Genomic DNA, 99,162 nt, shown 5'->3' on the forward strand with positions numbered 1-99,162 from the left:
TGGGGCGCAGCCCTGGTCGGCGAGGAGATCTTCGACGCGCTGCAGCGCCAGATCATGGAGGATCCGGAGCTGCAGCCGATCGTTCAGCGGCTCATGCGTATTCACGTCACGGAGGAAGCCCGACACATCCAGTTCGCCCGCGACGGGCTGCGCAAGTCGGTGCCGACGATGGCGTGGCACCGCCGGGTGCTGCTGGCCAATTTGCACGGGGTCGGTGGTCCGTTCTACCGGATGCTGTTCACCCTGCCGATCCAGTACCGCCGTGCCGGTCTCGACGGCCGCCGAATGCGGCGTGTGGCGCGGTCGAACCCGCACTTCCGCGCCATGTGCGTCTCGTCATTCGCGTCGCTGGCAGCGTTCTTCGAGGAAGTCGACTTGATGGGCCGAGTCGGTCGACGGTTGTGGCGTCGGGCCGGATTCCTGTGAGCAGCATTGTGATCGGCACGGGCGGCGCGTTTCCGGGCACGGCCGTCGCCGACGCCGAGGATCTGCGCTTCGACAACGCGACCGACATGTGGACAGCCGTTGCGCCGGACGGCCGTGCGCTGGCCGCTGGCACGGTGATCGACACTCGAAGGTCGAGGGACGGCGCTGTGGCGGTGCACGGTATGCCGAACCACTTCCGCATCCCGGGTCCCGACGTAGCCCGTCAGACCCGGTTCGTCTCGCAGTGCCTGGAGGTGATGACGCAGTCGGGTTCCACCCGCATGGAGGCGAAGTCCCGCATCGTGCTGAGCAGATGGCGGCCGCGGTCGGTGCGGTCCAGTTTCTACCTGGACCGTTCCACGCCGGTCGACGAGGACATCTACGACGGGCCGGTGTTGATCGCTGTCGCCGATGCCGACATCAGCGCCCGGGGCAGGCTGGCCGGGCACCTCGCAGCGATCGACGGCCGTTATCACTGGCGCGGAAATGTCACCGGCGATCTGCCCGCGGACCTGCTCAAAGGCCCGCGAGAGGTGAGCGTGACCATCGGGACGCAGACAGCGCAGGCGCGCGTGGTGGAACAGACCCCGTGGGGCAGCTACACCGTGGCCGGGGTGGGAGCACCGCCTTTCCCGCTCGACTGACATCAGGTAGGCAATTCGGGGATTCATCGGGGAAAGAACTAGAACACGTTCTAATATCACCGTCATGCGATTCACCTACGCCGAAGCGATGACCGATCCGACGTTCTACATCCCGTTGGCGCAGGCCGCCGAAGCCGCGGGCTACCACGCGATGACGATTCCCGACAGCGTGGCCTACCCGTTCGAATCGGACTCGAAGTACCCCTACACTCCGGACGGCAATCGCGAATTCCTCGACGGCAAGGCCTTCATCGAGTCGTTCGTGCTGACCGCGGCACTGTGCGCGGTGACCACGAAGTTGCACTTCAACCACTTCGTCCTCAAGTTGCCGATCCGGCCGCCGGCCCTGGTGGCCAAGCAGGCCGGCTCGCTGGCGGCGCTGTTCGACAACCGCCTCGGTCTCGGCGTCGGCACCAGCCCGTGGCCCGAGGACTACGAGCTGATGAACGTCCCGTTCGCCAAGCGCGGCAAGCGGATGGACGAGTGCATCGACATCATCAAAGGCCTCACCTCGGGCGACTACTTCGAATACCACGGCGAGTTCTACGACATCCCGAAGACCAAGATGACGCCGGCGCCGTCCAAGCCGGTTCCGATCCTCATCGGCGGGCACGCCGACGCGGCACTGCGCCGCGCCGCCCGCAACGACGGCTGGATGCACGGCGGCGGCGACCCGGAGGAACTCGACGCCCTGCTGGGCAAGCTCAACAAGTTCCGCGACGAGGCCGGAACGGCGGGCAACGAGGACTACCAGATCCACGTGATCTCGATCGACGCCTACACCGCCGACGGCATCAAGCGGCTCGAGGACAAGGGTGTCACCGACGTCATCGTCGGCTTCCGCATCCCCTACATCATGGGTCAGGACACCGAGCCACTGGACACGAAGATCCGCCACCTGGAGATGTTCGCCGAGAACGTCATCGCCAAGCTCTGATCAGGCGTTGCACAGTCGCTTGAGCGCGTTGGCGATCGCATCGACCGGGGTGCAGGCCTGGATCGCGGTCCGCAGGCTCTGCGCGGCGGTCCGGTAGCGGTCGTCTAGGCGGACGATGTCGACTGCGGCGCCGACGGCCTGCGGCGACGGCAGGGCGGTCTTGAGGTCGATGCCCGCTCCGCTGTAGTCGACGCGCGCGGCCACCTCGGCTTTGTCAGAAGTCTCCCCGGCGACGACGAGCGGAACGCCGTGGCCCAGCGCGTACTGCACCCCGCCGTAGCCCCCGTTGGTGATCATCACGTCCACGTGCGGCAGCAGGGCCGAGTACGGGATCCAGTCGGCGATGCGCGCGTTGCCCGGGATACGGCCGTGCATGTGCTGGCCCCGCCGGCCGCCGGTGGTCGCCACGATCAGGAGATCGTCCTGGTCACCGAGCGCTTCCAGAGTCGGGCCGATCAGCTGGTCCAGATCGGCATTGTCGAACGTGCCCTGCGTGACGTGCACGACGGTGCCTGCGGTCTCCACGTCGCCCCACCAGGGCGGACGGTCGAACTCCTCTGGGCCGGCCGGCAGGACCGGACCGACGAACTCGACCGTCGACGGCAGGTCGGACCGCGGATACTCGAACTCCTGCACCGACAGTTGCAGCAGACCGTCGGCCAGCCGCGGCCAATCACTGACGAACAACGGGCATTCCGGCGAATGAGCCTGCCGCAGCGCACGATTGAACTTCCGCTGACTCGGCCGCATGATCACCCGGTGCGCGACGGCGGTCATCTGCCGATAGTCGAGACCCGGCTCGGGTTGCCAGGCCATCCCGAACGGCGGGGTGTCCCGGCTCGAAATGGTCAGCGGACCCACACCGCAGACCACCACCGGCGGACGGGGGGCGTCCCGCAGGAACATCGGGACCACGCCGGTGAACGTGACGTCGGCGATGACCGCGTCCACCGCCTCGTCACGCAGCACCGCCCGCAACGATTCCGCCTCCGCGGCAAGGGGTTCGACGAATACGGACGCCAGTTCGGCGCGTCCCAGCCAGAATCGGCGTGCGGCCGCGGGCATTGTGCGGAGCAGCGCCGGGCCCGCGGCCGGCGCATCGATCCGCACGCTCTCCGGGAGCGGGACCATCCGGAGTCCGGCACTGCGCACAGGCGCGGCGAACTCGACACCGGTCAGCACGGAGATGTCGTGCCCGAGGGCTTGAAGGCCGACGCCGACGTTGACCATCGGCATGACGTGCCCGCGAAGCGGGCTGACCGCGAGCAGATAGTGCGCCACACCGGGTCCTTCGCCGTCACGGAGCACCCGCTCCTGGGTTGTCGGTGCGAGCGACATCACGGTTCGCTCACGTGTCCGCACGCTACCTGCCGCCCGTCGACCGCAGCGGTGCCGACCCACTGGGGATGTGTTACGAAACCCGGATTCGAGGTATGGCCCCGAGCGCGCCCGCAACCGCCGGGCCCGAGGTTGATCATCAGCGGTATCGCAACCGCCGTCGGCGGCTACAATTCGCGCTGATGACGTGTCTGGAGATCGTATGACCCCCGAACACTACGACGTCCCCGATGCCTTCGACGCCGGGGCGCAGGCCTACGACGGGCTGGTCGGCGCCAACCCCGGCTACCACGAACACCTCCGCCTGTCGGCACAGCGAATGCAGTTGCCCGACCAGGGCCGCGGTTTGCGCCTGCTCGACATCGGTTGCGGCACAGGGCTGTCCACCGCGGCGCTGCTCAGTGTCGCACCGTACGCCGAGATCGTCGCGGTCGACGGATCGGGCGGGATGCTGGCGCAGGCGCGGGCCAAGTCGTGGCCGCCCTCGGTGACGTTCGTGCGCAGCCGCGCCGAGGCCCTCCAGGACGCCGGGGTGAACGGCCCATTCGACGGCATCCTCGCCGCCTATCTGATCCGCAACGTCGACGACAAGGACGACGTGCTGGGATCGCTGCTGAAACTCCTGAAACCCGGGGCGGTGCTGGCCGTGCACGAGTACTCGGTGCGCGACTCCCGGCTGGCCTCCGCCGTCTGGAACCTGGTCTCCACCGCGATCATCATCCCGGCGGGCCGGGTGCGCTCCGGCGACGCCGGCCTCTACCGGTACCTGCGGCGCAGTGTCAACGAGTTCGACGGTGCCGAACAGTTCCGTGACCGGCTGCGGCGCAACGGTTTCATCGACGTGCAGAGCATGACCGTGTCCGGCTGGCAGCGCGGCATCGTGCACACCTTCCTCGGCCGCGCGCCGCACGCAGCGACGGACTAACGCGCGGACAACCGATCACGGGGAGTTCCCGGTCGGTCTTGGACTGGAAGGTCGCGAGCGCTTCGTGGATCTCGCGATCCCCTGCCATGCCTGTTCGCGCTCGCTTCCGTGAAGTTGCTCGGCGACGACCTTGTACCTGCGCCCCTCCAGCTTGATCCGCACCCGGTCGGGGTGCGCGGCGAGGTTGTATTACCAGGCCGGATTCTTCGCAGCCCCGGCTGCCGACGGGATCAGTCGGCTCCCGCCCTCCCCGGGTGCCGTTCCGGCTGGCACAAATCATGTCGCCCCCTTCAGGCACACGTCACGGCGATTAACGGCCCGCTCTTTCGGGCATTCGTCACCATGGCGTTCAAACTCACTTACTCCGATGGCCAAGAATCCCAGCACGATGACGACACTGTGTGGGAGATCGACGACGGCGTACTGAAACTCGGCCGCAAGAAGGGCCAGTGGTCGGTCCTGCTGTCTCCCAGTCATTGGGCGGTCCTCGAATTGGTTGGCCGGTCCGGCGATGACGAGGACGACGATAAATCCGAGAAGTCCGAGTCCGACGAGGATGACGACGACAAATCGGACAAATCTGAGGACAAGTCCGACGACGAGGACGACTAGCCGGCGACGCCGGCGGCCGCCAGGATCACCGCCGCCGCCTCTAGTGGCTGGGTGATCAGCGACACGTGGGACATGTCGAGTTCGGTTGTGTGCGCGCTCATCCGGTGAGCCAGGAAGCGCTCCAGGTCAGGGTTGATGGTGCGGTCCTGGGTGGACACCTGATACCAGGACGGTTTGTCCCGCCATGCGGCCGTCGTGGTCCGCTCGGCGGGTAACGAGACCCGGCTGCGTCCGGGACACGTGAAGTGTGAGCTCTTCGTTGGTGACGCGCGCGTCGTAGGCTGAGCCCCATCGATTCTTCCCGCGCCGCCGCCACCGTGACCGTCGACGAGTTCCGCGTCGCCGATCCACCCGACGCATGGGCGCAGGCCGGTTTCCGCGTCGATGCCGACGGGATCTGCCGAGTGGGCGCGGTCCGCCTCAGTCTGGTCGGCCGGGGCCACGGGAGCGGCATCGTCGGCTGGACGCTACGCGGCCTGCCTTCAGGGGGCGGGGACGTCGACGGCATTCCGACGACCAGTTCGGACGAGGTCCCGACCGTCAGCTCCGACACCGCTGCGTTCCCGCCCGCCCCCCACGCCAACGGCGTCATCGGCATCGATCACGTCGTGCTGATGTCGCCCGATCTGGACCGCACCGTCACCGCGCTGATCGCGTGCGGCACGCGCCCGCGCCGCACGCGCGACGCCGAACTGGGCGGTCGGCCGGTCCGCCAGGTCTTCTTCCGACTCGGGGAGGTGATCCTGGAAGTTGTCGGTTCACCCGACACGACCGGTAACGGGCCCTCCACGCTGTGGGGTATCACCTACGCCGTCACCGACATCGAGCAGACCGCCGCGTTCTTCGACGGCCGCACCGGCCCCGTGAAGGACGCGGTGCAGCCGGGCCGGCGGATCACCACGCTTCGGAATCTCGAGTTCGGGATGTCGGTCCGGACGGCGATGATCTCGGCCCCTTATCCTCGGACCCCATGAGCGCGTCCATCGAGGACCCCGTCATCATCCACACCGACGGGGGCTGCCGACCCAACCCGGGACCGGGCGGCTGGGGTGCGGTGCTGCGTCACCGCGATCGCGTCCGTGAGATGTTCGGCGGCGAGGCCACTACGACGAGCAACAACCGGATGGAATTGATGGCGCCGATCATGGCGCTGGAGGCACTCACCCGGCCTGTGACGGTGCACCTGCACACCGACAGCACGTATGTCCGCAACGGCATCACCAAGTGGGTGCACGGTTGGGAGCGCAACGGGTGGATGACCGCAGCCAAGCAGCCGGTGAAGAACGTCGATCTGTGGCAGCGGCTTCAGATCGCGTGCGCGCAGCACCGTGTCGAATGGTTCTGGGTCAAGGGACATTCCGGTGTCGTCGACAACGAGCTCGCCGACGTGCTGGCCACCCGCGGGCTGCAGCAGGCGCTCGCGGCGGCCGCCAGTCCTATCTGAGGTGTCGGAGTTCAGCGTCGCGGTGCAGCGCAGTCAGGCCGCCGAGTCCGGACGAGTCACGTCATCGATGTCGGGTAGCGGCCGGCGACAGACGTCGCGGGCCTCATCGGCGGTCATCCCGAACATGCGCAACAAGTCTTCGGTGACCCTGTCGGCGGCCTCCGCATCGTCACGTTCCGGCTCGTCCTGCAGCAGCTTCCCGAGACCGAACAACGCACCTGCAGCAACCGCCAACGCGAGCTGAGGATCGTCGACGCGGAAGCGTCCCGCCGCTGCGGCCGCTGTGATGTCGCGTCGTGCGCGCGGAGCGAGACCGCGATCCGAGGACATCAGGTGCAGTCCCCCGCCGAGGAGTATCCGGCTTTCCTGTGGCCGGCGGCGGAACAATCGGCCGGTCAGCCGGAAGCTGCACGCGAACGTCTCCGCAGGATCCTCTGTCGAGGCAGTCAGCCGGTCGAGAAGCGCACCGTGCTTGTCCAGTACGTCGGCGACCGCTGCTTCGAAAAGCTCTTCCTTGCTGGCGAAGTGGTTGTAGAACGAACCCATCCCGACGTCGGCGACCCGGGTGATCTCCAATATCGGCACATTGAGCGTCCCAGCGGCGATAAGCGCCTGCGCCGCGCGGATCAGCGCAGCCCGCGTCCGCTGTTTCCGCCGCTCCAGTCGATTGCCGGGGCCGTCATGCAGATCACTCACATCAGCCACTCTAACAGGAGGTGTCAGTTCTGAGGATTTCGTCAGAGACACTTGACTGGCCATGCCGTCACATATGGCGATCCGTCAGTTGATTGCGGCGGTGACATGAAAAGGCAGCCAAGCTTCATCGCTCGACCGGCCGGCGACGGACACCAACTCTGAGATCGCCGAACACTGTTCAACAGTCCCGCACGGTGGAACGCCACCTCTGCGAACCTCGCGACGGTCCGGTCGCGCGGTAACCGGGTGATACGGGTCGGCGAGCACGCGCGGCGGTCAGGCCGCTTGGTTGTCGGGTGGTGCGGGTCCGCCGGGTTCGCCGGGGTCATCGGCCGGCCGCGACGGACCCGAGTCGTCGTCATCGACCGTCGCATTGTCGGCGGGTTGGGTTGACCCACTGGTGTTCTGGCTCTGCGGTGGCGGATCGTCAGGGGGTCGCAGCAGCCGTTCGGGGCGGTGATAGTAGTTCAGCCGGGCCTGACCGGTGTCCAGGCCCGGGGGTGGAATCCATTCCACCTCGCAGCGGGCGTTCATCCGGGTCGACCACCCACCGCCGTCGGGGTCGACGCTGCGGTTATCCGGCCCGCACGCCAGGCCGAGTTCATCGACGTTGGTGTTCCCGCCATCGACCCAGTCGGCGACCACGTGATGGACCTGAGACCCGTAGGCGCCCACGGTGCAGCACGGCTTGGTGCACCCGCCGTCACGGGCGATCAGCATGATCCGCTGGGCCGGGGAGGCGATGCGCTTGGCGCGGAACAAATCCATTGCTGAGCCGCTGGCCCGGTCGAACACCGCCAAATAGTGGTTGGCGTGCCCGGCCATCCGGATCACCTCGGCGATCGGCACCACCGTGCCCCCACCGGTGACACCGACCCCGGCCCGAGACTCCAAATCCTGCACCGTGGTACGGATGATCACCGACACCGGCAACCCGTTGAGCTGCCCCAGCTGCCCGCTCATCAGGGCGATCCGCCCGGCCGCGACCAGCGCATCATGCTGACGCTGGGCCAGGCTGCGCTGATCGTTGTCGATCTGGGCCTGCGACGGCGTCCCCGACGTGCACGGCTCGGGATCGTCGGGATTACACATCCCCGGTGCGGCCAACCTCGCGAGAATCGGCTCCCACACCGCCCACGCCTCCGGAGTGAGCGTGGCGCGCAGATCCACCATGGCGTCCCCACGCTGGGGCGACCTCGACACCGCGCGTTTGCGGGCGCGTTCGCTGTCATCGGGTTCGGGGCCGTCCTGATCGAGCAGAAACAACGTCCGCTCCGCGCAGTCCTTGAGTTCCTTGGGGCCGTTACTCACCGCAGTACGCACCAGATCAACCTCGATACGCTCCCAAGTGGCGGTATCCACAAAACCGGGCAGCTTGGCCATGGACTTGCCGATCACCTCGACATGCTCGCCGGTGATCAAACCCTGGGCCTGGGCGGCCGCGGTGGCGGGCAGCACCGGCGGCAGCGACGGCCCGCTCACCCCTGGTCGCGGCGCCAGCACCGCCGCTTCGCTCAACCGCCGGTGCGCCTCGCCGGTCGAGAGCCGCCAACGCACCCGCAGCACCTCTTTCCAGGATTTCGCCCCCATCTGGCGCGGGGTGGCCTCGGCCTGCAACCGGGCCAGCAGCCGATGACGCACCGCCGGCAGCTGACACCACAGGGTTTCCAGCTCATCCAGGGCCGCCACCAAATCCGGTCGGGTCAACAAATCAACCTCACAGGCCGCCACCTCATCAAAGGCGCCACGCAACCCGCTCACCGCGGCCCGCACCTCGCTCCCCGACATACTTCGAACATACATTCGACCACCGACAAACCGAGGTCGGCCTTCAAATGCCATCCACCAAGACATCGGCGACAGTTCTGAGCACTCTGACGCACACACTCCAAACCCGATCCGCGCCATCCGACCTCTGCGCTGATGCCGTCACCACCGACAGAGTGCAAGACATTGGACAACGCATTCGAGCCTGTCCACGTCGCTTACGCGTTTCCTCCGCACTTGACTGCACTCATTCCCAACTCATTCCCATCTGACCTCGTCGGGCGTCTTGTCGTCACGCAGCCCGCGCCAGCTGGCCTGCCGGAGCCGGTTGTCGGACGTACGTTCGCTGTAGCGCACCTCCCCCACCAGTTCCGGCCGCACGAACGTCACCCCCTTGGCGTCCTGCTTGGGAAGCTCTGTGGCGAAAGGTGATTCGTCGGTACGTAGGGGCATCAGCGTCTCCTTCAGCGACGCCAGCTCCTTGTCGGTGAACCCGGTGCCCACACGGCCGACGAACTGCAGGCCGCCGTCGCCGGGGATGCCGAGCACGAGCGCACCGATGCCGCTGGTGCGGCCCCCGTTGCCTTCCCGCCAGCCCCCGATCACCACCTCCTGGGTGTTCCAGAGTTTGTCCTTGATCCACGACGATGAGCGACGACCCGGCTGGTAAGTGGCGTCGCGCTTCTTCGCGATGACCCCCTCCCACCGCTTCTTGCGTGCCGCCTCGAGCGCCTCGGGCCCGGTGTCGGCGTCGATCACCGGGGGCACGATGACGCCGCAAGCATCGGCAAGAGCCTCCAACAGGCGACGGCGGTCGGAGTATTTGGCCCGCAGCAGCGAACGGCCGTCGAGATAGAGGATGTCGAACGCCCAGAACTCCACTCGCGTCGACCGCGCCCTGTTCTGCATGTGGCCGAAGTTGGGAACACCGGACTCGTCGAGTGCCACCGCCTCGCCGTCGAGGACCACGTGGTGCTCGGCGAGGTCGGCGGCCAGCGCCCTCAGCTGCGGATACTCGCCGGTGACGTCGCGACCCCGCCGCGAGCGCAGCGCCAACTTCCCGTGATCGATTTCGACCAACAGCCGGTAGCCATCCCACTTTCCCTCGAACGCCCACTGCGCCTTGGTCAGTCGCTGTATCGAGCCCTCGGTGGCCAGCATGGGCGCAAGGTCTGCCACTGTGGGATTGTTCTGCTCCTTCATCCGGTGCGCCAGCCAGTTCTTGCCGTCGGTCTGGATCAACGCATACCGGCCCTCGATCTTGCTGCCGTGCAGGGTCACGATGACCTCGCCGCCCTTGGCAGGACCGTCGGGCGGATTGTCCCGAAACTTCTCGGTCTCGTAGGTGCCGGTATCCCAGAGGTAGACCTGGCCTCCGCCGTACTCGCCTTTGGGGATCTCACCCGCGAAGGTCAGGTACTCCATCGGGTGGTCCTCGGTGTGTACGGCGAGGTGGTTCACCGAAGGGGTGTCGGGCAGGTTCTTGGGCACCGCCCAGCTGACCAGCACACCGTCGCGTTCCAGCCGGAAGTCGTAATGCAGCCGGCGGGCGTGGTGTTCCTGGATGACGAACGTGTCGTTGTTGCCGGTCTTCGGAGCCTCACCGGGAATCGGTTCCGGAGTCTTGGCGGTGTCGCGCATGCTTCGATACCGGGTGAGCCGGTCGGGCACCGGCAGCGGCGGATCCAGATCGGCGAGCAGGTCGCCGTCGCGGTCGAGCCGATCGAGCACCTCGTCGAACATCAGGTGACGCAGGTCCGGATCCTCGATCTCGTCCCAGGTGCGCGGCGCCGCCACGGTCGGATGTTCGCGTCCGCGAAGGGAATACGGCGCGATGGTGGTCTTGTTGCCGTTGTTCTGACTCCAGTCCAGAAATACCTTGCCGGCCCGCATGCTTTTGGTCATCGTGGCTGTGACCTGCTTGGGCATCGCCTGTTCGAGCTGCTGGGCCACCCGCTTGGCCAGCACAGAGGCTCCGCGTGAGCTGATCGGGTCGTCGAGCGGCACGTAGAGGTGTAGCCCCTTGCTGCCGCTGGTCAGCGGGAACGTGCGCAACCCGATGTCGCCGATCAGACCCCGGACCTCGTGGGCGACCTCGCACAACTGCCGGAACGTCACCCCCTCACCCGGGTCGAGATCGAACACGATGCGCGTCGCAGGCCCGACCTCACCGGCTTCCCCGTCGCCGCCCGTGAACCGCCACTGCGGCACGTGCACTTCCAGCGCGGCCTGCTGGGCGATCCAGGCCAGCCCCTCCACGGTGTCGATCACCGGATAGGTCGTGGTGCCCGACTTGTGCACGACGGTGCCGCGTCTCAGCCAGTCCGGCGCGGACGAGGCGAGCTGCTTTTCGAAGAAGGACTCCTGGTCGACGCCGTTGGGCCAGCGCTTGCGGGTGACGGGACGCCCGGCGATGTGGGGCAGCATCGCCGCCGCTACGTTGACGTAGTAGTCGAACACCTCTGCTTTCGTGACGTCCCTGCGCCGTCCCCCGGTCGCCGGGTACAGCACCTTGTCCGGGTTGGTCAGCCTCACCCGGTCATAACGGTCCACCACATCACGGTATTACCCATTCCGGAAGCGGTAGCGTCGACACGATGAGGGCATTGGTGATCGGTGAGGCACTCGTCGACATCGTCGAACGCGATGGAGAGCCACTGGGCGAATATGTGGGCGGAAGCCCACTGAATGTGGCGGTCGGCCTCGCCCGGCTGGGCCGCGACGTCGATTTCCTCACCCACATCGGCACCGATGCCCGCGGGCACCGGATCGCGGACTACGTGAAAAGCTCAGGCGCACAACTTGTTTCCGGAAGCACCAGTGCCGCCAAGACCGCCACGGCACGCGCCCGGCTCGATCCGTCCGGGTCGGCGACCTATTCGTTCGACATCGAGTGGCAGCTGAGCGGCACTCCCGAAGTAGCGCCGCCGTTGGTGTTGCACACCGGCTCCATCGCCACGGTGCTGGAACCGGGATGCCTGGCCACCAAGGCCCTCGTCGACACGTATCACTTGTCGGCGACAGTCACCTTCGACCCGAACATCCGCTCCGCGCTGATCGCCGATGCCGACGCCGCTCGTGCGCGCATCGACCGGATGCTCGAACGCGCCGACGTCGTCAAGGCCAGCAGCGAGGACCTGCACTGGATGGATCCGACGCGCACCCCCGATCAGACCGCGGCGGCCTGGCTGGCCCTGGGACCGTCGATCGTCGTGGTGACCTACGGCGCGGACGGTGCGCTGGCGATGTGTGCGGACGGAACGGTGCGGGTACCTGCCGGGCATGTCGATGTGGTGGACACCGTGGGCGCGGGTGATGCGTTCATGACGGGCCTCATCGACGCGCTGTGGTCGATGGATCTGCTCGGCGCGCAGCGTCGCGACCGCCTCGCCGCCATCGGGACGGAGTCATTGACGGGCGCGGTGCGCATGGCGACGCTGACGGCGGCCCTGACCGTGGCGCGGCCCGGCGCCGAGCTACCCGATCGTGTCAGCCGCGACGCCGCCGCATCGGACATACTGGGCTGATGCGGTCCATCTGGAAGGGCTCCATCGCGTTCGGGCTGGTCAATGTCCCGGTCAAGGTGTACAGCGCCACCGAGGACCACGACATCAAGTTCCATCAGGTGCACGAGAAGGACAACGGACGCATCCGCTACAAGCGGGTGTGTGAGGTGTGCGGTGAGGTCGTCGAGTACCGCGACATCGCCAAGGCCTACGAATCCGACGACGGGCAGACCGTCATCATCACCGACGACGACATCTCAACGCTCCCCGAAGAACGCAGCCGCGAGATCGAGGTGCTGGAGTTCGTGCCCGCCGGCGATCTCGACCCGCTGATGTACGACCGGTCGTATTTCCTGGAGCCCGACGGAAAGTCGGCGAAGTCCTACGTGCTGCTCGCCAAGACGCTGAAGGAGACCGACCGGGTTGCGATCGTGAACTTCGCGCTGCGTAACAAGACCCGACTGGCCGCCCTGCGGGTCAAGGATTTCAGCAAGCGCGACGTGATGATGATCCATACGCTGCTGTGGCCTGACGAGATCCGCGATCCGGACTTCCCGGTGCTCGACAAGAAGGTCGACGTCAAGCCCGCCGAGCTGAAGATGGCCAGTCAGGTCGTGGATTCCATGACCGACGACTTCAATCCGGACCGCTACCACGACGACTATCAGGAGCATTTGCACGAGCTGATCCAGGCGAAACTCGAAGGCGGAGAAGCATTTACCACCGAAGAGCAGCCGCAGGAGCTCGACGAGACCGAGGATGTCTCCGATCTGCTGGCCAAGCTGGAAGCTAGCGTGAAGGCCCGCAAGGAGCAAGGCTCGTCGAGCAGGTCGGGTCGATCAGGGTCCGGCGCCGATGAAGAGGAGTCGGACGACACCGATGACTCCGACGGCGGGTCGGCCAGGAAGGCGCCGGCCAAGAAATCGGCCGCCAAGAAAGCACCCGCCAAGAAGACAGCGGCCAAGAAGGCGGCCAAGAAGGCACCGGCCAAGAAGTAGCACTGGACCGGCGCCGCCAACCGGCAGGCACCCATCGAAGCAGACGTCAGTTCCGGCCGCTGACACCACAGGCACGACGCGTCCCACCTATCGACGTTTAGCAGCGGCCCACTCGTACTTCTCCTGAAATAGACGGATTCCTGTTACTGGTGTCGCCCGTGGCGACGCCGACCCGCGACGCGCCCCGTACCGCGACACCGCCCCTACAGTCAAATAGAACGTGTTCCAGAAACCGGTCACTTCGCTGCGCACTCCTTGCTAGCGTGACGCCCCGTGACCATTGGACGACGCGCATGATCTTGGACCGGTTCCGACTCGACGATCAGGTGGCCGTGGTGACCGGCGCCGGCCGCGGGCTGGGCGCGGCGATGGCGCTGGCATTCGCTGAAGCTGGCGCTGACGTGCTGATTGCCGCCCGCACCCGGTCCCAGCTCGACGAGGTGGCCCAGCAGGTCGAGGCGACCGGCCGGCGGGCGCACGTCGTGGTCGCCGACCTCGCGCACTCCGAGGACACCGCGGCCCTCGCGGCACAGGCCGTCGACGCGTTCGGGCGACTAGACATCGTCGTCAACAACGTTGGCGGCACCATGCCGAACGCGCTTCTGAGCACCTCGGCCAAGGACATGCGCGACGCGTTCGCGTTCAACGTCGCGACCGCGCACGCGCTGACCGTCGCCGCGGTGCCGCTGATGCTCGAGCACGCCGGCGGCGGCAGCATCATCAACATCACCTCGACGATGGGGCGCCTGGCCGGCCGCGGGTTCGCCGCCTACGGCACCGCGAAAGCCGCGCTGGCACACTACACCCGGTTGTCGGCGCTTGATCTGGCCCCGCGGATCCGGGTCAACGCGATCGCCCCCGGTTCGATCCTGACCTCGGCGCTGGAGATCGTGGCCGAGAACGACGCGCTGCGCGACCCGATGGAGAAGGCCACCCCGCTCAAGCGTCTCGGCGATCCCGTCGACATCGCCGCCGCCGCGGTGTATCTGGCCTCGCCGGCCGGCAGCTACCTGACCGGTAAGACCCTCGAAGTCGACGGCGGCATCACCTTCCCGAATCTCGACCTGCCCATCCCCGATCTGTGAGGAGCCAGCCATGGCCATCAAAGTCGCCGCCATCGGCACCGGAAACGTCGGCAAGCACGCGCTGGCGCAGCTGATCACCGACGCCCGCTTCGAGTTGACCGCGGTGTGGGTGTCCTCGGAGGCCAAAACCGGTAAGGATGCCGCAGAGCTTGCCGGACTGCAGGATTCGACGGGCGTGCTGGCCACCACCGACCTCGACGCGGTGCTGGCCACGCAACCGGAGTGCGCGGTCTACACCGCACTGGCCGACAACCGGCTGCCCGAGGCGCTGGAAGATTACCGCCGGATCCTCGCCGCGGGCGTCAACGTCGTCGGCAGCAGCGCCGTCTTCCTCCAGCATCCGTGGCAGGTGCTCCCCGACGAGCTGATCTCCCCCATCGAGGACGCCGCCAAAGCGGGCAACGCCAGCATTTTCGTGAACGGCATCGACCCGGGCTTCGCCAACGACCTGCTGCCGATGGCACTGGCGGGAACCTGCCAGAGCGTCCAGCAGATCCGCTGTATGGAGATCATCAACTACGACACGTACGACAGCGCGCCGGTGATGTTCGACGTCATGGGCTTCGGCGGCAGCCTGGACGACACCCCGATGCTGCTGCAGCCGGGAGTGCTGAGCCTGGCGTGGGGCTCGGTGGTGCGGCAGCTGGCCGCCGGATTGGGCATCGACCTCGACGAGGTCACCGAGACCCATGTGCGTGTCCCCGCGCCGGAGGCCTTCGACATCGCCGCCGGCCGCATCGAGAAGGGCACCACCGCGGCGATCCGCTTCGAGGTGCGCGGGATGAAGGACGGAGACGTCGCCGTGGTCCTCGAGCACGTCACCCGGCTGCGTGATGACCTGTGCCCGGAGTGGCCGCAGCCCGCTCAGCACGGCGGCTCCTACCGGATCGAGATCACCGGCGAACCGTCCTACACGCTCGACCTGTGCCTGAGCAGTCCCCACGGCGACCACAACCATGCCGGGCTGGTGGCGACCGCGGCTCGAGTCGTCAATGCGATCCCCGCCGTCATCGACGCTGCCCCCGGAATCGTGACCGCGCGGGAGTTACCTCCCATAACCGGCGAAGGTCTGTACGCTAAGCGGCAACCCTCCCTGGAAGGATGCTGAAAATGAAGGCTCGCCTGAGCACTGTTGCTGCTCTCCTTGTCGCCGGCGGTGCTTCCGTGGCCATCGCCGCAGCTCCTGCGGCGTCTGCCCAGCCGAATTGCGCCACGACGTCGGCGGGCGCCGGGGGGCGGACCGAGGTTTGCCAGTCGCCGGGCAACGCCCAGATCAGCTCGACCCCCGGGCAATACGCCATGCCGTGGTACGGCGGTGGCATGTTCCCGTGGGAAGGCTACGGCCCGTTCATCTTCTGATTCCGTGACCGTCGTGTCTCGCTCTGCGACAGGGCTTTTCGTGGCTCTCGGGGTGGCGGCGATCCTTGCCCCCACCGCGTCGGCCGCCCCGGACTGTACGGACCTCGGCAAGACGGTGACGTTCTGCGAGACCAACGGAAGCACCCAGATCACCACCACCCCACCGCCGTGGAACTACGGCGGCTGGACCGGTATCGGGGTGTGGCCGTTGGTCGGCGCATACGGCCTCGGCCCCTGGTGACCGCTGTTCCGGCACCATCGCGGGACTGGCCCGGCCCCTAGGTTTCGGCTAACCTAACTTTTCTATTCGCATTGCCGGATGGAAAGGGGTGCCGTGACGCGCCAGGCCGAAGCACCGACGCGCTCACGCTGGGTGCTGCTCGGGCCCGCATTCGTCGCCGCGATCGCTTACGTCGACCCCGGCAACGTGGCCGCGAACGTCAGCGCCGGCGCGCAGTTCGGATTCCTGCTGCTGTGGGTCATCGTGGCCGCCAACCTGATGGCCTGTCTGGTGCAGTACCTGTCCGCCAAGCTCGGGCTGGTGAGCGGTATGTCGCTTCCCGAAGCGGTCGGTGGTCGGATGGGCCGGCCCACCCGGCTGGCCTACTGGCTCCAGGCCGAATTAGTGGCCATGGCAACGGATCTGGCCGAGGTAGTGGGCGGAGCGATCGCGCTCTACCTGTTGTTCGACCTGCCACTGCTCGTCGGCGGCGTGATCACCGGTGCGGTCTCGCTGGTGTTGCTGCTCGTCAAAGACCAGCGCGGACAACGGATGTTCGAGCGGGTGATCACCGGCCTGCTGCTGGTCATCGCAATCGGTTTCCTGACAAGTCTTTTCGCGTCACCGCCGCCGGTCGACGACACGGTCGCGGGCCTGCTGCCGCGGTTCGACGGCCCCGAGAGCGTCCTGCTCGCCGCGGCGATGCTCGGCGCGACGGTCATGCCGCACGCCGTCTACCTTCATTCGGGGCTGGCCCGCGACCGCCATGGCCATCCCGAACCCGGACCTACCCGCCGGATGCTGCTCCGGGTCACCCGCTGGGATGTCGGCATCGCGATGCTCGTCGCCGGCGCGGTCAATCTGTCCATGCTTCTCGTGGCGGCGACCAATCTGCAGGGCGTCGAGAACACCGACTCGATCGAGGGCGCGCACGCCGCGGTGCAGACCGCACTCGGCCCCACCGTCGCCTTGCTGTTCGCGATCGGCCTGCTGGCGTCCGGGCTGGCGTCGTCGTCGGTCGGGGCATACGCCGGCGCGATGATCATGCAGGGCCTGATCCGCCGGTCGGTGCCACTGATCACGCGCCGGCTGATCACGCTGCTGCCCGCGCTGGCGGTGTTGGCCGCCGGGGTGGATCCGAGCCGCGCCCTGGTGCTCTCGCAGGTGGTGCTGTCGTTCGGGATCCCATTCGCACTGATCCCGCTGGTCCGGCTCACCGCCGACGCCCGACTGATGGGTGATGACGTCAACCATCGGCTCACCACGACGCTCGGCTGGATCGTCGCCGGCCTGATTACCCTGTTGAACGTGGTGCTGATCTATCTCACGCTGACCGGCTGAATGGGCGGTCGGCATATCTACTTCGCGTACGGGTCGAATCTGTGCGTGCAGCAGATGGCGCGCCGATGCCCCGATGCCACCGACCCGCGCCCGGCGACGCTGGCCGATCACGACTGGCTGATCAACCAGCGCGGGGTCGCGACGGTGGAACCGCTGGCCGGCAGCGTGGTGCACGGCGTGGTGTGGCGGGTCTCCGATCGCGACCTGGCCACGCTGGACAGTGCCGAAGGAGTTCCGGTGCGGTACCGGCGCGACGAACTCACCGTCATGACCGAGCGGGGACCGTCGAGCGCGTGGGTGTACATCGACCATCGCGTCGAAGCCGGGCCGCCGCGTCCCGGCTATCTCGAGCGCATCCTCGCCGGTGCCCGCCATCACGGGCTGCCCCACAACTGGATCCAGTTCCTGGAGAGGTGGGATCCGAGTCGCTGGCCGCATCGCCGCGCGTCCGCCGATGATGCCGGGCCGCAATCGCTCTCCGAGCTGCTCACCGATCCGGCCGTCGTCGAGGACTCGGTGCTGAAGTCCCGGTTCGGGTTCCTGGCCATCCACGGCGGCGGCCTGGAGCAGATGACCGATGTGATCGCCGAACGCGCCGCGGACGCAGCGGGCGCTTCGCTGTATACGGTGCGTCATCCCGACCGCTACCCCCACCACCTGGCCTCGGCGCGTTATGACCCGGCGCAGTCGGATCGGCTCGCGGAGTTCCTCGACCACATCGAGGTGGCGGTGTCCCTGCACGGCTACGGCCGGCTGGGGCGCAGCACCCAGATCCTGGCCGGTGGGCGCAATCGCGGCCTGACCGACCACGTCGCCCGCCATGTCGGCATCCCCGGCTACCGGGTCGTCACCGACCTGGAGGCGATCCCGAGAGAGCTCCGGGGCCTGCACCCGGACAATCCGGTCAACCGGGTCCGCGGGGGCGGCACCCAGCTTGAACTCCCACCGCGGGTTCGCGGGCTGAGCCCCCGCAGCGGGCTGCCCAGCGACGACGGGCTGTTCGCTGCGACCTCCGCACTGGTGCGGGGACTGGCGGCCGCCGCACGCTCGTGGCAGATGTCGGGTCGGTGCGCCATGCGGACATCGTCGGATCCGCAAGGCTGACGCCAATCTGCTGACCCAACCCGACTCCCCCGTCGGCAACCGACCCATCCACGCCCGACCCCGCTCCGAATAGCTGATGTGAAATCCGACTGTCGAGGCGGCGACCGCGGGAATGCGGCCGTGTACCGCACGCGCATCACCCACCTGCGGCGCGCACCTGTGCACCATTACTTCGAACACCGCAGCTACAGCTGGTTCGTCGATCTGGACGCGCTGCCCCGCCTGCCGGGATGGCTGCGGCCGTTCGCCCGCTTCGAGGCCCGCGACCACCTGTGGGAAGCGCCGCAGGACACCCTGCGGGGCAGGGTCGACGCGTTCCTGGCGGAGAAGGGCATCGACCTGGGCGGCGGAACGGTCACCGCGCTGATGCAACCGCGGGTGCTCGGGCAGGAGTTCAACCCGCTGACCCTGTTCTGGTGCCACGACGCCCGCGGAGTGCTGCGCTGTGTCATCGCCGAGGTCCACAACGCGGCCGGCGGCCGGTACGCATACCTGCTTCCGCCCTGCGGCGACCGACCGGTGATGGTGGACAAGAAGTTCCGGACGTCACCGTTCAACGGAGTGGACGGGCACTATCTGGTGCGGGCCCCGCAACCCGACGAAAGACTCGACGTGACGATCTCGCTGCACCGCGACCAGCAGCCGGCCATCGTGGCGACGATGCGGGGTACCCGCCGGCCGGCCGGTGTCGGTCAGATCCTCGCGCTGCAGGTCGTCGCCCCGCTGTCACCGCTGATGAACCGGATGAGCATGCGCACCCAGGCCGCACTGTTGTGGCTGCGCAGGGTGCCGGTAATTCCCGAGGGGTCCGACGAGGATCGGGCGACAGTCCGTGACGGCCGGGCGACGGTCGGCAAAGGAACTTCCGGAACGATCTTGACCAGGGGTCCGCTGGAGACACGATCGCCATGACGTCATCGGTCCTGGTAGCTGCCGCTAGGCTACCGCTCGTGACCGCCGAACTCGACGCTCTTCTGCGCCAGGTGGCCCGCCGCGATGCCGACGCGTTCGCCGCGTTCTACAACCACACCCGGTCCCGCGTCTACGGACTGGTCATCCGGGTGCTGCGCGACCCCGGTTACAGCGAGGAAACGACGCAGGACATCTATCTGCAGGTATGGCGCAACGCGGCGAACTACAACCCGGAGGCCGGGTCGCCGCTGACCTGGCTGCTGACCCTGGCCCATCGCCGCGCGGTGGACCGGGTGCGCGCCGAGCAGGCGGCCAGCACCCGGGAGTCCCGCTACGGCGCCGCCTCGGTGGAACCGCCGACCGATCACGTCGCCGACGAGGTGCTCCTCGACGACGAGCGCCGCCGGGTGGCCGACTGCCTGGGTTCGTTGACCGACACCCAGCGGGAGTGCATCCAGTTGGCTTATTACGACGGTCTGACTTACGTCCAGGTCTCCGAGCGGTTGGCGGCGAACCTGGCCACAATCAAATCGCGGATGCGCGACGGTATCCGCGGCCTGCGCAGATGTTTGGGGGTGGCATGACCAGCGCACAGAACGAGCTTCTGACGCTCGCGACGCCCTACGCGCTGCACGCGCTGAGCGGCGCCGAGCGGGCCGATGTGGACCACCGGCTGGCCACCGCGGAACCTGATGTCGCTGCGGCGTTTCTGGCCGAGGTGCGGTCGGTGCAGGAGACCATGGCCGTGCTTGCCAGCGCCACCGCCGTCGAACCTCCCGCGCACCTGCGTGATGCGGTGCTGCGCCAGATCGCCGACGACCCGGTCCGGTCTCTGCCCACCCAGCCACGCTCCCGCAGGCGCGCGGCCGCGGTGCTGACCGCGGCGGCCGCCGTGGTGATCGGCCTCGGCGCCGTCGGCGTCGGGTACGCGCTGCGGCCGGCCTCGGCACCGACGACCGCCGAGCAGGTCTTCGCCGCACCCGACGTGCGCACGATCTCCGGCGAGATCCCCGGCGGCGGCACCGCGACCGTGGTGTTCTCGCGTGAACGCAATTCCGGGGTGCTGGTGATGAACAACGTTCCGCCCCCGCAACCGGGCACCGTGTACCAGATGTGGCTGGTCGACGCCGCCGGTCCGCACTCAGCTGGGACCATGGACTCTGCGGCGGTCGCGCCGTCGACCACGGCCGTGCTGCCCGATCTCGGGTCGTCGCGGGCGCTGGCGTTCACCGTCGAACCGCCGGGTGGTTCCTCGCAGCCGAGCAGCCCGGTGTTCGCCGAACTGCCGCTCACCTAGTCTCCTCCAGCGTTGCGGCGGCCACTTCGGCCAGCACGTCAGCGACGTCATACCTTCTGCGCCACGCGCGCTGCTGTCGCAGCGCGCCGTTGCCGACAGTCGTGACACGCTCGAGGCCCGCGCGCACCAGCGGGAGGTCGCCGGTGGCCTCCAGCGCCGGCGCGATGCGGTCGACGAGACCGGCCAGCAGTGCTGACATCGGTGCGGGCGCATGGTTCTCCAGGTCGACGCCGTCGCCGTCCACGCCCTCCCGCGCCGCCTTCCAGTACGCGGCCTTGAGCGCGTACGGCGCCAGCGGCAGCACGGGCTCACCGTGTCGTTCGTCGTCCAGGGCGGTCATCACGCAGCCGCGCACCAGCGCGGCGAACAGCACGGTCTCGGTCACCGTCGCGGGCACGTCGGCCACCCGCACCTCCACGGTCGGGAAGTTCGCCGACGGCCGCACGTCCCAGTAGACCATTCCGTCGTCGCGAATCACCCCGGTGTGCGACAGCATCTGTACCGCGGCGTCGTACTCGTCGGCGGAGCCGAAATGCGGCGGCGGACCCGCGCTGGGCCAGCGGGCCCACAGTACGCTGCGCCAGCTCGCGTGGCCGGTGTCGGCGTTGCGGTAGATCGCCGAGTTCGCGGTCAGTGCGAGCAGCAGGGGCAACCACGGCCGCAGCCGGTTGCTGACGGCGACAGCGGCATCTCGGTCGGGCACCGCGACGTGCACGTGGCATCCGCAGATGCCCTGCTCGTGGGCGATCATGCCGTAGCGCTCGCCGATGTCGCGGTACCGCGGCGTGTCGGTGACCGGGAAATCGTGCGGCAGGGTCGGCGGCAGCCCGACCGCCAGCAGCCGGGCACCGGCCCGCTCGGCCGCTTCGGCCGAGACCCGTCGCAGCCGGGTCAGTTGCTCGCGCAGCTCTCCGACGTCCTCGGCGACGCCGGTGGCGGTCTCGACCTGGCAGCTGGTGAGCTCCAGCTGCAGTTCCACATCCTGCTCGGCGGCGCGTTCGGCGACCTCGCGGTTGAGCGCGGTGGGTTGGCCCGAACCCGGGTCGACGAGGAGGAACTCCTCTTCGACCCCGAGAGTTGGAACGTCTGCCATGTCTGGGCCTCACACGAAAATTTGATCCGGCCCGTCGGATAATTCGACGACGGGCCGGATCGGGGCGATGAAAGTCGATTGCGTATATGCCCCTGCCGATTCCGATTCAAACCTGGACCTACCATCACGATGTGGCAAAGAACTTCCGGTTCGGGATCGGGCTGACGCGGACCGGTTCCCGGGCCCAGATCGTCGAGAACGCGCGACGCGCCGAAAGCCTCGGTTTCGACGTCCTGCATGTGCCTGATCACCTCGGCGGTCCGGCGCCGTTCCCGGTGCTGACCGCGGTCGCGACGGCGACCTCGACGCTGCGGGTCGGCACCTTCGTCATCAACGCGGCGTTCTACCGTCCCGCGCTGCTGGCGCGCGACGTCGCGGCACTGCGCGACATCAGCGACGGACGGTTCGAGCTCGGTCTGGGCACCGGCTACGTCAAGGAGGAGTTCGACGCCGCCGGCATCCCCTTCCCCAGCGCCGGACAACGCGTCGACCACCTGCGGTCGACGACGGAGTACATGGCCGCGCAGCTGCCCGATGTCCCGATCATGATCGCCGGCAACGGCGACCGAGTGCTGCGGATCGCGGCCCGTTCAGCGCACATCATCGGCCTCACCGGCGGTGACCGTGCGGCCTCGGCCGACGAGGATCCGCTGGCTGAGCGGATCGCGTTCGTGCGGGAGGCGGCCGGGGCGCGGTTCGCCGAACTGGAACTCAACCTGGCGATCACGGCGATGCCGGTCGACGGTTCCGGCGTGCCGGATCTGACTATCCCCCGGATCTCGCTGCCGGGGCTCACCGACGAGCAGTTGCTGCGCCATCCCGGCGTGCTGTCGGGGTCCGCCGAGGATATCGCCGAGCGAATCCGTGGGTACCGCGACGACTACGGCATCAGCTATCTGATCGTGCAGATGCGGCACGCCGACGCTTTCGGCAAGGTGATGGAGCTACTGCAATAGCTAGAGCCACAGGTAGAGGGCCGACAGCAGCGCCCACATGCCCACGCAATACAGCTCGAACGCCGCGCGCAGCGGGATCGGTGCGTGCCGCAACTCCATGAAGTCGAGCCCGACGAGGCGCACCTTGATCGCGGCGATGGCCAGGACGACCACGGCCACCACCGATCCGGTGCCGTGCTCGGCACCGACCGCCCACGACACGACGGTCGCGGCGACGAGGAACAGCCAGGTCGCCCCGGCCCGATTCGTCAGCAGACTCAACGCGGTCATTCAGCTCACCAGGTACAGCAGCGCGAACAAGAAGATCCACAGCAGGTCGACCAGGTGCCAGAAGCAAGCGCCGCCCTCGACCAGCGCGGTGCGGGTGGGCCCCAGTTCGGCGCGCCGGGTCTGACTGAGCACGAACGACAGCGCGCCGAGCCCGAGGCATACGTGGAACAGGTGCAGCCCGGTGAGGATGACGTAGTACAGGTAAAAGTCGTTGGCGCCTGGGCCGTGCCCGGCCGCCGCGAGTGCGACGTACTCGAACACCTTCAGACCGATGAAGACCAGCCCGCACAGCATGGCCGCAGCGACAGCGCGGGTGGCGATCACCCCGGCGCCGGCGCGCAGAGCGTTGAGCGCCAGCACCACGCCCAGCGAACTGGTGAGCAGCACGAGCGTGTTGGTGACGGCGACGCCCAGATGCAGCGTGGCGCGGGCGGTGTCGAACACTTCCGGCGCTTTGGCGCGCTCCACCAGGAAGGTCACGAAGAACGCTCCGAAGACCAGCATGTCGCCGAACAGGAAGACCCAGGTGCCGCTCTCGCCGGGGATTCTGCGGGCGGGACGGGGCGGGGCGGCCGTGTCGGTCACGCGGGTTGGGCCTGCGCCGTCGCCGTCGCCTCGCTGCGCTGCTGGGCTCTGATGGACTTCAGCATCACCGCGGTGGTGGCGAACAGCCACACCACGAGCACCAAACCGGGGATGTAGAAGGCGAATACACCGTTCCAGGCCAGCGGCCCGTCGTTGAAGACCACCACCACGCAACCGGGCAGCGACAGCGTCGCCACCCACAGGTTGAGGTAGCCGTACCAGCGGGGGAACGTCGGCGGGTCGGTCTTGTCGATGAACGTCGCGACGGCCAGGGAGAGGTTCTGGATGATGATGGTGCCGACGATGCCGATGAACCAAAGCCAGAACACGTCATTGAGGGCCTGGGTGAGTTCCGCGGAGCGCTCCTCGGGGCGGTAGGCGGCCACGCCGAGGAAGAACTGCGGGAACAGCAGCGCCGGGACGAACACGGTGGCGGCCATCAGCTGGGTCGTGGACAGCATTCCCCAGCGTCCTTCGACCCGGCGGATCCGCAGGACGATAGTCGCCAGGAACGGCAGCCCGAGCACGGCGCTGAGCAGCGCACCGGAGACGCCGAACCGGATCCAGAGTTTGTGGTCGACGAAGAACGCGGCGATCTCGTCCGCCGACGCGGCCGGGGACAGCGGCGGGAACAGTTGGGCCACACCGGAGAAACTGGCGCCGTAGAGCAGGATCATGATGCTGCCCAACCAGGCGCCGAGACGTTGCAGAGTCAGCTCCACGGTGGAAACGCTACCGGCCACTCCGCAGAGTTTTGTCACTTTTGCCATACCTGGGATCGGCCGGTGCGGGCCCGCGACAACGGGAGGGTAAGCTCCCACCGGCATCGTCCCGTAGCTGCCCCCGTAGCTCAGGGGATAGAGCACGGCTCTCCTAAAGCCGGTGTCGCAGGTTCGAATCCTGCCGGGGGCACTCAACTGTTGGATCGCGGCTCACAGTCAACTGCGAAAGTAGCTGTTGAGAAAGCCCAACCCCACATAGGTGAAAGGGCGCGCGCGGAGCCGCCCTCGGCCGTGGTTCTGACGGGACGAATCCGCCTGGCGAAATCGGTATGACCGAGTTGAAGATTCGCGCGCTGCCGGATTGCCACACTCCGAAGATGTCGGCTGCCATGCAGGGACCGTCGAACGTGCGATCAATCCAGAACATCGCAAGCAGGAATCCGCTGCACGCAAAGGGGAGACCATGAATTCACCTTCGGTCGGGGTCGAACACCGTTCACCGATTGCCACCGTCAACCCGGCCAGCGGAGAGTTGCTGCGCGAGTTCCAACCGATGAGCGACGAACAGGTCGATCACGCGGTCGACGACGCCCACCAGGCCTTCCTGTCCTGGCGAGAGCGTCCTGTCAGCGAACGGGTGGCCGTGCTCGCCCGCGCCGCCGACCTGATGCTGGAACGCGTCGACGAGCTCAGCAGCCTGGTGACATTGGAGATGGGCAAGCTTCGTCACGAGGCGCGTGGCGAAGTGAATCTGAGCGCCGAGATCTTCCGCTACTACGCAGAAAACGCCGCGACGCTGCTTGAGGCCGAACCGCTCAACGCGGACGCGGGCAGTGCGCAGATACGCTACGAGCCATTGGGCGTACTGCTCGGCGTCATGCCGTGGAATTTCCCGATATACCAGGTTGCCCGCTTCGCGGCGCCCAACATCGCCGCCGGCAACACCATCGTGCTGAAACACGCGAGCCAATGTCCCCAATGCTCGATCGCCATCGAGAAACTCCTGACCGACGCGGGCCTGCCGCGCGGCGTTTACGTGAACTTGCTCGTGCCCGGTCGCACGGTGGAGAAGATCATTCCGAATACCCTGGTGCGCGGAGTCTCGCTGACCGGGAGCGACGCCGCCGGCCAAGCGGTCGCCGAGAGTGCGGGCCACGAGGTGAAGAAGACAGTGCTCGAACTCGGCGGCAGCGATCCGTTCATCGTGCTCGACGATGAGGACTTCGAGCGCACGCTGGACTTCGCGGTGACCGCGCGCACGGCGAACTGCGGCCAGAGTTGCGTCGCCGCGAAGCGATTCATCGTCCTCGGCGACCTCTACGACCGCTTCCTGGAGGCTATGCGGGACCGAATGGGCGCGCTGAGGCCAGGAGACCCGACCGACGAGGCCACCACCCTTGCCCCGCTCAGCTCTGAGCAGGCCGCACAACGCCTGATCGGGCAGATTCAACAGGCAGTCGCCGGCGGCGCCACCCTGGTACTCGGCGGAGGACGCATCGACCGCCCCGGTGCCTACGTCCAGCCGACCATCTTGACCGATATCACACCGGACAATCCGGCCTTCTATACGGAGTTTTTCGGTCCGGCGGCGCAGGTGTACCGGGTCGAAACTGAAGCTGAGGCCATCGAGCTCGCCAACGCTACGCCCTTCGCACTCGGTGGTTCGGTGTGGAGCGGGGATGAGCAACGGGCCCGGGACCTGGCCGCCCGACTGGAGGCCGGCATGGTGTGGATCAACTACCCCACCAGCTCAGAACCGCAGTTGCCCTTCGGAGGTATCAAACGCTCCGGTTACGGACGTGAGCTCGGTCCGCTGGGCATCAAGGAATTCGTCAACGCGAAGCTGGTTCGCGTGGTTGAGCGCGGCGCTCAGCCGACAGCCGGATTCTTCGGTTAGGGGCCTCAGCCAACGCATACCGCCCCGCACACGGGTCGTCCCGATCATCCCCGGACCCGGGACGGTTCATGGGGCGAGTGCCGAGTCCTTGTTCGCTGTCTGTTTCGACTGATGCTTGACAGTTGCTTCGGCTGATCTCTGACAGCCCGGCAACGAGGCGTACTTTCCACTCGCCATTTCCCCCATCCTGGGGGATGTCACTACCCTCCGCCGACGGCAGATTGAGCTCCAGCGCAGCCGATTACCGGCCCGCGGAACGTTGGTGATCGGGTCGGGAGGTAGTGATGCGCAAGTCCTACTTGGCAATTCCGTTGCTGGCGGCCGGCGCCGTGGCCGGCGCGGTGACGTCCGCCGCGGTGGCCGGTGCCGCCCCGGTCCTGTCCGGACCGTTCCCCACCGAGTATCCGTGGTGCGAGCTGGACATGTTCTGCTACGACGACGACATCAGTATCGCTCTGAACCCACAGCGGGAACGGCACGACGTGGGATATGGCGGAGGCGCCGCATTCGGCAGCGGTGACGACGACGATGACAATTGACGGTCGCAGGATCCCTGGCATGTTGACTCGACCACGAAAAGGAGTGGGTATGTCTGTTCTCGTCCGATCTGCAGGTGCGGTGGTGCTCGCCGGGGCCGCGTTGCTCGGCTCCGGCCCGCTCGCGGCGGCACAGCCGGCCCCGGCCCCCAACTGCTCGATCGCCGACCAGGCCGGCATCCTGTCCGGGGTGTCCGCATCGCTGTCGGCCTACATGTTCACCCACCCGGACGTGAACTGGTTCTTCACCAGTCTGCGCGGTCTGCCGCCCGAAGAACGGCGAGCCAAGGTCGAGTCCTACATGGACACGAGCCCGCAGGTAGCCTCCGAGCTGCGCGGCATCCGGCAGCCGATGATCGATTTCCGCGCCCGCTGCGGGCTCCCGCCGGCCAGCATGCCGGACGCCTGACCGTCGGGCTGCGCAGCGCACTTCCAGCCAGCAGGTAGTGCGGCCTGACCGAAGAGACGTTCCTGATCCGGCCCCGCGGGCTCTGACCCCGCGGCCGGTCAAGTGCCCCGGGTCTCGATCACCTTGCCCGCGACGTCGACGAGCTTGGTGTTGCTGTCCTGCGAAAGTCTGCGCAGCATCTCGAAGGCGGCGATGTCATCGACGTTGTACCGCTCCATGATGATGCCCTTGGCCTGGCCGATGCGGTCTCGCGTCGACAGTGCCGAGGTCAGCTGCTCGTTCTCCCGGCTGGCCAGGATCGCGGCGGCCGCATGGGCCGCGAGCACCGCGCCGATCGTCTCGGCCTCGTCGTCGAACACGTGCGGCCTCAGCGCGAACAAATTGAGCGCTCCCGCGGTCTTTCCACTGGTGTAGAGCTTGAACGACAGACCACTCAGCACACCGATCTCCGCGGCGGCGGGCGCATACTGCGGCCAGCGCCGTTCGGTGCGGAAGTCGTCGGTGCGCACCACCACCTCATCCAGCGCGGCGTCGAGGCATGGCCCCTCCCGGAACGTCATCTGCAGTTCGTCGAGGCGATGTGGCAGCTCAGAAGTGCCGGCCACGGTTTCGAAGCGTCCCCCCTTACCGACGAACAGGATGCCGGCCGCATCGACACCGGGGATCAGATCCAGGACTTCACCGGTGACATCGGACAACACATCCTCGACGCGGCGAGGGGTGGCCACCGCCCGGGCCAGCTCCGCCATCCGCTTGGCCAGCGCATGGCTGGACGTTTCAGTCATTCGTACAGACTTCCCCATCCGTTCCGACATGTACACGCGGCCCGGGTTTGCGCGTCGGGCGCGGGGGCAATGCAGGGCGGCAGACAACGACGATGGTCGACCGTCGCCGCTGTCGAGGTCTCGTCGGTTCAGACAGGAGCCGGCGGGGCCGCCTCTTCCAGTCACTCTGTTAGTTGTAGTACGGTGCCGGCATGTGTGCGGCCGGCGTCTGGATCCTGGGTGGCTACCAGAGCGACTTCGCACGCAACTACGCCAAGGAAGGCCTGGACTTCGCCGGGCTGACCGCCGAGGTCGTCACGTCGACGCTGCACGCGGCGAAGGTCGGCGCCGGCCAGATCGGCGTCGTGCACGTCGCCAACGCCTTCGGCGAGCTGTTCGCCGGCCAGGGTCAACTCGGCGCCATGCCCGCCACCGTCGACCCCGGGCTGTGGGGGACTCCCGCGGTGCGTCACGAGGCAGCCTGCGCGTCGGGCAGCGCCGCGGTGCTGGCCGCGATGGCCGATCTGCGCTCGGGCGCCTACGCCTCGGCACTGGTACTCGGCGTGGAGTTGGAGAAGACGGTCCCCGGCGACGTCGCCACCGCCATCCTCGGCGCAGCGGCGTGGACCGAACACGAAGGCTGCGACGCGAAGTTCATGTGGCCGTCCATGTTCGAATCCGTCGCCGCGGAGTACGACCGTCGGTACGGCATCGACGGAGCCCACCTGCACGCGATCGCGGCGTTGAACTACGCGAACGCCAAGCGCAACCCGCAGGCGCAGACCCGCGATTGGTCGATTCCCGACCCCGTCACCGCCGACGACGTCACCAACCCTGTGGTCGAGGGCAGGCTGCGGCGACTGGACTGCAGTCAGCTCACCGACGGCGGCGCCGGCGTGGTCCTGGTCAGCGACGACTGGCTGCGCGACCATCCCGCCGCGCGTCCGCTCGGCCGCATCGACGGTTGGGGTCACCGCACCGTCGGCCTCGGCCTGCAGCAGAAACTGGACCATTCGGCCGGCGAACCCTACGTGCTGCCCCACGTGCGGACGACAGTGCTCGACGCGTTCTGCCGCGCCGAGGTCACGCTCGACGACGTCCACGGCTTCGAGGTGCACGACTGCTTCACCCCGAGCGAATACCTGGCGATCGACCACATCGGCCTGACCGCGCCCGGCGAGTCCTGGAAGGCGATCGAACAGGGCGACATCGCGCCCGGCGGCCGGCTCCCGATCAACCCCAGCGGCGGCCTGATCGGCGGCGGACATCCCGTCGGCGCGTCCGGGGTCAGGATGCTGCTCGACGCGGCACGTCAGGTCAGCGGCACCGCGGGCGCCTACCAAATCGACGACGCAAAGACCTTCGCCACCTTGAACTTCGGCGGCAGCACCGCCACCACGGTCAGCTTCGTCGTCGGAAGGACGCCATGACATCGCCCCACCCCGAAATCGTCGGCAAGTACCTCTCGACGCTGCCCGAAGACGACGACCACCCCTACCGGACCGGACCGTGGCGCCCCCAGACCACCGAGTGGGACGACGACGACCTCCGCGTCGTGGAGGGGCAGATCCCGGCCGACCTCGACGGCGTGTACCTGCGCAACACGGAGAACCCGCTGCACCCCGCCCTGAAGTACTACCACCCGTTCGACGGCGACGGCATGCTGCACATCGTCGGATTCCGGGACGGAAAAGCGTTCTACCGCAACCGCTTTGTCCGTACCGACGGTTTCATCGCCGAGAACGAGGCCGGCGGACCGCTGTGGCCCGGGATCGCCGAACCCATCGAACTCGCCCGCCGCGACTACGGCTGGGGCGCACGCACCCTGATGAAAGACGCGTCCTCCACCGACGTCATCGTGCACCGGGGTGTCGCACTGACCAGCCACTACCAATGCGGCGACCTGTACCGCATCGACCCGTGCAGCGGCGAGGACCTCGGCAAGGAGAACTGGCACGGCACATTTCCCACCGACTGGGGCGTGTCCGCGCACCCCAAGGTCGACGACCGCACCGGCGAACTGCTGTTCTTCCACTACAGCAAGCAGGCGCCACATATGCGCTACGGCGTGGTCAGCGCCGCCGGGGAGGTGGTGCACAGCGTCGACGTCCCGCTGCCCGGCCCGCGGCTGCCGCACGACATGGCGTTCACTGAGAATTACGTGATTCTCAACGATTTCCCGCTGTTCTGGGACACCTCCCTGCTCGAGCACAACATCCACCTGCCGCGGTTCCACCGGGACCTGCCGTCGCGATTTGCGGTCGTCCCACGCCGCGGCGACACCTCCCAGATCAGGTGGTTCGAGACCGACCCGACCTACGTGCTGCACTTCCCCAACGCCTACGAGGACGGTGACGAGATCGTGCTGGACGGCTTCTTCCAGGGTGATCCCGAACCCACCCAGGGCATCGACAACGGCATGAGCCGCAAGTGGCAGCAGATCTTCCGCAGTCTCTCCCTGGACGGCATGCAGACGCGGCTGCACCGGTGGCGCTTCAACCTGGTCACCGGTCAGGTCCGCGAGGAGCCGTTGTCCGACTGCCTCAGCGAGTTCGGGATGATCAATCCCGGCTACGCGGGCCGCCCGCACCGCTACACCTACGCGGCCACCGGCAAGCCCGGCTGGTTCCTGTTCGACGGCCTGCTCCGCCACGACCTGCACACCGGAACCGAGACGCACTACGCCTTTGGCGAGGGCGTGTTCGGCAGCGAAACCGCGATGGCGCCCCGCTCCGATGTCGCCGCCGGGGCGGCTCCGCGGCCCAATGTCGCCGAGGACGACGGCTACCTCATCACGCTGACCACCGACATGAACGCCGACGCGTCGTACTGCCTCGTGTTCGATGCGGCCCGGGTCGAGGACGGACCGGTGTGCAAACTGCTGTTGCCCGAACGCATCTCCAGCGGTACGCATTCCACGTGGGCACCCGGATCCGACCTTCCGCGGTGGCGGGACACCGACTCGGCCGCCGCGGCGATCGGGCTGTAGTTGCCGGAGGCACCCAACGCCGTAGCGCGGATGCTCGGCCTACTCGGGGACGAGTGGACGCTGCTCATCGTGCAGCGGGCCATGCTGGGGACCCGCCGCTACGGCGACTTCACCGCCGCACTTCCGGTGTCCAATGCGGTGCTGTCGAATCGGCTCAACTCGCTGGCGGGCGATGAGCTGCTGGTCCGGCGGCAGTACCAGGACAACCCTTCGCGTTCGGAGTATCTACTCACGCCGAAGAGCCGCTCGCTGTGGCCGATGCTCACCTCGGTCTGGGAATGGGAACGACGGTGGGTACCCGACCACGCCGAACCCCTGCCGCAGATGCACCACACCGGCTGCGGCCGGGACTTCCGGCCGGAGATTACCTGCCGTTCCTGCGGCAGCGGCGCCGACGGGAAAGATGTTGTCGCACAATGGGGACCGAGCGGGTCATGGGCGCGGTCGATCCCGGCCGGCACGAACCGGCGGCGCTCCAGTGCCCGCCGCTGCGGGGCCGCGGTGCTGTTCCCGCAGACCATGAGTGTCATCGGCGACCGGTGGGCGTTCGCCCTACTGGTCGCCGCGTTCGTCGGCATCGGCCGGTTCACCGACTTCCAAAGTCAGCTCGGAGCCCCGCCGGCCACCATCGCGGGCCGGCTGTCGGTGTTCACCGATGAAGGGATCCTCGGCCAGGACGGCGGTCGCTACCGGTTGACCGAGAAGGGGCTCGCGTTCTTCCCGGTACTGGTGTGCGCGCTGGACTGGGCGCAGCGCTGGTTCCCGTCCCCGGAGGGACCCGCGGTGCTGCTGACCCACACCGCCTGCGGGCGCAGGTTCGCACCCGCGCTCGTCTGCGATCACTGCCGTGCACACCTGCGCGGAGCCCAGATCCGGGCCCTGAGATGAGCCGGAAAATTCGGCGCCAGGGCTGGCACTCTCCATGGTCGAGTGCTAATCTCGCTGCTGCACAGTGATTTGGCTGCCCGCCGGGGTGGCGGGCTCTGAGTGAGGTAGGAGGTGGATTGCTGTGCTCCGCTTTGATCCGTTCAGTGACCTTGATGCCTTGACCCGGGGCTTGCTGACCAGCCAGACCGGATCAAACCGAGCCCCACGGTTCATGCCGATGGACCTCTGCAAGATCGACGACCACTACGTGCTGACCGCCGACCTGCCCGGTGTCGATCCGGGATCGGTCGACGTGAACGTCGACAACGGCACGCTGACCATCTCGGCGCACCGCACCGCACGTTCGGACGAGTCGGCGCAGTGGCTGGCCAACGAGAGGTTCTTCGGCAGCTACCGCAGGCAGCTCTCTCTCGGCGAAGGCATCGACACGGGCGCCATCTCGGCAACCTACGAGAACGGCGTGCTCACCGTGACGATCCCGGTGGCCGAGAAGGCCAAACCGCGCAAGATCGAGGTCAGCCACGCCGGCACGCAGAAGTCGATCAAGACCACGACGATCGACGCCGAATAGTCCGGCGGCTCAGCCGTGGCGGTCCAGCCGCAACCGCAGGTTGGACCGCACGGCCGGCCACTCGATATCAAGAATCGAATACACCGCGGTGTCCCGGCGGGAGCCGTCGGGCAGCAGCTGATGACTGCGCAGGATCCCATCGAGCTTTGCGCCGAGGCGCTCGATCGCGGCCCGGCTGGTGAAGTTGAAGAAGTGGGTGCGGAATTCGACTGCGACGCAACCCAGAACGTCGAACGCGTGACTCAGCATCAACAGCTTGGTCTCGCTGTTGACGCCGGTGCGTCGCACCGCGTCGACGTACCAGGTGTTGCCGATCTCCAGCCGCCGGTTGGCGCCGTCGACGTTGAGATAGCTCGAGGACCCGATCAGCGCCCCGTCGCTTCCGCGCACCACGAAGGTCAAGCCGGTGTCCGGCCGCTGCAGGCCGAGTCGCATGTCGAGCCAGTCGCGCGCCCGGCCCGCCCGCGGCGTGCCGGTGAACCACAGCCGGCCCAGCTCGCCGTCGGCGGCTGCAGCCTCGATCTCCGGGAGATGTTCGGGGGCAAGCGGTTCCAGCCGAACCCAGCGGTCACCGGTCAACGTGACCGGCTCGACGAAGCCGGTCATCGCACGGTGGCCGGCACCGACGACGTCCACGCCGAGAGCATCGCCCAGATCGAGAGCAGCGCTGAGGCCAGCGCCAGCGCCGCGGCGACGTACAGACCGTATCCCGCCGACACCGGCGGATAGACGTAGAGTCGGTAGAACCACACCGCGAGCACGACCAGCACCACCGAAATCGCCAGTGCCGCCGTGGAAGCCATGCGCCCGGAGATTCCCCGCGCCGCCATCGCGCCCGCGACCACCAGTGTTGCCGCCAGCAGCACCACCAGCTGGCCCACCCCGAAGGCGGGCGGAGGCACCGGCATCGCGCCGGCCACCCCCCCGATCGCGTTGGCGCGGGCCCCGTCGGCGGATGTGAGCCACGGCAGCCACGCGCTGACGGCGATGAGCAACGCGCACAGCGCGACCAACCACCCCGGAAGCGCGCGAGCCATGGCGGGAAGACTACTAGGGTGAGCCGATGAGCGATCTTCCCGAGTGGGCGCGTCGCCTGGACCTCTCCCCGCACCCGGAAGGGGGCTGGTTCAAGGAAACCTGGCGCAGCGATCTCACGATCCCGCAGTCGGCGTTGCCTCCGGATTACACGGGGGTCCGCAACGCGGGAACGGCGATCCTGTACCTGCTCATGCCGGGGCAGCAGTCCGCCTGGCACACCGTGCGCAGCGCCGAACTGTGGCTGTACCACTTCGGCGGGCCACTGCTGCTGGAGGTCGGTGCCCAGCAGGAATCGGCGACCACCCACCTCCTCGGCGCCGACCTCGACGCGGGCGAGATCCCGCAGTTCGTCGTGCCGCCCGGGCACTGGCAGCGCGCCCGCCCCCGCGACGCCCAGCCCTGCCTGGTGAGCTGCGTGGTGGTCCCGGGATTCGATTTCGCCGACTTCGCGCTCGGCGCCTCTACCGACTGAACAGCTCCACCGCGGCCGAGCCCAGGGCCGCATTGCCGGCGGCGGCGGCACCGTCGGGCATCTGCAGCGTGTCCTCCAGGCCGATGCGCGTCTGCAGCCCCCGTACCCCGGCGTGTTGCAGCAGCGGCCAACAACTGGCGTCGAATCCGTGCAACAGAATCGGCGCCGGCGAGTTCGCTGCGGCGACGATGCCCAGCAGTTCGTCGGCCGTCGCCGTGTCGGCGTCCGACCCGAGTTCGATCATCACGCGCATGCAGTGCTGCGCGATGCCCGAGGCCGCCCAGGACTGCGCCGCCTCGGCGTGGAAGATGCCGACCTCCACGCCGAGCCCACGACCGAGCAGCAGTTCGGCGAGTTCCGGAGAACCGGGCTCATGCCAGTTCAGCGACGCGAAGTCCGGCAACACACTCCAGCCCTGCACCGCCCGGAGCCGTTGCCCGGGATCGGGCAGCGCCCAGAAGCCGGTCGTCACGCCGAGCGGCAGCCCCGGCAGCGCGTCCCGCACGGCGGCCACCGCGGCGTCGACCTCACCGGCGAGCAGCGAGTCGGCGCCCTCGGCGTCCTTGGGGTGCATGTGCACGGCCCTGGCGCCCGCCCGGTGCGCCGCCACCGCTTCGGCGGCCAGCTCCGCGGGGGTGACGGGCAGGTTCGGATGCTGGTCCGGCGTGCGGGCACCGTTGATGCACGCCTTGAGGTAGATCTGCGAGCTGCGGCTCATGAGCACCATCTTGACGGTCATGGGCGTGGGTCGCCCGGTGCGCGGCCCGTGCCGCGTACATTCAGACGCGGACCGTTTTCACGTTCTCCAGGCGGGGTAGTAGAGAACCAGCGTCCCGCCCGGGCGTGACATCTGCATGCCGACAGGACACTTGATGCCTAACAGCTCAACCGACCAAGCGAACCAGACCGCTGAATCCGCCTGGCTGTCCAAATCCGCGTCCCAGACCCGCGGCTCGGACAAGAAAGAAGTCCAATTCCACTACGACATCTCCAACGACTTCTTCAAGCTCTGGCAGGACCCGTCCCAGACCTACAGCTGCGCGTACTTCGAGCGCGACGACATGACCCTCGAGGAGGCTCAGCTCGCCAAGGTCGACCTGTCCCTCGGCAAGCTGGGCCTCGAACCCGGCATGACGCTGCTCGACATCGGCTGCGGCTGGGGGTCGACCATCCAGCGCGCTGTGGAGAAGTACGACGTCAACGTCATCGGCCTAACGCTGTCGGAGAACCAGAAGCAGCACATCGAGACCAACCGGTTCCCCAACATCGACACCAGCCGCAGCATGGAAGTCCGGCTGCAGCCGTGGGAGGAGTTCGACGGCAAGGTCGACCGGGTCGTGTCGATCGGCGCGTTCGAGCACTTCGGCTTCAACAAGTACGACGACTACTTCAAGAAGACCTTCAGCTGGATGCCCGACGACGGTGTGATGCTGCTACACACGATCATCATCCCCAGCGATGACGAGATCAAAGCCAAGAAGCTGCCGCTGACCATGTCGAAAGTGCGCTTCATCAAGTTCATCATGGACGAGATCTACCCCGGCGGTCGTCTACCGCTGGCCGCTCAGGTCACCGACGCGGCGACTCGTAACGGCTACAACGTCACCCGCGAGCAGCACCTGCAGCCGCACTACGTCAAGACGCTCGACACCTGGGCCTCGAACCTCAAGGACAAGAAGGACGAGGCGATCGCGATCACCTCGGAGGAGATCTACGAGCGCTTCTACAAGTACCTGACCGGGTGCGCCGACCTGTTCCGCGACGGCTACACCGACGTCGTCCAATTCACCTGCGAGAAACCGTAAATGACGCCCGTGTAGTAATTTGGGTACGCGCGTAACCTGGATGCCCACACGGAACGAGAATCCGCTTTTTCGGATGGAGGTCGGTCGGGGATGGTCAAGAGCACGGTGAACCCGCCCGAGGCGGGCAAGAACATGGAGCCCCACTTCGACGAGGTTCAGGCGCACTACGACCTCTCCGACGACTTCTTCGGCCTCTTCCAGGATCCGTCCCGGACCTACAGTTGCGCCTATTACGAACGCGACGACATGACGCTGGCCGAGGCGCAGCTGGCCAAGATCGACCTCGCGTTGGGCAAGCTGGATCTGCGGCCGGGTATGACGCTGCTCGACATCGGTTGCGGTTGGGGCTCGGTGCTCCGCCGTGCGGTGGAGAAGTACGACGTCAACGTCATCGGCCTGACGTTGAGCCGCAACCAACACAAGTTCGCCCAGGAACTGCTCGACGGCCTCGACACGCAGCGGTCCCGGCGCATCCTGCTGCGCGGCTGGGAGCAGTTCGAGGAACCCGTCGACCGCATCGTCAGCATCGAAGCCATCGAGGCGTTCCCGCAGGAGCGTTACGCCCCGTTCTTCAAGATGTGCAGCAGCGTGCTGCCCAGCGGTGGCCGGATGCTGCTGCAGGCCATCCTCGGCCATCCGCTGAAGAAGTGGCCCGAATTGGGCATTCCGATCACGATGACCGACCTCAAGTTCATGCGGTTCATCGCCAAGGAGATCTTCCCCGGCGGCTCGGTTCCCGGCGAAGACAACATCGTCGAACTGTCCACCGATGCCGGGTTCACGCTGGAGCACAAGCAGTACCTGAACAAGGACTATGTGCGCACCCTCGACACCTGGGCCGAGGCGCTGGAGGCCCATCACGACGAGTCCGTCGCGGCCACGTCCGAAGAGGTCTACCAGCGGTACATGAAGTACCTGACCGGATGCAGCGACTTCTTCAACCGTGGCATCAGCGAACTGGGTCAGTTCACCCTCGTCAAAGCCTGACCCCGCTGCCGGCGCAACCTGCATTCCGGCGGCAGAAGGTCGAGAAACGCCCTGTTCCGTTGCAGTTTCGGCGTCGCTAGGGGCGGCCGAACACCAGCGACACGTTGTGGCCGCCGAACCCGAACGAATTGTTGATCGCGTACTGGTAGTTGCCGGGCCGCGGGCTGCCTGCCACCACATCGAGGTGGATGTCCGGGTCCAGGTTCTTCAGATTGCGCGTCGCCGGCACCACGCCGTCGCGCAGGGCCAACAGCGTCAGAACCGACTCGACCGCACCCACCGCCCCCACCGAATGCCCGAGCGCCCCCTTCGGCGCGTACACCGCAGGTGAGTGGCTGCCCAGTGCGTTGTTGATCGCCACCGCTTCGGCGACGTCGCCCACCGTGGTTCCGGTCGCGTGCGCGTTGACGTGGTCGATGTCGATCGGTGACAGGCCGGCGAGCTCGATCGCCCGGGCCATCGCGTGGCCCGCCCGCTCGCCGTTGGGATCGGGGGCCACCATGTGGTAACCGTCCGAGGTGACGCTGGCCCCCATCAACCGGCCCACGATCCGGGCACCCCGAGCCCTCGCGTGCTCCTCGGTCTCGATCACCAGCAGCGCGCCGCCCTCCCCGAACACGAAGCCGTCGCGGTCCTTGTCGAAGGGCCGGCAGGCGCCCTGGGGGTCATCGTTGTTGGTCGACATCACGATGCGCATCTTGGCGAACGCGGCGATCGGCACCGCTTCGATGCGGGACTCCACTCCCCCGCAGATCGCGATGTCGGCGTCGCCGAAGATGATCTGCCGCCACGCCTGGGCCACCCCCTCGGAGCCCGACGCGCATGCCGACACCGGGGTCACCATCCCGGCGCGGGCATGGTGATCCACCGCGACCGCGGTGGACGGCGCGCTGGGCACGTATTGCTGCACCGCGTTCGGTGCGACGGCGCCATATCCGCGTTGGCGCAGGTCGTCGTACGCGAAGATCATCATCTCGATGCCGCCCATCCCGGTGCCGATCGACACGGCCAACCGGCGCGGATCCACCTCGGGCGAACCGGCGTTCTCCCACACCCGCCGGCCGAGCACCAGGGCCATCCGCTGGATGTACGAGTGGTTCGCGACCTCCTCGGGGGTCAGCTCCTCGTCGAAGGTCTCCAGCAGGTGCCCCCCGATGCGGACCGGCAGGTCGAACTCGTCGACGAACGAGTCCGGCAGGTACCGGATACCGCTGCGCCCGTCCAGTAGCGCCCGCCACGTCGACTCCACGTCCGTGCCCAGAGCCGTCGTCATGGCGATGCCGGTCACCACCACGTCCGGGAACTTAGCCATGGTCCCCCCATGCTGCCGATACTGTCGCCGGTAATGCGTGTACTCGACATGTACCCCACGAGTAGCGGGTCCCGCTACGGGTATCCGCAACCATATGGCAGAACAGAAGTTCACCACCGGTGACAAGGTGACCTGGCAGAGCCACGGCAGCACGGCCGAGGGCACCGTCGAGGAGAAGATCACCTCCGACACCGAGGCTGCCGGGCGCACGGTGCGGGCATCGCCGGACGAACCCCAATACCGGGTGCGCAGCGACAAGAGCGGCAACGACGCCGTGCACAAGCCCGACGCTCTGAAGAAGAAGTCGTGACGATCAGCTCTCGATCGACGACAGGTTGAACCCGGCGCCGGTCGGATCCGTCACCGCGGCCAGCCTGCCGTACGGGGTGTCCTCGGCGGCCCGCACGACACTCCCGCCGTTGTCCACGATGAGTTGCACGGTCTTGTCGACGTCGTCGGCGCCGAGGAAGAAGGACCAGCTCGACGGCGCCTCGCCCGGGATGCCGCAGCCGTCCATCACGCCGAGCAGCGCCGCACCGTCGAACAGGGCTGTGCTGTAGCGGAACTCATCGGAGTCGGACACGGTGTCGATGTCCCAGCCGAAAACCGTGCGGTAGAAGTCGAGAGCTTCCCGGTAGTCACGGGCGGTGAGCTGGTGGTAGACCGGTCCGCCGGGCTGGTCGACGAGTTCGTAGCCGTGGTGGCCGGTCGGCTGCCAGAGCCCGAAGAATGCGCCGGCCGGGTCGGTGATCATCCCCATCCAGCCCTTGCCGGGAACCTCCATCGGCGCCACGCACGAGGTGCCACCGGCCGCGGTGGCCTTGTCGACAGTGGTCTGGATGTCGGCGGTGTGCAGGTAGGTGGTCCAGGCGTCGGGGGCGTCCCACTGCGGGTCGTTGACCATCAAGCCCGCCACCGGTCGACCGTCCAGGAGTGCGGTGACGTAGCCGCCGTACTCCGGGCCGGCGGTGTCGAAGGTCCAGCCGAAAACCCTGCCGTAGAAGTCCTTTGCGCGGTCGAGGTCGGAGGTGGCCAGGTCGATCCAGATGGGGGCGCCCAGCGGGACGCAGGTACGGAGGGGCATCGAACTCTCCTGTTCAGTGGTCCAGGGTGGTGTGTCATCGATGCAGACCGACGGACCGGCGGAAACTCATCGCGCCCCGGCGCTAGGAGGCGAGCCCCAGCACCCGCAACGCGTTCTGCTTGTAGATCAGCGGCACCACCGCCGGGTCGATGTCGAGAGTGTCGAAGTCGCGGCGCCAGCGTTCGAGCTGGATGTACGGGTAGTCGGTGCCGAACAGCACCTTGGTACGCAATTGGCGTCCCATCGCTTGGACCAGTTGGGGCGGAAAGTACTTCGGCGACCACCCCGACAGATCGATGTAGACGTTGGCCTTGTGCGTGGCGATCGAGATCTGCGCATCCACCCACGGCACGGCCGGGTGGGCCATCACGATCGTCAGCTCCGAAAAGTCGGCGGCGACGTCGTCGAGGAGCATGGGATCGCTGTAGCGCAACTTGATGCCGTGGCCACCCGGCAGCCCGGCGCCCATACCGGTCTGCCCGGTGTGGAACAACGCGGGCACACCGGCCTCGGCGATCGCATGGTAGATCGGGTAGTGGGCGCGGTCATTGGGCTCGAACGCCTGCATGCTCGGATGGAATTTGAAGCCCTTGACGCCGTGATTGCGCACCAGGTCGTGGACACGGTGCACGGCGTGACGGCCCTGCCACGGATCGACGGAGCCGAACGGGATCAACACGTCGTTGTTGCGGGCGGCGCCGGCCACCAGGTCCTCGATCGAGTTCGGCGCGTGCCGCATGCCGTGGCGGGCGTCGATGGTGAACACCACCGCGGCGGTGTTGTGCTGTCGGTACTGCTCGGCGACGGCGTCCACGCCGGCCGCGACGCCTTCCAAGGCGAAGGGCATCTTGAAGTACCTGCCGGTCGCCTCGACCAGAACGTCGTCATAGGCGCGGTGGCCGTGGCTGTCGACCTCGACGTGGGTGTGGATGTCGATCGCCGCGACCGCGTCGAAATCGATTCCGTACTCGTACTTTTCACTCGACACTGCGCCGAGCGTACGGTTTCTGAGCGATTTCCGCCGCCGATATCCGTCAGAAACACCTACGCTCGCCCGAGCACGCCAGGGTTTGGCGGCAGGCGTACCCCGGCGCGCCGTGATCTCGGGGGGTTTACGAGGGGGCGTAGCCCAGCGCGGCCTTGACCTCGAGGAACTCGTCGAATGCGAACGGGCCCCACTCCCGGCCGTTGCCGCTGCGCTTGTAACCGCCGAACGGCGCGGCCATGTCGAAGCCGTGGTTGATCGCCACCGACCCGGCCCGGATGCGGCGCGCCACCGCGCGCGCCTTCTCCAGGTCGGCGCCCGAGACGTAGCCGGCCAGACCGTATTCGGTGTCGTTGCCGATCTCGACAGCCTGGTCGATGTCGTCGTAGCCGAGGATGCATAGCACCGGGCCGAAGATCTCCTCACGGGCGATCGTCATGTCGTTGGTGACATTGGCGAACACCGTCGGCTTGACGTAGTAGCCCTTGTCGAGGCCGTCGGGCCGGCCGGTGCCGCCGACGACGAGCGTGGCGCCCTCGTCGATGCCCTTCTGGATCAGGCCCTGGATCTTGTCGAACTGCGCCTTCGACGCGACCGGCCCGATCGCGGACTTGTCGGACCGATCGCCGACCTTGACCGCGGACGCGGTCTCGCGGGCCACCGCGATCGCCTCGTCCATCCGCGAATTCGGCACCAGCATCCGCGACGGCGCATTACAGCTCTGCCCGCTGTTCACCATCATCACCGACGTGCCCGCGGCCACGCTCTTGGCGAAGTCCTCGTCGTCAAGCACGATGTTCGGGCTCTTGCCGCCGAGCTCCTGGGTGACCCGCTTGACGGTCGGGGCCGCGTTGCGCGCCACCTCGACGCCGGCGCGCGTCGAGCCGGTGAACGAGACCATGTCGATGTCGGGATGGCTGGAGATCGCGGCCCCGACACCGGGCCCGTCACCGTAGACGAGGTTGTACACCCCGGCGGGAACCCCTGCGGCGTCCAGGATTTCGGTGAAGATCTGCGCCGAATACGGCGCGACCTCCGACGGCTTGAGCACCATCGTGTTGCCGGTCGCCAGCGCCGGGAACACCTTGCAGGCGATCTGGTTGATCGGCCAGTTCCACGGCGTGATCAGCCCGCACACCCCGATCGGTTCCTTGACCACCAGCGTGCTGCCGTGCTGCTCCTCGAACTCGAAGTTCTTCAGCGCATCGATCGCGGTCGCCAGGTGCCCCACCCCGAGGTTGACCTGCGGGCCTGATGCCAGCCCCGCCGGTGCGCCCATCTCCTCGGTGACGGCCTCAGCCAGATCGCCGGCCCGCTTCTGATATTCGGCCATGATCGCGCCGAGCAGGTCGAGGCGCTCTTCGCGGGTGGTCTGCGACCAGGTGCCGAACGCGCGTCGCGCCGCGGTGACCGCGAGGTCGACGTCGGCCGACGACCCCAGTGCGATCGTGCCGGAGATCTCCTCGGTGGTCGGGTTGTCCACCTCCAGCGCGTTGGGCCGGACCGGGTCGACCCACTGGCCGTCGATGTAGTGCTTCAGATATTCACGCATGGTGCCATCCTTACTCAAAGGTTCGCCGATCCCTAGGCCTACTGGGTGCCTTCTGCATACCAGGTGCGGAACCGGTCGTACTTCGGCATCTCCTCGGAATTGGCCTTCGGGTCGATGCAGACGTGCACGACCGCGGTCTTGCCGCTGGCGTAGGCCCGCTGGATGGCCGGACCGATCTCGTCGTCCTTCTCGACATACTCGCCGTGGCAGCCGAAGCCCTCGGCGATCTTGTCCATCCGGACGTCCTTGCTCCAGTGCACACCGGGCTGCGGCGACGGCTGCTCGAAAGTCCGCTTGTAGACCCCCACTTCGAGGCCCCACTGGTGGTCCACGCCGACCACGCAGACCAGCGGCAGGTTCTCCCGCGCCGCGGTCTCCAGCTCCGCGATGTGGAACAGGAACGCCGAATCGCTGGTGAGCAGCATGACCGGGCGGTTGCGACCTTCGGCGACCGACGCGCCGACGGCGTACGGCAGCCCGGTGCCGAGGTGGCCGAAGTTCTGGTTCCAGATCACGTCGCGCGGTTTGGTCTGCGAGTAGGTCCACTGGAAGATCACCGTGGCGCCGCCGTCGCGGACCATGATTCCGTCCTCGGCGTACTCGTCGAAGGCTTTGGTCGCCTCGACGACGAAGCGGGCCGGATGCACCGGGGTGCGGCCGCTCGGGGCTTCGTCGGCCACCCGGGCCAGCTCGTCGGCATCGGCCTTGACCAGGGCATCCAGATTCGCCGAGGCGCTGCGCGGGGTGTCGCGCAGCGCCTCGACCAGCTGCGGCACCACCCCGCGCAGATCGCCGACCAGCGGCACGTCGAAGGATCGGTTCACGCCGATCGCGGTCGGATCCTGCTCGACGTACACCCACTTGCGGTGCGCGTCGTTGCCGGCCCAGTGCTGGGTCCGGCCGTAGTGCATGGGCTCACCCAGTTCGGTGCCCAACGCCACGCACAGGTCCGACTGCTCGACGGCCTGATTGGCGGCCGGGGAGAACAGGTACGGGAAGGTACGGTCCTGCAACCCCGGGATGAACGAGGTGCCGCCCGAGGTCTGGATCACCGGACAGGCCATCAGCTCGGCCAGCTCCTTGACCTGCTGCTGGGTCCGAGACGTGTGAACGCCATGTCCCACCAACAGGATCGGACTCTCGGCCTGGCGGATCAACTCGACCGCCCGGGCCACCTCGGGTGCGCCGGCGCCCTGGTTCACCAGCCGGTACGTCGACGGCGGCGGCGCCTCCCCCACGTTGAGCTCTTCGAGGATGACGTGCGAGGGGAACTCGATGTAGGCGGGGCCGGGAGTGCCCGACATCGCGCGCCGAATCGCCTCGTGCACAATCTCGTCGGTCTGGTCGGCGTACTCGATCGAGCTGCTGTACTTCACCGACGGCGCGAAAAGCCCCTCCTGCTGGACGAACTGGATCCGCCCGCGACGCACCCGGCGCTCGGTGATGCGGGCGCGCTGGCCGCCGAGGAAGATCACCGGCGAGTTCTCCACCAGCGCGCACATCATCGCGCCGGCGATGTTGGCCACGCCCGGTCCGAGAGTGCCGATGCACAGACCGGGCTTGCCGGTCATCCGGGAGGCGGCCTCGGCCATGAAGCCCGCGCTGAGCTCGTGGTGCGGCGCGACGACCGACCATCCTCGAGCGTCGGCCTCGGTGAACATGTGCACGAAGTTGGGGTCGGGGATGCCGAACAGCGTGTTGACGCCCTCGGCCTCGAACAGGTCGAGAATGCGCTTATACACGGGTACACCCATGGTCAAATCCCTTTCGAATATCTTTGCGAGAGTCGTTTCCGTTGTGCTGCAGCCGAACCGAACAACGAGCGGTTCAGCGTGGCGCGTTTGAGATAGACGTGGATGCCGCTCTCCCACGTGTAGCCGATGCCGCCGTGCAGCTGCATGGCCTTGCCGGCCACGTCGACGGCGGCCGAGCAGGCGTAGGATTTCGCCATCGCGGCGGCCACTGCGGCATCGCCGCCGTCGGCGACGACCCGGACCGCGTCACAGACGAGCCGACGCGATACCTCGATGGCGACCAGCATGTCGGCGCAGGCGTGCTTGACGGCCTGGAAGGATCCGATGGGGCGCCCGAACTGGTGCCGCACCTTCACGTATTCGACAGTGGCCGTGAGCATCTGCTCGGCCAGACCCAGGCTGTCGCAGGCGAGCGCCACCTCGGCGCGATGCCGCACGGTCTCCGGAGCGCCGGTCAGCGGGAGCAGTTCGGTGACCTCGGCCGCGTAGGCGCTGACGGTTGCCAATTGCCGGGTGCTGTCGACCACCGGTTGGGAAACCACGGTCACCTGTGCCGGGTCCACCACCGCCACGGCGCCGCCGACGAGGACCAGAATCCGGTCGGCGCCGACAGCGTCGGGGACGAAGCCGGCGTGTCCGGTCAGCCGGCCGCCGTCGACGGCGAATCCCTCCGTCACGACGGCCAGCCGCCCGGGCCCGGATGCGACGGCGCCGAGCAGCTCGTCGCGAATACCGCTGGGCGACAGTTTGTTCAACACTCCGACAGCCAGAACTGCGCTGCCCAGGAAGGCGTTCGCTCCGGCGGCACGCCCGATCTGGTCGAGGATCACCGCCGTCTCGACGAACGTCGCCCCGGATCCGCCGAGGCTGTCCGGGACTTCCAGGCCGGGCCAGCCCGCGTCCACCAGCACCGGCCAGTCCACGGCACGGTCCTTGGCGAGCACACCGCCGGCGACCGAACGCAGCTCGTCGTGGAACTCGGAGAAGTCCGTCATCCGACGCTCGGTTCCCGCGGCAGGCCCAGCCCGCGTTCGGCGATGATGGTGCGCTGGATCTCGCTGGCACCGCCGGGGATCGTCCACTCCCAGGAGCCCACGAAATCCAGTACCCAGGAACCTGATTCCCATCCGCTCGACATCGGCTTGGCCAGCTCGGTGTGAGCCTCCAGGCCGCCGATCTCGGCGCCGAAATCGGTCAGCCGCTGCAACAGTTCGCTGTAATACAGCTTGACGACCGACGCGTCCGCCGGTCCGGCCGCGCCGTGTTCGACGATCTGCCGGCACAGCCCACGCAGTCCGGTGATCTCGGTCTCGAACCCGGCCAATCGGTCGGCGACGATCGGGTCGTCCAGCGGCGCGGACTCCACCAGCCGGCGGAATCCGGCCGTGCCGAGCCGCTCCGCGAGTTCGAGCATGGTCATCCCCCGCTCGGCGCCCAGCGTCGCCTGCGCCACCTGCCAGCCGTTGTTCTCCGCGCCGATCAGGTTGGCGGCCGGAATCTTCACCTCGTCGAGGAAGATCTCGCAGAAGTGCGAGTCACCGATGGCGTTGCGGATCGGGCGCACCTGCACGCCCGGGGTGGTCATGTCCAGCAGAAAGTACGAAATGCCCGCGCTCTTTCGAGCACCGGGGCGCTTCGGCGCATCCGGGTCGGTGCGGGCCAGCAACAGGCACCAGTCCGCATGCATCCCGCCGCTGGCCCACAGTTTCTGTCCGCTGACCACGTAATAGTCCTCGCCGTCGGCGCCGCACCGGCGGGCGGTGGTGCGCAGCGCGGCCAGATCCGAACCCGCCTCGGGTTCGGAGAAGCCCTGCACCCAGATCTCGCCGTCGAGAATTGCCGGCAGGTGCCGCCGGCGCTGCTCGTCGGTGCCCGCGACCAGCAGGGTGGACGCGGCGTGGTGGATCCCGACGAACGCCAACACGAGCCGGGGCGCATCATGGGCGGCCAGCTCCTGGTACAGCACCACCTGCCGGTCGACCGAGAGGCCACCACCCCATTCGGCCGGCCAGTGCGGCACGGCGTATCCGGCGCTGTGCAGTTCGGCGAACCACGCCTTCTGGAAGCGGACGAACTCGTCGTCGCTCACCCCGGTCTGGGTGGCCCGCCAGTCGGCCGGGATGTGGTCGCGGCACCAGGCCCGGACCTCGGCGCGGAACTCGTCGAGCACGGTCATGCGAACAGTCCCGTCAGGCCGCGGCGGCCGGCACGCCGGGTGAGGTGGTCTCGCGTGGCGGACAGTCCGAACGGCAGCCGGCGCAGCGGTTGGCTGTGGCGCGACAGCCATGACAGGGTCGTCTCGTCGCAGAAGCCGGCCGCGCCGTGCAACTGGTGGCACACCCGGAACACCACCTCGGCGGCTTCGATGGCGGCCATCCGCAGTGCGAGCGCGTCGTCGACGGCCTGCGACTGGTCGGTGGCGATGCTCCACACCGCGTGCTTGGCCAGGATGTCCACCCCACTGCGCTCGACTTCGGCGTCGGTGAGCTGGAACTGCACCCCCTGAAACGAGGCCAGTGTCTGGCCGAACTGTTGACGCAGGCTCACGTGCGCGACGGTCAGCGCCACCGCGCGGTCGAGCATGCCCAGCAGGCTCCAGCACGGCAGCACCAGTGCCAGAGCGACGTCCGCGGCGCCGGCATTGTCGACGGGAGAGAGCTCCAGCTCCGTGACGAACGCCGGCCCGGTACCGCGGTGCCCGGCGATCAGCGACCGGTTGCCGTCGAGATCGACTGCGGCCCAACGCAGATCCAGACCGGCGATCGCGGCGGCCGGGCGGGCGCCGCCGGCCACGACGAGGCCGTCGACATCAAGGTCCGCGGGTGCGGCCAACCGCTCGGCGAGCGGGTACGGCAGCGCCCAGTAACCGGCACTGCGGCACAGGGCGGCAGCGGCTTCCAGACCGTCGGCGTCGGTGCGCGGGTCCAGATCCCACGCGCCGAGGCCGTCCAGGACGGGACCGACCAGTGCTGCACGGGTGTCGGGCGCGGCCTCGGCCTGTTCGACCAGCCGGTCTCCGCCGGCGTTCTCGAAAGCGTGCAGGGCCTGCCTGCCGTATTCCAGCGCGTCGTCGCTGAGATCCAGGATCATTTCCCATCTCCTGCTGAGAGCATTGCGCGGGACAGCAGAATGCGTTGCATCTCAATGCTCCCCGACGACACAGTGGACGCCTGCGAGTAGCGCCAGTGGTCGTCGACCTCACCGAGGAACCACGCCGCGCGGTGGTCGTCATGGCACACCTGCGCCGCGATGTCCATCAACACCTCCGCGCTGTCCTGGTCCAGTGTGGTGACCGCGATGCGGTAGGCCGACGCGTCGCCGGGGGTGATGCGACCGCTGCTCTGCAGCGCGACCACCCGGTAGGCGAGCAGCCGGGCGCGGCGACAGTGGGTCAGCATCCGGATCCAGCGGCCCCGCAGCTCGGCGGGCAGCGACTCCCACCGGTCCCCCAGCACCGCCGGTGCTGCCGCCAAAAGCCGTTCGCAGCGGGCGTATCTCGCAATGCCGACGCGTTCGAACGCCATCACGTCCTGCACGATCGACCAGCCCGCGCCGACGGTGCCGAGCACGTCAGCCTCGGTGACCCTCAGGTCGTCGAAGAACACCTCGTTCAGGTGGTGCGGGCCCAGCATGGTGCGGATCGGGCGCACCGTGATCGCCGGATCGTCCATCGGCACAAGGAAGATCGTCAGACCCTGCTGCTTCTTCCGGGTGGTGCCCTCCCCCACCTTCGAGGTGCGCGCGAGCAGGAAACACCACTGCGCCATCGTCGCGTACGACGTCCAGATCTTCTGACCGCTGACCAGCCATCCGTCGCCGTCCTCGGCCGGGCGAGCGTAGGTGCGCAGCGACGCCAGATCCGAACCCGCCTCGGGCTCGGAGAAGCCCTGGCACCAGATCACCTCACCCGCGGCGATGGGCGGGAGGTGTTGACGCTGCTGTTCTTCGGTGCCGTGGCGCATGATGATCGGGCCGACCCAGTTGACCCCCATGTACTGCGCGCCGCGCGGTTCGTGGTGGGCCCACATCTCCTCGCGCACCACCGTCTGCTCCCACACCGACGCGCCACTGCCGCCGAACTGCTCGGGCCAGGCCAGGCACAACAGGTTGCGTTCGGCCAGAGTGCGGCAGAACGCCTGCGCGGTCTCCAGGTCGGCCGGGTCATCGGTGAACGCACCGAGGAAGTGCTCGGGCACATGCTCGTTCACCAGATCGCGGAGCTCGCGGCGCAGGTCCGCGGCGCGCTTGCCCATGTCGAAGTCCATCGGTTGCTCCTATTCCGCGCCGAGGCCGAGTTCGTCGAGCACCGCCGTGGTGTCCGCGCCGAGTTCCGGGGCCGGCCCTCGCACCCGGCCCGGCGTGCGGGAGAACCAGGTCGGCACGCCGGGGAACCTGACCGGGCCGTGCGGGGTGTGCACGGTCTCGAACAGGCCCACCGCGTTCAGGTGCGGGTCGTCGAACAACGCGTCGGGGGTGTTCAGCGGCGCTGCGGGAATCTCCAGTTCCCGGAACAGGTCCAGCCATTCGGCGGTGGTCCGCTCGGCCAGCGTCTCGGCGACGAGCCCGTACACCGCATCGATCTGGTGAGCGCGGGCTTCCAGCGTGGCGTAGGTCTGCGAGGACCAGGCCGGTTGCACCGCGTCGATGAATGCGTTCCAGTGCTTGTCGTTGTAGATCAGCGCGGCGATGTAGCCGTCCTTGGTGCGGTAGGGACGGCGGTTCGGAGCGACGGTCCTCGGATACACGGCCGGCCCGAGCGGGGGGTCGAACATGGCGCCGTTGGCATGTTCGACCAGCATGAACGAGGCCATCGTCTCGAACATGGCGACCTCGACCTCCTGGCCCTCCCCGGTCCGCTCCCGATGGAACAGCGCCATCGTGGTCGCGTAGAGGGCCGTCAGGCCGGCCACCTTGTCGGCGATGATGGTGCCGACGTAGTCGGCCTCACCGGTGAGTTGCCGCTGCACAGCCGGGATTCCGCACTCCGCCTGGATGGTGTCGTCGTAGGCGGGGCGGTCCCGCTCCGGCCCGCGCCGCCCGTACCCGTAGCAGTTGGTGTAGACGATCGACGGGTTGATCGCGGCGACGTCGTCGTAGCCGAGGCCCAGTTTCGCGATCGCCTTCGACCGCATCGAGTGGATGAACACGTCGGCGCGTCCCACCAGCGCCCGCATCGCGACCTTGCCCTCCTCGGAGCGCAGATCCAGCACCACACTGCGCTTGCCGCGGTTGACGTTGACGAACACCCCGCTCATGCCCGAGACAGGACCGACCGAGATGAAGCGGGTGTTGTCGCCCTCGGGCGGTTCGACCTTGATCACGTCGGCGCCCATGTCGGCCATGATCTGGGTGCAGTACGGACCCATCACCATCGCGGTGAGATCGACGACGCGGATGCCCGCCAGCGGTCCGTTGTCAGCCATATAGCGGCCTTTGTAGTCTGCTCTTCGCGCAAGCGCTCATCGCCGTGATCCGCTCTTCGCGCAAGCGCTCATCGCCGTGATCCGCTCTGGCTCGCCATCGCGAAGCTGTACCGGATGTGGTCGCCGTGGCCGTCCGGAACCACCGGGAACGTGAGCGGCGCCGACCGGTCCCGGATCGCGTCGAGGTTCTCGGCGACGTCGGCAATGGTCCACGACGGCTGGTACACGCCAACGGATTCGGTGACGGCCGCGGTGGCGACGCGGCCGGCCAGCGCGATGAACATCTCCCCGGTGACCGAACAGCTTTCGTGGGCCAGGTAGCCGACGACGGGCGCGACGAGTTCCGGCCCCATCGGGGGGTACGCCGAGGTGTCGATGCCGGCGGCCATCCGGGTCACCGCGGCGGGCACGATGACATTGCTGGTCACGTTGTGGGCCGCTCCCTCCATCGCTGCGACGTTGGACAGCCCGATCACGCCCGCCTTGGCCACGGCATAGTTCGCGACCTCGTGGTTGCCGTAGAGCCCGCCGATCGACGACGTCAGCACGATGCGGCCGTAGCCGGCGTCGCACATCGCCGGGAACGCGGGACGCACCACGTGAAAGGCGCCGCGCAGGTGCACGTCGAGCACGGCTTCGAAGTCTTCGTAGGTCATCTCCGCCAGCGGTGCACGACGCACGATGCCGGCGTTGTGAACCAGGATGTCGACGCCGCCGAAGCGCTCCTGCGCCGTAGCGATGATGGCCTGTCCCCCGTCCGGGGTGGCGACACTGCCGGTGCTGGCGACGGCTTCGCCCCCGGCGGAGGCGATCTCGTCCACGACGGCCTGGGCCGGACCGGTGTCGGTGCCCTCACCGTCGAGGGCACCGCCGGGATCGTTGACCACCACCTTGGCGCCGTGGGTCGCCAGCATCAGCGCATACGCGCGCCCCAGCCCGCGGCCGGCACCGGTGACCACGGCGACACGGCCGTCGAACCGCAGGTCAGCCACGGAGCTCGAGACCTTCGAGGGCGCCCGTCGCCCGCCAATCGGCGATCAGGTCGCCGAACGCATAGAAACCCGGCGAGTAGAAGTCGCCGAGGAACGAGCCGTTGTTCTCCGCGCCGCCGCGGCCCTCGTTGTTGTAATAGCCTGGCGTGCAGGATAATTCGAATGCCGAGTTGTCGATGGCCAGCTCCCGGACGGTCGCCACCCAGGTGTCCTGGCCGCCCTGGGAGGGCTCGACGGTCGTCGCGCCACGGCCCTGCGCCTCGGCGATGATGTAGGCGATGTGTTCGGCCTGCTGCTCGAACATCGCCGTGGTGTTCGCCGATACGCCGCCCTGGATGAAGCCCATGAAGAACTGATTCGGGAAACCGCGGCTCGTCATCCCGTGCAGCGTCTTGTAGCTGTCGTGCCAATGGTCGAAGAGGGAGAGCCCGTCCCGGCCCACGATGCGGTCGATCGCGTACCGGCGGCTGATCTCGGTCGAGATCTCGAAGCCGCTGGCGAAGATGACGCAGTCGACCTCGTACTCGACACCGTTGGCGACGATCCCCTTCTCGGTCAGCCTCTCCACGCCTTTGGATTCCGACACATCCACCAACGTCACGTTGGGCCTGTTGAAGGTGGACAGATACTGCTCGCTCGAACACGGCCGCTTGCACATGAACCGGTAGTACGGCTTGAGGGCTTCTGCCGTGGCGGGGTCCTCGACGAGGGCTGCGACGCGGCGCCGCAGCCGCTCCATGATCTTGTAGTCCTCCTCCTCGCGGAACGCCATGATCTGTTCGATCGTCACCGCGGTGGGGTCGGGGCTGCTCGCGATGCGCGCGGTCAGATTGCGGCCGAGTTCGGTCCAGAAGTCGCACACCAGGTCGGGCTCGCCGAACACGACCCCGACGAACGGCGACCAGTTGTGGAAGTTCCGTTTGCGCTCCTCCTGCCAGCCTGGCTGCAGCGAGGCCGCCCACGCCGGATCGGTAGGGGTGTTGACCCGCTCGTCCACCGACGACGGTGTCCGCTGAAAAACGAACAGCCGCTCGGCATCCCGGCCGAGATGGGGTACCAGCTGGACTCCGGTCGCGCCGGTGCCGACCAGTGCGACGCGCTTGTCGGCCAGCTTGTGCAGGCCGCCGTCGGCGTCACCGCCGGTGTAGTCGTAATCCCAGCGGGCGGAGTGGAACACGTGCCCGCCGGCGTTCCGGTAGTCCTTGATGCCGGGGATGCCGGGCAGCTTCGGGCGGTTGTAGGAGCCCTGCGCCATGACCACGAACCGGGCCCGGATGTCGTCGCCGCGGTCGGTGCTGATCCGCCAGCGCTGCAGTTCGTCGTCCCACACCAGTTCGCGCACCTGGGTGGAGAACAGCGCCCCGTCGTAGAGTCCGAAGTGCTTTCCGATGTTGCGGCAGTGGCCGAAGATCTCGGCCCCGTCGGCGAACTTCTTGCTCGGCATGAAGCCGAGTTCCTCGAGCAGCGGGATGTAGCAGTACGCGTCGTTGTCGCACTGGATGCCGGGGAAGCGGTTCCAGTACCACACGCCGCCGAAGTCACCGGCCATCTCGACAACGCGGATTCCGGTCACCCCGGCTTTTCGCAGGTACGCCCCGGCGAGCAACCCGGCGAACCCGCCGCCGAGGATCACGACCTCGACGTCCTCGGCGACCGGGTCACGCTCGACCACCGTCGTGTAGGGGTCCACCTCGTAGAACTCGGCGAGATCGCCTTCGAGTTCCAGGTATTGCGAGGCGCCCTCGGGGCGCAGCCGCTTGGCCCGCTCCTGAGCGTACTTCTCCCTCAGTGCCGGGATGTCGATGTCGGTCGGTGTGGCGGTCGGCCCGCAGGTCTGCACAGTTCCTCCTTCTGACGCCGGTATCGCTAGATCTCGCGGGGTTCGCCCGTTCCCATGTACTTGGACAGTTGGTGGTGCAGGTTGACGGTGCTGCGTTCGCGGTACGGGTTGGGTAACGTGCCGGGGAAACCGGCCGACTTCATGCCCTGCTGCACCGCCGCCATGTTGGAGAAGTCCTGCGGCAACACCGAGAGCCAGTTCGGTGAGTCCTTCGGCGTGTACGCCCATTCCGTCTCGGGTTCTTCGCCTTTCGGGTACAGCTCGAACACCGCCACCTCGAAAATGCACTTGTTCGGGTCATAGCTCGGATCGGGGCGGGCCGAATAGCACAGCGCGCTCGTCAGGCCCTGCCCGACCTGGAAGTTCGGGAAAACCTGCCACGCCGTGCCGCTCTGGCCGAGGATGTCCGGCGGGATTGTCGGCCAGATGACGCCGCGGGCCTCGTCGTCGCGCCGCGCTGAGGCCAGCCAGTGTTGCAGCACCTGGTCGGCGGGGGTGCCTTCGGGCAGTTCGTCGACCAGCCGCTTGGCGGCGTTGACCAGTGTCTGCGTGGTGGTCGCGTTGGTCTCTTCCATGGTGTAGACCTGCATCTCGGCGGTCGAGATGCGCGGATCACCGGTGCCGAGACGGATCTTGGACTTGGTCTCGTCCATGCCCTTAGGTGCGTCGTAGCCGATGTTGCTGTGCTTGCCCTGGGCTTTGGCCCAGCCCTTGAATTCGCCGAACCTGTTGAACTCCGGGTGGGTGGTGAACACGTGGTAGGTCTCGTTGAAGGCCTCCATCGCGACCTTCCAGTTGCAGTCGAAGTACAGCCATTTGCGCCACTTGTAGCGCATGTTCTCCAGACCGAACGGTTCGAGGATCTTCGACGCCGGGAACAGGTAGTCGGCCAGCGGCTCGCAGTCGGGGTCCATGTTGATGAACAGCCAGCCGCCCCAGGTATCCACCTGCACCGGCGCCAGGTGGGTGTTGCGCGGAGTGAGCACACCCTTCCAGTCGTCCTGTTCCCGAATGTGCGTGCACGTGCCGTCCAAACCGTATGTCCAGCCGTGGAATCCGCAGACGAACGACTTGCGGGCCCGGCCGACCGCGTTCTTCGCGCCGTCCGGAGTGTCGACGAGCCGTCGTCCGCGGTGCATACAGACGTTGTGGTGGGCGGCAAAGGCGGTCTCACCGGTGCGAACCACGATGATCGAGTCGTCGAGGATGTCGTAGGTCAGGTAGCTTCCGACTTCGGGGATCTCTTCGACGCGGCCCACCTGCTGCCACACCTTGCGCCACAGCTTGTCGCGTTCGGCGCGCGCATATTCCTCGGAGATGTAGGCCTGCACCGGGATGGTGGTCGGCTCCGACAGGTCCTCGGCGATCTGGCCTGTCGAATCGTCCGGATCGCCGTCGACCTCGATCGCGGCGTCGAGATCGGATTCGGTGTGGGTCATGCTCTTCCTTTCAGGGCCGGCTGATGGCTTGTCGGAAGGATTCGTCCTTGAGGAACAGCGACGTGTTGTCGGCGCCGAGGTGGCTCCACTTGAGGTTGAGCCCGCCGTCGACGAGCAGCGTCTGCCCGGTGATGTAGCTCGACAGGTCGGACAGCAGGAACAGGATCGCGCCGGCCTGCTCCTCCGGGGTGCCGCGGCGCCCCATCGCGATCGCGGTGCGGTCACGTTCGGGATCCTCGTCGACGTACATGCGCGACGCCGCTGTCTCGGTGACCCCGGGCGCCACCGCGTTCACGCGGATGCCATCGAGCGCGAGTTCGACGGCCATGGTCCGGGTCATCGCGACGATCGCTGCTTTGGCCGTTCCGTAGGCGATGTGAAACGGCGCGGTGTTCATGCCGCTGATCGACGACACCGACACGATCGACCCAGGATTGCCCTGGCTGCGCAACTCGCCACTGATGGCCTGGCTCATGAAGAACGTGGTCTCGAGGTTCGCGGCGAACAGGGCGCGCCAATCGTCACGGCTGACGCGGGTCGACGGCATCCAGGTCGACGGTGCCGCACCGCCGGCGATGTTCACCAGACCGTAGAGGCGGCCGTCGGTGCGGCGCACCGTGTCGAGCACGGTCGCGATGCCGTCATCGGTGGACGCGTCGGCGGATACCGGGACGACGGCCAGCCCCTGCTGGGCGAGCGGTGCGACGTGTTCGTCGAGGTTGGCCGAGGAACGGCTGACCGCGACGACCGTGGCGCCCGCCTCGGCGGCCAGCCGGGTGACGGTGGTGCCGATGCCCCCGCCGCCGGCGCCGGAGATGACGACGACCCGGCCGTCGAGGCTGAGCGGGATACCTGGGCGAACGGTTCCCGTCACGTCAATTGTCCGGACAAATAATGGTGCTCTGCATATTGCAGAACACTATTCCGCAGGGATTATGTGAGCGTCAAGGCCGAGATTGCGTTGGTTACGCGCCTATTGTCTGGACTAGCAGCGCTTGCTAACGTCCGATCGCATGAATGCCCGGTACGCCGCGCCCGAACCGTGGACCGCCGCAGGATGGCAGGTCCGTAGGCTGACCGCGCCCAGCCGTCTGTACGGCGCGAACGGCCTGCGCACCGGCCCCGATGGCCGGGTCTACGTGGCCCAGGTGACGGGAAGTCAGATCAGCGCGCTGGACCTCGAGTCGGGGCGGCTTGAGACTGTCAGCCCGAAGGGCGGGGACATCATCGCCCCCGACGACGTCGCGTTCGGCGACGACGGCACCCTGTTCGCGACCGAGGTGATGGACGGCCGGGTCTCGGCCCGGGACACCACCGGCCGGTCGCGGGTGCTGCGCGACGACCTGCCCTGCGCGAACGGGATCACGGTGCACCGCGGCCGGTTGTTCATCGGCGAATGCCGCGACGGCGGCCGGCTGATGGAACTGCCGCTCGACGGCGGCGCTCCCCGCGTCCTGCTGGAGAACCTTCCCTCGCCCAACGCGATGGAGGTGGGACCCGACGGACTGCTGTACTACCCGCTGATGACGGCCAACGAGATCTGGCGGGTAGACCCCGACGGGGGCGAGCCGCAGCGGGTGGCCGCGGACCTCGGGGTGCCCGATGCGGTGAAATTCGATTCCGACGGCTTCATCGTGTCGACTCAGGTGGCCAGTGGCCAGGTGCTGCGCATCGATCCCCGTAGCGGGGAGAGAACTGTTCTTGCGCAGCTGAATCCGGGCCTGGACAACCTGACTTTGGTCGGTGAGCGGCTGTTCGTGTCGAACTTCACCGGGGAGATCACCGAGATCCACTCCGACAGGCGGACTTCGACGCTGTTGCCCGGCGGCCTGAACTGGCCGCTGGACCTGACAGTGGCCGACGGACGCCTTTACGTCGCCGACGGCACGTACTTCTATCAGGTGAGCCCCGACGGATCGCTCCATACCGTCGGGATGCTGTTCTCTGCCGGTTATCCCGGGTTCCTGCGCGGGGTCACCGCCGTCGGCGCGGGCGAGTTCGTCGTCACCACCTCCGGCGGTCAGGTGGCCCGTTACCGCCCCACTGACGGCGAAACCGACTTCCTGGCCACGGATTTCGATCAGCTCTACGGCATCGACGTAGCCACCGACGGCACGATCGTGGTCGCCGAACTCGGCACCGGACGGGTACTGGCCGTGCGCGCAGGCGGCACCGAGACGCTGGCAACCGGACTACGGGAACCCGTCGGTGTGGCCACCGACCCCGACGGTGCGCCGTTGGTGGCCGAGTCGGGCGCCGGCCGGATCGTGCGCGTCGGCTCCGGTGGCGTCGACATAGTCGTCGACGGCCTACAACGTCCACAGGGGATCCACGTGTGCAACGGCAGGCTCTACATCGTCGACGCCGGCGCCAAGGAGCTCGTCGAGTTCGACCTGTCCACCAAAGCCCGTACCACGGTGGCCGCGGGGCTCGCCGTCGGCGCGCCGCCGGGAGTCGAACCCAAACCGCTCAAAGGCATGCCGCCGTTCTCCGGTCCGCAGGGACCGTTCGCCGGGGTGACGTCCGGGCCCGACGGCACGCTGTACGTGTCGGCTGACGGCGATGGCAGCGTGCTGGCGATTGCCCGGTTATGACCGACGAGCGCTTGCGCGAGGAGCCGATATGACCGACGAGCGCTTGCGCGAGGAGCCGATATGACCGACGAGCGGTTGCGCGAGGAGCCGAAATGACCGCCACCGCCGGTGATCACCGCTACCTGCAGGTGGCGCGCACACTGCGCAAGGAAATCGTCGACGGCGTCTTCCCGGTGGGTTCGCAACTGCCCACCGAACACGAACTGTGCGAGCGCTTCGCCGTCAGCCGCTACACCATCCGTGAGGCGCTGCGCCGGCTGCGGGACGACAATCTCGTCGAATCACGGCCCCGCGCCGGCACTCTGGTGGTCCCCCGCCCCAGCACGAACTCGTACGCCCAGGATGTGGTGTCGATCGACGACCTGCTGGCCTTCGCCCAGGGCGCGCGCTTCGCCATCGAGACCAACGCGATGGTCACCGTCGACGACGCGCTGGCCTCCCGGACCGGGCTGGCGCCGGGGTCGCAGTGGCTGGCGGTCACCGGGTATCGCCGCGCCGACGACCAGACCGCGCCGATCTGCCGGACCGAGTACTTCATCAACCGCAGTTTCGCCGCGGTGGGCAGGCTGCTGCACCGCCATACCGGGCCGATCTTCCCGCTCCTTGAGGACCTGTTCGGTGTCAGCATCGTCGAGGTGCACCAAGAGATCTCGGCAGTGGTGCTCGACATCGACCTCGCCGCCCGGTTGCAGACCGAGCCCGGTACTGCCGCGCTGCAGATGCAGCGCAGCTACACCACCTCCGACGGCGAGATCGCTCAGGTCACCGTGAACACGCATCCGTCGTCGAGGTTCCGGCACGCGATGACGATGCGCCGCGTGCGGGACGCACGATCAGACCTGAGTCGGGACGCACAATCAGACCTGAGTCGGGACGCACAATCAGACCTGAGTCGGGACGCACGATCAGACCTGAGTCGGGACGCACGGTGAGTGGCACCCTGGCCGACGCGCTGCGCGCCGCCGCTTGCGACACCCCGGGCCGGATCTTGGTGCGGGACGGCACGGCGTCGCTGACGTGCGCCGAGTTGTCGGAGAAGGCAACGGCATTGGCGCACGCCCTGCACCGTCGTATGCCGGTGGGCAGCGTGGTCTCGTTCTCGGTGCCTAACTGGCATGAGGCCGCGATCATCTACCTCGGAGCCACACTGGCCGGCATGGTCGTCAATCCGATCCTGCCGTCGCTGCGCGACCGGGAGCTGTCGTTCATCCTCGCCGACTCCGACAGCCGCGCGATCTTCATCCCGCAGTCCTTCGGGGGACATGACTACGCCGCGATGCTCGATCGTGTGGTCGCCGGCCTGCCGTCACCGCCGGAGGTCGTGCTCGTCCGCGGGGAGGCGGGAGGGCTGTCAATCACCGACCTGTTGGCAGAGCCGACCGAGCCGGCCATGGGAGGACAGCCGGCACTGCCGGAGCCGGACCCGACCGCCACCCGGATGATCATGTACACCTCCGGCACCACCGGCCGCCCGAAAGGTGTACTGCACAGCGACGAGTCGATCGCGGCACTGATCTCACAGCTGGGCAGCTACTGGCGCATCGCACCGGGCGACACGTTCCTGGTGCCGTCGCCGATCGCCCACATCGGCGGCTCGATCTACGCGTTCGAGTGCCCTCTGCTGCTCGGTACGCAGGCGGTGCTGATGCAACGATGGGATCCCGATGCCGCGGTGGCGCTCATGCTCGAACACCGGTGCACCCACATGGCCGGCGCGACGCCGTTCCTGCACGGTTTGTTGGCCGCCGCCGAGCGCGCCGACACCAGGCTTCCGGATCTGAAGGTGTTCATCTGCGGCGGGGCGTCGGTGCCGCCGTCGCTGATCCGCCGCGCAGCCGCCTATTTCGCCGACGCCGCGGTGAGCCGGGTGTACGGGTCCACCGAAGTGCCGGTGACTACGGTGGGATCGCTCGACGACCTCGACCGGGCCGCCGATACCGACGGCCGCCCGGGCATCGCCAGCATCAGGCTGGTCGACGGTGAGATCCGGGCGCGCGGCCCGCAGATGCTGACCGGATATCTGCACGCCGAGGACACCCGCGACTGCTTCGACGACGACGGCTATTTCCGCACCGGCGATCTGGGCCACCTCACCGACGACGGTCATCTGGTGGTCACCGGCAGGGCCAAGGACATCATCATCCGCAACGGCGAGAACATCTCGCCCAAGGAGGTCGAGGACATCCTCGTCACCCATCCCCGCATCGCGGAGATCGCGGTCGTCGGTGTCCCCGACGCGCGGACCGGAGAGCGAGCCTGTGCGGTGATCGTCGCCGCCGGGCCGACGGGGCCGGACGTCACAGACTTGTACGAGTTCCTCATCGCCCGGGGTGTCGCGAAGTTCAAGGTGCCCGAGGAGGTGGTGCTCGTCGACGCGCTACCGAAGAACGATGCGGGCAAGGTGCTCAAGCACATGATCAGAGCCGACCTGGCGAAGGAGTCATCGACATGCAGGTAGCGATCGTCACCGGCGCCAGCAGCGGTATCGGGTTCAGTTGCGCGACGACCCTTGCCGAGCACGGGATGGCGGTGCTGGGCACCGGACGCGACCGGGGACGGCTCGCCGAGCTGGAGAAGGCCGCCCCGGAACCGGGCCGGATCGCGACGCTGGCGGTCGACCTGACCGAGGACGACGCGCCGCAGCGTATCGTGTCCGCGGCGCTGGAGCGTTGGGGCCGAATCGATTTCCTGGTCAACAACGCTGGGATCGGCAGTCCGAAGCCGCTGCACGAGACCGACGACGAAACCTTGGACCGGTTTCTCGGCATCATGCTGCGGGCCCCGTTCCGGCTGGCCCGCGACGTGATCGGGCACATGCAACCTGGCTCGGCGATCATCAACGTGACGTCGACGTTCGCCGTGGTGGGCGGCCTGCGCGGCGGTGCGTACTCGGCCGCCAAGGGCGGTTTGACGGCACTGACCACTCATATCGCCTGCCAGTACGGCGCACAGGGAATCCGGTGCAACGCCGTTGCGCCCGGCGTCACGTTGACGCCGATGGTGGCGACCAGGCTGGAGGACGAGCGCTTCCGCAAGATCAACACCGAGATGACCCCTCATCAGCGCCTCGGCCGGGTCGAGGACGTCGCCGCCACCGTGGCGTTCCTGTGCTCGGAGGGCGGCAGCTTCATCAACGGGCAGACGATCGTGGTCGACGGCGGCTGGAGTTCGACCAAGTACCTGTCCGACTTCGCACTCAACGCCCGGTGGGTTCCGGACGGTTCTCCGTCATGAACCTGTTCGCCCTGCTCGACCAGACCGCGGCACGTCACGGCGACCGCGGCGCGGTGTACCACGGTGAGCGCCAAATCGAAACCTGGGCGTCGCTGCGGGACAGAGCCTTACGGCTCGCCAACTCGTTGCGGGCTCTCGGTCCCGGCGCCCGCGTCGCGGTGGCCGGCGAGAACCACCCGCGCATGATCGAGTTGATGTTCGCGATCTGGGCGGCAGAATGCGTGCTCGTACCGCTCAACTACAAGCTCCACCCCCGCGAGATGGAGCAGATTCTCACCGACTCCGGGGCGACCCTGGCCTTCGTGTCGGCCAAGATCGGCGCCCAACTCGCACCGGTGACATCTACCCGGTTGGAGACGATCGACTCGCCCGAATACGAGAGCCGTTGCATCGGTGAGACGCTGGCACCGCCTCGGCACACCGATCCGGCCCATTTGGCGTGGTTGTTCTACACCAGCGGCACCACGGGGCGCTCCAAGGGCGCAATGCTGTCGCACCGGAATCTGATGGCGATGACCGTGTCACATCTGGCGGACTTCGACTCCCCCGACCAGAACTGCAGCCTGATCCACGGCGCCCCGATGTCGCACGGTTCGGGTCTGTATGTGCCGCCGTACGTTTCTCGGGGGGCACGCCAGGTGGTGCCCGCCTCGGGTGCGTTCGACCCCGACGAATTCCTCGACCTGTGCGAGCAGCATCCAGGCGCCAGCGCGTTCCTGGCGCCGACCATGGTGGCCCGGCTGGTGCAGACCGGCCGTGCGCGCCCGGCGAACCTGAAAACCCTCGTCTACGGCGGCGGGCCCATGTACGTCGACAGCCTGAAGAAGGCGATGGCGGCGTTCGGCCCCGTCTTCGTGCAGCTGTACGGACAGGGCGAGGCGCCGATGACGATCACCGGACTGCGCCGGCGCGACCACCTCGCCGGTGACGGATGGGCCCCCGACGCCGTGCTCGGCTCGGTCGGGTACGCGCGCTCAGGGGTCGACGTCGCGGTGCTGGGACCGGACGGCGAGCGCGCCGACGCCGGTGAGATCGGTGAGATCGTGTGCCGCGGAGACGTGGTGATGTCGGGCTACTGGAGGAACCCCGAGGCCACCGCGTCGACTCTTCAGGACGGTTGGCTGCGCACCGGGGACATGGGTTCGTTCGACGAGCACGGTTTCCTCACGTTGCGGGACCGGTCCAAGGACGTCGTGATCAGCGGTGGCAGCAACATCTATCCGCGCGAGGTCGAAGAGGTCTTGCTGAAACACCCCGCCGTCGTCGAGGCCGGCGTGGTGGGCGCCCCGGACGAGGAGTGGGGCGAGGTGGTGGTCGCATTCGTCGTCGGCGACGTCTCGGCGGCCGAATTGGATGGCCACCTGCTCGAGCGCATCGCGCGGTTCAAACGGCCGAAGCGCTACGAATTCGTCGACGAGCTGCCGAAGAACAGTTACGGCAAGGTGCTCAAGCGCGAGCTGCGGGCCCGCCTGGGCTGAGCCCGCGCCGGCTACGTGAGCTAACGCGGGGCGTCACGCCGAGATCGCGTAGCGGACTACGCTCGCCGCCACCGGCCGGGGGCGTGAATGTGGGGCTCGACGTATCGCCCACCTGGAGGAGTCCGCACAATGCCCAGAATGTCGCACGGCAAGGTCGTCACCGACGCCGACACCGACACCGACCAGGCCGACGCCGCCCACTCCCTGCTGCCCGGCGCCGAACCGGACCTCGGCAATTTCGACTATCTGTTCTCGGACCTGCAGTCGGATCCGAGCGCGCTGCTCCCGGACACCGCCACGATCATCGCGGACCTGCGGAGCCTGGGTAAGACGATGGTCGACGACAGCGGCAACGACGTGGCCAACTCCTCGATTCCCGCCGCGTACACCTACTTCGGGCAGTTCGTCGACCACGACATCACCTTGGAGGTCGCCGACGGCGCGGCGGCCGGCGACGACCGCTTCGGCGACATCCTCGACGACGATATGCGGCCGCTCACCGCGGCGCAGGCGCGCACGCTGATCAGGAACCGACGCACCGCGACACTGGATCTCGACAGCGTCTACGGGACCGGCACACAACCGATTCCCCACCACCCGACCGACCCCGACAGACTTCTGCTCGGCCGGGTCAGTGAGGTCCAGGACGACACGCGCATCCCGTTCCGCCGTCCACCCGGCAAGAGTGACGACAACGACGTGCCGCGGGAGGGACGCAGCGCCGACGCCGAGCACGACCGCGCCGCGCTCATCGGAGACCCCCGCAACGACGAGAACACGATCATCTCGCAGTTGCAGGTCGCGTTCCTCAAGGCGCACAACCGGCTCGTCCACGAAGGGCACGACTTTCACCAGGCCCGGCGGATCCTGCGCCAGCACTACCAGCACATCGTCGTCCACGACTTCCTTCCCAGGATCGCCGATACCGCGGTCGTCGACGACATCGTCACCAATGGCAACCGCTGGTATGACGCGCTGTCCGAACCGTTCTTCCTGCCCCTCGAATTCAGCGTTGCGGCATACCGATTCGGCCACACCATGGTTCGCGCCGACTACGATTTCAATCTGAATTTCAACCTCACCCCGGGTGAGGGCCGGATACCGGCCGGCCTGGATCTGCTGTTCACATTCACCGCGCTGTCCGGCCAACTCGGGGATTTCGACACGCTGCCGGAGCACTGGATCATCGAGTGGCAGAACATCATCGGTGACCCGGGCACGGGCGGTAAGGCCCGCCTGTTCGACACCCGTTTGTCGGCGCTCAACCGCGCGCTGTTCCGGCTGCGGCAGGTTGACGGTGCGCCCGAGGTCGATCTGGCCGCCATGCTGTCGGTGCGCAATCTGCTCCGCGGCTACCGGATGCGCATGCCCACCGGGCAGGCGGTGGCGGAGCTGCTCGGGGTGCGCAAGCTCACGCCGGCCGAACTCCGCGACCACGCCGCCGGCCGGGCACAGCGCGATGTGCTCACTGCCGGCGGCTTCCTGGAGCGCACACCGCTGTGGTACTACGTGCTGGCCGAGGCACAGATCTGTGCCGGAGGCGAACGCCTCGGGCCCGTCGGCAGCACGATCGTCGCCGAGGTCATCATCGGCCTGGTGCGCCGCAGCGAGGACTCGATCCTGCGCGTTCCCGGATGGCAGGCCTCGCTGCCGTCGGCTCAGCCCGCCAGGTTCGAGCTCGCCGATCTGCTGCGCTTCGCCGGTGTGCTGGACACCCCGCCACCGGCGCACATCTATGTCGTCGCGCCCGGGGACACCTTGTTCGACATCGCCGAGCAGCACCTGGGCGACGGCGCCCGCTGGCCGGAGATCTTCGCCGCCAACCGCACCGTCGTCCGCAGGTTCGATCAGATCTTCCCGGGGATGCGCCTGATCCTTCCGAGCGGGCCGCCTCCCGTTCCCCAGCTGCGCTTCATCATCGTCAAACCCGGCGACACGCTGTCCGGACTCGCCAAGACGCATCTCGGCGACGCGGAACGGTGGCCAGACATCTTCAGCATGAACGGCGCCGTGATCACCAACCCGAACGTGATCGTCGCCGGCCAGGTGCTTCAACTGCCGGTCACTGACGTCCACCACGTCGCCACGCCTGCGGATTGACGTTTGCGTCAATCCGGGTTCGCGCCGGAAGCCCGGGGAGAAGGGGTTTGCCGGGCTAGGATGTCGGCGTGGGGTGGGTGCGGGCCGGTCGGGCCGCCGTAAGTCGCGCGCGAATGTGGCCGGGCGTCGCGACACCAACTCTGATGGCCCGCACGGCGGGCGCGTGCTTCCTGGTGGGCGGCCTGCTCGTCGCGCTCGTCACGACCGTGGCGCCGGACCACTTCCGCAGCACCGAGGTGCAGTTTCGCAACGCCGCCGTCGCTGTGTTCGTCGGGATCTGCGTCCTGCTGATCGGGCGGCGCCTGAGCGTGCGACAGTTCCATCTGCTCGTGCTGACCGCGATCGCACTGATCACCGTGTCCGTCACCGGCTCGACGGGCCCCGTCGCGGTGTCGTTCGCAACCCTGTACGTGTTCGTCGCCTGTGCGGCCTTCTTCGTCGCCTGGCCCACCGCCGTGGTGTACCTCGCGGTGGCGATCGCCTGCTGTCTGACCGCACTGGCCATCGCTCCGACGGTGCCCTGGTGGACGGGGGTGGTCACCTCCGTCACCGCCGCTGCGATCGGAACCCTGATCGCGATCCTCGGGCGCATCGTGTCGAAGGCCGAACTGGACGAGGTCACCGGTCTGCCCAATCGCCGCGGGTTCGACCGGGCTGTGAACGCCGAGATCAACCGCGCCCTCGTCACCGGGCACGGACCTGCGATCGTCCTGATGTCCGTCGACGCGCACACCGCGCTGCACGAAGAGTTCGGCGACCGCGCCGGTGACGCGCTGATCCACCAGCTCATCGACTCGTGGCGCGGCATGCTGGGCCGCGGCCAGATCTTCGCCCGGCGCGGGGACAACGAGTTCGCGTTGCTGCTTCCGGCCATGACCGAGCAGGACGCGTTCGAGCTGACCGAGCTGCTGCGCACTGGATGCTCGCGCGAATTCTCGGCGGGCGTCAGCGCTTGGGAGCACGGGGAATCAGCCTCCCCGGTCATCGAACGTGCCGACGCGGCGCTGCGCCGGGCGCGTTCGATCGGGCGTAACCGCACGATGCTCGAATCCGCGAGGCTGCCCCCGCTCGCCCTGCAACTCAACGACGCACTGGCCGCACAGACCATCGACGTCCACTACCAACCCGTCGTCCGGCTGATCGACGACGACACCGTCGTGGGTGTCGAGGCGTTGTTGCGGTGGTCGCCGGCGCTCGGATCCGAACTGCACGCCGGCGAGGTCGTCCGGGTGGCCGAGGACAACGGCCTAATCGGCGTCCTCGACCTGTATGTGCTTCGCCGCGCGTGTCTGGACGCACGCTGGATGCAGCAGCGGTCCGGTCTGCGACTGGCGCTGAGCGTGAACGTATCCGGCCTCGAGCTGGTCGAGCCGGGGTACGTGGCACGGGTCGCCGAGACGCTCGCCGAGACGGGCTGGCCCGCCGAGCAGCTGGTGCTGGAGGTCACCGAGAGTGTGCTCGATGTCGACCGGCCGTCGTCGATCAACGCGCTGCGTGAGCTCAGGCGGCACGGGATCCGGATCGCCATCGACGATTTCGGCACCGGCTACTCGTCGCTGAGCAGGCTGCAGAAACTGCCCACCGACCTGCTCAAGCTCGACGCGTCCTTCATCGCGTCGATCACGTCGGCACCCTCTCCGCCGCCGCTGCTCCAGGCTGTCGCCAGCCTCGCCTATGCGCTCGATCTGCCGATCGTCGCCGAGGGCGTGGAGACCCGGCATCAGGCCGACCTGCTTCGGACCATGGGATGCCCGTTGGCGCAGGGCTATTACTTCGGGCGGCCACAGGCGCGGGAAGATCTGGTCGCCGCTATCGCACGCGCGGCGCGCTGACGGGTCAAATCGCGCAATCACCGCCCCACCGCACCCCCGCACCCTATGCTGAGCGAGTGCCCAGCAGTGCAACGGTGCAGCCGGCGGCGTTCCTGCGCACCACGCTGCCTCTGGACATGTCGGTGCTGGACCGGCTCGACAGCGGCCGCTACCACTCGATCTGGCTGCCCGACCACATGGTCAGCTTCTGGCCCGATTCCATCTGGACACCCGAGTTCACCGATCTCGCGACCACATCGCCCTCCCCGCACCGTCACCTCGACGGGATGGCGGTCGCGGCGGCTGCCGCGGTGCTGACCGAGCGCACCCCGCTGGCCACCTCGGTCGTCGACACCGTCCGCCGCCACCCGGCCTCGCTCGCCCAGTCGGCGCTGACCATCGACCACCTCTCCGGCGGACGGTTCATCCTCGGCCTGGGCAGCGGCGAGGCCGAGAACATCGTGCCGTACGGGTTCGATTTCGCCCGGCCGGTGAGCCGGTTCGAAGAGGCGCTGCACGTCATCCGATTGCTGTGGGAGTCCGACGGCCCGTCGATTTCACCGGACGGTACTTTCGCTTGCGCGGTGCGCGGTTGGACACCGAAACGTACGACGGGCGCTTCCCCCAGATCTGGATCGGCGCAAGCGGTCCCCGGATGCTCGACATCGTCGGCCGGTACGCCGACGGCTGGTGGCCCGCCGGCGCTTGGACCCCCGATCACTACGCGGGCATGCTGGCCGAGGTGCGCAGCGCAGCCGAGCGGGCCGGGCGCGACCCGATGGCCGTCACCCCGTGCTACATCCAGGTGTGCCTGATCGCCGATGACGACGCCATGCTGGCCGAGATTCTGGAAGCGCCGCTGGTGAGAGCATTTCTGCTGCAGGTGCCGGCCCAGACCCTGCGCGCGTTCGGGTATGCGCATCCGATGGGTGACGACTGGCACGGCTTTCACGACATCGATCCCGCCACCATGACCCGCGAACGCATCGTCGACTTCCTCGGCCGGGTGGAACCCGAGGCGATTCTGGCCGTGGTCCCGCATGGCACCCCGCAGCAGGTCGCCCGGCGAGTGAAGGAGTTCGTCGACGCCGGACTGCGTGTGCCCAAGATCATGGACTACGGCGCGATGGGCGGATTACGTTATGCCGCAACATCTGCCGACAGGGTCAGGGCCGCCGAGGACGAACTGCTGCGACTCTGCGGAGTGACAGCGTGATCGCCACACTCGACGCGGCCCGGCTGCTGCGGCAGGCCGAGACCGCCACCGGTCTGCACGACTACGGCGATCCGACGCTGCCGCAAAGGTTCGCAGCAGCCGTCGACCTGCTCAACGGGGTCGGCATGGACGCCGACGGGACCGCCCGGGCTGCCGAGGTGTGCCACTGGCTGCTGACCACCCGGCTGGAGTTCTTCGCCGACCGGACGCAATACCCGATCGACGCGGAGATCATCGACCGGCCGATGTTCGTGACCGGCGAACCGCGTTCGGGCACCACGCTGATGCACGCGCTGCTCTCAGTCGACCCGCACGCCCGCGCCCTGCGGTTCTGGGAGGTGATGTATCCCTCACCGCCACCGGGACTCGCCGTAGCCGACGATCCGCGGCCTGCCCGCGCCGACGCCGACTGGCGCGAGATCAACGCCACGATGCCGAAGTGGCTGCACAGCCATCCGTACAACGACATGCTCGGCGCGGGACTGCCCGAGGACGAACGCACCTGGGCATTCGACTTCCGGGTGATGACGCCGACCGCGTGGTGGCGGGTGCCGATGCAGACGGTGGTCGGCGGACTGCCCACCGACGCGGCGGCGCAGTACCGCATCCACAAAGCGATGCTGCAGCAGTGCCAGTACCTCCGGCCACCGAAATACTGGGTGTGCAAGGGTTTTCATGGGTTCCGACTCACCGAGTTCTTCGCCGCCTACCCTGACGCGTCGCTGCTGTGGCTACACCGTGACCCCGTCCAGGTCGCGGCGTCGCGCACGATGATGATGGCCGACATCCTCGAAGGCATCGTCGGACCGGTCGACCTGAAGGCGGCGGCCGCATTGCATCTGGAGCTCACCCGGGCCAGCATCGCCAATACCATGAGCCATCCGCTCGTCGACGACCCTCGCATCCAGCACGTGCGTTACACCGACTTCGTCGCCGACCAGGTCGGCACCGTCGCCCGCTATTACGCGTTCTGCGGTCGCGAGCTGACCGCCGACGCCGAGACCGCGATGCGCGACTATCTGGCCCACAACCCGGGCGACCGCCACGGCAAGTTCCGCTACTCCACCTCGGTGTTGACCGACATCGACGAGGACCTCGAGGCGCTGCACGAGGAGTTCCGGCCGTACCGGGAGCGGTTCGGCGCCGAGATCGAACGACGGGACTGAGGATTCGACCGTGCACGAACGCGTCTCGGTTCACAGCGTCACATTCCACGGCGCACCGCTGTCCGAACTTCATGAGTGCTGGCAGCGTCTGGACCTGAAAACGTTGAGCCTCACCGACACTCAACTGCTGGACCCGGAGCTGCCCACCCTTACGGCCAGGCACGGTTACCGCACCCATGCCGTCTATCACCTGTTCGGCGAAGGCCGGATCCCGGTCGCACCGGCCGACGTCCGCGGCGCCCGTGACGCGCTCGACCGTGTCGTGGACGCTGCGGCCGCAGTCGACGCCCGCATGATCTACCTCCTCACCGGCGGCCGTGGACCGTTGAACTGGCGCGATGCCGCCGAAGCGTTCTGCGCGGCCGTGGCCCCGTCCCGGGCGCGGGCCCGCGAGGCGGGCGTCAAGGTGGCGATCGAGAACGCGTCGAGCCTGTACGCCGACATCCACATCGCCCACTCGTTGCGCGACACCAGCACGCTCGCCCAGATGGGCGACCTCGGTATCTGCCTCGACGTCTTCCACTGCTGGGCCGAAGCCGATCTGCCCACCCTCGTGCAGCGCGCCCTACCCCGCGTGTGCCTGATACAGCTGAGCGACTACGTGCTGGGCGATCGGGCGCTGCCCGCGCGCGCGGTACCGGGCGACGGCGCGATCCCCCTCCAACCACTGATCTCTCAGGTGATCGGCGCCGGCTACTCCCACGGTTTCGACCTCGAGCTGATCGGTCCGCGCATCGACCGGGAAGGCCGCGAGGCCGCCGCCCGCCGGGCCTGCACGGTGGTTTCGGACATGCTCACCCGGGCCGGGGCCTGATGGCGTTCGGTGACGGACCCGACGACGCGGCGCTGCGCGCGGCGTGGACATCGTTCTGCGACCGGCTGCGCAGCGCCGGCGATCAGGTGTTCAAGGATTACAACGCCGCAACCAGCGTCCAGCGCGCCGACGCGATGCGCGCGTTGACCCAGAACCTGGGTCAGGCTTTTGACCTAGCGCTGGAGACCGCCGATCCGCGGTACCCGGTCGTGCACGCGTTCAGCACTCCGCTGCGCAAGCTCGGCGGTGACTGCGCTGACTTCGCCTATCACCAGGCGTGGATCGGCGGCTCCCACGTCTACCGGCTCAGCGGGAACCGCGGCACGGCACCGTTTTTCAACATCACCGTCCAGGGAGCTCGCCCGGCCGGACCCGGCGTACTGCACGAACCGTTCGGAGACGTTCCCGAGACGAACCTGTCCGGTGATCAGCTGACCACCACGCCCGACGGTGATTTCGTGCTCTACGTGGGCGGACCGCGCCGGGGCCCGAACTGGCTGCCCACCACCGGCGACTCCCGGAAGCTGTTCATCCGTCAAGGTTTCGACGGGTGGGACGAACGCCCGGCCGAACTGCACATCGAACGGGTCGGCATGCGGTCCCCGCGGCCGGTGCCGACGGTCGCCGAGCTGGTACCCGCGATCGAATGGGCGGCTGACTTCCTCAGCGGGGTGATGTCCGACTGGCCGGAGTTCCCGTTCACCCACGGCGGGGTGGACGCCGACCGGCCGAACCGGTTTCCCGGCCTGCAGACCTCCGAGGGCGACGCCCGACGCGGCCGCGCGGCGGCGAACATGTACTGGGAGCTCGGCGCCGACGACGCGTTGATCATCGAGTTCGACGCGCACGAGGGCCTGTGGAATCTGACCAACATGGGCGTGTTCTTCACCAGCATGGACTACCTGTACCGCCCCGTGAGCTACACCCCGAGCCGTGCCGCGGTGGACGGCGACGGCCGGTTCCGCATCGTGATGGCCCATGACGATCCCGGTGTCCACAACTGGCTGGACACACAGGGATTCGAGCGGGGGAACCTTACCTACCGGCACATGCTGGCCGGGGCACCGGCGGTGCTGGAAACCCGGCTGGTCGGACGATCGGAGCTGGCCGGCGCGCTTCCCGCGGACACCGCCAGGACCACCCCGTCCCAGCGGGCCCGTCAGCTGCACGAACGCTTCGACGGTATCCGGCGCCGACACCGGCTGTGACGCGGCGCCTCAGCGGCGTCCGACACTGCCCTCCCACGGATTCCACGACCGGCTGTGCTCGACCACATGGAGGAAATAGGCGTAATTGGCGGCGATCATCGCCAGCACCGGCACGATCAGCGCGAGCACCCACTCGACCACGCCCCCCGGCCTGACGACGACGATCACCGCCGCCGGCGCCACCGCCAGCAGCAACAGCGTCAACCCCTTGCGCCACATGCCTTTGACGAAGAAGTAGATCGGTCCGAACAGCAACGCGAACGGATTGGTCGCGATGCGGGCCTTGTCCCACAGGCTCAGCGCGCGGTAGGCCTGCTTACCCTCGGGGCTGGATCCCACCGGACCGTAGGTCTCGAAATAGGCAAAGCGGATCCGCCACGTCTCCGAGAGACGCCAGACGTCGTACCCGCCCACCATCCAACCAGCCTAAAGTCCGGCCGGAGTCCTTACATGCAGAAATTCTCCCGACGGTCCGCGGTCACCACATCAGGCCACGGATCATCTCCGTGGGCGGGATGTCCTCGACCGCGACGAGGCCGGCCGGAGCGCGGCACACCCAGTCGATCGCGTTGACCGCCCGGGCCGCCGTCGACACGCAGCCGGCATCGGTGACGTCGAGCACCGGGTGGGACAGGTGGGTGCTCACCTCGACGCGTGGCTCGCCCTCGACGATGACCTTGTGCACCCCGCTCAGCCCCTCCGGCGGATATTCCCAGTCGGGTGCGGCCGCCGGTGTCAACCGGGTGGTGTGCTCGACGGTGATCAGCGGCACGCCGACCCGAACCCCTTCGGCGGCGAACCGTACGCCCGCGAGCTGCCCCGGCTCGACCGTCATCATCGTGCACTCGATCCGCTCCGGGGTGTACCAGGGCTCGTACCGCTGACGCACCTCGTCCAATTCGACGCCGAGGTGGCCGGCGAGGCTGCGCACCAGCCCGCCGAACATCGAGGTGATGACCCCGGGCTGGAACGCCATCGGCAGCTCGTCATCGGGCGTGGTGCCGAAACCCATGGCGGTGCCGGTGTATTCGTAGTCGTCGTAGTTGCCGTAGTCGAAGATCTCCTGCACCGTCACCGATTCGGCGCGGGTGACCAGGCTCAGCGCGGCATGCACCGCGGTGTCTCCGGAGTAGCCGGGGTCGATGCCGTTGACATACAGCGACGAGTTGCCGGCCGCGCAGGCCTGCTCCAGCGGATCCCGTAGCCAGGGATCGGCCTGATGCGGCGTCACCAACCACACCATCGAGGTGCCGACCACATTGATCCCGGCGGCGAGGAAGCGCGACATCTGCTCGATCGCCTCCATCGGGCGCGTCTCCCCCAGTGCGGTGTAGACCACGCAGTCCGGTGACAGCGCGATCAGCGCGTCGAGGTCGTCAGTCGCGACCACACCCGTGGGCTCCGTCATTCCGCACAGCTCCGCGGCGTCGCGGCCGATCTTGGCCGGGCCGGCGGCGTGCACGCCGACCAGTTCCAGATCCGGACGTCCGATCACCGCCCGTAGTGAGTGTCTCCCGACATTGCCCGTGGAGAACTGAACCACTCTGCGCACTCGACACCGCTTTACTCAATAGTCGGGGATGGGCAGCGGCGAATTGTTCGAGTCGATGCCGCCGTCCACGTGGAAGATTGCGTTGGTGGCATAGCAGTCGCGCGTGGACAGATACACGCACAACCTCCCGAGGTCCTCGACGTCGCCCAGGCGATGCAAGGGCGTCGCCTCTTTCATCTTCTCCAGCGACCCGGGTAACAAGTCAAGGCTTCCCTGTAAACCGTCTGTCGCGAACGATCATGGGTTCCTCCTCGTCGAGGTGAGCCCATCTAACGGCACTGTCTGACCCAAGTCAACAAAGAAGCGTGCAGCAGTTCCGCGAGCAGACACAAACTCGCATGTTATCCGCCATAATTACGCGATTTTGTGTCTGCTCGGCCGCCAGTAAGATGCCTATTGACTCAATCTTGACGCTGACTATAGTCAGCAAGCATGAACCTGCCGACGCTGAACCTGGGCCGTCGTCGCAGTAGCGATCCCCCGCGGCGGGCATCGGCGAGCGGGCTCGACGAGCACATGGCGGAATCCCAGCGCGCGCAGCGCCAGGCCGACAAGTGGCTCATTTCCGGCAGCCTGCTGATCGGCACCGCGGCACTGGGCATCTTCGGCCTCCCCTTGTTTTTGCGTGGGGTGTGGCTACTGCGCAAGGCGCAGCGCAACGGATTGTCGGTGCGCCCCATGCTGGTCACTCTCATCGGCTACCTGGTCATCATCGATGCCGCGATCAACACCGTCGGCTGGGCGCTCGACCTGGTCGCCAACCACACGATCCTTGCCCGAATCCTGTTGAACGGCTGGGGCGCGATGTTCGACGCCGGCTACTTCTGGCACTACAACGAACTCTGGCTCGGCGGGGCCGCAGGCCCGGGTGAGAAGGCGATGGAAGTGGGCATGATCCTCACCGTCTTCACCATGCGCATCGCCGCGGCCATCGGATTTCTACAGATGAAACGCTGGGGGCACCAGTGGATGATCATCACCTGCTGGATGGGCATTGTGATCTGGTGTCTCTACGTGTTCAACATGACGATGTACGCCGACGTGCGGTTCGCCGGTGTCGTCCTTCCCGTCGTCGGCTGGTGGCTCTACGACATCTTCTACATCACACCGTTCTTGGCGATCCCGTATCTGCATTCGGTCAACCGCGAGATCTTCTCGGACTGACTGATGACGCCACAGGTCCGGCAGTCAGCGCGCGAATTGCGCCGATTACAGACGCGGGAACGGATACTCGGCGCCGCGATCGCCGAGTTCCAAGCGTCGGGCATGGCGGGCGCCGACGTCGGCGCCATCGTCTCGGCGGCGGGTGTCGCCCACGGCACCTTCTTCTTCCACTTCCCGAGCAAAGAGCACGTGCTGCTCGAGTTGGAACGGCGCGAAGAATCGCGCATGGCAGCGGAACTCACTCGCTACCTGAACCAGGCACATGACCTGGCCGCGGCACTGACGAAAGTGGTCCAGCTGATCTCCGCACTGGAGCAACGCTTCGGCCCGCTGCTGTTCAAAGAACTACTGGCGCTGCACTTCTCGCCGACGCGGCCGAGCAACGACGAATGGTCGGACCATCCCGTCATCGTCTCCTTGGTCGGCGAGATCGAGCGGGCCCGGGGCGACGGAGAAGTCCATCCCGAAGTGGACGCGTTCTACAGTGCCGCGTTCTTCCTACTCGGCATCTACGGAGTGCTGACCAGCGTTACCCGCAGCGACATCCGCGACGCGATGCTGGCCAATCTGATCACCACTGCACTACGAGGACTGGAGACCCGATGACCATCGAAAAGCCCTTACTGCTAGGAGAACTCACATGACAGGCTGGATCTGGGAAATCCTGCGATACGTCGCAGCCTGGGGCGGCACCGGGCTGATCATCTGGTTCTGGTACTGGATGTTCTCCAACATCGGCACCTTCTGAGTTGATGACCGAACTCTCCGATGCACACGCCATGGCGGTCGAGCGCAGTTGCGCGCTCACCGCGGTCGCGTTGAGCGGGCAGCGTCGGACCGGCGCCCACCTCGTCAGCGGAGCCCACCGTGGCTTCGGACTGAGCTCGATGCTCGATGTCGTGCACGTGCCGTATCCGGTGTGGCAGCGGGACTGGACCCGCCGCACCGTGACATGCGGCATCGCTCTGCAATGTTCACCGTCCAAGGACCGGATCATCGACTACAGGCTTCATGAACTGTCCGCGCGTGAGCTGGCCGCGCTGCATCTCGTGGAAGCCGAAGTGGCGCTGGGTTGGATCGCCGCGAACTGGCCGGGACTGCTCGCCGAGTTTCGGCGCGTCCTCCCCGACCTTGCCGCCCTCGACTCTGACATGGACGGCGGGGAGATGCTCAACCGCGCGGTCGCATTGTCCCGTACCCACCAACCCCTCACTGTGGACCCGCTGGTCGGACATCTGCCGCGGGCGTACACGCTGCCGCAGGGACTGTCCGACAAGCTGCGGCGCTCGTTCGGGCGGCTGCCGTGGACCACCAACCAGAAGCGGGTACCGCAACCGCACTCCGTGACCGCTGGGGGCGACGGCGGCGTCCGTAACCCCAATCTGCCTCCGCCGAGCCGGCCGCAGGACAACGACCTCGACGTCACCCCGGAGCACCGCCCGGGCATCCCGTATCCGGAATGGAACGCATGGACTGAGAGCTTCCTGCCTGACCACGTCGCCGTCCTCGAGCGCACCCACCAAGGCCGTGCCGGGGAACCGGGAGCCATCGCGGTCGACGTCCGTAAGTGGTTCGAGAAGAACACGCACCGCGCGATGAAGAACCGCCTCGAGGATGGCTCCGACCTCGACGTCGACCAGTACGTGGGCCACTACATCGACGTGACCACCGGAGAAGCGGTGGAGCCACGGATCTTCCGCGAATTGCTGCCCGCCAGCCGCGACGTCACCACAGCTCTACTGCTGGACGGCAGTTCCTCTCTCGGCGTGCACGGCGGCACCGTGTTCAAGCTGGAGCTCGCCTGTGCCGACGCACTGTCGCGGGCGATGACGACCGCACAGGAACGCCACGGCATCTTCGTCTTCACCGGCAACACCCGGCACCGCGTCGAGGTGACCTGTCTCAAGGACTTCGCCGACCGAAGATTCGTCCCGCCGGGAAGCCTCGGACTGGGCACCAGCGGGTACACCCGCCTCGGTGCTCCCCTGCGCCACCTCACGAGCAGGCTGCTCGCCCAGCCGTCGGAACGGCGCCTGGTCATCGTGATCGGCGACGGGCTGATCTCGGACGAGGGCTACGAGGGGCGCTATGCCTGGGCCGACGCCGCCCACGCCGTCGAGGAGGCGCGCGATGCCGGCGTCTCGATGTACTACGTCGGCATCGGCCCGGTCCGGGTTGACCCACTGCCGGAAGTGTTCGGCCCCAAGCGTTCTCAACGAATCCGCCGGGTCGAGGACCTTCCTCGCGTCCTCGCCAACGTTCACAGGGAGCTGGTATCCGCATGACCGACCAGACGTATCTCACCAACGGCAATGAGGTGCAGCTCTTCGAGCAGGCCTACCGGCAGCGGCTGCCGGTGATGCTGACCGGGCCCACCGGATGCGGAAAGACCCGCCTGGTCGAGCACCTGGGTCTGCTGCTGGGCCGTCCCGTGGTAACCATCAGCTGCCACGACGATCTGACGAGCTCGGACCTGGTCGGCCGGTTCACCGTCACCGGCGGGGACGTGGTGTGGACCGACGGGCCGCTGACCCGGGCGGTCAAGGCCGGGGCCATCTGCTATCTCGACGAGGTCGTCGAAGCGCGGCACGACTCATTGGCCGTGCTGCATTCGCTGACCGATCACCGGCGCACCCTCTACCTCGACCGGGCGGGCGAAGTGGTGCAGGCGCCGGATGAGTTCATGCTGGTCTGCTCCTACAACCCGGCCTACCGCAGCTCCCTCAAGGAACTCAAACCGTCGTTCCGGCAACGGTTCGTCACGCTGCCGATGGGTTACCTGCCTCCCGAGCGGGAAGCCGAGGTGATCGTCGCCGAGGCAGGCATCGGTCTTGCGACCGCTCAGCGGCTGGTCCGGTGCGCCAACGCGATCCGCACGGCCGACGAAGCGTTTCACTTCGAACCGCCGTCGACCCGCGTGCTCGTCACCGCCGCACATCTGATCGCCGCCGGCGCCTCCGAGCTGGAAGCGGCCGAGGCGTGTGTGCTCGCCCCGCTGTCCAGTGACGGCGGCGTCTCCGAAGGCCTGCGGGAAGTGGCTGCGGCCAGCCTCGCCGCCGCCGACAGCCCGACCCCCAACCGTTAGAAAGGAATCGACGACATGGTCGACCAGAAGGAACGCAACCGCAAGAAGGCTCTCATCATCCTGCAGGTCGTCGTCTACGGATATCTGCTGGTGATGTTTCTGATCCAGCTCTACATGTCGTTCGCCCGGGGGTGGTGGGAGCTGTGAACATCCCGCTACTGAAGCAGAAGTCGGCGGCCATCAAGGCCAGCGTTCCGTCCGGTTCGGTCAATCTGGACGAGCACCACGACGAGTCCCGGCAGGCCCAGCGCCGCGCCGACAAGTGGATGATCGCCGGCGCCGCACTGATGGGGATGTGGGCGCCCGGCCTGATCGGCCTGCCCATCTTCATGCGCGGAGTGTGGTTGCAGCGGCAGGCATTACGGGCGGGCCTGTCGGTCCGTCCGATGATCGTCACGCTCATCGGCTATCTGGTGCTGATCGACGGGATGCTCAACAGCCTCGGCTGGGCGCTCGACCTGGTCGCCAACCACACCCTGATCAACCGCGTGCTGATGGTCGGTTGGGGCGCGATGTTCGATGCCGGCTACTTCTGGCACTACAACGAGGCGTGGATCGGCGGCGCCGCTGCACCCGGCGAGAAGTCGATGGTGTTCGGCATGATCCTCACCGTCTTCGCGATGCGCTGCGCCGCGGCGATCGGGTTCCTTCAGATGAAGCGGTGGGGCCATCAGTGGATGATCATCACCTGCTGGATGGGCGTACTCATCTGGTGCCTGTACGTGTTCAACATGACCATGTACGCCGACGTGCGGTACGCGGGCGTCGTGTTCCCGGTCATCGGCTGGTGGCTCTACGACATCTTCTACATCACACCGTTTCTCGCCATCCCCTACCTGCACACGGTCAACCGCGAGATCTTCTCGGACTAAGGAGTTCAACTGTGACGACTTCTGTGGACAACACCGAAGAGAAGAGCCAGGACCTACCGCCGGGTACCACCCCGTACTACGCGCGGATGCACAAGTGGATCAAGCGCGCCGTTTTGGTGTGCCTGGTCGCATTGGTCATCGAGGGCGCGTTCACACTGCCGTTCATGGCGGTCTACTACGGCTACCCGACGTTGAGCCTCACCGAGATCTGCAGCGAGCTGCTCAAGGTGCGCTACTCCGACGACACGCTGGAATGCCAGGTGCCCTATCCGGCTCTCGGCCCGCCCGAGGGTGCCGAAGGCAAGGACACCGCACAGGACGAATGGGGCATCCAGCCCGTCCCGAAGTACAACCGGATCGGGTTCCGCGAACTGGTACGAATTCATGACGAGCGCGAAGCGCGGCAGGCGGCGGAGGGATCGCCGTGACCCAGACACCGGAGCGCCACGCCGAGAACTGGGATCTGCGGCACTCGGATTTCAACGACAACGAATTCCTGTACGACGTGTACGCGGTGATGCGGGCTAAGTCACCGTTTGCGCGGACCGACAACCCATTTCTCAGCGCGACACCGGCGGGGGCGTGGGTCGCGGTGCGCTACGCCGAATGTGTGCAGATCCTGCAGGACTGGGAACACTTCTCCAGCAACCCCACCCCGGAAGGAGCCGAGCAGCTCGCCGGTGATCTGGTGATCACCCTCGATCCGCCGCGGCAGCAGAAGTTCCGCAAGGTCCTCAACCCGTACTTCTCCCCGGCACGCATGAAGGCCTTGCGGCCTCAGATCGCTGACGAAACCGACCGGCTCCTCGACGAGTTCATCGAAAGCGGGTCCGGCGACCTCGCCGCGGTGGCGTGGCGCCAGCCGGGGATCGTGTTCTTCAAATACCTGCTCGGCATGCCTGTCGATGACGTCCCGCTGTGTGTGGAACTGACCGACAGCGCACTCAACGGCGCCACCGAGGAGGCGCGGATGGAAGCCTGGGGCGGCCTCTACCAGCATCTGCACGACGCCGTGACGGCTCGCACGGCAGAGCCGCCCCGCGACGACATGATCGACGTGTTGCTCTCCGCCGAGATCGACGGTGAGAAGCTGGCGTTCGCCGACGTGGTGTCCAACGCAATGCTGCTGGTACAGGCCGGCCTCGAAACCACCGCCAGTGCAATGTCTTTCGCCTATCACTATCTGGCCACCAACCCCGCCGAGCGGGATCGCCTGATCGACGAGCCTGATCTGCTCGCCCGCGCGGTCGAGGAGTTCATCCGGTTCGCCGGCTCCATCCACGGCATCCCTCGCACCGTGGCCAAAGACGTCGAAATGAACGGCTGCCGGTTCTCCCCCGGCGAGTCGGTGATCGTCAACTACGCCGCCGCCAACCGCGACGAGCGGCAGTTCCCCGACGCCGACCGCTGCATCCTCGACCGCCGCGAGAACCGGCACCTCGGCTTCGGCGCCGGCGTCCACCGTTGCCTCGGGTCCAACCTGGCACGGCTGGAGTTCCAGGTCGGCCTCGAACGGGTGCTGGCCCGCATGCCCGACTTCACCCTCGCGGCAGGGCAGCAGGCCAAGTTTCACGGCAACTCCGTCACTCGCGGATTCCGCTCGGTACCCGTCACTTTCACTGCCGCAGACAGGTCGCGATGACATACCGCGTCGTGCAGTGGACCACCGGCAATGTCGGGACCAAGTCGGTGCACGCGGTGATCGCGAACACCGAGCTCGAGCTCGTCGGCTGCTACGCGTGGTCACCCGACAAGGTCGGCAGGGACGCCGGCGAACTCTGCGGGGTCGGCCCGATCGGGATCACCGCCACCGACGACGTCGACGCACTGCTCGCGCTTCGACCAGACTGCGTCGTCTACAACCCGATGTTCGCCGACACCGGCGACCTTGTCCGCATCCTCGAATCCGGCGCAAACGTCGTCACCACATCGGAGTTCATCACCGGCAGCCGCCTGGGTGCCGACCGCGACCGCATCATCGACGCCTGCCGCCGCGGCGGCTCCACAATCTTCGGCAGCGGCATCAATCCCGGCTTCATCCAGCTCTTCGCGGTCGTCACCGCCGGCATTTCGGACCGGGTCGACCGGATCAGCATCGTCGAATCGTTCGACACCACCATCTACAACTCGCCGCAGACCGAAATCCCCATGGGATTCGGCTATTCCATCGACGAACCCGACCTCGCGTCGATCACCGCAACGGGGTCCGGCGTCTTCGCCGAGGCCGTGCAAGTGGTCGCCGACGCACTCGGAGTGCAACTCGACGACATCCGCTGCGACGTGGACTACGCCGAGACCACCGAGGACCTCGATCTGCCCGGCGGATGGACCATCACCGCCGGCTGTGTCGCCGGAATCGACGTGCGGTGGAAGGGCATCGTTGACGGGCGCGAGGTTGTCGAGATCCGCGGCATCTGGACAAAAGGGCAATCGCTGCAGCCGCAGTGGCCCACCGCGTTCGGCTACACCGTCACCGTCGAGGGACGTCCCACCATCACCAGCACGCTGAGCTTCGCCCCACCCCCGGACTTCGCCGGAGAAACCCTCGACGACTTCGTCATGCTGGGGCTCACCATCACCGCGATGCCGGCGATCACCGCGATACCTGCCGTGGTTGCCGCCCCGGCAGGCATCGCCACCTACAACGACCTGCCCCTGCTGTTGCCCCGCGGTGTGCTGCACGCCGGTTCGCACTAGGAGAATGCCCATGACGGACAAGACCTATCGGGTGATCCAGTGGATGACCGGTGATGTCGGACAGGTCGGTGTCCGGCACTTCTGCGCCTCGCCCGTCTTCGACCTCGTGGGTGTGCTGGTGCATAGCAAGGACAAGGTGGGCAAGGACGCGGGTGAGCTCGCAGGGATCCTTCCGACCGGTGTCACCGCCACCGACGACGTCGACGCGATGGTCGCGCTGGACGCCGACTGCGTCTTCTACACGCCGATCATCATGGATGTCGAGACGGTGTGCCGGCTGCTGCGCTCCGGCAAGAACGTCGTGACGACGGCCGGATTCTTCCACCCGAGTGCGGATTTCCACGACGGCGGCGAGCAGATCCGCGCGGCGTGCAGCGACGGTGGCACCTCCTTTCACGGCGGCGGCATCCACCCCGGCTACGCCGGTGACATCCTTCCGCTCACCCTGTCGCGGGTGATGAGCAGGGTCGACACCATCCACGTTTACGAAGTGGTCGACGTGCTCAAGGACGCGCCGATGGACCACGTCGACTGGATGGGTTTCGGCAAGGACAAGGACGCGTTTCTCGCCGAGCCCACCATCCTGGGCCTCGGATTGCCGTTCTTCGCCCAGTCGATGCACATGATCGCCGACGGTCTCGGTGTGACGATCGACGAGGTGAGCGCCGCCGACATCGATGTCGCCACAGCCGCGGCCGACATCCCGCACGCGGACGGCGCCATCCCGAAGGACACCGTGGCCGGGCAACGCCACGAGTGGACCGCCTGGGTGGACGGTAAGCCGCTCATCGTCTTCCACGCGATCTACGTGACCGCAGGCCCCGACCTGCTGAACCCGGGCTGGGATTGGGGCGAGACCCGCTACGAGATCGTCATCGACGGCGACCCGCCGACCGAGCTGACGCTCAAGGGTGTCCGCCGGCCCGACGGCACCATGTCCCATCCCGGCTACGACTGGACGGCGATGGGAGCTATCAACGCCATTCCCGACGTGTGCGACGGTCCACCCGGCTGGCTCAACCACCTCGACCTCGGCCTGATCCGGCCACGCGGGCTGGTCCGCTGATGACGACCGAACCGAAGCTGCATCATGTCGTGTTCGCGGTCGCGCCGCAGCGGTGGCATGACACCGCACAGATGTTCACAGAACTCGGATTCCGGTTCAACGCCGCCGAACTCACCGAACTGGGCATTCGGGTCCAGCTGGACTGGGACCGTGGCGTCGAGCTGATCAGCCCGATCACCGGGTCCGATGCGGCAGTGGCGGCGTCGGTCAACGAGTTCCTCGACCGCCATGGAGACGGCGTCTACACCGTGGTGCTGCGCATCCCCGAAGCCGCCGCCGGCGAGGCGGTCATCGACCGCTACGGCGCGGTCACGCGATTCCGGCAGGAGTTCTCCGGTGACGGAACCTACCTCGACGAGGTCGACCTGTCGGTGCTCGGACTGCCCCTGACCTTGCTCGCGACCAACGTGCCATGACCGGGGCCGCCGATGCGCTGCCGCAGGTGCGCTACGGGGACCTGCCGATGTCGCGGGACCGCGGTGACGGCTGGGCCACGCTGCGCGACCAGGGCCCCGTGCTCTACGGCGACGGCTGGTACTACCTCACCCGCCGCCAGGACGTCCTTGCCGCGCTGCGTGACCCCGAGGTGTTCTCGTCGCGGATCGCCTACGACGACATGATCAGCCCGGTGCCGCTGGTGCCTCTCGGCTTCGACCCTCCCGAACACACCAGGTACCGGCGCGTCCTGCACCAGTTTTTCAGTCCGCAGACACTCGCCGTGCTGATGCCGTCGTTTCAGGCCCAGGTGATCGACATCATCGAGGGCCTGGCGCAGCGCGACGAGTGCGAGGTGATGGCCGACCTGGCAACCCCGTACCCGTCGCAGGTCTTCCTCACGCTGTTCGGGCTGCCGCTGGCCGACCGCGAACGTCTGATCGGGTGGAAAGACGCCATCATCGCGTTCAGTCTGACTACCGACCCGTCCAGCGTCGACCTGACCCCCGCGGTCCAGCTGTACACCTACCTCACCGAAGCGGTTGCTGGGCAACGGGAGAACCCCCGCGAGGGCATCCTGTCCCAGCTGCTCCATGGCGACGAACCCCTCACCGACAACGAGGCGGTCGGATTGTCCCTCGTGTTCGTCCTCGCCGGTCTGGACACCGTCACCTCCGCGATCGGCGCCACGATGCTGGAGTTGGCCCGCCGCCCCGCGCTGCGCACGGCGTTGCGGGAGGACCTCGACGGTATCGCGATGTTCGTCGAAGAGATGATCCGGCTGGAACCGGCCGCGCCCATCGTCGGGCGCGTGACGACCCGGCCGGTCACCGTCTCGGGTGTCACGTTGCCTGCCGGTGCCGAGGTGCGGCTGTGTCTGGGGGCGATCAACCGCGACGGCAGCGACGCCCACTCCGTCGACGACCTCGTTCTCGACGGCAAGCTACACAAACACTGGGGATTCGGCGGCGGACCGCACCGTTGTCTGGGTTCCCACCTGGCCAGAATGGAACTCAAGCTCGTGGTTGCCGAATGGCTTTCCCGGATTCCCGACTTCGAGCTCGCTGCCGGCTACGTCCCCGAGATCACCTGGCCGTCGGCGACGTGCACGCTGCCGGCGCTGCCGCTGAGGATCCTCCGGTGACCGCCGCGCCCAGCGTATTCGACGCCGGCCTGCCCACCCTCACCTACGAGCTCACCGACACCCCGCAGCAGATCTATCCGCAGTTGCGCGCCGCGCAGCAGACCGCGCCGATCGCGCTGGGCCCCATCGGACCCGAGGTGCTGTCCTATCCCCTGGCCCGAACTGTATTGGGCGACCCGAGGTTCAGGATCCCGCCGGGTATTCATCTCTCCGCGCACGGCCTCACCTCGGGCGAACTCTGGGACCGGGTCACCCGCAGCATCCTGTGCATGGAAGGCGATGAACACCGCCGCCTACGTAGCCTGGTGTCGCGGGCCTTCACCCCACGCGCGACAGCGCGGATGGACGAGACGATCCATCAGGTCATCAATCAGCTGATCGATTCGGTCAGCGCGGATGGCGGGTGCGAGTTCGTCGAGCAGATCGCCCGGCCCTATCCGATCCCGGTGATCTGCGCGCTGTTCGGAGCACCCCGGCAGGACTGGAAGCTGTTCTCCACCTGGGCCGAAGACATCTTCAAGATCGTCAGCTTCGACATCGACCTCGTCGATGAGGAACCCACGGTGCTTCGGGCGTGGGACGCGTTCGACGCCTACATCGACGACATGATCGCTCACCGGCGCCGACATCTGACGACCGATCTGCTGTCCGAGCTGATCCGCGCCGAGGACGGCGGGGACCGCCTCGACGCCGGCGAGGTCCGCATGCTGGCATTCAGCATCCTGATTGCCGGAACCGACACCACCAGAACACAATTGGCGGCCTCGATGCAGGCGCTCTGCGAGCATCCCGACCAGCTCGCGCTGCTCCGCGACCGACCCGAGCTGGCCATGCGCGCCGTCGAGGAGACCATGCGACACTCCCCGTCGATGTGCAGCACCGTCCGCACCGTGGGCGAGGATGTCACAATCGGTGAATACACCTTCCCTGCGGGAGCATTCATCGTGGCCAACACCTACGCCGCCAACCGGGATCCGGCGATCTACGACGACCCCACCCGCTTCGACATCACCCGCGACGACCCACCCCCGATTCTGACCTTCGGCGGTGGCGCCCACTACTGCCTCGGCGCCAACCTGGCCCGGCGGGAACTCTGCGAGGCGTTGAAGATCCTGGCGCGCCGACTGCCCAATCCCAAGGTGGCCGGACCGGCACCGTGGCGGCCGTTGCTGGGTATGAGCGGACCCACCAGCCTGCCTGTGGAGTTCGACCGGTGACGTACCGGATCGACCCCGACGTCCTGCATCAGGTGGCCAGAGAAGTCGTCGGCCTGCCGCTGCACACCGGTGAACTCACCGCCCGTGCAGTCGGGCTGCTCGCCGAGGCGTACCCCGGTCTGATCGACCCGACTCCGGGGCGCTGGGTGGGCAGCAAGGCCGGCGGGGTGCTGGGCAAGGTCCGGTTTCTGTATTTCAGCCCACGCGAGTACATCGTCATCTTCGGGTCACCGACTGGAACACAAGGCTTTTCGGGACGCTACAAACACGTCGACATCCACAAGTTCCTGCTGGCCGGGCAGATCGACTCCTATGATCTGGAGTCCGACGACCACGTCGCACTGCCACCGCTGATGCCGGGCGGACACACCTGTCTGCAACGCGGGCACGCGCGGGGATTGACGATCCACCCCGGCTCGTGGCACCTCGAATACGGGCGCGGCGCCGTCGCCACCACGCTTCCCTTCGCGATGGTGGACACGCTGCTGGTGTCGTTGGGGTTCGAATCGGTGCGCCGGTCGACGATCGAGTTCGGCAAGCTGGTTCGCCGGCGATTTCAGCGCTGACAGCCGCGGACGCGAAAGTGAGTACGTTGAGGTTGTGACGTCGACACCGGGTCGTCGGTCAGGTCGGAGGTAGGTCATGCGCGTCGTCATCGCCGGAGGGCACGGAAAAATCGCTCTGATCACCTCGCGGCTGCTGTCCGCGCGCGGCGACTCGGTGGCCGGCCTCATCCGTAACCCCGACCAAGCCGACGATCTGCGTGCCGCCGGCGCTGAACCGATCGTCGTCGACCTGGAGAACACCACCAACGGTGTCGTAGCCACCCACCTGCGCGGCGCCGACGCCGTCATCTTCGCGGCGGGCGCCGGGCCCGGCAGTGGAGCGGCCCGAAAGGAGACCGTCGACCGCGACGCGGCGATCCTCTTGGCCGACGCCGCCGAAGCCGCGGGAGTGCGGCGTTACCTGATGATCTCGTCGATGGGCGCCGACGCCCACGCACCGGACGACGCGGGCGACCCGGTGTTCGTCGCCTACCTGCGGGCCAAGGGCGCCGCCGACGACGTCATCCGCTCGCGTGCCGACCTTCTCAGCACGATCGTGCGGCCGGGCCTGCTCACCAACGATCCGGGCACCGGCCGGGTGTACATCGCCGAACACACCGGGCCCGGCAGCATCCCCCGCGCCGATGTGGCGGCGGTGCTCGTCGCTGCGCTGGACATGCCGCAGACCGCCGGCCACACCTTCGAGGTCATCTCCGGCGACGTCCCGGTGGCCGAGGCGGTGGCCGCCGTCGCAGCCGGCTGACGGCCGGCGCACCCGCGGTCAGGACGGCGCGAAGACGGTCTTGAACCGGTTCAGCGACTCCTGGATGTCCCCCTTGAGGGCACCGGCGACCACCATGCCGATCGGTCCGAACAGCGCGGGTCCGCCGAGGTGGATGTCGAACGTGACGGTCGAGGCGGCCGGGTCCGTCTGGCTGGGCTTGATCTTGCCCATCAGCTTGACCTTGACACCGCCTTTGCCGTCGCCGTTGAGCGTCATCGCCTCGGGTGGGCGGTAGTGCACCACTGTCCAGCTCACCCGGTTCGGCATGCCCTTGACCTCGACGATCGAGTCGAGCTGAGTGCCCTTCTCGATGACATCAGGCAGTTTGGAGCGCCATACCCGGTGGATGGACAGCCACTCCCGGTAGCGGGACAGGTCCGAGGCGCTCTCCCACGCCTTCTCGGGCGGCAGCGGGACGTCGACGGAGACGGACAGCTTCGCCATGCGCGAGCGCCTACGAGGTCGGCGGAGCCGTCGGGGGCTGCTGCGGCGGAGTGGTCGGCGGCGGAGGAGGCGGAGTGGTCGGCGGCGGAGGAGGCGCCTGACCGGACTGCTGTTCGGGCGGCACCGTGCCGGTGTTGTCGGCGACGGCCTTCCTGGCCGCGTCCTGCACCTTGTCGACCGTTGACGTGTACTTGCCCTTGGTCTTCTTGTCGACGAGATCACCGGCCTTGTCGATCACCGTGTCGACCTTGTCGGCGTTCTTGGAGAGAAGATCTTTGGCCTTGTCCAGAAATCCCATGCGACCAACCCTACCGCTCGCTCGGACGCCACAGGGTGCGCTGTTCTCCCAGCACACGGCCCTGAACCCACCAGATCACCTCGATGGCGACCGCACCGGCGAGCCCGATTCCCAGCGCCGTCGACGTCAGCGCGACGTTGGACGGATCGAGGATGAACAGCTCACGGGCGAACGGGATGCTGAAGATGACGACGTAGGCCAGCGCCGACACCGCCACCAGCAGCACCCGCCACCACTCATACGGGCGCGCCACCACCGACAGCACCCACAGCGCCGACACCAGCAGCGTGATCAGCGCCGCGGTCGAGGCCTGTGTCTGCTCGGTCTCGGTGGCCGCCCGCCCCTGGTAGGCGAGCAGGTACGAGGTGAACGTCGCCGCCCCGACGACGATCCCCGACGGCAGCGCCGACGTCATCACCCGCCGCACGAACCCCGGGCGGGCGCGTTCGTTGTTCGGGGCCAGGGACAGGATGAACGCCGGGATACCGATGGTGAACCATGCCGCGATCGTCACGTGGATGGGCTGGAACGGGAACAGCAGCGGATCGGACCCGAACAGCTCGGCCGACAGTCCGCCCAGGCCGACGAGCACCGCCAGCAACACCGAGTACACCGTCTTGGTGAGGAACAGGTTCGAGACCCGCTCGATGTTGCCGATCACCCGCCTGCCCTCCCCCACGACGTAGGGCAGGGTGGCGAACTTGTTGTCCAGCAGCACGATCTGCGCCACCGCTCGCGACGCCGAGCTCCCCGAACCCATCGCCACGCCGATGTCGGCGTCCTTGAGCGCGAGCACGTCGTTGACGCCGTCGCCGGTCATCGCGACGGTGTGGCCGCGGGACTGCAGCGCGTGCACCATCGCCCGCTTCTGATCGGGCCGTACCCGGCCGAACGTCGTGCACTCCTCCAGCGTGTCGGCGAGCGCGTCGGGCTGCTCGGGGAGCCGCCGCGCGTCCATCGTCTCGCCGGCCAGCCCGAGCGAACCCGCCACCGCACCCACCGAGACGGCGTTGTCCCCCGAGATCACCTTGATCGAGACATGCTGCGAGGCAAAGTAATCGAGGGTGTCGCGGGCGTCGGGGCGGACGCGCTGCTCGAGCACCACCAGCGCGGCGGGGGTGACCACACCGGGGGCGTCCGGTGCGTCCACCGGCCGGTCGCTGGAGCCGAGCAGCAGCACCCGCAGACCCTGCGCGCCGATCCTCTCGGCGTCCTCGGCCACCGGCGAGGCGGGGTCGAGCAGCACGTCCGGTGCGCCGATCACCCAGTTGCCGTGATCGGCATAGGAGGTGCCGCTCCATTTGGTGGCCGACTTGAACGGCGCGGTGGCGGTCGCGGTCCAGCCGGGCGGCATCGTGTAGGCCTCCGCGATCGCGGCCATGCTCGCGTTGGGCCTGGCGTCGTCGGCGGCGAGCTGGGCCAGCACCTCGGCGACCGTGCCCGCCCCCCGGTCGCTCGGCTCCTCTCCTGCCTGTGGAGCCTCGATGCGCAACAGATCGCTGACCCGCATCCCGTTCTCGGTCAGAGTGCCCGTCTTGTCGGCGCAGACGACGTCGACACGGGCCAGACCCTCGATGGCGGGCAGCTCGTTGACCAGACACTGCCTACGGCCCAGCCGGATCACCCCCACCGCGAAGGCGATCGAGGTCATCAGCACCAGCCCCTCGGGCACCATCGGCACCAGGGCTCCGACCATCCGCAGCACCGATTCCCGCCAGCCGGCCCCGGTGGTGAACAGCTGGGTATAGATGATCAGGGCCCCGGCCGGCACCAGCAGGTAGGTGATGAACTGCAGGATCTTGTTGATCCCGTTGCGCAGTTCGGATTTCACCAGGGTGAACTTGCTGGCCTCCTCGGCGAGTTTCGCGGCGTAGGCCTCGCGGCCGACCTTGGTGGCGCGGTAGGCTCCGGTGCCCGCCACCACGAAGCTGCCCGACATCACATGGTCGCCGACGTCTTTGGCGATGGGGTCGGCTTCGCCGGTCAGCAGGGACTCGTCGACCTCGAGGTTGGCCTCTTCGATGAGCATGCCGTCGACCACGATCTGGTCGCCGGGGCCCAACTCGATCACATCGTCGAGAACCACCTCGCTGGGCGCGAGTGGCCGGCTCCCGGACTGCCTGCGCACCAACGGTTTCGCCTGCCCGACGATGGCGAGTTTGTCCAGTGTCTGCTTGGCGCGCAATTCCTGGATGATGCCGATCGCACTGTTGGCGATGATGAGCAGACCGAACGCGCCGTTGATCACCGATCCGGTGGACAGCACGATGATCAGGAGCACGCCGAGGATGGCGTTGATGCGGGTGAACACGTTCCCGCGGATGATCTCGGAGACGCTGCGCGCAGCCCGGGTGGGGACGTCGTTGGTCTTGCCCTCGGCGACGCGCTGCGCCACCTCGGCGTCCGACAGGCCGGCGGCCACAGAAACCGTCATCGGGTGAAGACTCCCTTGCCGTCGTCGTCGAAATATTCCAGCGTGAGGGCGTCCCCGGCGAACGTCGCCGTCGAAACCGTTCCGGGGGGAGCGTTCTCGGAGGACACCGGGAAGGTGAACACGTCGCCATCCCACGGGCTCAGCTCGAAGGTGCCGCGCGGTCCCAGGGTGAGCTGCAGGCGGCCGTCGCGCTCGGCGACCGTCGCCGGCCCCCAGTAGGCGTTGCGGTACACCCCGGCGTACGACGGCAGCGGTGACGGCGGTTTCGCGCCGACGGGCCGCTGCTGGCCGACCAGCGCCCCGACCGGCTTGTCCATGTCGGCGAAAGCCTTGCCGTACAAATCACCCCAGTCCTCGCGCACCTCCCCGAACTGGACCAGGTCGGCGAACTGCGCGGTCAGGGCCTCCGGGATACCCGCCGGGCTGGCGTTGGTCAGCGCGACGATCGCGACGTCGGCCGAGGGCAGGAACAGCACGTTGGTGGCTGCGCCGAGTTCGAATGCACCCGAGTGGCTCAGTTCGGTGCGTGCCGCCGGCGTGGTGCCGACGTTGAAGCCGTATCCGTAGAACCCCGACCGCATCGCCGGTTCGGAGCCCCGCGACGACACCACCTGCGGGGTGACCGCGGGCAGCAGCGCCTTCGGGTCGATCAGCGCACGGCCGTCGTGCTGCCCGTCGGCGAGCACCATCGCCATCCACCGGGCCATGTCGTTGACCGATGAACTGGCCCCACCCGCCGGTGACTGTGCCTGCGCGTCGCGGACGTAGCGCGGCTCGTAGCGGCCGTCGATGCGGATGTGGCCCACCGCGCGGTCCGGCCGGGCCTCGTAGTCACCGAACGTGTAGCTGGTGGCGGTCATGCCCAACGGCGCCAACAGCGCGTGGGAGGCCAGTTGTTCCCAGGACTTCCCGGTGCCGGCGGCGACCGCTTCCGCGCCGGCGGTCAATCCGAAGTTGGTGTAGGCGTAGGACGTTCGGAACGGATCGAGCGGCAGTTCGCGGAGCCGCTCCAGCACCTGCCTGCGGTCGTAGCCGAGGTCTTCGAGCTTGTCCCCGGCATGGTCGGGCAGTCCGGAGCGGTGCGAGAACATGTCCCCGACCGTGACCATCTGCGTGACGGCCGGGTCCGACAACCCGAACCACGGCAGCCGCGACACGAGGGGGGTGTCCCAGCTGACCTGGCCCTGCCCCACCAGGGTGGCCACGACCGTCGCGCTCAGTGGTTTGGACAGCGATGCCAGCTGGAATACCGTGTCGGGACCGACCCGGTTGTCCGGCCGATCGGCACGCTCAAGGTTCTTGACGCCGAACCCTTTCGCGTACACCGTTTTTCCGCCGTGCACCACGGCCACCGCCATGCCCGGGATACCCGACTCGGCGACCAGGCGCTCGGCGATCCCGTCGAGTTCGGCCACCGCGTTCTGCACCGCGTTGTCCGGCAGCGGCATCGCCGGGACCAACGGAGGGGGCACCTTCCAGGCCTGCCCGGCGGGCGGGGCCACGGATGTCGCGGACGCGGCGGGGTCGGCGGGCTCGGCGCCGCACCCTCCCAGCAGCGCAACAGCCAGTGCGAATACGGCCAGCCTGACCGGTGGATTCATGATCAGCACCGTAACGCGTCGTCGCAGCCTAGAAGCGCCACCACGGCTCGAAAGTCGACTCCGGGTCCACCCGCTGACCGGGGATCGGCACCGCCAGACGCACCCGCTCGGCATCGGCGGCAGCCGTCAGCCGTTCCGCCGGTTCGGCCCAGGGGTGCGGCGCCAGCCGGAACGTCGCCCAGTGGATCGGCACCATCAGGCCGTGGTCCACGTCGGTGAGGTCCAGGTGGGCGCGTACCGCCTCTTCGGGGTTCATGTGGATGTCGGCGAAGGCGGGGTGGTAGGCACCGATCGGCAGCAGGGCGAGGTCGAACGGGCCGTATTCGGCGCCGATCTCGGCGAAGCTCTTGGTATAGCCCGTGTCGCCGCCGAAGAACGCGTTGTGGACGGGCCCGGCTACCACCCACGACGACCACAGCGTGGAGTCGCGCGCGAACAGCCGTCCGGAGAAGTGCCGCGCCGGTGTGCAGACCAGGGTCAGGTCGTCGATCCGGTGAGCCTCGTTCCAGTCCAGTTCGACGATGCGACTCTCGGGGATGCCCCACTTGCGCAGGTGCGCGCCGATGCCCAGCGGCACCACGAACGGGGCGCGCTGGGTGTGCGCGAGCGCGACGATGGTGTCGATGTCGAGATGGTCGTAGTGGTCGTGGCTGATGATGACGGCGTCGACGGCGGGTAGCGCTTCCAGCAGCACCGGCGCGTCGTGCATCCGGTGCGGTCCGACCGCGCGCGACGGGGAGCACCGATTGCTCCACACCGGGTCGGCCAGGACGCGGTAGCCGTCCACCTCGATCAGCACGCTGGAGTGGCCGTACCAGCTCGCCGCGGCCGGCGCCGCGACCGGGTCGACTGTCGGCGGCTCAGCGAGCGGGATCGGTGCGGACGGTGTGCCCTGGGACGTGAAGTTCGCCAGGTCCCGCAGCAGCATGCGCTGCACGTCGCGGTCCATCGTGATGCCCGACGGCGGCTCGAGGTTGACGAACTTCCCGTCCTTGTAGTGCGGCGAGCGGCGCGCCACCGGCGCAATCTCCGCGGGGGTCGCTCCGAGCGAGGCGGGCGTGCCCTGCAGCGCGCGCAACACCCATCCCCCGGCCAGCAGCGATGCCGTGCCGAAGCCGTAGCGCAGCGCCGTCCGCAGCACCATCAGGCGCCCCGGAACCTGGGCGGCCGCTTCTCGATGCGCGCGATCTGGGCCTCGATGATGTCTTGGCTGGCCCAGGCCCGGTCGAAGAGCTCCTGGTGGGCGGGCCACGGCTCTTCGTAGGCGCCGTCGTCGTTGAGCACCCGCTTGGCGTGCTGCAGCGCCAGCGGCGCGAATCCCGCGATCTCCTGCGCCCAGGCCTGCGCGTCCGCCAGTGTGCCGATCCGGTTGGCCATCCCGGTCTGCAGCGCGACGTCGGCGGTGAGCCGTTCGGCGGCCAGCAGCATGCCGCGGGCCCGTCCGGCGCCGACCAGCGAGGTCAATCTCCGGATGCTCCAGTTGTCCAGGGCGATACCGTATTTCGCGACCGGGAACTGGAAATAGGCCTCGGGCGCCACCACGCGCAGATCGCAGATCATCGACAGGATGACCCCGGCGCCGATCGCGGGGCCGTTGACCGCGCCGATGACCGGCACCGGTGCGCGGTCGATCGCCAGGTTCAGCGCCCTGGCTTTGTCGGGAAGCTCGTCGGCGACGCCCTGACCACCGGACAGGTCCGCCCCCGAACTGAACACGTGGCCGGCGCCGGTGATGACGATCGCGCGGACGTCTTCGGAAGCCGCCTTCTCGATCGCTTCCCGCAGTCTGTCCACCAACTCGGCGTTGAGCGCGTTGCGCCGCTCGGGGCGCTGCAGCTCCAGCGTCATCACGTTCCCGTCGCAGGTCACTCCAATCATGGACCCCACCCTATTAGCCTTTCCCTGTGAGCCGGATCCGCGCCCATGCGCTGCGCGACGCCCTGCTGGACGAGGGATCCTTCGTGAGCTGGGATGAGCCGCCGCTGACCGTGCCCACCTCGGAGGCATACCGCAAGGAACTCGACGACGCCGAGGCCGCGACCGGGCTCGACGAATCCGTGCTGACCGGCGAAGGACGGGTGTTCGGCCGGCGGGTCGCGCTGGTGGCGTGCGAGTTCGACTTCCTGGCCGGTTCCATCGGGGTGGCCGCAGCCGAACGCATCGTCGCCGCGGTGCAGAAGGCGACAGCCGAGCGGCTCCCGCTGCTCGCGTCGCCCAGCTCGGGCGGCACCCGCATGCAGGAGGGCACGGTCGCGTTCTTGCAGATGGTCAAGATCGCCGCCGCCGTGGAACTGCACAAGAAGGCCCATCTGCCGTATCTGGTGTATCTGCGGCATCCGACCACCGGCGGCGTGTTCGCGTCCTGGGGGTCGCTCGGGCATGTCACCGCGGCCGAACCCGGAGCGCTGATCGGGTTCCTGGGCCCGCGGGTGTACGAGCATCTCTACGGCGAACCGTTTCCGTCGGGCATCCAAACCGCCGAGAACCTGCACCGCCACGGCGTCGTCGACGCTGTCGTCCCGCTCGCGGTGCTGCGCGCGACGCTGGACCGCACGCTGAAGGTGGTGTCGGATGCGCCCGGCGAGCCGCCCGTCGCGCCGGAGCCCGAACCGCTGCCCGATGTGCCGGCCTGGAAGTCGGTCGAGATCTCGCGGCGCCCGGACCGGCCGGGCGTCAGCGCGCTGCTGCGGCACGGCGCCACCGAACGGGTGCTGCTGTCGGGGACGGGTCAGGGTGAGGCGGCCACCACGCTGCTGGCGCTGGCCCGGTTCGGCGGTCAGCCGGCCGTCGTCCTCGGACAGCAGCGGGTGGTCGGCGGGGTGGTCGGCCCGGCGGCGCTGCGCGAGGCCAGGCGCGGCATGGCGTTGGCGGCGGGACTGAAACTGCCGCTGGTGCTCGTCATCGACACCGCGGGTCCGGCGCTGTCGGCCGAGGCCGAGGAAGGCGGGCTGGCCGGTGAGATCGCCCGGTGCCTGGCCGAGCTGGTCACACTCGACACCCCGACGATCTCGGTACTGCTCGGCCAGGGCAGCGGCGGCCCTGCCCTGGCGATGGTGCCCGCCGACCGGGTGCTGGCGGCCCTGCACGGCTGGCTGGCACCGCTGCCTCCCGAGGGCGCCAGCGCGATCGTGTTCCGCGATGTCGACCACGCCCCGGAACTGGCTGCGGCACAGGGCATTCGATCGGCGGATCTGTTGCGCAACGGGATCGTCGACGCGGTCGTTCCCGAACATCCCGATGCGGCCGACGAACCGATGGCGTTCACCGCGCGACTCTCGGCGACCATCGCAGCCGAACTCCACCGGCTGCGCACGGTGCCCGACGAACAGCGGCTGGCCGCCCGCCTGGAGCGCTACCGCCGCATCGGCCTTCCCTGATCCCGCCGAAATCGCATTCCACGCGGCACTTTTCGCGGATTCATCGCGTGGAATGCGATTTCGGCGGGAGACGGGGTCGTCCGTCTCACCCCTGTCACACCTCGATGGGTGGGTGAAGCCGGTCCATCGTGTACTGCCGGTTGCGGCGCGCCGACCATGCGCTGGCAGCCAGTGAGGCAGCGAGCAGGCCCGCCAGAACGGCGATCGCGATCCACAGCCGCGAGTCGACGCCGCCGACGGTCAGTTGCCGTAACCCGTTGACCGCGTAGGTCATCGGGTCGAACGGATGGATGATCTGGAACGGTCGGGCGGTGGTCTCGACCGGGTAGATGCCGCCCGCAGAGACCAGCTGCAGCATCAGGAATGCGAGCGTGACCACGCGGCCGACCGCGACTCCGAACACCGCGTTGAACGCCTGGATCATGGCCAGGAATGTCGCGGCGATCAGCACCAGGAACGCGACGGTGGCCAGCGGGTACTTGGCCTGCAGGCCGACGCCGAAGTGCACGACGGCGTACATGACCACGACCTGGCACGCCGCGATCAGCAAGCCGGGCCAGTAGGAGGCCAGCACCACCCGCAGGGCGCCCAGCCCGTTGACGATGGGCCGGGACTGCAACGGCGTCAACAGCATCCATGTGATCAGCGCGCCGATGAACAATGCCAGCGGCATGAAGAACGGTGCGAAACCGGTGCCGAACGTGGCCGCCGGGTTGGTGTTGACCAAATCCAGGCCGACCGGCGTCACCAGCGTCTGCGCCATCGCCGTGCGCTGCTGCGGCGTCCACGACGGAACCTCAGCCGTGCCCTGACGCAACTTGGTCGCCAGCTCCTGCCCGCCGGCCCGCAACTTCTCCGTACCATCCGCCAGCTGGGACGCCCCGGACGACAACTCCCGGCCCCCGCCGGACAGCTGCACCAGCCCGGCGCTGAGCCGCTGGGCCCCGGAGTTCAGTTCGTCGGCGCCGTCCTTGAGCTTGGCGACGTCCGAACGCAGCCCGCCGTTCAGCGCGCGTGTCAGGAAGGTGCGCAACTCACCCCCCGGGTCGCCGAGCTCGGCTTCCAGTCGGGACGCGCTGTCGCGCAACCGGATCAGGCCCTCGTCGGTGGTCGGGTCGATGTTCTGGGCACGCAGCAGCCGCTGAGCACCGGCCAGCGCGTGCCCCGCGTCGCGCACCGCCGGGTCGGGGTTGGCCTGCAGGAAGCCGACGGCCTGGTCGACGATCGCGGAGGCCTGCGCGCTGTTGACGTTGAGAGCCGCGATCCGGTCGGTCGTCGAATGCACGGCTGCGGACAGATGCTGCGCGGCGAGCGCGACCTCATCGGGGTTCAACTCCAGTGCACCGACCCGGTCCAGCACCTCCAGGAGCGGACCCGTCGCGGTGTCCACCGCTGCGGCCAATTGTCGTGTGCCCGCAGCGAGTTGGGCCGAGCCGGCACGCGCTGTCTCCAGTCCGGACGACAGCGTGGCCGCGCCGGTGGCCAGCCGGTGAGCGCCGTCGTCGGCCGCGTCGAGGCCGGTGGCGAGTCGCTGCGCGCCGTCGGCGGCCTGGTCGAGCCCTGCGCCGGCGTCGGTCAGCCCGGTCAGCACCGTGCCGACAGTGCGTTCGCCGATTTTGGCGTTGACCTGGTTGAGAACCTCGCGCGAGGCGTTCTGCCCGATGACCGTCGCCAGATAGTTGTTGGCGTCGTTGAAGGTGAACCGGATCTGCGCCTGCTGCGGGTCGTCACCGGACGGCGACGCGACGCGCTCGCTGAAGTCCGGCGGCAGCGTGATCGAGAAGTAGTAGTCGCCGCGCGCGACGCCGTCGGCGGCCTGCTGCGCTGACATCTCGGTGAGATGGAGCTGGCCGGACTGCATGAGTGCCGTGGCGACCTCGTCGCCGGCCCGCAACGGCTGCCCCTGCGCCGACGCGCCGCGGTCCTCGTTGACCAGGGCCACCGGCACCTTGTTCACCTCGGCGAACGGGTTCCAGAACGCCCAGAGGTACATCGCGCCGTACAGCAGCGGCATCAGGATGATGGTGATCAGCGCGATCCGCGGCATCACCCCGCGTGAATAGCGCTTGAGGTCGGTGCCCAGTGACATGCCGGCCAGCGCCATCAGGCACCACCTTTCTGCTGATCTGCAAGCTCGGAGCGGGTGGTGTTCTCGACCTCGATCTGGGCGACCGGCCGGCGGGGGACGGGGTTGACGCCCGCGGTGACGACGGTCTGGGCGCGGCCCAGCTCGACCAGTCGGGAGACCAGCAGATCGCGATGCCGGTCATCGGTGACCTGCTCGATGCTGCCCACCACCAGTAGCGGTGGCCGGCCGGTGTTGGCCAACGCGACCCGCAGCAGCAGACCGTCGAGTTCGGTGAGCTCCTCGACGTATTCCGACAGCGGGGGCAGCGGCAGGTCGCCGAAGACAGGCCCGCACACCCGGACCAGCTCGTCCTGGCCGGCCCGCCGGATCAGCCGGTACCAGTCGGCGTCCCAGCGCAGCTTCTCGGTGATCAGATCCCGCACTGTCACCGATTCGGCGACCGGGTCGAGTTCGTCGATGCCGGCGAGCGCGGCGTGGGCGAAGATGTCGCGGACGCGGCTGCGGCCGAACACCGACAGCGAACCGGACGCGGGACGCATCCGGCCCGCCAGCGTCATCAGCAGCGCGGTGCGTCCCGAACCCGGCGGGCACAGCAGCACGGTGACACCGCCGGCGGCGACGTCGAGGTCAAGAGGTCCGTAGACCGGACCCCATGGGCCGCGCATCGTGATCGCGCGTGCGACGATCGCGGGCTCGGGGGCGGCGTCTTCTGACACCCGGCAATCCCATCACACCGGCGCTCCAAGCCCGCAGAAATCGCATTCCACGGCGTTTTCCGCGACAACGGCGCGTGGAATGCAATTTCGCGATCTACCCACGTCACGCGAACGCCAGCGCGGCGAGCATCGCGCACGAGGTGACCGCCAGCAGCGGCAGCCGCAGCAGGTTCTTCCGCGTCCACCGCAGCGCCGCGGACTCGTCGACGTCGGCGGGGTCCGTGCGTTCGAACTCGGCCGCCGTGGGGATCAGGTCGAACAACGTCCACAGCCGCATCGCCGCGTGGCTGACCAGGGCGACCAGCAGCGCCACCCCGACCGTTGCGTCGCCCCACGTGACCACCAGGGTGACGACGAGCAGCACCTCGAAGATCAGGGGCGCGGGCAACCAGAACCGCACCCGCGAGATGCCGCCGTTCTTGGACTGGATGATGCCCGGGCGTCTGGGCCAGTACGGGTCGACGACGAGGGCTTCGTAGACGGCGGCGCCCAGACAGACGCAGGCGGCCAACGTCGTCGCGGCGATCAGGATCAGCGTCGGGGTCCCCACAACCGGTGATTATCCAAGTGTCAGGATGTGCCATGGCCCACATTCAGCCGTTCCGGATCGAAATCGCCGACATCGACCTCGCCGACCTCAAGGAACGCCTGCAGCGCACCCGGTGGCCGGAAGCCGAATGCGTCGACGATTGGAGTCAGGGCATCCCGCTGTCCTACACCCGCGAACTCGCCGCCTACTGGGCCGACGAATATGACTGGCGGGCAAGGGAAGCCAGCCTGAATCGGTTCGACCACTTCACCACCGAGATCGACGGACTGCCGATCCACTTCATCCATGCACGGTCCACCCGTGCATACGCTTTCCCGCTGATCATCACCCACGGCTGGCCGGGGTCGGTCGTCGAGTTCCACAAGGTGATCGAGCCGCTCACCGACGCCGGCTTCCACGTCGTCTGTCCGTCGTTGCCCGGCTACGGGTTCTCCGGCAAGCCGGCGTCGACCGGGTGGGGTGTGGAACGCATCGCCGCGGCGTGGGACGAGCTGATGGTGCGGCTCGGCTACCGCCGCTACGGCGCCCAGGGCGGCGACTGGGGCGCGGCGGTCACCACCCAGATCGGCCGCAACGTCGGCCACTGCGTGGCGATCCACACCAATATGCCGATCGGCCAGGCGCCCAAGGACATGGGCGAACCGACACCCGACGAACAGGCCGCCCTCGAACGCCTCGGCTACTACCAGCGCTGGGATTCCGGCTATTCCAAACAACAGTCGACCCGGCCACAGACCCTGGGTTACGGCCTGGTCGATTCGCCGGTCGGCCAGCTGGCCTGGATCGTCGAGAAGTTCTGGTCGTGGACCGACTGCGATGGGCACCCCGAGAACGCCCTCAGCCGAGACGAGTTGCTCGACAACGTGATGCTGTACTGGGCCAGCGGCACGGCGGCGTCGTCGGCTCGGCTGTACTGGGAGAGCTTCGGCAGCTTCCGCGGCGGGGGGCCGGTCACACTGCCCACCGGTGTCGCGGCGTTCCCGAAGGAGATCCTGCGCTCGCCGCGGCACTGGTGCGAGGCCAATTACAACATCACCCGGTGGACCACCATGCCGCGTGGCGGGCATTTCGCGGCGTTCGAACAGCCCGAGCTCTACATCGATGACGTCGCAACGTTTTTCGCCGACTTCCGCTGACCGCCGAAATCGCATTCCACGCGCGTCAAATCGCGAAACGACCGCGTGGAATGCGATTTCGGCGCGGAAGGCGGCCGCAGAGGGTCAGAGCTCGGTGAGCGGGGTGAAGGTGCGTACCGTCGTCACGAAGGCGCCGTCGACGCGCTCCGACACCGTGACGTAGGCCGGGCCGTCGGGTCCGAACTTCACCGGTTCGACGAGCTCGCCAGGTCCGAGATCGAGATCGAGGACCTTCACCGGCCCCGTCGACGTCAACGCCCAGACCCCCTGGTCTGCGCCGGTGAGGGTGACGTACGGCGTGCCGTCGGGACCGAACACCACTCCTTCCTGCCAGAACACGTAATCCTGTTCGGCCGCTTGCAGGAACCCCGCGAGGTCCGCGGTGGCGATCGTGGCGCCGTCCTGGTCGAACCGCAGGAAGTGGTACTCGAACGGCGACTGGCCGGACTCGACGGTGATCAGCACCCCGCTGCCGTCCGATCCGAACTGGAGCGCCGGGAAGTTCGGGCGCAGCGGATTGCCCGGCAGCGCAGGCGTCACCGTGTCGGTGGCCAACGCCAGCACCGCCCGCGACGTGACCCGGCCCTGCTCGTCCCGTGTCTCGATGACCTGATACGCCGCGCCGTCCGGCCCGAACTCCACCGGAGTGGCGACCGTGGTGCCGGCGGGCAACGTCATCGTGCGCACGATGGTCCCGTCCGGGTTCACCACGGCGAGATAGCGCACACCGCCGGACTCGTAGACGACGTAGCCGTTGTCGCCGGCGTTCGGGTTGGCGTCATATCCGCCGAGCACCGGGCTCACGCTCGGCAGCACCGGCACGACCGTGCCCGGGACCTCGACCGTGATGACCTCACCGGTGCTGCTGATGATCGCCACGCTGTCGGTCCCGGTGGCGGCGTTGCGGACCGAGACGTACACCGTGCCGTCCGGGGTGACGCTGATCGGATTGATGACGCGCCCGTCGCGGGGATCGGAGGTTTCGATGGCGTCCGCGGTGATCCGGGAGATGTAGGACTTCCCGGTCGACTCGTCGAAGGTGTACTGGTAGAAACCATCTGCGGTGATCACTTTCGCGCCGTCCGGAGTGCCGGGGATCTCCCGCACGGTGTTCGACGTCCCGGTGAACGTGTACACGCGAGTTGTCTTCGTGCCCAAGAAGTTCCGCTCGACGGTCAGGTAGCCCCGGCCGTCCTGGCCGATGACGACGTCGTTGACGGTGTCGGCACCCAATGGCAGCGACACCCGCCGCGAGTTGCCGCCCGGGCCGACTGCCAGCACCGACGTGACCCCGAACGAGCGGGACACGATGTACACGCTGCCGTCCGGCGCGACGCTCGGCGTGTCTGCGGCGACACCGAGTTGATACACCCGGGGCCAACCCGCAGCGGAAACGCGGATGAGCCGGTCGCCGGAACCGGAGGGGAACTGCCGCGTCGTGAAGAACACCGCCCCGTTCGGGGCGACCACCATCGGTGCGGACGGTTGCCCGATCACTGTTCCGACCGTCTTCACCACCCCCTGGCCGTCGACGAGGGAGATGGTGGACGTGTTCGACGACTCCTTGTAGGTGGTGACCAACAGGCTGCCGTCGGGCCGGACGACCGGGAGTGCCTGCTCCACTGGGTATCCGGCGATGACATCGGTCGTCTTCAGCACCTGGCCGTCCTCGTCGAGGATGCTGACGCGGGTCCGGATGGGCCTGTTGGTCGCGTCCACGTCGTAGGTGACCTGATAGATGGTGCCATTCGAGCTGATCAGCACAGGGCCCGCGGCCCGTCCGGGGGTCGACTCACTTGCGTCCACGTATGCCGTTACGACGACATCGACTGTGGCCGTGAGGGTTCCACCGTGTCCGTCGCTGATCGTGAACGTCAGCGAGTCGATCCCGGCATCGGCGGGCGCACCCGGGGCGCCTGCGGCCTCACGGGCGGCCGCCGTCGGTGTGTAGGTGAACGTGCCGTCGCCGTTGTCGACGAGCTCGCCCTTGTCGGTCGAGAGCGGTCCGGTGATGTTCAGCGCGTCGCGGTCGAAGTCGTAGGCACTGACCCTGACGATCGTGGTGCCGGTGGTCAGGCTCGGGTTGCCGGCGCTGGCGCGCACACCGAACGGGTCGGCGTTGCGGGGCAGGATGTTCACGGTGACGGGAATATCGACAGCGTTGCCGGCGGCGTCTTTGACCGTGACCGTGAAGCTGTCCGTCTTGTCTTCCGTGGTGGCCCCGCCCGCGGCGGCGGCATGGCGGGCCGCGGCGGACGGCGTGTAACGGAAGGTGCCCCACGGCGTGACGGTGACCCTGCCCTTCTCGGTGCCGGCCGATCCGCTGTAGGTCAGCCACCCACCGTCGGGATCGGTCGCTTTCACGCGGCCACCGACCGAGCCGGTGAAGACACCCGGGTCGCGCGTGGTGACCTCTGCAGGCTGCGGCACCGCACCGGCGCCGCCGTCCACCAATCCGGTGGTGTCCGTCGGCGAGCCACTGTCGCCGAGTTCGGTTCTCGGCTGCCCGAACTGCCGGCGCGCGAACGCGAGCAACGTCCACAGCAGGGGCGACTCGACCGGAGCGGCCGGCGCGGACCCGTCGGAGGACTGCGGGGCGAACAACGCAGTGACGACCGACGACGATGTCGGCGTGCGCGCCTTGTCCGGCTCTCGGGCGTCCCGAGAAACGTCGACGAGTGGTTCCGGCGGCACCTCGTCCGCGGCCGGGCCGGGCTCCGGGGAGGGTTCCACGCCGGTGCCCTCGCCGTCGTCGGGCTGGTCGTCGTCCGCGGCGGGCACGGGCTCGGTGTGCAGATCTCCGGACCCGCTCTCGGTCTCGTCGGGCTGCACGTCGTCGGGGTCGGACCCCTTTAGGTCATCTTCTGATCGATTGCTGCCATACGAGCCGCGCTTCTCGACCCCCGTCGGTTCCTCGTCATCGGCGTCATCCTCCGGCACGGAATCCTGCTCGTCGGCGTCGTCCTCGGAATTGACATGAGCGTCAATGCCGCCGTCGGTCGAGTCCCCGGCTCCGGACGCCGAATCCCCTTTCGTGTCATCTGCTTTCGCATGCTCGGCGCTGGTCGACGACGTGTCGTCACCGGCGTCTGCGGACGCCATCCCGGGCAGCGCGACCGTCGCTGCGCCGATGCCCAGAGCAACGGCCAACGCGCCGACCCGTCCCACGAACCGTGCATGATCCATCTGAACCCCCCAAATTTGCTGACAGCAAAGACAGCCTAGCCCGGATTTTTCGTGAAATGTTGTGGGTGTCGGGTGTAGATAAGCGAAAGTGCCTGTCCTGCAAGGGATAATTGGACTTCTCGACGGTTCAAATATCCTGACTGGAAGGCACTTCGCAGGTGAAGAATATCGCGGT

General features: G+C 67.8%; 94 protein-coding genes, 1 tRNA gene and 4 pseudogenes (1 of these 99 cut by a window edge). 59 read left to right on the forward strand and 40 right to left on the reverse strand.

The annotated features are described in order from the left end of the window. From ACXMYJ_RS05890 to ACXMYJ_RS05900, 3 genes and pseudogenes are all read left to right on the forward strand, one after another. Positions 1 to 423, forward strand: a pseudogene (locus ACXMYJ_RS05890) (AurF N-oxygenase family protein) (its annotated part extends 471 nt beyond the left edge of the window); the annotation flags it as partial. Next, positions 423 to 1,070, forward strand: coding sequence for a DUF4873 domain-containing protein (locus ACXMYJ_RS05895; RefSeq protein WP_460354637.1), 648 nt, complete (start codon positions 423 to 425; stop codon positions 1,068 to 1,070). The pseudogene ACXMYJ_RS05890 and the gene ACXMYJ_RS05895, both read left to right, overlap by 1 nt. Before the next feature lie 64 nt (positions 1,071 to 1,134). Then, positions 1,135 to 2,007, forward strand: a complete 873-nt coding sequence (locus tag ACXMYJ_RS05900) for an LLM class flavin-dependent oxidoreductase (RefSeq protein WP_260755176.1) — start codon at positions 1,135 to 1,137, stop codon at positions 2,005 to 2,007. On the opposite strand, the gene ACXMYJ_RS05905 is transcribed toward ACXMYJ_RS05900, so the two are convergent. After that, on the reverse strand, positions 2,008 to 3,345 hold the full coding sequence (locus ACXMYJ_RS05905) for a nucleotide disphospho-sugar-binding domain-containing protein (RefSeq protein ID WP_460354640.1): 1,338 nt from the start codon (positions 3,343 to 3,345) through the stop codon (positions 2,008 to 2,010). It abuts the gene before it with no gap. Between the two features lie 202 nt (positions 3,346 to 3,547). Here ACXMYJ_RS05905 and ACXMYJ_RS05910 point away from each other — a divergent pair, with 202 nt between their 5' ends. Continuing rightward, positions 3,548 to 4,270 carry a class I SAM-dependent methyltransferase gene (locus ACXMYJ_RS05910; protein ID WP_460354643.1) on the forward strand — a complete coding sequence of 241 codons (723 nt, stop codon included), beginning with the start codon at positions 3,548 to 3,550 and terminating at the stop codon, positions 4,268 to 4,270. A 108-nt stretch (positions 4,271 to 4,378) separates the two neighbouring features. Next, positions 4,379 to 4,882, forward strand: a complete 504-nt coding sequence (locus ACXMYJ_RS05915; RefSeq protein ID WP_460354646.1) for a hypothetical protein — start codon at positions 4,379 to 4,381, stop codon at positions 4,880 to 4,882. Here ACXMYJ_RS05915 and ACXMYJ_RS05920 read toward each other — a convergent pair. Continuing rightward, positions 4,879 to 5,079: pseudogene (locus ACXMYJ_RS05920) on the reverse strand (alpha/beta hydrolase); the annotation flags it as partial. The gene ACXMYJ_RS05915 and the pseudogene ACXMYJ_RS05920 overlap by 4 nt on opposite strands. A 120-nt stretch (positions 5,080 to 5,199) precedes the next feature. Between ACXMYJ_RS05920 and ACXMYJ_RS05925 the strand changes: the two are divergent. Further along, entirely contained in the window at positions 5,200 to 5,856 is a 657-nt protein-coding gene (locus ACXMYJ_RS05925; RefSeq protein WP_260755181.1) for a VOC family protein, read from the forward strand. Beyond that, on the forward strand, positions 5,853 to 6,326 hold the full coding sequence (rnhA, locus tag ACXMYJ_RS05930; protein WP_260755182.1) for a ribonuclease HI: 474 nt from the start codon (positions 5,853 to 5,855) through the stop codon (positions 6,324 to 6,326). Before ACXMYJ_RS05925 ends, rnhA begins: the two co-directional genes overlap by 4 nt. Before the next feature lie 33 nt (positions 6,327 to 6,359). Here the strand turns inward: rnhA and ACXMYJ_RS05935 are convergent, their stop codons facing one another. The 3 genes from ACXMYJ_RS05935 to ACXMYJ_RS05945 all read right to left on the reverse strand — a co-directional run bounded on the left by ACXMYJ_RS05935 (position 6,360) and on the right by ACXMYJ_RS05945 (position 11,345). Continuing rightward, entirely contained in the window at positions 6,360 to 7,022 is a 663-nt protein-coding gene (locus tag ACXMYJ_RS05935; protein WP_260755183.1) for a TetR/AcrR family transcriptional regulator, read from the reverse strand. Between the two features lie 276 nt (positions 7,023 to 7,298). Next, positions 7,299 to 8,825 carry an HNH endonuclease signature motif containing protein gene (locus tag ACXMYJ_RS05940; RefSeq protein WP_460354651.1) on the reverse strand — a complete coding sequence of 509 codons (1,527 nt, stop codon included), beginning with the start codon at positions 8,823 to 8,825 and terminating at the stop codon, positions 7,299 to 7,301. Between the two features lie 222 nt (positions 8,826 to 9,047). Then, positions 9,048 to 11,345 (reverse strand): ATP-dependent DNA ligase, encoded by a 2,298-nt coding sequence (locus ACXMYJ_RS05945; protein WP_460354654.1) that lies wholly within the window; start codon positions 11,343 to 11,345, stop codon positions 9,048 to 9,050. A gap of 41 nt (positions 11,346 to 11,386) precedes the next feature. On the opposite strand from ACXMYJ_RS05945, the gene ACXMYJ_RS05950 reads away from it, so the two are divergent. The 11 genes from ACXMYJ_RS05950 to ACXMYJ_RS06000 all read left to right on the forward strand — a co-directional run bounded on the left by ACXMYJ_RS05950 (position 11,387) and on the right by ACXMYJ_RS06000 (position 20,611). Continuing rightward, positions 11,387 to 12,316 carry a carbohydrate kinase family protein gene (locus ACXMYJ_RS05950; protein WP_460354656.1) on the forward strand — a complete coding sequence of 310 codons (930 nt, stop codon included), beginning with the start codon at positions 11,387 to 11,389 and terminating at the stop codon, positions 12,314 to 12,316. Continuing rightward, positions 12,316 to 13,293 (forward strand): non-homologous end joining protein Ku, encoded by a 978-nt coding sequence (ku, locus tag ACXMYJ_RS05955; RefSeq protein ID WP_460354658.1) that lies wholly within the window; start codon positions 12,316 to 12,318, stop codon positions 13,291 to 13,293. The genes ACXMYJ_RS05950 and ku overlap by 1 nt, the downstream gene beginning before the upstream one ends. Positions 13,294 to 13,586: 293 nt before the next feature. After that, positions 13,587 to 14,378: an SDR family oxidoreductase gene (locus tag ACXMYJ_RS05960; RefSeq protein ID WP_443186876.1), complete on the forward strand. Its 792-nt coding sequence runs from the start codon at positions 13,587 to 13,589 to the stop codon at positions 14,376 to 14,378. A 10-nt stretch (positions 14,379 to 14,388) separates the two neighbouring features. Further along, entirely contained in the window at positions 14,389 to 15,486 is a 1,098-nt protein-coding gene (locus ACXMYJ_RS05965) for an NAD(P)H-dependent amine dehydrogenase family protein (protein WP_260755188.1), read from the forward strand. 2 nt (positions 15,487 to 15,488) lie between these two features. After that, on the forward strand, positions 15,489 to 15,737 hold the full coding sequence (locus tag ACXMYJ_RS05970; protein WP_260755189.1) for a hypothetical protein: 249 nt from the start codon (positions 15,489 to 15,491) through the stop codon (positions 15,735 to 15,737). 4 nt (positions 15,738 to 15,741) lie between these two features. After that, complete coding sequence (locus tag ACXMYJ_RS05975; protein WP_443186874.1) at positions 15,742 to 15,978, forward strand: hypothetical protein; 237 nt, start codon at positions 15,742 to 15,744, stop codon at positions 15,976 to 15,978. Between the two features lie 93 nt (positions 15,979 to 16,071). Continuing rightward, positions 16,072 to 17,298: an Nramp family divalent metal transporter gene (locus tag ACXMYJ_RS05980; protein ID WP_396884644.1), complete on the forward strand. Its 1,227-nt coding sequence runs from the start codon at positions 16,072 to 16,074 to the stop codon at positions 17,296 to 17,298. Further along, positions 17,299 to 18,402: a poly-gamma-glutamate hydrolase family protein gene (locus tag ACXMYJ_RS05985; RefSeq protein WP_260755192.1), complete on the forward strand. Its 1,104-nt coding sequence runs from the start codon at positions 17,299 to 17,301 to the stop codon at positions 18,400 to 18,402. Between the two features lie 78 nt (positions 18,403 to 18,480). Then, on the forward strand, positions 18,481 to 19,314 hold the full coding sequence (locus tag ACXMYJ_RS05990; RefSeq protein WP_260755193.1) for a DUF1365 domain-containing protein: 834 nt from the start codon (positions 18,481 to 18,483) through the stop codon (positions 19,312 to 19,314). Continuing rightward, a complete protein-coding gene (locus ACXMYJ_RS05995) occupies positions 19,311 to 19,898 on the forward strand; it encodes a sigma-70 family RNA polymerase sigma factor (protein WP_460354664.1) in 588 nt (195 codons plus the stop codon). Before ACXMYJ_RS05990 ends, ACXMYJ_RS05995 begins: the two co-directional genes overlap by 4 nt. Beyond that, a complete protein-coding gene (locus ACXMYJ_RS06000; protein WP_260755195.1) occupies positions 19,895 to 20,611 on the forward strand; it encodes an anti-sigma factor in 717 nt (238 codons plus the stop codon). The genes ACXMYJ_RS05995 and ACXMYJ_RS06000 overlap by 4 nt, the downstream gene beginning before the upstream one ends. Here ACXMYJ_RS06000 and ACXMYJ_RS06005 read toward each other — a convergent pair. Beyond that, positions 20,604 to 21,704 carry a glutamate--cysteine ligase 2 gene (locus tag ACXMYJ_RS06005; RefSeq protein ID WP_460354667.1) on the reverse strand — a complete coding sequence of 367 codons (1,101 nt, stop codon included), beginning with the start codon at positions 21,702 to 21,704 and terminating at the stop codon, positions 20,604 to 20,606. The genes ACXMYJ_RS06000 and ACXMYJ_RS06005 overlap by 8 nt on opposite strands. A gap of 131 nt (positions 21,705 to 21,835) precedes the next feature. Here ACXMYJ_RS06005 and ACXMYJ_RS06010 point away from each other — a divergent pair, with 131 nt between their 5' ends. Beyond that, positions 21,836 to 22,660 carry an LLM class F420-dependent oxidoreductase gene (locus tag ACXMYJ_RS06010; RefSeq protein WP_260755196.1) on the forward strand — a complete coding sequence of 275 codons (825 nt, stop codon included), beginning with the start codon at positions 21,836 to 21,838 and terminating at the stop codon, positions 22,658 to 22,660. On the opposite strand, the gene ACXMYJ_RS06015 is transcribed toward ACXMYJ_RS06010, so the two are convergent. The 3 genes from ACXMYJ_RS06015 to ACXMYJ_RS06025 are packed head-to-tail and all read right to left on the reverse strand — an operon-like array spanning position 22,661 to position 24,237. Then, the gene (locus ACXMYJ_RS06015) at positions 22,661 to 22,930 is read right to left on the reverse strand and encodes a cytochrome C oxidase subunit IV family protein (protein WP_260755197.1); all 270 of its coding nucleotides are present in this window, start codon (positions 22,928 to 22,930) and stop codon (positions 22,661 to 22,663) included. Next, positions 22,931 to 23,515: a cytochrome c oxidase subunit 3 gene (locus ACXMYJ_RS06020; RefSeq protein ID WP_260755198.1), complete on the reverse strand. Its 585-nt coding sequence runs from the start codon at positions 23,513 to 23,515 to the stop codon at positions 22,931 to 22,933. After that, positions 23,512 to 24,237 carry a hypothetical protein gene (locus ACXMYJ_RS06025; protein WP_460354671.1) on the reverse strand — a complete coding sequence of 242 codons (726 nt, stop codon included), beginning with the start codon at positions 24,235 to 24,237 and terminating at the stop codon, positions 23,512 to 23,514. The genes ACXMYJ_RS06020 and ACXMYJ_RS06025 overlap by 4 nt, the downstream gene beginning before the upstream one ends. A 117-nt stretch (positions 24,238 to 24,354) precedes the next feature. Here ACXMYJ_RS06025 and ACXMYJ_RS06030 point away from each other — a divergent pair. From ACXMYJ_RS06030 to ACXMYJ_RS06045, 4 genes are all read left to right on the forward strand, one after another. Beyond that, positions 24,355 to 24,427, forward strand: a tRNA-Arg gene (locus ACXMYJ_RS06030). Between the two features lie 273 nt (positions 24,428 to 24,700). Then, on the forward strand, positions 24,701 to 26,134 hold the full coding sequence (locus ACXMYJ_RS06035; RefSeq protein WP_460354673.1) for an NAD-dependent succinate-semialdehyde dehydrogenase: 1,434 nt from the start codon (positions 24,701 to 24,703) through the stop codon (positions 26,132 to 26,134). Between the two features lie 284 nt (positions 26,135 to 26,418). Continuing rightward, entirely contained in the window at positions 26,419 to 26,673 is a 255-nt protein-coding gene (locus tag ACXMYJ_RS06040) for a hypothetical protein (protein ID WP_260755200.1), read from the forward strand. Positions 26,674 to 26,722: 49 nt separating this feature from the next. Next, positions 26,723 to 27,079, forward strand: coding sequence for a heme-binding protein (locus ACXMYJ_RS06045; protein WP_443186866.1), 357 nt, complete (start codon positions 26,723 to 26,725; stop codon positions 27,077 to 27,079). A 98-nt stretch (positions 27,080 to 27,177) separates the two neighbouring features. On the opposite strand, the gene ACXMYJ_RS06050 is transcribed toward ACXMYJ_RS06045, so the two are convergent. After that, positions 27,178 to 27,864, reverse strand: coding sequence for a GAF and ANTAR domain-containing protein (locus tag ACXMYJ_RS06050; protein WP_460354676.1), 687 nt, complete (start codon positions 27,862 to 27,864; stop codon positions 27,178 to 27,180). 191 nt (positions 27,865 to 28,055) lie between these two features. On the opposite strand from ACXMYJ_RS06050, the gene ACXMYJ_RS06055 reads away from it, so the two are divergent. The 4 genes from ACXMYJ_RS06055 to ACXMYJ_RS06070 all read left to right on the forward strand — a co-directional run bounded on the left by ACXMYJ_RS06055 (position 28,056) and on the right by ACXMYJ_RS06070 (position 32,291). Continuing rightward, the gene (locus tag ACXMYJ_RS06055) at positions 28,056 to 29,273 is read left to right on the forward strand and encodes an acetyl-CoA acetyltransferase (RefSeq protein ID WP_460354679.1); all 1,218 of its coding nucleotides are present in this window, start codon (positions 28,056 to 28,058) and stop codon (positions 29,271 to 29,273) included. Then, positions 29,270 to 30,832 (forward strand): carotenoid oxygenase family protein, encoded by a 1,563-nt coding sequence (locus ACXMYJ_RS06060; protein WP_260755204.1) that lies wholly within the window; start codon positions 29,270 to 29,272, stop codon positions 30,830 to 30,832. The genes ACXMYJ_RS06055 and ACXMYJ_RS06060 overlap by 4 nt, the downstream gene beginning before the upstream one ends. 30 nt (positions 30,833 to 30,862) lie before the next feature. Beyond that, on the forward strand, positions 30,863 to 31,720 hold the full coding sequence (locus ACXMYJ_RS06065; RefSeq protein ID WP_260755205.1) for a winged helix-turn-helix transcriptional regulator: 858 nt from the start codon (positions 30,863 to 30,865) through the stop codon (positions 31,718 to 31,720). Positions 31,721 to 31,841: 121 nt separating this feature from the next. Then, the gene (locus ACXMYJ_RS06070; RefSeq protein ID WP_460354683.1) at positions 31,842 to 32,291 is read left to right on the forward strand and encodes an Hsp20/alpha crystallin family protein; all 450 of its coding nucleotides are present in this window, start codon (positions 31,842 to 31,844) and stop codon (positions 32,289 to 32,291) included. A 9-nt stretch (positions 32,292 to 32,300) separates the two neighbouring features. On the opposite strand, the gene ACXMYJ_RS06075 is transcribed toward ACXMYJ_RS06070, so the two are convergent. Beyond that, positions 32,301 to 32,897, reverse strand: coding sequence for a GNAT family N-acetyltransferase (locus ACXMYJ_RS06075; protein ID WP_460354801.1), 597 nt, complete (start codon positions 32,895 to 32,897; stop codon positions 32,301 to 32,303). After that, positions 32,894 to 33,328, reverse strand: coding sequence for a hypothetical protein (locus ACXMYJ_RS06080; RefSeq protein WP_460354686.1), 435 nt, complete (start codon positions 33,326 to 33,328; stop codon positions 32,894 to 32,896). Before ACXMYJ_RS06080 ends, ACXMYJ_RS06075 begins: the two co-directional genes overlap by 4 nt. A gap of 26 nt (positions 33,329 to 33,354) precedes the next feature. Here ACXMYJ_RS06080 and ACXMYJ_RS06085 point away from each other — a divergent pair, with 26 nt between their 5' ends. Beyond that, complete coding sequence (locus ACXMYJ_RS06085; protein WP_460354688.1) at positions 33,355 to 33,801, forward strand: cupin domain-containing protein; 447 nt, start codon at positions 33,355 to 33,357, stop codon at positions 33,799 to 33,801. Here ACXMYJ_RS06085 and ACXMYJ_RS06090 read toward each other — a convergent pair. Then, positions 33,791 to 34,519 (reverse strand): 3-keto-5-aminohexanoate cleavage protein, encoded by a 729-nt coding sequence (locus ACXMYJ_RS06090; protein ID WP_396885570.1) that lies wholly within the window; start codon positions 34,517 to 34,519, stop codon positions 33,791 to 33,793. The two genes, ACXMYJ_RS06085 and ACXMYJ_RS06090, sit on opposite strands and share 11 nt — an antisense overlap. 154 nt (positions 34,520 to 34,673) lie before the next feature. On the opposite strand from ACXMYJ_RS06090, the gene ACXMYJ_RS06095 reads away from it, so the two are divergent. Further along, positions 34,674 to 35,606 (forward strand): cyclopropane mycolic acid synthase family methyltransferase, encoded by a 933-nt coding sequence (locus tag ACXMYJ_RS06095; protein ID WP_313901338.1) that lies wholly within the window; start codon positions 34,674 to 34,676, stop codon positions 35,604 to 35,606. Positions 35,607 to 35,696: 90 nt separating this feature from the next. Continuing rightward, the gene (locus ACXMYJ_RS06100; RefSeq protein WP_460354693.1) at positions 35,697 to 36,593 is read left to right on the forward strand and encodes a cyclopropane mycolic acid synthase family methyltransferase; all 897 of its coding nucleotides are present in this window, start codon (positions 35,697 to 35,699) and stop codon (positions 36,591 to 36,593) included. Positions 36,594 to 36,669: 76 nt separating this feature from the next. Here the strand turns inward: ACXMYJ_RS06100 and ACXMYJ_RS06105 are convergent, their stop codons facing one another. Beyond that, a complete protein-coding gene (locus ACXMYJ_RS06105) occupies positions 36,670 to 37,905 on the reverse strand; it encodes a KasA/KasB family beta-ketoacyl-ACP synthase (protein ID WP_460354695.1) in 1,236 nt (411 codons plus the stop codon). Between the two features lie 94 nt (positions 37,906 to 37,999). Here ACXMYJ_RS06105 and ACXMYJ_RS06110 point away from each other — a divergent pair, with 94 nt between their 5' ends. After that, entirely contained in the window at positions 38,000 to 38,215 is a 216-nt protein-coding gene (locus ACXMYJ_RS06110) for a hypervirulence associated TUDOR domain-containing protein (protein ID WP_460354697.1), read from the forward strand. A gap of 3 nt (positions 38,216 to 38,218) precedes the next feature. On the opposite strand, the gene ACXMYJ_RS06115 is transcribed toward ACXMYJ_RS06110, so the two are convergent. The 13 genes from ACXMYJ_RS06115 to ACXMYJ_RS06175 all read right to left on the reverse strand — a co-directional run bounded on the left by ACXMYJ_RS06115 (position 38,219) and on the right by ACXMYJ_RS06175 (position 53,848). Continuing rightward, positions 38,219 to 38,989, reverse strand: a complete 771-nt coding sequence (locus ACXMYJ_RS06115) for a VOC family protein (protein WP_460354699.1) — start codon at positions 38,987 to 38,989, stop codon at positions 38,219 to 38,221. 82 nt (positions 38,990 to 39,071) lie between these two features. Next, positions 39,072 to 39,977 carry an amidohydrolase family protein gene (locus tag ACXMYJ_RS06120; protein WP_460354702.1) on the reverse strand — a complete coding sequence of 302 codons (906 nt, stop codon included), beginning with the start codon at positions 39,975 to 39,977 and terminating at the stop codon, positions 39,072 to 39,074. A gap of 124 nt (positions 39,978 to 40,101) precedes the next feature. Continuing rightward, on the reverse strand, positions 40,102 to 41,526 hold the full coding sequence (locus ACXMYJ_RS06125) for an aldehyde dehydrogenase family protein (protein WP_460354705.1): 1,425 nt from the start codon (positions 41,524 to 41,526) through the stop codon (positions 40,102 to 40,104). Between the two features lie 38 nt (positions 41,527 to 41,564). Further along, the gene (locus tag ACXMYJ_RS06130; protein WP_460354707.1) at positions 41,565 to 43,280 is read right to left on the reverse strand and encodes a thiamine pyrophosphate-binding protein; all 1,716 of its coding nucleotides are present in this window, start codon (positions 43,278 to 43,280) and stop codon (positions 41,565 to 41,567) included. A 2-nt stretch (positions 43,281 to 43,282) separates the two neighbouring features. After that, the gene (locus tag ACXMYJ_RS06135; protein WP_460354710.1) at positions 43,283 to 44,275 is read right to left on the reverse strand and encodes an acyl-CoA dehydrogenase family protein; all 993 of its coding nucleotides are present in this window, start codon (positions 44,273 to 44,275) and stop codon (positions 43,283 to 43,285) included. Further along, positions 44,272 to 45,456: an acyl-CoA dehydrogenase family protein gene (locus tag ACXMYJ_RS06140; RefSeq protein WP_460354712.1), complete on the reverse strand. Its 1,185-nt coding sequence runs from the start codon at positions 45,454 to 45,456 to the stop codon at positions 44,272 to 44,274. The genes ACXMYJ_RS06135 and ACXMYJ_RS06140 overlap by 4 nt, the downstream gene beginning before the upstream one ends. Next, positions 45,453 to 46,370: an acyl-CoA dehydrogenase family protein gene (locus ACXMYJ_RS06145; protein WP_460354715.1), complete on the reverse strand. Its 918-nt coding sequence runs from the start codon at positions 46,368 to 46,370 to the stop codon at positions 45,453 to 45,455. Before ACXMYJ_RS06145 ends, ACXMYJ_RS06140 begins: the two co-directional genes overlap by 4 nt. Continuing rightward, entirely contained in the window at positions 46,367 to 47,545 is a 1,179-nt protein-coding gene (locus ACXMYJ_RS06150; protein ID WP_460354718.1) for an acyl-CoA dehydrogenase family protein, read from the reverse strand. The genes ACXMYJ_RS06145 and ACXMYJ_RS06150 overlap by 4 nt, the downstream gene beginning before the upstream one ends. A gap of 9 nt (positions 47,546 to 47,554) precedes the next feature. After that, positions 47,555 to 48,703 carry a CaiB/BaiF CoA transferase family protein gene (locus ACXMYJ_RS06155; protein WP_460354720.1) on the reverse strand — a complete coding sequence of 383 codons (1,149 nt, stop codon included), beginning with the start codon at positions 48,701 to 48,703 and terminating at the stop codon, positions 47,555 to 47,557. A 68-nt stretch (positions 48,704 to 48,771) separates the two neighbouring features. Beyond that, a complete protein-coding gene (locus tag ACXMYJ_RS06160; protein WP_460354723.1) occupies positions 48,772 to 49,695 on the reverse strand; it encodes an SDR family NAD(P)-dependent oxidoreductase in 924 nt (307 codons plus the stop codon). After that, on the reverse strand, positions 49,688 to 51,535 hold the full coding sequence (locus ACXMYJ_RS06165; protein ID WP_460354726.1) for a flavin-containing monooxygenase: 1,848 nt from the start codon (positions 51,533 to 51,535) through the stop codon (positions 49,688 to 49,690). Before ACXMYJ_RS06165 ends, ACXMYJ_RS06160 begins: the two co-directional genes overlap by 8 nt. A 26-nt stretch (positions 51,536 to 51,561) precedes the next feature. Next, positions 51,562 to 52,974 carry an aromatic ring-hydroxylating oxygenase subunit alpha gene (locus ACXMYJ_RS06170; RefSeq protein ID WP_460354729.1) on the reverse strand — a complete coding sequence of 471 codons (1,413 nt, stop codon included), beginning with the start codon at positions 52,972 to 52,974 and terminating at the stop codon, positions 51,562 to 51,564. Positions 52,975 to 52,984: 10 nt separating this feature from the next. Next, entirely contained in the window at positions 52,985 to 53,848 is an 864-nt protein-coding gene (locus ACXMYJ_RS06175; RefSeq protein ID WP_460354731.1) for an SDR family NAD(P)-dependent oxidoreductase, read from the reverse strand. Between the two features lie 139 nt (positions 53,849 to 53,987). Here ACXMYJ_RS06175 and ACXMYJ_RS06180 point away from each other — a divergent pair, with 139 nt between their 5' ends. The 11 genes and pseudogenes from ACXMYJ_RS06180 to ACXMYJ_RS06230 all read left to right on the forward strand — a co-directional run bounded on the left by ACXMYJ_RS06180 (position 53,988) and on the right by ACXMYJ_RS06230 (position 68,595). Continuing rightward, positions 53,988 to 55,568 carry an SMP-30/gluconolactonase/LRE family protein gene (locus ACXMYJ_RS06180; protein ID WP_460354733.1) on the forward strand — a complete coding sequence of 527 codons (1,581 nt, stop codon included), beginning with the start codon at positions 53,988 to 53,990 and terminating at the stop codon, positions 55,566 to 55,568. A gap of 92 nt (positions 55,569 to 55,660) precedes the next feature. Next, entirely contained in the window at positions 55,661 to 56,500 is an 840-nt protein-coding gene (locus tag ACXMYJ_RS06185) for a GntR family transcriptional regulator (protein ID WP_460354736.1), read from the forward strand. Further along, the gene (locus tag ACXMYJ_RS06190) at positions 56,449 to 58,026 is read left to right on the forward strand and encodes an AMP-binding protein (protein WP_460354804.1); all 1,578 of its coding nucleotides are present in this window, start codon (positions 56,449 to 56,451) and stop codon (positions 58,024 to 58,026) included. The genes ACXMYJ_RS06185 and ACXMYJ_RS06190 overlap by 52 nt, the downstream gene beginning before the upstream one ends. Then, a complete protein-coding gene (locus ACXMYJ_RS06195) occupies positions 58,017 to 58,802 on the forward strand; it encodes an SDR family NAD(P)-dependent oxidoreductase (RefSeq protein ID WP_460354739.1) in 786 nt (261 codons plus the stop codon). The genes ACXMYJ_RS06190 and ACXMYJ_RS06195 overlap by 10 nt, the downstream gene beginning before the upstream one ends. Then, entirely contained in the window at positions 58,799 to 60,280 is a 1,482-nt protein-coding gene (locus ACXMYJ_RS06200) for an acyl-CoA synthetase (protein ID WP_460354741.1), read from the forward strand. Before ACXMYJ_RS06195 ends, ACXMYJ_RS06200 begins: the two co-directional genes overlap by 4 nt. A gap of 138 nt (positions 60,281 to 60,418) precedes the next feature. Further along, complete coding sequence (locus ACXMYJ_RS06205) at positions 60,419 to 62,380, forward strand: peroxidase family protein (protein WP_460354743.1); 1,962 nt, start codon at positions 60,419 to 60,421, stop codon at positions 62,378 to 62,380. Positions 62,381 to 62,523: 143 nt separating this feature from the next. Continuing rightward, on the forward strand, positions 62,524 to 64,212 hold the full coding sequence (locus tag ACXMYJ_RS06210; RefSeq protein ID WP_460354745.1) for a putative bifunctional diguanylate cyclase/phosphodiesterase: 1,689 nt from the start codon (positions 62,524 to 62,526) through the stop codon (positions 64,210 to 64,212). A gap of 176 nt (positions 64,213 to 64,388) precedes the next feature. Beyond that, positions 64,389 to 65,407: pseudogene (locus ACXMYJ_RS06215) on the forward strand (LLM class flavin-dependent oxidoreductase). Further along, positions 65,404 to 66,573: a sulfotransferase family protein gene (locus ACXMYJ_RS06220; RefSeq protein WP_460354748.1), complete on the forward strand. Its 1,170-nt coding sequence runs from the start codon at positions 65,404 to 65,406 to the stop codon at positions 66,571 to 66,573. Before ACXMYJ_RS06215 ends, ACXMYJ_RS06220 begins: the two are co-directional and overlap by 4 nt. Positions 66,574 to 66,583: 10 nt before the next feature. Then, positions 66,584 to 67,387, forward strand: a complete 804-nt coding sequence (locus tag ACXMYJ_RS06225; RefSeq protein ID WP_460354751.1) for a sugar phosphate isomerase/epimerase family protein — start codon at positions 66,584 to 66,586, stop codon at positions 67,385 to 67,387. After that, a complete protein-coding gene (locus tag ACXMYJ_RS06230) occupies positions 67,387 to 68,595 on the forward strand; it encodes a DUF1214 domain-containing protein (RefSeq protein ID WP_443186835.1) in 1,209 nt (402 codons plus the stop codon). The genes ACXMYJ_RS06225 and ACXMYJ_RS06230 overlap by 1 nt, the downstream gene beginning before the upstream one ends. 9 nt (positions 68,596 to 68,604) lie before the next feature. Here the strand turns inward: ACXMYJ_RS06230 and ACXMYJ_RS06235 are convergent, their stop codons facing one another. The 3 genes and pseudogenes from ACXMYJ_RS06235 to ACXMYJ_RS06245 all read right to left on the reverse strand — a co-directional run. After that, a complete protein-coding gene (locus ACXMYJ_RS06235) occupies positions 68,605 to 69,012 on the reverse strand; it encodes a DUF2628 domain-containing protein (protein ID WP_443186834.1) in 408 nt (135 codons plus the stop codon). 61 nt (positions 69,013 to 69,073) lie between these two features. Then, entirely contained in the window at positions 69,074 to 70,147 is a 1,074-nt protein-coding gene (locus tag ACXMYJ_RS06240; RefSeq protein WP_460354755.1) for an NAD(P)H-dependent amine dehydrogenase family protein, read from the reverse strand. Positions 70,148 to 70,162: 15 nt separating this feature from the next. Next, positions 70,163 to 70,384, reverse strand: a pseudogene (locus ACXMYJ_RS06245) (SDR family NAD(P)-dependent oxidoreductase); the annotation flags it as partial. A gap of 195 nt (positions 70,385 to 70,579) precedes the next feature. Here ACXMYJ_RS06245 and ACXMYJ_RS06250 point away from each other — a divergent pair. From ACXMYJ_RS06250 to ACXMYJ_RS06320, 15 genes are all read left to right on the forward strand, one after another. Continuing rightward, entirely contained in the window at positions 70,580 to 71,311 is a 732-nt protein-coding gene (locus ACXMYJ_RS06250) for a hypothetical protein (RefSeq protein ID WP_460354757.1), read from the forward strand. A gap of 3 nt (positions 71,312 to 71,314) precedes the next feature. Further along, complete coding sequence (locus ACXMYJ_RS06255; protein ID WP_460354759.1) at positions 71,315 to 71,917, forward strand: TetR/AcrR family transcriptional regulator; 603 nt, start codon at positions 71,315 to 71,317, stop codon at positions 71,915 to 71,917. A gap of 146 nt (positions 71,918 to 72,063) precedes the next feature. Beyond that, a complete protein-coding gene (locus ACXMYJ_RS06260; RefSeq protein WP_460354761.1) occupies positions 72,064 to 73,596 on the forward strand; it encodes a nitric oxide reductase activation protein NorD in 1,533 nt (510 codons plus the stop codon). After that, on the forward strand, positions 73,593 to 74,396 hold the full coding sequence (locus tag ACXMYJ_RS06265; protein ID WP_260755241.1) for a CbbQ/NirQ/NorQ/GpvN family protein: 804 nt from the start codon (positions 73,593 to 73,595) through the stop codon (positions 74,394 to 74,396). Before ACXMYJ_RS06260 ends, ACXMYJ_RS06265 begins: the two co-directional genes overlap by 4 nt. Before the next feature lie 15 nt (positions 74,397 to 74,411). Next, the gene (locus ACXMYJ_RS06270; protein WP_260755242.1) at positions 74,412 to 74,543 is read left to right on the forward strand and encodes a hypothetical protein; all 132 of its coding nucleotides are present in this window, start codon (positions 74,412 to 74,414) and stop codon (positions 74,541 to 74,543) included. Next, on the forward strand, positions 74,540 to 75,268 hold the full coding sequence (locus tag ACXMYJ_RS06275; protein WP_396884645.1) for a hypothetical protein: 729 nt from the start codon (positions 74,540 to 74,542) through the stop codon (positions 75,266 to 75,268). Before ACXMYJ_RS06270 ends, ACXMYJ_RS06275 begins: the two co-directional genes overlap by 4 nt. Positions 75,269 to 75,291: 23 nt before the next feature. Beyond that, on the forward strand, positions 75,292 to 75,696 hold the full coding sequence (locus ACXMYJ_RS06280) for a hypothetical protein (RefSeq protein WP_396885572.1): 405 nt from the start codon (positions 75,292 to 75,294) through the stop codon (positions 75,694 to 75,696). Beyond that, on the forward strand, positions 75,693 to 76,910 hold the full coding sequence (locus tag ACXMYJ_RS06285; protein WP_260755244.1) for a cytochrome P450: 1,218 nt from the start codon (positions 75,693 to 75,695) through the stop codon (positions 76,908 to 76,910). Before ACXMYJ_RS06280 ends, ACXMYJ_RS06285 begins: the two co-directional genes overlap by 4 nt. Next, positions 76,907 to 77,965 carry an NAD(P)H-dependent amine dehydrogenase family protein gene (locus ACXMYJ_RS06290; RefSeq protein WP_460354766.1) on the forward strand — a complete coding sequence of 353 codons (1,059 nt, stop codon included), beginning with the start codon at positions 76,907 to 76,909 and terminating at the stop codon, positions 77,963 to 77,965. Before ACXMYJ_RS06285 ends, ACXMYJ_RS06290 begins: the two co-directional genes overlap by 4 nt. Before the next feature lie 10 nt (positions 77,966 to 77,975). Continuing rightward, entirely contained in the window at positions 77,976 to 79,031 is a 1,056-nt protein-coding gene (locus ACXMYJ_RS06295) for an NAD(P)H-dependent amine dehydrogenase family protein (protein ID WP_460354769.1), read from the forward strand. Next, a complete protein-coding gene (locus ACXMYJ_RS06300) occupies positions 79,031 to 79,447 on the forward strand; it encodes a hypothetical protein (protein ID WP_260755246.1) in 417 nt (138 codons plus the stop codon). The genes ACXMYJ_RS06295 and ACXMYJ_RS06300 overlap by 1 nt, the downstream gene beginning before the upstream one ends. Further along, positions 79,444 to 80,610, forward strand: coding sequence for a cytochrome P450 (locus ACXMYJ_RS06305; RefSeq protein WP_260755247.1), 1,167 nt, complete (start codon positions 79,444 to 79,446; stop codon positions 80,608 to 80,610). Before ACXMYJ_RS06300 ends, ACXMYJ_RS06305 begins: the two co-directional genes overlap by 4 nt. Beyond that, the gene (locus tag ACXMYJ_RS06310; RefSeq protein ID WP_260755248.1) at positions 80,607 to 81,827 is read left to right on the forward strand and encodes a cytochrome P450; all 1,221 of its coding nucleotides are present in this window, start codon (positions 80,607 to 80,609) and stop codon (positions 81,825 to 81,827) included. The genes ACXMYJ_RS06305 and ACXMYJ_RS06310 overlap by 4 nt, the downstream gene beginning before the upstream one ends. Next, complete coding sequence (locus tag ACXMYJ_RS06315; RefSeq protein WP_260755249.1) at positions 81,824 to 82,393, forward strand: ERG2 family protein; 570 nt, start codon at positions 81,824 to 81,826, stop codon at positions 82,391 to 82,393. Before ACXMYJ_RS06310 ends, ACXMYJ_RS06315 begins: the two co-directional genes overlap by 4 nt. Before the next feature lie 76 nt (positions 82,394 to 82,469). Beyond that, positions 82,470 to 83,135, forward strand: coding sequence for an NAD(P)H-binding protein (locus tag ACXMYJ_RS06320; RefSeq protein WP_260755250.1), 666 nt, complete (start codon positions 82,470 to 82,472; stop codon positions 83,133 to 83,135). Positions 83,136 to 83,153: 18 nt separating this feature from the next. Here the strand turns inward: ACXMYJ_RS06320 and ACXMYJ_RS06325 are convergent, their stop codons facing one another. From ACXMYJ_RS06325 to ACXMYJ_RS06350, 6 genes are read right to left on the reverse strand one after another with little or no spacing between them, the layout of a single operon-like run. Then, positions 83,154 to 83,600 (reverse strand): type II toxin-antitoxin system Rv0910 family toxin, encoded by a 447-nt coding sequence (locus ACXMYJ_RS06325; RefSeq protein ID WP_260755251.1) that lies wholly within the window; start codon positions 83,598 to 83,600, stop codon positions 83,154 to 83,156. A gap of 10 nt (positions 83,601 to 83,610) precedes the next feature. Then, positions 83,611 to 83,898: an antitoxin gene (locus ACXMYJ_RS06330; RefSeq protein ID WP_260755252.1), complete on the reverse strand. Its 288-nt coding sequence runs from the start codon at positions 83,896 to 83,898 to the stop codon at positions 83,611 to 83,613. Positions 83,899 to 83,908: 10 nt separating this feature from the next. Further along, positions 83,909 to 86,332, reverse strand: coding sequence for an HAD-IC family P-type ATPase (locus tag ACXMYJ_RS06335; RefSeq protein ID WP_260755253.1), 2,424 nt, complete (start codon positions 86,330 to 86,332; stop codon positions 83,909 to 83,911). Further along, on the reverse strand, positions 86,329 to 87,933 hold the full coding sequence (locus ACXMYJ_RS06340) for a serine hydrolase (protein WP_260755254.1): 1,605 nt from the start codon (positions 87,931 to 87,933) through the stop codon (positions 86,329 to 86,331). The genes ACXMYJ_RS06335 and ACXMYJ_RS06340 overlap by 4 nt, the downstream gene beginning before the upstream one ends. A 28-nt stretch (positions 87,934 to 87,961) precedes the next feature. Then, complete coding sequence (locus ACXMYJ_RS06345) at positions 87,962 to 89,077, reverse strand: MBL fold metallo-hydrolase (RefSeq protein ID WP_260755255.1); 1,116 nt, start codon at positions 89,075 to 89,077, stop codon at positions 87,962 to 87,964. Continuing rightward, positions 89,077 to 89,811, reverse strand: a complete 735-nt coding sequence (locus ACXMYJ_RS06350) for an enoyl-CoA hydratase (RefSeq protein ID WP_260755256.1) — start codon at positions 89,809 to 89,811, stop codon at positions 89,077 to 89,079. The genes ACXMYJ_RS06345 and ACXMYJ_RS06350 overlap by 1 nt, the downstream gene beginning before the upstream one ends. Before the next feature lie 26 nt (positions 89,812 to 89,837). Here ACXMYJ_RS06350 and ACXMYJ_RS06355 point away from each other — a divergent pair, with 26 nt between their 5' ends. Then, on the forward strand, positions 89,838 to 91,310 hold the full coding sequence (locus ACXMYJ_RS06355) for a carboxyl transferase domain-containing protein (RefSeq protein WP_460354778.1): 1,473 nt from the start codon (positions 89,838 to 89,840) through the stop codon (positions 91,308 to 91,310). 94 nt (positions 91,311 to 91,404) lie between these two features. Here the strand turns inward: ACXMYJ_RS06355 and ACXMYJ_RS06360 are convergent, their stop codons facing one another. The 3 genes from ACXMYJ_RS06360 to ACXMYJ_RS06370 all read right to left on the reverse strand — a co-directional run bounded on the left by ACXMYJ_RS06360 (position 91,405) and on the right by ACXMYJ_RS06370 (position 94,665). Next, positions 91,405 to 93,414, reverse strand: coding sequence for a YhgE/Pip domain-containing protein (locus ACXMYJ_RS06360; protein ID WP_260755258.1), 2,010 nt, complete (start codon positions 93,412 to 93,414; stop codon positions 91,405 to 91,407). Next, on the reverse strand, positions 93,414 to 94,064 hold the full coding sequence (locus tag ACXMYJ_RS06365; protein ID WP_460354807.1) for an ATP-binding cassette domain-containing protein: 651 nt from the start codon (positions 94,062 to 94,064) through the stop codon (positions 93,414 to 93,416). The genes ACXMYJ_RS06360 and ACXMYJ_RS06365 overlap by 1 nt, the downstream gene beginning before the upstream one ends. 154 nt (positions 94,065 to 94,218) lie before the next feature. Continuing rightward, positions 94,219 to 94,665, reverse strand: coding sequence for a hypothetical protein (locus ACXMYJ_RS06370; protein WP_460354780.1), 447 nt, complete (start codon positions 94,663 to 94,665; stop codon positions 94,219 to 94,221). A gap of 32 nt (positions 94,666 to 94,697) precedes the next feature. Between ACXMYJ_RS06370 and ACXMYJ_RS06375 the strand changes: the two genes are divergently transcribed. After that, entirely contained in the window at positions 94,698 to 95,801 is a 1,104-nt protein-coding gene (locus ACXMYJ_RS06375; RefSeq protein WP_460354783.1) for an epoxide hydrolase family protein, read from the forward strand. A gap of 84 nt (positions 95,802 to 95,885) precedes the next feature. Here ACXMYJ_RS06375 and ACXMYJ_RS06380 read toward each other — a convergent pair whose 3' ends face one another. Next, entirely contained in the window at positions 95,886 to 98,987 is a 3,102-nt protein-coding gene (locus ACXMYJ_RS06380) for an Ig-like domain-containing protein (RefSeq protein ID WP_460354786.1), read from the reverse strand. Positions 98,988 to 99,162 lie beyond the last annotated feature (175 nt).

The sequence above is a fragment of the Mycobacterium sp. ZZG genome (genome assembly GCF_054786995.1).

What these genes read in the sequence shown, in the direction of transcription:
- ACXMYJ_RS06095 (WP_313901338.1), top strand. Translation starts at nt 34,674, where the DNA reads ATGCCTAACAGCTCAACCGACCAAGCGAACCAGACCGCTGAATCCGCC.
- ACXMYJ_RS06260 (WP_460354761.1), top strand. Translation starts at nt 72,064, where the DNA reads ATGACCGAACTCTCCGATGCACACGCCATGGCGGTCGAGCGCAGTTGC.
- ACXMYJ_RS05905 (WP_460354640.1), bottom strand. Translation starts at nt 3,345, where the DNA reads ATGTCGCTCGCACCGACAACCCAGGAGCGGGTGCTCCGTGACGGCGAA.
- ACXMYJ_RS06110 (WP_460354697.1), top strand. Translation starts at nt 38,000, where the DNA reads ATGGCAGAACAGAAGTTCACCACCGGTGACAAGGTGACCTGGCAGAGC.
- ACXMYJ_RS06320 (WP_260755250.1), top strand. Translation starts at nt 82,470, where the DNA reads ATGCGCGTCGTCATCGCCGGAGGGCACGGAAAAATCGCTCTGATCACC.
- ACXMYJ_RS06130 (WP_460354707.1), bottom strand. Translation starts at nt 43,280, where the DNA reads ATGGGTGTACCCGTGTATAAGCGCATTCTCGACCTGTTCGAGGCCGAG.
- ACXMYJ_RS06380 (WP_460354786.1), bottom strand. Translation starts at nt 98,987, where the DNA reads ATGGATCATGCACGGTTCGTGGGACGGGTCGGCGCGTTGGCCGTTGCT.
- ACXMYJ_RS06040 (WP_260755200.1), top strand. Translation starts at nt 26,419, where the DNA reads ATGCGCAAGTCCTACTTGGCAATTCCGTTGCTGGCGGCCGGCGCCGTG.
- ACXMYJ_RS06065 (WP_260755205.1), top strand. Translation starts at nt 30,863, where the DNA reads ATGCTCGGCCTACTCGGGGACGAGTGGACGCTGCTCATCGTGCAGCGG.
- ACXMYJ_RS06335 (WP_260755253.1), bottom strand. Translation starts at nt 86,332, where the DNA reads ATGACGGTTTCTGTGGCCGCCGGCCTGTCGGACGCCGAGGTGGCGCAG.
- ku (WP_460354658.1), top strand. Translation starts at nt 12,316, where the DNA reads ATGCGGTCCATCTGGAAGGGCTCCATCGCGTTCGGGCTGGTCAATGTC.
- ACXMYJ_RS06290 (WP_460354766.1), top strand. Translation starts at nt 76,907, where the DNA reads ATGACATACCGCGTCGTGCAGTGGACCACCGGCAATGTCGGGACCAAG.
- ACXMYJ_RS05960 (WP_443186876.1), top strand. Translation starts at nt 13,587, where the DNA reads ATGATCTTGGACCGGTTCCGACTCGACGATCAGGTGGCCGTGGTGACC.
- ACXMYJ_RS06060 (WP_260755204.1), top strand. Translation starts at nt 29,270, where the DNA reads ATGACATCGCCCCACCCCGAAATCGTCGGCAAGTACCTCTCGACGCTG.
- ACXMYJ_RS06365 (WP_460354807.1), bottom strand. Translation starts at nt 94,064, where the DNA reads ATGCGCGGCCCATGGGGTCCGGTCTACGGACCTCTTGACCTCGACGTC.
- ACXMYJ_RS06000 (WP_260755195.1), top strand. Translation starts at nt 19,895, where the DNA reads ATGACCAGCGCACAGAACGAGCTTCTGACGCTCGCGACGCCCTACGCG.
- ACXMYJ_RS06035 (WP_460354673.1), top strand. Translation starts at nt 24,701, where the DNA reads ATGAATTCACCTTCGGTCGGGGTCGAACACCGTTCACCGATTGCCACC.
- ACXMYJ_RS06080 (WP_460354686.1), bottom strand. Translation starts at nt 33,328, where the DNA reads ATGGCTCGCGCGCTTCCGGGGTGGTTGGTCGCGCTGTGCGCGTTGCTC.
- ACXMYJ_RS06295 (WP_460354769.1), top strand. Translation starts at nt 77,976, where the DNA reads ATGACGGACAAGACCTATCGGGTGATCCAGTGGATGACCGGTGATGTC.
- ACXMYJ_RS06270 (WP_260755242.1), top strand. Translation starts at nt 74,412, where the DNA reads ATGGTCGACCAGAAGGAACGCAACCGCAAGAAGGCTCTCATCATCCTG.
- ACXMYJ_RS06255 (WP_460354759.1), top strand. Translation starts at nt 71,315, where the DNA reads ATGACGCCACAGGTCCGGCAGTCAGCGCGCGAATTGCGCCGATTACAG.
- ACXMYJ_RS06115 (WP_460354699.1), bottom strand. Translation starts at nt 38,989, where the DNA reads ATGCCCCTCCGTACCTGCGTCCCGCTGGGCGCCCCCATCTGGATCGAC.
- ACXMYJ_RS06005 (WP_460354667.1), bottom strand. Translation starts at nt 21,704, where the DNA reads ATGGCAGACGTTCCAACTCTCGGGGTCGAAGAGGAGTTCCTCCTCGTC.
- ACXMYJ_RS06105 (WP_460354695.1), bottom strand. Translation starts at nt 37,905, where the DNA reads ATGGCTAAGTTCCCGGACGTGGTGGTGACCGGCATCGCCATGACGACG.
- rnhA (WP_260755182.1), top strand. Translation starts at nt 5,853, where the DNA reads ATGAGCGCGTCCATCGAGGACCCCGTCATCATCCACACCGACGGGGGC.
- ACXMYJ_RS06325 (WP_260755251.1), bottom strand. Translation starts at nt 83,600, where the DNA reads ATGGCGAAGCTGTCCGTCTCCGTCGACGTCCCGCTGCCGCCCGAGAAG.
- ACXMYJ_RS06150 (WP_460354718.1), bottom strand. Translation starts at nt 47,545, where the DNA reads ATGGACTTCGACATGGGCAAGCGCGCCGCGGACCTGCGCCGCGAGCTC.
- ACXMYJ_RS06090 (WP_396885570.1), bottom strand. Translation starts at nt 34,519, where the DNA reads ATGAGCCGCAGCTCGCAGATCTACCTCAAGGCGTGCATCAACGGTGCC.
- ACXMYJ_RS05985 (WP_260755192.1), top strand. Translation starts at nt 17,299, where the DNA reads ATGGGCGGTCGGCATATCTACTTCGCGTACGGGTCGAATCTGTGCGTG.
- ACXMYJ_RS06085 (WP_460354688.1), top strand. Translation starts at nt 33,355, where the DNA reads ATGAGCGATCTTCCCGAGTGGGCGCGTCGCCTGGACCTCTCCCCGCAC.
- ACXMYJ_RS05965 (WP_260755188.1), top strand. Translation starts at nt 14,389, where the DNA reads ATGGCCATCAAAGTCGCCGCCATCGGCACCGGAAACGTCGGCAAGCAC.
- ACXMYJ_RS06015 (WP_260755197.1), bottom strand. Translation starts at nt 22,930, where the DNA reads ATGACCGCGTTGAGTCTGCTGACGAATCGGGCCGGGGCGACCTGGCTG.
- ACXMYJ_RS06170 (WP_460354729.1), bottom strand. Translation starts at nt 52,974, where the DNA reads ATGACCCACACCGAATCCGATCTCGACGCCGCGATCGAGGTCGACGGC.
- ACXMYJ_RS06055 (WP_460354679.1), top strand. Translation starts at nt 28,056, where the DNA reads ATGTGTGCGGCCGGCGTCTGGATCCTGGGTGGCTACCAGAGCGACTTC.
- ACXMYJ_RS06195 (WP_460354739.1), top strand. Translation starts at nt 58,017, where the DNA reads ATGCAGGTAGCGATCGTCACCGGCGCCAGCAGCGGTATCGGGTTCAGT.
- ACXMYJ_RS06265 (WP_260755241.1), top strand. Translation starts at nt 73,593, where the DNA reads ATGACCGACCAGACGTATCTCACCAACGGCAATGAGGTGCAGCTCTTC.
- ACXMYJ_RS06300 (WP_260755246.1), top strand. Translation starts at nt 79,031, where the DNA reads ATGACGACCGAACCGAAGCTGCATCATGTCGTGTTCGCGGTCGCGCCG.
- ACXMYJ_RS06305 (WP_260755247.1), top strand. Translation starts at nt 79,444, where the DNA reads ATGACCGGGGCCGCCGATGCGCTGCCGCAGGTGCGCTACGGGGACCTG.
- ACXMYJ_RS06330 (WP_260755252.1), bottom strand. Translation starts at nt 83,898, where the DNA reads ATGGGATTTCTGGACAAGGCCAAAGATCTTCTCTCCAAGAACGCCGAC.
- ACXMYJ_RS06250 (WP_460354757.1), top strand. Translation starts at nt 70,580, where the DNA reads ATGAACCTGCCGACGCTGAACCTGGGCCGTCGTCGCAGTAGCGATCCC.
- ACXMYJ_RS06205 (WP_460354743.1), top strand. Translation starts at nt 60,419, where the DNA reads ATGTCGCACGGCAAGGTCGTCACCGACGCCGACACCGACACCGACCAG.
- ACXMYJ_RS05950 (WP_460354656.1), top strand. Translation starts at nt 11,387, where the DNA reads ATGAGGGCATTGGTGATCGGTGAGGCACTCGTCGACATCGTCGAACGC.
- ACXMYJ_RS06200 (WP_460354741.1), top strand. Translation starts at nt 58,799, where the DNA reads ATGAACCTGTTCGCCCTGCTCGACCAGACCGCGGCACGTCACGGCGAC.
- ACXMYJ_RS06045 (WP_443186866.1), top strand. Translation starts at nt 26,723, where the DNA reads ATGTCTGTTCTCGTCCGATCTGCAGGTGCGGTGGTGCTCGCCGGGGCC.
- ACXMYJ_RS06350 (WP_260755256.1), bottom strand. Translation starts at nt 89,811, where the DNA reads ATGATTGGAGTGACCTGCGACGGGAACGTGATGACGCTGGAGCTGCAG.
- ACXMYJ_RS06375 (WP_460354783.1), top strand. Translation starts at nt 94,698, where the DNA reads ATGGCCCACATTCAGCCGTTCCGGATCGAAATCGCCGACATCGACCTC.
- ACXMYJ_RS06345 (WP_260755255.1), bottom strand. Translation starts at nt 89,077, where the DNA reads ATGGTGCTGCGGACGGCGCTGCGCTACGGCTTCGGCACGGCATCGCTG.
- ACXMYJ_RS06050 (WP_460354676.1), bottom strand. Translation starts at nt 27,864, where the DNA reads ATGACTGAAACGTCCAGCCATGCGCTGGCCAAGCGGATGGCGGAGCTG.
- ACXMYJ_RS06360 (WP_260755258.1), bottom strand. Translation starts at nt 93,414, where the DNA reads ATGGCGCTGGCCGGCATGTCACTGGGCACCGACCTCAAGCGCTATTCA.
- ACXMYJ_RS06100 (WP_460354693.1), top strand. Translation starts at nt 35,697, where the DNA reads ATGGTCAAGAGCACGGTGAACCCGCCCGAGGCGGGCAAGAACATGGAG.
- ACXMYJ_RS06230 (WP_443186835.1), top strand. Translation starts at nt 67,387, where the DNA reads ATGGCGTTCGGTGACGGACCCGACGACGCGGCGCTGCGCGCGGCGTGG.
- ACXMYJ_RS06180 (WP_460354733.1), top strand. Translation starts at nt 53,988, where the DNA reads ATGAATGCCCGGTACGCCGCGCCCGAACCGTGGACCGCCGCAGGATGG.
- ACXMYJ_RS05940 (WP_460354651.1), bottom strand. Translation starts at nt 8,825, where the DNA reads ATGTATGTTCGAAGTATGTCGGGGAGCGAGGTGCGGGCCGCGGTGAGC.
- ACXMYJ_RS05995 (WP_460354664.1), top strand. Translation starts at nt 19,311, where the DNA reads ATGACGTCATCGGTCCTGGTAGCTGCCGCTAGGCTACCGCTCGTGACC.
- ACXMYJ_RS05900 (WP_260755176.1), top strand. Translation starts at nt 1,135, where the DNA reads ATGCGATTCACCTACGCCGAAGCGATGACCGATCCGACGTTCTACATC.
- ACXMYJ_RS06145 (WP_460354715.1), bottom strand. Translation starts at nt 46,370, where the DNA reads ATGATCCTGGATCTCAGCGACGACGCGCTGGAATACGGCAGGCAGGCC.
- ACXMYJ_RS06125 (WP_460354705.1), bottom strand. Translation starts at nt 41,526, where the DNA reads ATGCGTGAATATCTGAAGCACTACATCGACGGCCAGTGGGTCGACCCG.
- ACXMYJ_RS05910 (WP_460354643.1), top strand. Translation starts at nt 3,548, where the DNA reads ATGACCCCCGAACACTACGACGTCCCCGATGCCTTCGACGCCGGGGCG.
- ACXMYJ_RS06155 (WP_460354720.1), bottom strand. Translation starts at nt 48,703, where the DNA reads ATGGCTGACAACGGACCGCTGGCGGGCATCCGCGTCGTCGATCTCACC.
- ACXMYJ_RS06235 (WP_443186834.1), bottom strand. Translation starts at nt 69,012, where the DNA reads ATGGTGGGCGGGTACGACGTCTGGCGTCTCTCGGAGACGTGGCGGATC.
- ACXMYJ_RS06135 (WP_460354710.1), bottom strand. Translation starts at nt 44,275, where the DNA reads ATGACGGACTTCTCCGAGTTCCACGACGAGCTGCGTTCGGTCGCCGGC.
- ACXMYJ_RS06075 (WP_460354801.1), bottom strand. Translation starts at nt 32,897, where the DNA reads ATGACCGGCTTCGTCGAGCCGGTCACGTTGACCGGTGACCGCTGGGTT.
- ACXMYJ_RS06185 (WP_460354736.1), top strand. Translation starts at nt 55,661, where the DNA reads ATGACCGCCACCGCCGGTGATCACCGCTACCTGCAGGTGGCGCGCACA.
- ACXMYJ_RS06340 (WP_260755254.1), bottom strand. Translation starts at nt 87,933, where the DNA reads ATGAATCCACCGGTCAGGCTGGCCGTATTCGCACTGGCTGTTGCGCTG.
- ACXMYJ_RS06210 (WP_460354745.1), top strand. Translation starts at nt 62,524, where the DNA reads ATGGCCCGCACGGCGGGCGCGTGCTTCCTGGTGGGCGGCCTGCTCGTC.
- ACXMYJ_RS05970 (WP_260755189.1), top strand. Translation starts at nt 15,489, where the DNA reads ATGAAGGCTCGCCTGAGCACTGTTGCTGCTCTCCTTGTCGCCGGCGGT.
- ACXMYJ_RS06140 (WP_460354712.1), bottom strand. Translation starts at nt 45,456, where the DNA reads ATGACCGTGCTCGACGAGTTCCGCGCCGAGGTCCGGGCCTGGTGCCGC.